Source organism: Bacillus sp. ISL-51, assembly GCF_018613535.1.
Classification (GTDB): domain Bacteria; phylum Bacillota; class Bacilli; order Bacillales; family Bacillaceae; genus Bacillus.
This window is the reverse complement of the sequence record NZ_JAGGQB010000012.1, coordinates 1-113,740: the sequence shown is the minus strand read 5'-3', so window position 1 is coordinate 113,740 and position 113,740 is coordinate 1. Positions and strand designations below refer to the sequence as shown.

Below are 113,740 nucleotides of genomic sequence, written 5' to 3'. Positions count from 1 at the left end.
CCATTCAAAAACATTTCTATTAACTGCGGCGGCAGGGGAAACAGAACCGGTTGACACAGCCGGAGACGCGGCCGATGATCCGGCGATCTGGCTTGATCCGAAATTTCCTGAAAACAGCAAATTGATTACAACCAATAAAAAATCAGGCTTAGCCGTTTACAATCTCGACGGGAAAATGCTTCATTCCTATAATGCCGGCAAGCTGAACAATGTCGATATCAGGTATGACTTCCCTTTAAACGGAAAAAAAGTCGATATTGCGGCAGCGTCAAATCGGTCTGAAGGGAAAAATTCAATCGAGGTATACGCCATTGAGGGGAAAAACGGAACATTAAAAAGCATTACCGATCCTGACCATCCGATTGCAGCAACGATTGACGAGGTTTACGGTTTCAGCTTATATCACAGTCAAAAAACAGGTGAATTCTATGCATTAGTGACGGGGAAACAGGGCGAATTTGAACAATACGAATTGACGGAAGGCAAAAAAGGATATGTCACGGGAAAAAAGGTCCGGGAGTTTAAAATGAATTCTCAGACAGAAGGAATGGCGGCAGACGACGAATACGGCAATCTTTACATTGCAGAAGAAGATGCGGCCATTTGGAAATTCAGCGCTGAGCCAGAGGGCGGCAGTAACGGAACGATTATCGACCGTGCCGACGGCAAGCATTTAACCCCTGATATTGAAGGGTTGACAATTTACTATGCCGCTGACGGAAAAGGGTATCTTCTGGCATCAAGCCAGGGCAGCAGCAGTTACACAATCTATGAAAGACAAGGGCAGCATAAGTACGTTGCGGATTTTCGCATAACAGACGGGCCTGAAACAGACGGCACAAGCGATACAGACGGAATTGACGTACTTGGCTTCGGATTGGGGCCTAAATATCCGTTCGGCGTTTTCATCGCGCAGGACGGGGAGAATATAGATCATGGGCAAAAGGCCAACCAAAATTTTAAATTGGTGCCGTGGGAAAGAATTGCTGATAACATCGGCTTCCACCCGCCGGTGAATAAACAAGTTGATCCGAGAAAACTGACGGACAGAAGCGGAAAATAAAACATTGTAAAAAAGCAGCTTGGCATAAGCTGCTTTTTTATGTGAAGAATGTTTCATGGGAAAGCCTTGAGCGGATAGCCGTAAGCACGGCCGGAAGCTGGTCATACGTATAAGCCGGCACCGTTTCCTGATAATTAAGCGCCGCGATTTGTTTGCGTTCGTCCGGGTGTGCCATATAAAAATCGGTCTTTTCCTTAAAATCCGTAAACCCGCTGTAAGAAACAAAGGATGAAAAAGGGGGAGCGGGAGGAAGGTCTGTCAGCTGAAATGCTTCACAAGCCGCAATGTCAAAGCTTCGTGTATTTAAACTGATATTTTGAATGCCGCGTTCATTTTGATTGAGCGCAAACCGATAAGAACGATGCGGGTTCAAGATCAAATCCGCGCTGTTATAATATACCGCGGCATGTTCCGGTTCAATCCATTCATCCGTTATGAGCACATTTTGCTGTTTGGCGATTTTTTTAGGTAAATGTTTACGCCATCCCTTGCCGATTAAACGAAGTGTATACGGAAGCTTCGCCGCCTCCTTCACCAGCTCCACGCGATTCGGATAAGGATATCCGATCAGCAGCAGATTTGAATGAAGGGAAGCATCAGCCGGTTGTTTTTTAAAGAGCCGCTGATTGACGGGAATGGGAACATAATACACATGCCGTAAGCCCATTTGCCGATAGGCATCGAGAGCATTTAGGTCTATGGTCAAAACCGCGTCGGCGAGCGGTGCGATTTTCAAACTGACATCGAAATAAAAAGGGTCCTCCGTCAGCCACACATAAACCGGAATCTGTTCTGTCTTCAGCCATGTGAGCCATTCAGACGGAATTCTGTCACCCGCCATCATAAAAGCAAAATCCGGCTTGAATGCCTGAATGCTGCGGATGGTATCTGCTTGAAGCTCAGAAACAGAAAAAAAACGGACGGAAGACTGTAAAAAGCCTTCCTCAATCCAGCGGTCAAAATACGTGTAAATGCCCTTATATCCCGAACGGATATATAAAACGTTCATATTCTGTTACGTAGTGAAAGTGACACTTTCGACTTTATCGACATCAAGCAACGTTGTTGAAGAGCCAGCCGGTGTCACTGAATTTTCCTGTGTGACAAAAACGATTCCGTGAACTTGATCAAAAGCTACAAATTGAACCGGACCGATCATGTCGCCTGAATCCATCACGATGCTGATGACAGTGCCAGGCGCAACTCTCGCAAAAATCCATCTTGCTGCTAATGAAATACCGCTGCCCAGAACGGATTGACTGTTGAGGCTGTCTTCGGCAGCTGCTTCATCCACTTTTCTGTCAACTGCTGCTTCTAATAAATCTTTAATCTTGTTTTCCACGTTATCTCCTCCATCTGTGCCGCTAGCGCTGTTATTAAATAAAGGGTCCAAAAGGGTTTTAATCAGATCCTTTTTGAGCTGTAAGCGATCAACGCTCATGTTGACATACACCTCCTTTTCCAATTTCAACCTCACGTTTATTCATATTCGGTATCTGTCTGATTGGTATAAGTCGAATGCCGCTTTGCCGTTATTTTTTCTTATTTAGTGAAACTGCTGAAATTTCGAATCATGGTTCGTCTGCCTTTGCGGATTGTGAGAGGGCTACATACGTTGTATAGATTAAAAAATGGAGGAGAGAATTGTGTTGGATTCAGAAGAAACTGTGAATCATGAGGATGGTCGACAGGAATGTAATCTCGTACTGCTTCTGCTTCTTTTATTATCACGTGAGCAATCCGGAGACCATTCAGACTTGCGGCGGCAGCTGGTGATGGCTAAAGAGCTTGGTATTCCTGTGTCACGGGTTAATCTGATCAACGGCAGCACTCTGCAGAACGTGATTATAAAGGAAGTGCTGTCAGATTTGGCTGTTTTTCAAAATCCGCTTAATAACTCCAGATCGAATGTAGCGATTTCAAGCATTGTCAGCTGGGGTGCTTTTTAATAACAATTCATCAGGCTCTGTCTCACTCGGAGCCGTTTTTTACGTTGATAGGGGAGGCTTTGGAGTGGAAAAGAAGGTTTCAATCATTTTAACGAGTTATAACAAGCCCGATCTCATTAAAAAGGCAATTGAAAGTGTCATGAAGCAGACCTACAAGAATTGGGAGCTTTTTTTAATGGATGATCATTCAAATGAAGAAACCTCGGCTGCCATCAGCCCGTATATAAAAGATCACCGCATTCATTATTATAATAGCTTTATTCAGCCTGCTGAACGGTTAAAATCAACCCGTTATGCCGTATTGATTAATTATGCGCTTTCCTGTGCAGCGGGGGAGTATATCACCTACCTTACAGATGACACTGAGTACCATCCGAACAGGCTCAGCCGTATGGCGGAAGTCCTTAATAACTGTCCCGATTACGATGCCGTATATTCCAGTCAGAAGATTGTTCATGTAAATGAGCGCGGAGCAGAACAATTTCATTTTTACCGCTTTGCTGATCGTGTGCTTGATCAGGCGGCTTTTCAGGTTGATCACTGTTCTGTCATGCATCGCCGCTCATTGCTCGGACGCGTGAAAGAAATGTTCGGAAGCTTTTGGGACGAAGATGTTATACATTGGAATCACGGAGACTCTATTTTTTGGGAGAGACTAAACACATTTTCTCCATTTCTGCCGATAAAAGAAGTGTTAGACACCACTTATAAAACGCCGCATTCATTTCAGAACACGTACCAGTCGCTTCCGGCTGTATTAATCGACGGAACATTTGTAAAAGGTACTGATCAAAAGGTGTATCAGCTTGACCAAAATAAACGGCGTCCCGTCAAGGAGCAGTGGAGCCCGATATATGGAGGGAAAACCGTCGTCATTCCAGATCCGTTTTTATTCCAATATGAGGAGGAGAGCTGCAATAACATTCCGAATTATCAGCTTGTTCAGAATCAGCATGCTGTCTACTATATCGAAGGAGGGGCAAAAAGGCTGATTGAAAACCGGGCATTCCGCTTTTACCAGTTTAAACGGCATGACATTGTGTCTCTGGAGCAAGAGGAATTACATGCGCTGCCGGACGGTCCGCCGATCGGCTGGGAGAGATCAGGCCGTATTGATCACCCTCCTGGGAGAATTTTGTTTTTTATCGAACGGGAGCTGTATTTATATGTACAGGGTGTTCTTCATCCGATCAGCGGTGATGTGGTCAAGCGTTTTTTTATCAAACAGAGGCCGGTACCCACTTCTTTTCAGAAGATCAAACATTTACCAATTGGAAACCCGATTTATCCGGTGTACGATGAAATTGTAAGAAATCTCAATATCACAAAGGGTTGAGATATGCAGTTGGATGTGAGGAAAAGGAGAGCTTTCATGACTGATCAATTTGCTAAAACCGAGAAACAATATATAGAACTGACTTCAGGCGTTCAAAGGTTTGATCATTACAGTGTATATGCTGATCCTTTGCTGCCGCAGATTTTTTCGCATAACTTTGTTCAGCTGCACCGTACATTTCCGTTAGACAGCCTGCTTCCGTTTTTTTCGTCGGTTCCAAATATGCTTCACACCAATTATATTCACGTTAAAGCATCTCCGCTGCATACATTTCCGCTTATTTTGAAACAAACATTAGTAAAGAAGGGCTTTGTAGTGGAGGATGAGCTGTTTTTTGCAAGAGGGCTGGAGGATTGGAAGCAGCAGGCCGGACATCCGCTCGCCGCTTGGGGAACGCAAAAGAGCCTCGCTGACGGATCATCGATCATGAACATTTATGACGCGCTTTATATTGGCGAGGCGGCAGCCGAACAAAAGCTGCAGCGGAAATATCCTTTATATAAGAACGGAACGATTATGCTTGTCGTTTGCTACAGTGACGCCTCGCGTACCATTCCGATTGGCTGCGGAGAGCTTTTCATGAACAAAGAAGAAAAAACCGCCAAAATTGAAGAAGTCGCTATTTTGGATCAATTTCAAAGAAAAGGCTACGGGAAAATATTAATGAGCGAAATGATGGCTGCAGCCAAGCTGAACGGTATGGAAACCGTTTATCTCGTCGCCTCAGGCATGGATGGGGTAAATGGTTTTTATGAAAAACTCGGCTTTAAACGGTTCCGGAGAATGCATACGATTTTTCATTATTTTCTTACATAACTGGGCATCCGCATAAACCAATTGGGACTTGGCCCGCATACAATGACGTATATCGTAAGAAGAAAGGATGATTTTCGTATGTGCGGATACGGATATGGTTATGGTTACGGCGGCGGCAGTTATGGATACGGAGGATTTGGCTGCGGAACAAATACGTTTGTGCTGATTGTGGTATTGTTTATCTTATTAATCATCGTTGGTGCAGCTTTTATTTGTTAGTCTGATATAGGAAATGGAAAAAGCCTTCCTGCAAAGGGAGGCTTTTTTCCGTGAAAAAAACTTTTCCAGAGGATAAGAATGCCGCTATTCATCTGTTCATACAATGAAGCAAAAGGGTTTTTCGAGGTGGAACATATGGGGAGCTATTTAATTAAACCTGAGCTTGACGCGGTCTATCCGATTGTCAGCTATGGAAAGGGATCATATTTGTATGATCAGGAGGGGAACAAGTATCTTGACGGATCATCCGGAGCGGTGACTTGTAATATCGGCCACGGGGCAGTTGACATTACGGATGCTTTAAAAGAGCAGCTTGATTCCGTGTCTTTCGTGTATCGCTCACAGTTTTCCAGTAAACCTGCCGAGGATTTGGCTTCATTTCTGGCCGATCATCTCCCGGGCCGGCTGAATTGGTCATTTTTTGTGAACAGCGGCTCAGAGGCAGTCGAAACGGCAATGAAAATCGCCATTCAATATTGGCAGGAAAAAGGCCAGTACCAAAAATCCGTCTTTTTATCAAGATGGAGCAGTTACCACGGTATAACTTTGGGAGCGCTTTCATTATCGGGTTTTTATGAACGGAGATACCGTTTTACACAATTAATCGAACGGTTTCCCGCTGTTTCAGCACCTAATCTGTATCGTTCTGAGTTACAGGGAGAGGAATTTGTGCAGGCTGCTGCCGCAGAACTGGAAACGGCCATTAAACGGATCGGCGGTTCATTTATCGCGGGTTTTGTAGCAGAACCGATTATAGGGGCTGCCGGCGCGGCAATTACTCCGCCGGCCGGCTATTATGAGGCGCTGCAGGACGTATGCCGCCGGCATCAGGTATTGTTTATCGCTGATGAAGTGATGACAGGGCTTGGGAGAACAGGCCGAATGCTTGCTTCGGAGCATTGGGACATCGTGCCTGACATCGCCGTGCTCGGAAAGGGTTTAAGCGCCGGCTACGCGCCGATTGCGGCTGCCGTTGTGTCTGATGACATCATTGATACCATAAAGCGGGGCTCAGGTTTGATTATGAGCGGCCATACGTACAGCGCCAACCCGTATTGTGCAAGAGCGGCGTTTGAGGTGCTGCGGTACATCGAGAAACACAATCTGCTCCGGCAATCAGAGGAAAAAGGCGCCGTGCTTTTACGGAAGTTAGAAAATGTGATGGAGAAAAGCACGATGATCGGGGATGTCCGCGGAAAGGGCCTGCTGTTAGGGGTCGAGTTTGTCAAGGACAAATCGTCGAAGGAGGTTTTCCCTCAGAACCGGTCAATTACAGAAAATATTATTAAGGAAGCCAAAAAACGGGGACTGCTCATTTACCCCGCCAAGCCCGGAATTGACAGCGGCGAAGGGGATGCCGTCATCATCGCTCCTCCGTTTACCATTTCGCATGCTGAGCTGGAAGAACTGACGGACAAATTTTCACAAGCCGTAACACAAGTTGAAAAAATGATGAAGAGGGATTGAGCTGAATGTCTATTTTTAATAAAACGGTCGATATTGATGCCGCAATTGCCGATGTTCATGACGAATCTGTCCTTATGTTCGGCGGCTTCGGGGGAGTCGGCTCTCCTCCGTCACTGATTGAAGCGATATTGGAAAGAGGGGTCAAAGGGCTTACCGTCATCTGTAATGATGCGGGGTTTCCGGAAATCGGAATCGGCCCGCTCATCGTTCATAAGCGGGTGAAAAGGCTGATCGCTTCCCATATCGGCTCAAACCCCGTAGCCGGCAAACAAATGACCGACGGAATATTGGAGGTGGAATTTTCTCCTCAAGGGACGCTTGCCGAACGGATTCGGGCAGGGGGCGCGGGGCTCGGCGGTATATTAACTGATATCGGGATTGATAACAAAACCGTCTGCGAAAAAAAAGACACTGTTATGCTGGATGGCAGGCCATATTTAATTGAAAAAGCGCTGACAGCTGATTTTGCCTTTGTTTCCGCACACGTCGCTGATGAATTCGGAAACCTGACATATGACAAAACCGCACGTAATATGAATCCGCTGATGGCGGCTGCTGCAAAAAGAACATTCGCCGAGGCGGTTACGATTGTCCCCGCCGGCGAACTGAACAGCGAGCATATTGTAACTCCTGGCGTGTTTGTAGAAGGTGTCGTGCAAAGTGAAGGAGTGAAGTGGAAATGGGCTTGGGAATAGAGGAAAGAGAACAGATCGCAAGGCGGGCCGCCCGTGAGATTGTTTCTGGCATGATCGTCAATCTCGGCATCGGCATTCCTTCCTTGGTGCCGAATTTTCTGCCGGCGGACACAGAGGTGATGCTGCAGGCTGAAAATGGCGTTCTCGGAATAGGCGGAACCCCTGAGAGAGGAAAAGAGGATGCGTTATTGTGCAACGCCGCCGGTTATCCTGTCAGTGCGGTGAAGGGAGCCTCTTATTTTGATTCAGGGCTGTCTTTTGCCATGATCAGGAAAGGTTTGATTGACATCACAATTTTAGGCGCATTGCAGGTAAGCCGAACGGGCGATCTTGCCAATTGGCTCGTTCCCGGGAAGAAAGTGCCCGGAATGGGCGGGGCGATGGAGCTTGCTCAAGGCGCGAAAAAAGTGGTAGTCGTCATGAGCCATACTGATCAAAAGGGCCGGCCTAAATTAGTCGACAGCTGTTCACTGCCGCTTACGGCGGCGGGCTGTGCGAACCTCATTATTACGGAGAAGGCCGTGCTCAGCATAGAAGAAGAAAAGTTTGTCTTAAAAGAGCTGTTGAATGACTCAACAATAGAAGATGTGATACGTACAACAGATGCCGAAGTTATTTTAGATGAATGTTTTTCTTAGAGGGGGGCCTGTGCATGGATCAATTGGAAAAGCAAGTCACTGAGTGGGCGGAGGAGAACGCAGAAAAAGCGGTGCGCCTGCTTAAACGGCTGATAGGGGAAAAAAGCACGTATCGGAAAGAATTTAAGGCTCAGGCTGTCGTTTTAGAAAAGCTCAGGCAGTTTGACATGGATATCGATGTATGGGAGCCGAGTGTAAAACAATTAAAAGAGCATCCTTATTTTATATCTGATCGGGAGGACTTTAACGAAAGCCCGAATATCGTTGCCGTAAAAAAGGGAGCAGGCGGAGGAAGATCACTGATACTGAACGGACATATCGACGTCGTGCCTGAAGGAAATCCCGCTGCATGGACGTATGAGCCGTTTTTGGCTGTTGAAAGGGATGGGAAAATATACGGCCGCGGTTCAACCGATATGAAAGGAGGCAATACAGCCCTGCTTTTTGCGTTAGAAGCGCTTGATGCTTGCGGGGTCACCTTAAAAGGAGATGTCTTGTTTCAAAGTGTCGTAGATGAAGAGTGCGGCGGCGCCGGAACGTTATCGGCGGTAATGAGAGGCTACAAGGCTGACGGGGCGCTCATTCCCGAACCGACTAATTTAAAGCTGTTTGTGAAGCAGCAAGGATCGATGTGGTTCCGCATTACGGTCAGGGGATTATCCGCCCACGGCGGAACCCGCTATGAAGGGGTGAGCGCTATTGAAAAAAGCCTGCACGTCATTACAGCCCTGAAAGAGCTGGAAAATGTCCGCAACGCCCGGATTAAGGACCCGCTCTATCAGGATGTTCCGATTCCCGTTCCGATTAATATCGGCACCGTACACGGCGGCACATGGCCGTCTTCAGTCGCGGACCGGGTCACAATTGAAGGCAGATGCGGCATAGCTCCGAATGAAAAGCCAGAGACCGTTAAGGAAGAACTCACAAATTGGCTGAAAGACTTAGAATATCAGGATGAATGGTTTAAACACCATCCGGTTGAAATCGAATGGTTTGGGGCCCAGTGGCTGCCAAATGACCTGAAAGACGGGCATCCGTTAATTTCCTCCCTGGAATCCTCATATGAAAAAATTAAGGCGGAAAAACCGATCCATGAAGCCTCTCCATGGGGAACGGACGGAGGACTCCTGCATCATGCCGGTCAAACGCCGGTCATTGTCTTTGGCCCGGGAGAAGTCAAAGCAGCTCATCAGGCAAATGAATACATTGAAATCACGGCATTAATTGACGCAGCAAAAATCATTTCTCTCTTTATCATGGAATGGTGCGGTATTGCAGAGGGGGGTGACCCGGCTGATAAAGGAATTGAAGGGTGAAGGCGTATTCGCCGAAATAGACGCTGACCGTTTTAATGAACGGATCAGAGTCATTCGCTATGAAGGTGACATAACGGAGCTTGTGCCGGCTGTTTTAGCAGAAGCAGAAAAAGAAGACGCCCAAAAGGTGATTGTCTTTGCCAAACGGCGTGATGAACCGGAGCTTTTAAAGCGACTGTTTGTTACCGAGGGTGTCATAGACGGATACTATATGGGGCGAGAGGCCGCCGTAATGGTCCGGTATCTTGCAGAGAAACGGAGACAGACAGATTCATATTTATCAGAAGATGAGATTGTGAACAGGTTATATGAAAAACCGCCGCGGGGAATGAACCAAACAGAAACAGCGCTGACGCTCAGAAAAGCGGAAGCAAAAGATGCAAGCCGGTTGTCGCTCTTATATCAAAACGTTTTTCTCACCTACCCGACGCCGGTTTTTGATCCTTCATATATCAGGAAGACGATGGAGGAAAACACCATTTATTTTGCTGTGTTTGATGAGGATCGCCTCATTGGCGCGGCCAGCGCAGATATCAATCCTTTATTAGGGCACGCTGAAATGACGGATTGCGCAGTGCTTCCGGATTTCAGGGGAAATGCCGTAACCGCCCGCCTGTTTGAAGCGTTGGAGCAGGAACTAGCCGGGAGAGGGATATTTCATCTTTTTTCTCTGGCCCGCGCTTTGTCCTATGGAATGAATGCCGTACTGTATCAAGCGGGATACAGCTACAGAGGAAGGCTTGTGAATAACTGCCGGATTTCTGAAGGACTGGAAAATATGAATGTATGGTGCAAGACATTATAAACTTTAGAGCTTATCCATAAGGAGGAATTCGTTTGGCAAACAAATGGTTTCAACCGAAGCGTCATTGGAAGGAGATTGAACTGTGGAAGGACGTTCCAGAAGAAAAGTGGAATGATTGGCTGTGGCAGCTGACTCATACTGTGAGGACCGTCGATGAGCTGAAAAAAGTCATTCATTTAACGGAAGAGGAAGAAGAAGGCGTCAACATGTCTGTAAAAACCATCCCGTTAAATATCACGCCGTATTACGCATCTTTAATGGACCCAGATAATCCGAGATGCCCGATTCGCATGCAGTCTGTCCCTTTGTCAGAAGAAATGCACAAAACCAAATATGACCTTGAAGACCCTCTTTTTGAAGATGAGGATTCACCTGTACCGGGCCTGACGCACCGCTATCCTGACCGCGTCCTCTTTCTGGTGACGAATCAATGCTCCATGTACTGCCGCTATTGCACCCGCAGACGCTTTTCCGGACAGATCGGTATGGGTGTGCCGAAAAAACAGCTGGACGCGGCGATCGCCTATATCCGGGAGACACCGGAAATACGCGACTGTCTGATTTCCGGCGGTGACGGTCTGCTGATTAACGATCAAATCCTGGAATATATTTTAAAAAACCTCCGCGAGATTCCGCATCTTGAGATTATCCGAATCGGCACGAGAGCGCCTGTCGTTTTTCCGCAGCGGATAACGGATAACCTGTGTGAAATTTTGAAAAAGTATCATCCGGTCTGGCTGAACACTCATTTTAATACGAGCATTGAATTGACGGAGGAATCGGTTGCAGCTTGCGAAAAGCTTGTCAACGCTGGCGTTCCGGTCGGGAACCAGGCCGTTATTTTAGCAGGCATTAACGATTCTGTGCCGATCATGAAAAAGCTCATGCATGATTTGGTGAAAATCCGAGTGCGTCCGTATTATATTTATCAATGTGATTTGTCCGAAGGGATCGGGCATTTCAGGGCGCCGGTCTCAAAAGGTCTTGAAATCATTGAAGGATTGAGAGGGCATACTACAGGTTTTGCGGTGCCGACTTTTGTCGTCGATGCCCCTGGCGGAGGCGGAAAAATCGCGCTGCAGCCGAATTATCTGCTGTCCCAAAGCCCTGATAAGGTCGTGCTCAGAAATTTTGAGGGCGTCATCACCTCTTATCCTGAGCCGGAAAACTATATCCCGAATCAGGCCGATGACTATTTTGAATCCGTCTTTCCGGGAACCAGTGACAAACGGGAGCCAGTCGGCCTAAGCGCCATTTTCGCAGACAAAGAAGTTTCATTTACCCCTGAAAACGTATCAAGGATCAACAGAAGGAAAGCGTTTACGTCAGATCCTGAACATGAAACGCTGAAAAACCGCAGAGAAAAAAGAGATGAATTAAAAGAAAAGAAATTTTTAGCCCAGCAAAAAAAAGGGAAAGAAGGGTCGGAGTCGGAAGTGGCAGGTGAGTCGCCGTGATGCCATGCGAGTGGTGTAATGATCTGAAAACGTCACCGTGCGCGGCGACTGTGTATTGGGAGCTTCCTGACGGCACAAGGGCGATTGAGATTACAGAGACGCCGGCTCTCGCTTGCAACTCCTGCGGGATGACGTACCAAGAAGAGGCTGTCATCGGAGAAATTGAAAATCAGCTTTTCTTAATTGATGCCAAAAAATTGCCGCAAACCCTTACGTATCAAGAGCTGATGCAGACCGAACGCATCTTAAAACGCAATTATTTTGACTTCTCCTAAATTTCTTTTGTTGTAATTTCAGACTCGAAATGTATAATAGTACAACAAAAGACAGTCATCAGGAGGGGAAACCCATGAAATCCTTTTACCACTATTTGATGAAATACAGACATCCTAAGCCGCAGGACGCAATCAGCCGGTTTGCAAACAAGGCATATGAAGATCACAGCTTCCCGAAAACCTCAAGCGATTATCATGAGCTCAGTTCTTACCTGGAACTGAGCGCCGATTATTTAGAGACAATGTCGACATTTGATGAAGCTTGGGAAAAATATGAGACCGAGGTGCATCACGCCTGATGAAAACCGCACATTGTGCGGTTTTTTTGCTTCCATTTGTAAGAGGCCGGGACAAAGGAGGTAATATAATCAGTAAAGCAGTTAAATAATATATAATAAAATCTACGAAAGAAAAGTCATTAATGAGAAGAGAGCGGGGAAGAAAAATGATTAATCAAGTCGGCCAAATCATGCTGTATGTGAATAACCAAGACGAGGCATTAAAATTTTGGACGGAAAAAGCAGGATTCAATGTCGTTTCTGATGAAAACGGCCAAGGATTCAGATGGATCGAAATTGCTCCGACAAAGGAAGCGGAAACGAGTATTATTCTTCATGATAAAGAATTCATTGCAAAAATGCAGCCGGAATTAAACCTGAAAACACCTTCGATCATGTTTTTTACAGAAAATCTCGATAAGTTATATAAAGACTTTTCGGACCAAAACATTACAGTCGGAGACATCGTAAATACGCCATCAGGCAGAGTATTTAACTTTGCTGATCATGAAAAAAACTACTTTGCAGTGATGGAAAAAAAGGGACTGAAGAAAGGTTAGGCAGCCTGAACTCAGCGTAAAAAGGCCGCTCCAGATCAGGAGCGGTCTTTTGTTTATTCATTTAATTGGTTTAATGCGCGTCATTACTTGAACAAGAAACCTGCTGAAAATTGCAAAATATGATCAAGGCGATCTGATCCGACAGTAATAATATATGACAATAATTGATCGTGGCATAATATTAATCATCATTAGTGTCCTGCAGCCTTTTGGGATTTTTGTTAGATAAGTCTTTCGCCAAAGAAAATTTAAAGAAAAACCAGAAAACTTATATAGGGAAAAACATGGAATATTACAGTATAATCGGGGACAAGATCATCATTTTTTTCAAAAGCTTGTTTAATCAAGGAGAAAGGAGTATTTTAAATGGATTCATTATGGATTGGAATTGGATTAGCTCTAATGGGTTATTTCATTGGGGAAGGGTTGAAAAATTTTAAAAACCCGAAAGGAAGTTATTCTGACTGCCCGACATTAATTAAAGAAAAAGACTTGCATTATTACCTTGGATTACATAAAGATGAGGTGAAGGAGCTGTTACACAAGTATCCTAACGCACCAAAAGTGGAATTGAAAGGCACTGTTTATTATCCGTATCAGCAATTTTTAGAATGGATGTCTTCAAATCATATTTATAAAGATTAATCTAGATCATACCGATACTTACTCAAACGTAAACCGCACAATGTGCGGTTTTTTTGTCATTTTGAAGAGGCGGATAAATGGATATTTCCTGTGGTTTTCATGCCCATGCGAAATAATGGCGGCCGGCATACGATAGCGTATGACAGTCCGCGGCAAGGGGGAGACAGCATGAAGCCAAAAAAACCGAAATTTCAAGTGGGAGATATCGTGGTCGTCGTGATGTACGGAACCGTCGGCACCATTACAAAGGTTCATCAAATTGATAAACATTATCTTTACGAGGTCAATCATAATGAAGTGCTTTATTTTGAATCGTCCATCCAGCTTTATAAAGATTATGAGGGCGTTATTGTTGATATGGAAAAACTTGATATCGAATATGAATTTCTGATTGGCGACGTGGTGTATGTAAAGGACTACGGAAAAGAATTGTTCCGTGTCATCGGCCACAGAACAGAAATATGGAGGTATTTAGAGGATGGATGGGAAGATATCATTTATGAGCTGACTCGATTAAAAGATGGAGAGTGGCTTGAAACGGAGGAAGAGGATCTCACGCTGGTTCTGAGAAAATATGAAATGGATCAGTTTGTGCATCAGCTGCTGTTTGTCCACTATGTTGGAGAGACATCCCGTGAGATCGGCGAGGATACAGTCACGTCTGCTCTTCTTCAGTTTGAAGGCGATGCTGATGATCCCGATACTCTGCATGTTTTAGCGGTATCGATTGTAGATGAGCTGCTTGATATTTATAACGATTATAAGATCCTGTATAACATGTTCGGTGACGAAGAGTATAAAGACATGATGAAATTTGTGCTGGAAAGCCTGCGGGAGCATTTCAGCTAGCCGGCAAAAAAACGGACGGCGACATATAAAAACCAGGGCAGACAGCCGGCAAAGATGACAAAAGACATTCCTTTCAGCACTTTTTCCAATACGATATCAAATCCATCTCCGTCCAATACGGCCATCATTTTAGTGATCATGATTTTATTCCTCCGGGGCTTGTTTTTTAAAAAGTATATGAGAGGAAAAAACGTTTAGAACTTTCGGGTATAATTCGGGGGATTTTTTCATAAACCATAAAAAAGGAGGGGGTGTTTGCATGAAAGAAATAGATCTTGTGATTGACACAGAAGAAATCGCTGATTTTTTTTACAGTCAGCTTGCTCAGCGCGGGTACATACCGAGTGAAGAGGAGATCTTTGAAATAGCCGACATCACCTTTGATTATTTATTAGAAAAATGTATGATAGACGAAGAGCTGGATGAAGACTGAAAACGCGGAACCGGAGTGAGAAACTTCGGTTTTTTTCATTCGGCTCCCAGAATGTAAAATGGGGGGAAAACATTGTACAAGCCAGTCGGCCTCTTTACATTATTTATATTGTTAACTCTGGCCATCCGAATCGAAGCCGTTCAGCTCTTTGATGAGCGGGTGATAGAAGCAGCGGTCTCTCTCAGGGTGCCGTGGGTCAGCGAGGTGATGCTGTGGATAACAGAGCTCGGCACGACCGCGGTTTTACTGCCTCTTCTTCTTCTGTCGTGTGCGGTGCTGTATTTTTACAAAAAGACGCCGGATGTTGTTTTTGTGCCGCTGGTGTTTCTGATTGAACGGATCATAAACATAAAGGTAAAAGAGCTGATCGAACGGGTCAGGCCTGCTTATGAACCGCTTGTCCATGAAACGTCATACAGTTTTCCGAGCGGTCATTCCATGAATGCGGCAGTCATTTATCCCGTTATCGCCTACCTTTTCATCAAGCATGTTCCCTTTTTTGCAGCAAAAAAGCGCATCGTGTCTGTATGCACCGGCATTCTCGTTATCTTAATAGGGATAAGCAGAATTTATCTGGGCGCGCATTTTCCGACGGACGTCCTTGCCGGCTTCAGTCTTGGGCTTTGCCTCGTCTCGCTTTTTGCGTTCTTTGACGAAAAGTATCATCCGTTTCGACAAAAATAGAAAGAGGAAAAAGGAGAAAAAACGCTAATACTATTAAGAAATAAGAGGGAGGGATCTTGATGCTGTTATCGCTGCCTGTGTTTAAAAAGAAGACTTGTGCCTACGATGTGACGATTTTTCAAACACCCCGATATGGCGAGAAAAAAGGATACAAAGTCGTCTATCGGACTGAACTGGCTGCTGACAATCATCAAGACGCACTGAAAAGGGCATTTTCTGTTTTTAACGTGCCTGACACGGTCCCAAACGACTATCAAGCCAGGTTTATAGCGACCGGAGATGTTATTCTCATAGACGAAGGCAGAAAAGGGAAGACCTATTACAGGCTCGATCCTGCGGGGTGGAGTAAAATTAACCGTTTGCTCGTACAGCCTAAATGAGACAGCAGCCGGCTTAAAAGGCCGGCTGCTGTCCCCCACTAAAAATGCGGAGATATCCGCATTTTTTTATTATGGCTTCCGTTTAGCGGCAGAATGCTCTTTTCCGTGTGCTTCATCAGCCGCAATCACGTCTGATACGGGAATGTGGTTGTTCTTCTTCTGGCCGGTGACCCGGTTCCGCTGCTTTTTACCCATCATGATCCCTCCTTTTCTTCTCCGGCTTATGATCGCTAGCTATTTTACCCATAACCGGGATGATCAATGCTGATGATTGTCTCATCACGTTATTCAGTGTACAATGATTGGGAGTTTTAATATGGCAGGAGGAAAAGGATATGAGTGTACATATAAATGCAGAAAAAGGTCAGATTGCCGATACAGTGCTTTTACCCGGCGATCCGCTGAGAGCAAAATTTATCGCGGAAACGTATCTTGAAAACGTGGAATGCTACAATGAAGTCAGAGGAATGTATGGGTTTACAGGTACATATAACGGCAAAAAAGTATCCGTTCAAGGCACGGGAATGGGAGTTCCGTCCATTTCCATTTACGTGAATGAGCTGATTCAAAGCTATGACGTTCAAAATTTAATCAGAGTCGGTTCATGCGGCGCCATCCGCAAAGATGTGAAAGTGCGCGACGTCATTTTGGCCATGACTTCTTCAACGGATTCACAAATGAACCGTGTGGCATTCGGCAGCATAGATTATGCTCCTTGTGCGGACTTTGATCTGCTTAATAAAGCTTATCAGGCCGCTCAGCAAAACAACTTGCCTGTGGCGGTAGGAAGCGTATTTACGGCGGATCAGTTTTATAATGAAGACTCTCAAATCGAAAAGCTTGCCAGATACGGCGTGCTTGGCGTTGAAATGGAGACGACGGCATTGTATACGCTTGCAGCGAAATACGGCAAAAAAGCACTGTCCATCCTGACAGTGAGCGATCATGTATTAACGGGAGAAGAAACAACGGCAGAAGAGCGCCAAACGACATTTCATGATATGATAAAGCTGGCGCTGCATACTGTATCGTAAAAGCAAGATGAGGGGCATGCTAAACAAAGCAGCCTCTTCTTTATGCAGCTGATTCAAAAAAAGAAAGGTAAGGGTAAAATGAAGAAATCCAGTAAATGGTTCTCGCTCGCTGCGGCTCTCAGCGTAACCGCTATCGTGGGGACCGGCTGCAGCATTTCAGGCGGCGACAGCCATAAGGACACAAAAACCACTGCTGAAACAAAACAATCTGACGACGCATCAAGCAAAAAAACAACGAAGACACAAGACAACGACTTTTTATTGGAGAGTAAATATTTTAACAATATTAAAGAAGTGAACGGGCTTGAGACCATTCAAAACCCTAAAAACACACTCGCGCTTGTGAACAAGACATACACACTGCCGGGAGATTATAAACCAGGTGATCTCGTCGTACCGAAAGTTGACTTCTCTTTCACTGAGAAAATAGAGAAAAGATATATTCGGAAACCCGCTGCCGATGCCTTGGCGGAATTATTTAACGCGGGGAAAAAGAAAGGTTATGAACTGGTTGCCGTATCAGGATACCGCTCTTACGACAGGCAGAAAGTTATTTTCGATAATGAAGTCAGCCTGAAAGGTGAAAGGAAGGCGAAAGAAGCAGTCGCATACCCGGGACAAAGTGAGCACCAGACGGGGCTTGCCATGGATATTTCCAGCAAAAGCAACGGATTTGAGCTGAATGAAGCGTTCGGAAACACGGCAGACGGCAAATGGGTGAAAGACCATGCGTATGAATACGGTTTTATCATCCGCTATCCTAAAGGCAAAGAGGACGTTACAAAATATGAGTATGAACCATGGCATTTGCGTTATGTAGGCAAAAAAGCGGCAAAAGTGATGCATGATCATCATTTAACGCTTGAAGAATATTTTAATGAAGTAAAGAAAGTTTAATAATAAAAAAAGCCCGCTTAAAAACCATAAAGCGGGCTTTCTTTATTACCAGAAGAGTAAACCTCCAAGCGCAAATCCGGTAATTAAACCAAGGCCGATACCATAGGCTGCTCCCCAGCCTCCCCAGCCTCCCCAATATCCGTACCCGTACCCTCTGTGACGGCCGCCGACAGGGGCGATATACACTTTGCTGTTAGTCACCCGTACGATTCTTCCGACATGGACCCTGCCGTTTCGTTCTGTAATCCTTGCTACTTTTCCTTGGTGCTGTCGGCAAATATGATAATAGTTTTGCATCTTTTCTCCTCCTATCCAACCTATCTTTCTATGTCAGCTTATGATAGAGTGCTATAAAAAGGTTGGACGAAAACAGGAGGACAATCGCCGTTTTACTTGTAAGCGACAAAAGCGCAGTGTCCCATATATTCACTGTACGTCTGCATAAGCTCATAATGAGCCGTCAGCGTATCGTAGTGAACCGGCTGGATAACGGGCGACAAATCCATTTCTGTAGTCGGCTCCTGCGCATTGTTTTCATAGAAAGCGGGAATGAAATCCGCTTTCTGAAAGCCTTGCTGAAGCAATCTCTGTTTCCATGCCGCTTCATCTTGTAATACGGTAAAACCGTAGAAGTCTTTTATCTGCGCGATGGCGTTTTCCGGCAAAGGTTTTTTTAAAGCTGCTTCAATGCCGATCAGCATGCCCCCGGGTTTAAGGACCCGCAGTATTTCAGACAGCGATGAATCAAGATTTGAAAAGGTGAGAACTGATTCAGAAAGGACGGCAGAAAATTGGTTTTCAGCAAACGGAAGCCGCTCAAGCTCCGCCAAATAGACCGGAATGGTTAAGCCTTCAGCGGCAAATCGCTTTGCTGCTTTTTCAAGCATAAGAGGATCCTTATCAACACAGGTGACGGGATACAGCAGCTGGCTGAGGTAAGCGGCCGTCTGTCCCGTTCCGCAGCCGGCGTCAAGGATCGGCTCGCCAGGAGGTGGAGCCGCTTTTGTGAGAACAGCTTTAGAATAAGCGAGTCCGCCTGGGTGAGCCCCTCCGACTCCGAATAAGGACAGCATTTCTAAATATTTGCTCAAAGTCCGAATCCTCCTTTCTCCCTCAGCATATGTTGAGAGAAATGCATAGGTTTGGGTAAAGGGGAAAGAAGGGCGCTTCACGTTTGAAGTTGACGAATAAGAGTTCGTCTATGATAATAATGAAAGAATAAAAAGGTGGTGTTTACTTGAAACGGCAATTTAAACTGTTTTTTATCGTGCTGATCACAGCAGTTGCAGCCTCAGCCCTTACGTTATTTATCACGGGCAATACGACCATTTTCGGACAAGGCTCAACAGCGTTTGGCAATAGCAAATTTGATAAATTCAATAAAGCTTACGAGCAGATCAAAAGTGATTATTACCAAAAAACAGACGACAGCAAATTAGTAGACGGAGCGATAAAAGGCATGATCAGTTCCTTGGATGATCCGTATTCATCTTATATGGATCCGCAGGAAGGAAAGTCTTTTGAAGAAACAATTTCCGCTTCATTTGAAGGCATTGGCGCGCAAGTAGAAGAAAAGGACGGCAGCATACTGATCGTATCTCCTATCAAAGGATCACCCGCGGAAAAAGCCGGTGTTAAACCGAATGATCAGGTCATTAAGGTGAACGGCAAAAGCGTTAAGGGCCTTAATGTAAACGAAGCTGTTGCATTAATCCGCGGCAAAAAAGGAACCAGCGTCAAGATTGTGTTACATAGAGCGGGAGTCGGCGATATAAACCTGTCGATTAAACGTGACACCATTCCGGTCGAAACCGTGTATTCTGAAATGAAAAAAGGCGGCATCGGCGAAATTCAAATCACTTCCTTCTCTGAATCAACGGCAAAAGAGCTGAACTCAGCTATTGACAGCCTTGAGAAACAGGGGGCAAAAGGATATATTTTGGATTTAAGGGGCAACCCCGGCGGTCTGATGGATCAGGCGATTAAAATGAGCAATATGTTTATTGATAAAGGAAAAAATATCATGCAGGTGGAATATAAAGACGGTACGAAAGAAGTCATGAAAGCGACCGAAGAGCGTAAAGTGACGAAACCGACAGTCGTGCTCGTCAATGACGGTACGGCAAGCGCGGCAGAAATTATGTCAGCAGCGCTGCATGAATCCTCCGGCATTCCGCTGATTGGCGAAAAAACTTTCGGAAAAGGCACCGTGCAAACAGCAAAAGATTACAGCGACGGTTCAACCGTTAAACTGACCATCGCGAAGTGGCTGACAGCCGACGGCGAATGGATCCATAAAAAAGGCATTAAGCCGCAACACGCAGTAAAGCTTCCTGATTATGCGAACCTGCCGTTTTTAGATGCCAAAAAAACATATCAATACGGTGACTCTGGCACAGATGTGAAAAATGCGCAAAAAATGCTGAAAGCACTCGGATATAAAGTGAATGTAAACAGCACGTACGATAAAGCATTTGAAGCAGCCGTTAAACAATTCCAATCCAAAGAGAATTTGAAACAAACAGGAATCTTAACGGGAGACACAACGACAAAACTGATGACGGATCTGCAGAAAAAGCTGGCCGACAACGATACACAAATGAAAAAAGCCATTGAAACAATAAAAAAGAAAATGTAGCAGCCCGATAGCAGGCCGCAAGTAAAAACACCTTGTTACGTTATAAACCGCTAGCGTTATGACGTAACAGGTGTTTTCTGTTTCACGGAGGAAAGTCTGATTATAGTTTCATGGCTGATGTGTGCTTAACAGGTTTCTTGTAAAACGGCTATTGGCATGGACAAAACTGCGTATAAGCCGAGAAAAATGAGTACAGCTTAAGTTTAGAAAAGCTTCATCCCAAGGTGCCGTCTGATCTATTCAGGATTCGCTTTTTTTTGTAAGCGCTTTCTCGGTGAATTTTTGAGATGAAGATGAACGAAAGGAGGTGAACTGGATCAGTCCGATTCACAGTTGTCATCCATTGGATTATGAAAAAAGGGGAGGGAATTGAATATATGACTTTTTTAAAATTATCGCTGGCTCTTCTGCTTACTTCTTTACTGTTAACAAGCAGTATGGGAAACCCTGTTCATGCGGCTGATCATAAGGGAACCGGCAAAAATAAAGTACGGGTCTGGTACAGCTCAGAAAAAGACCCGGCGTCCCGCTCCTGGTATGATGGACCAAAAGAAGTCACATACGCTTTAGACGAACAAACCCCCCTTACGTTAAAAAAGAAGAAAGCGTCTGACTCACAAGCAATTTATATCGATCCGTCACAACGTTATCAAAGTATTTTAGGCATAGGTTCGTCTTTAGAAGAATCTTCGGTAAATAATTTATCCAAAATGTCTCCTGAGAAGAGAGAAGAAGTGCTGAAAAAACTGGTGGATCCGCATGAGGGTATTGGTATGGATGTGATGCGTATTACAATCGGGACTTCAGATTTTACGGCTCAGGAGTTTTATACGTATGATGACATGCCTAAAGGCAAAAAGGATCCCAAGCTTAAAAATTTCTCTATTCAAAAGGATATTGATTTAAACATTACAGCAACAATTAAGCAAGCGCTGCGTATTAATCCTAAGCTTAAAATCATTGCTTCTCCATGGAGTCCGCCGGCATGGATGAAAACGAATGAAAGTCTCAGCAGAGGAAAGCTTAAAGATCAATATGTTGATGAATTGGCCGCCTATTACCGAAAATTCATTGAAGCATATAAAAAACAAGGGATTCCAATTTACGCAATGACTCTTCAAAATGAACCTTTACTGGAAATAGATTATCCGAGCATGTACATGCCGCCGGCCCAGCAGCGCGTGCTCGCTATTACATTGAAAATGGAAATGAAAAAACATTCAATAGATACGAAAATATGGATCTATGATCATAATGCAAGCGGGGCTTGGAACTATATCCCGCCGATTTTAGATAATAAAAAAGGAAATCAAGCAGCAGATGGTATTGCTTTTCATGATTATGACGGGGATCTTTCGGTCATGTCTGAGATCGGAAGGAGATATCCTGAAAAATCAATTCATTTAACAGAACGGTCTGTGTGGGGAACAGAGGGTGCGGATCGGATCGCTCAATATTTCCGTAACGGCGCTTCCAGCTACAATGCCTGGGTGACAATGCTTGATAGTCATATTCAAACCCATCATTGGATAGGTACGCCTGATCCAACCTTGTTTATTCAGGATGCTAAGAACCCTGATCATTATTGGAACATACCGATTTACCATATAACAGGGAACTTTTCTAAATTTGTGGACCGAGGAGCAAAACGGATTGAAAGTAATTACGGCTCCAAAAACACAGTGACAAATGTGTCGTTCCTTAATCCTGACCATTCGATTGTTACAGTCGTCATCAACCAAACATCCTCGAACCAAACATTCCGTGCCGTTTCGGAACATAAGCAGTTTGAAGCCGTCATTCCGGCTAAAACCGTTGCAACCTATAAATGGGATCATAAAAAGAAATAATCACATCACAAAGCCGGCACGGGATACGTGCCGGCTTTCATATTACGCGCCTTTTTGATTCAGTTTATCAGAGGAAGTTTTACCGAATAAACCTTCTTTCACTGCGTTTGAAGCCGCTTTTTTCACAAAAAACCGATTTAGAATAACGACGGCTGACAGATTGGAAACCAAACCCCAGAAGCCCTCATAAATGCCGTGGGAAGATTGGGTTATGTTTACTGTAAACGTCACAATAAGACCGACGAGCAGACCGATAATCGTCGCTTCTTTCGTTTGATTTTTCCAAAACAAGCTGACGGCGATGGCCGGGAAAATCTGCACCATTCCGGAAACGCCCAGCAGCTGCAGCGTAACGAGCGCCGTCGGGAAAAGCATTCCGAACAAAAGCGCAAGACCGATGACGACAAACACCATAGAACGGGTGATGATCGTCAGCCTGCTTTGTGAAACATTCGGATGAATCAAATCGCGGTACAAGTTATTCGCAAATAAGTTAGAAGCCCCGATAGCCATGATGGAACACGGGATTAAAGAAGCAAGAGCGATGGTTGAATAAGCAAAGCCCTGCGCGACGCCGCCGTAAGACGTTTGAATCAGCTTAAGCAAAGCGAGCCGCGGATCGGTGTCCTCCGGCAGTACAAGAAACGCAATGAAGCCGAGAAAAATGACAAGAATCAAGACAATGTTATAAAGCGGCAGAAACATACTGTTTTTACGGACCGCATCAGCGCTTTTTGCCGTAAATACTCCTGTCGCGGCATGCGCCCACATAAAGAGAGCCAGCGCCGATACGATGGAAGCCGTAATAAACCAAGGGATTCCTTTCGGCCCTGATGAAGGAATCGTCAGCATTTGCGGCGCTTTTTGCGCCATCGTGTGAATCATCGGCATCCAGCCGTGAAAATGAATCAGCGGGAGTGACACAACCATAAACAGCATAATGACCCATACTAAAATATCTTTAATAATGGCTGTGAAAGTAGGACCCTTAATACCGCTGAAAAAGGTATAAAGCGCAACAAGAACAAATGAAATGATGACCACCATGTTGACATTAATTACACCTGTCCCGGCTACCTGAAGCGTATCCTGAATGCCGCTCAGCTGCAGACAGATATAAGGAATCAGCATGAGGACACCGACAATGGCGACAAGGCTCGCCAAAAGCTTGCTGTCAAAACGCTCCCGGGCGTAATCAGCAAGCGTTGTCAATTTATGTATTTTCGCTACCTTCCAAAGCTTCGGCAAAAAGAAATAGGCAATAAAATATGCCAGCACAGAATACGGTATCGCAAAAAAGGCCACGCTTCCCCCGGTATAGGCAGTGCTGGTCAGCCCTAAAAACGTATAAGCGGTATAAAGGTCGGCGCCGACTAAAAACCAGACGAGCAATCCGCCAAAACGCCTGCCGCCGACAGACCACTCTTCAACAGATGCGCGGGCTGATTTGTCTCTTCCGGCGATAAAGCCGATACAGACGACGGTTAAAACGATAATGGCTGTAATAATAAGTGCGGTAACATTTGCGGGCATCAATCCAATCCTCCTTGTTTCTTCTGAAGCTTATAAATGCAAAACGAACATAAAGGAGTGACTGCTATCCATAAAAGCAGCCAAAAATGAAAAAAAGGCAGCCCGAATATAATGGGATCAATCCGATTAGCGAGCGACAGAAACGCAAGCTGGCTGAAAGGAATGAAGACAAGAATGAAAATTAATGCTTTTCTGACCATTTACTTTCCTCCTGGAACCTGATAATGCTCCTTATAATAGCAGTTGTCAGATAAGATCACAAGATATTTTTCAGAAAAAAAAGATTTCTATTATTATTTTAACCGAAGCGCTTTGATTGCATTTGCACCGGAAACAATTTAAAATAATGAATATCTCGAAATCAAGATATTTAGGAGTGAATATATTGAATACACCAGGATTGCATCACGTTACCGCATTTGCGAAAGACCTGCTGAAAATTTGCGCTTTTATACAGAGGTGCTCGGCTTGCGTCTTGTTAAAAAAACCGTTAATTTTGACGACCCCGCCACGTATCATTTTTATTTCGGCAACCAAAACGGTGATCCGGGCACGATTATTACATTTTTCCCTTTTCAAGGCAGCCGCCGGGGCACTGTGGGAAAAGGACAGGCCGGAAGGATTTATTTCTCCGTGCCGAAAGGGGCGCTTCCCTATTGGAAGAGCCGCCTTGAACAAAACGGCTTATCTGTAACGGAGCATACGCTGCTATCTGAACAAGTGCTTCTGTTTGACGATACAGAGAATCTGCCGCTTGCAATCATGGAAGATGAAAGAAGCGGAAAAAGCCAATGGACGCCCGACGGTATTACGGAAAATGAAGCGATTACAGGCATAAGGGGAGTGCTTTTGTACTCATACCGTCCTGAAGCTACTATCAGATTTCTGACGGAAGCTTCGGCTATTCGAAAATAGGGGAGGAAAATCAAATCGTCAGGCTTCAGTCGGAGGCTGCGATCGGACATATGATAGATGTTGATCTTGCGCCGAAAGAGAGCGGTATCGGCGGCTTTGGCACGGTTCACCATGTCGCTTTCCGCACAACAGGCGAAGAACAGGAAAAATGGAAGGACATACTTACCGCTTCACATCTCTCATCCTCTGAAATTCTTGACAGGTCTTACTTTACATCTATTTATTTCAGAGAAAGCGGCGGTATTTTATTTGAAATGGCAACGGATGAACCGGGCTTTATGACAGATGAAACATTTGACGGTCTCGGTACAGAGCTTAAGCTTCCGGAATGGCTGGAAGCACACCGCAAACAAATTACCGGCATTCTTCCGAAAATATAAGGAGGCGCATACGATGAAACATATTTATGAAAAAGGAACGTCAAAAAACGTTCTGCTGCTTTTGCACGGAACGGGAGGAAATGAACATGACCTGTTGCCGCTCGGCCGTTTTATCGATCCCGACGCGAATTTGCTCGGTGTCAGAGGCTCGGTTCTCGAAAATGGCATGCCCCGTTTTTTTAAGCGGCTGAAAGAAGGCGTGTTCGATGAAAAGGATTTGATTGAACGGACGAAAGAACTAAAGGATTTTATCGATGAAGCGGCACAAACGTACGGATTTGACAGAAGAAACGTCATTGCGGCCGGTTATTCAAACGGCGCCAATATTGCGGCGAGCCTCCTGTTTCATTACCAAGATGTATTAAAAGGGGCGATTCTGCATCATCCGATGGTGCCGATCCGGGGACTGGCGCTGCCGGATATGACCGGGCTGCCTGTTTTTATCGGCGCAGGCAAGCAAGACCCGCTTTGTTCAAAAGAGGAATCTGAGGAGCTGCATCAATATCTGACAGAAGCAAATGCAGCCGCTTCTCTCTTTTGGCAGGAGGGCGGTCATCAGCTTACCCAGCATGAAGCAGAACAAGCGCGCGTGTGGTACCGGGAGCAACATATGTAAAAAAAACCTTAGTTCGTATATGCGAACTAAGGTTTTTTTAATCTTACAGCCAAGTTGAAACTTTTGAAACAGGCAGACGGTTGCTTTTATGTGCCGGTTTGACAGCTTTACCGATAGAAATAAGCATCACGGGCACGAAGCGGTCGCTGACATCGAATTCTTTTACGAATTGATCTTTATTAAATCCGCCGATTGCGCAAGTATCGTAACCCTTTGCTTTTGCGGCAAGCATCAGCTGCATCGCTGCTAAAGAAGCGTTTAGAAATGCAGAATCGCGGGCGAATTGTTCATTTTGGTAAGCGCCGTTAATTTGGCCTAAAAGCGTTTGCTTGATTTCTTCTGTGATATTGCCTTGACGAGCCAGCTCAGAATATACTTCTTCACCGTTTTCGTTTGCTTTCAAATCACCTAAAACGGCAACTACCGCAGATGATTCGATAATTTGTTTTTGGTTAAAGGCAACCGGAAGAAGAGCCGCTTTTGCTTCGTCGCTGTGAAATACTTGGAAATGCCAGTGCTGCAGATTCCAAGCGGAAGGCGCTTGTGTCGTGATTTCAAGCAGTTCTGTTAATTCCTCTTTTGTCATAACCGCATCTTTATCGTATTCTTTAACAGATGCGCGTTCTTTTAAAAGATCCAATACGGATGTCATAATGTTTCCTCCTTCGGATAAACGTGTTATCATAATAGAAAAGTTAGAAGCTTACTAAATGTAACTCGAAAACTTATTTTAATGGATGACTGAAAACTTGTCAATTAATAGATGAAGGGATGGAGTCACATGGGATATACAATGTGTCCTAAAATGGAATCCGCTTTTTCACTGTTGGGAAAGCGTTGGAACGGTCTTATCATCCATGTGCTGATGGACGGGCCGAAACGTTTTAAAGATATAACTGAAACTATACCGATGATCAGCCAAAAAATGCTGGCGGAGCGGCTGAAAGAGCTTGAACAAAATGAAATTGTCGAGCGGCAGGTGCTGCCTGAAACCCCTGTAAAAGTCATTTATAAACTGACCGACAAAGGCATGGCGCTGCAATCCGTTTTTCAGGAAATGCAAAAGTGGGCCGACAGTTTTTGCGAACCGGGAGCGGCCGCACGAGACGAAAAATGTGAACAAGAGCAGGACAGACCTTAACAGAAGGCTGCCGGATATTTTCCCGGTTGCGAAAATTGATGAGTGTAAATTTTGAAGGCCCCAATCCATTAAGGAGAGGGGCTTTTTCTTTAGCATCATGTTTTAATCCAGATAAATCATAAGTTTTCACAAAACATTTCATTTGCTTTTCTTAGTAATACTTTGCTGCGCCTTCTGCTAAATTATAGAAAACAGCATCTTTCTTCTAAATGCTTCAGAATATCGTCAAACTCTGGAATGTAAGATTCTAAACTCACTGTACAAAATCTCGCCATAACGCTTTCTGGCTGACATCAGGCCGCACTCACTTGAAGAACATTATAAATCTTACAATTTCCCAGTTAAAAACTGAGCCTCTCCAAGTCCGAAGCTCCAATCGGCATTGCCGTTTTCTGTAATGGAGATCATGACGTCCTCAGGTGAAATGCCGCATTCGGCTTCAAGCTTTTCAGCCATAAGTTTGTATAATGTTTCTTTTTGGCTTTCTGTACGGGTCTTGCTGACAATGCTGATGATGACAATATCTTTGCTTCTGTTGAACCCGAGTCCGGTATCTTCAATCATAAGCTCATGAGCCGGATGCTGATGAACGATTTGATAACGGTCCTTTACAGGTACGTTAAATGCCTCAACCATCGCATTGTGGGCGGTGTCCAATAATTTTTTTAATGATGTGTTATCCCGTCCTTCAATAACGTCAAAACGCAGTAATGGCATCTTTTTTCCCCCTTATGATTTCTCTAGCGTTTGTAAAAAAGTATAACGAATGACCAATACATTATCAAACTATAACCATTACATGATATACTATGCATCAAAAGATGGTAAGCGCGTTGAGAGGCATAATGGCTGCAAACAGCGAGGCCGCCCAATCAAAACCCGCCCTTTATGAATATTCTTAAGAATAGGCAGACATAAAGGAGGAAAAAACATGTACCCTCATCATGAAATGTATCGCGGGAATTTCGGACCGGGCGGATATCCGGCGAGAGGTCCTTTTTTGTTCGGCGCTCCTTTAGTCGGCGGATTTTTAGGCGGCCTTCTCGGAGGTGCGCTTGTTACCGGGTTTGCGAGGCCCCCGTATCCGTACGGTGCTGCCGGTTACGGATACGGAGGAGCTCCATACGGCGGTTTTGGACCCGGAGCGGGTTATCCGCCCTTTTATTAAAGAAAAACGGCCTGCGTTATGCAGGCCGTTTTTTTATCTCATAATTTCCACTTCCGACAAATTATAATCTTCTTGTTTTGAAAACATGACTTCTATCATCCCGTCTCTATAGACCGCCTTCGTTCCCTTCCGTTTCACAAGGCTTGGGAGGACGATTTCTTTTTTCCCTTCCGAAAGACTGCTGTTTTCAATGACAAGACTGTGTGACGTATGCTTAATCCTGATATGATCAAGTTCATCTTGTTCAACCGGAATTTTCGCAAAGACATGGTCAGAAGTTTCGAACAAGTCAATTTCCGGTTTCGGGGGTTCGGCCTCGACCGGCTCCGCTTTTTTGGAAAGCGGGTCGCGAAATGGGAATTGCCCCGCATAATCGGAACCGAACACACTTTCCATCACTCGGTTGACGTATGACTCGACATCTTTCGGATCTGCATTTTTAAACGTTTCTTTAGAAAACTGATTATGGAAGGGAAAATATCTATTCCATTCAAACATCGGCATCTCACCCTTTCTTAACGGACAACATAGTATATGCCTGCCTAAAGCTTCCCGTGATATAATATAATCTGTTTACAGAAAGGAAGGGGAAGGCTGTGCAGCATAATGCCGCAAGAAAAGGAATCATTTATACCGCTGTTTCATTTGTCATGTGGGGGATGTTTCCGGTCTATTGGAAGCTTCTTGAACATATCCCGGCAATGGAGATTTTAGCGCACCGTATCATATGGTCGTTTGTCTTTATGTGTGTGCTTTTGACAGTGCTTCGCAAGTGGAGGACGGGATGGCGGGAGCTGCGTTTGCTGAAGGCAAACGGAGGCCTATTGGCGTTTTTTTTCGCTTCCATTTTAATTTCCGTCAATTGGTTTGTATACATATGGGCCGTAAACCACGGTTTTTTGCTTGAAGCAAGTCTCGGATATTATATTAATCCGCTCGTTTCTGTACTTTTGGGCATCATATTTTTAAAAGAAAAGCTGAACCGGCTTCAAATCGCAGCAGTGTCTATTGCCGGGGCAGCCGTCATCCTTTCGGCGTTTCAGTATGGCGCGGTTCCTTATATCGCATTACTCCTTGCATTCAGCTTCGGTTTATACGGCTTATTCAAAAAAAGAACCAGTTTGTCCAGCACGATCGGATTAACGCTGGAAACGCTGTTGATTACGCCTTTGGCTCTTATTTATATAGGTTATGCCGCTCATGGAAGCTCGTCTGGTTCATGGAGCGCGGGGACATGGGCGCTGCTCTTTTTCGCCGGCGTATTTACGGCGCTGCCGCTGTTGCTGTTTGCAGAGGGGGCAAAGCGTCTGCCGCTTTATCAGGTGGGCATTCTGCAATATATTGCGCCGACCATTACCCTTATGCTCGGAGTATTTGTATATCACGAGCCTTTTTCAGGACAAAAAGTGTTTACCTTCATTTGTATATGGGCCGCATTGCTGTTGTTTACGGTTTCACAGCTGAAATGGAAACGGCCTTTAAAAAGCCGCTAAGCCTTTCGCTTTCCAGCGGAAGCTTAAATTATGTATAATCATTACGAGTATGTAAAGGAGCTGTACAATGGGAACTGATAAAGATTTAGCCGCCGCTTATACCGCACTGTGGAACAACCGTACACTCTCAGGTTCAACCCTTGAAGAAGTGGAGGAGGCCATTGATCTTGAACTGCTGGATCAAAGAACACATCCGAGGCTGCGAAAACCGCTTCAGGAGAAGTTTGTGCTGGCGGTGCAGCGAATTGTGAATTCCCGGCTGGAACCGATTGAGAAATGCGAATTGGTTGAATTACATACGAAGCGTTTGCAATTTTTAAGAGAAGAAAGAGGGGAGCAGCTATGAAAGCGATCATAAAAGAAGATGTGCAAACTTCTTTAGAACGATTTGCGGATCGTCCTGTATATATCCATTTGGAAACGACAACCGGTTCTTATTCAGCACACCTGAATGAAAAAAACATGACGGTTGTAGCTTATATACGCAATGCGAAAGTGACGTACCGGCAGGCGAAGATAAAAGGAAGCGGTCCGTATCGCGTCGGTTTGAAAACCGAAGAGGGCTGGATTTATGCAGAAGGCCTGACTGAATATACAGTAGATGACGACAACCGTCTCTTAATGGCAGGGCATCTGCCGGGCGGAAAATTGGCAATTTCACTTCAAATCAGTGAAAAGCCGTTTACAGTTTAAAGAAAAGGGTGAAAATCATGAAAGAACACGTACTCGTCATCCTGCCTCACCCTGATGATGAATCATACGGAGTGGCAGGGCTGATTGCCTTACACAGACAAAAAGATATTCCCGTTACGTATGCCTGCGCAACGCTTGGCGAAATGGGCCGGAACATGGGAGATCCCTTTTTCGCCAATCGTGAAACACTGCCGCTGTTAAGAAAGCAAGAGCTGATTGATGCATGTAAAGCGATGGACGTCACCGATCTGAGAATGCTCGGATTACGTGACAAAACACTTGAATTTGAAGATGACGAGTGGCTGGCGGACATCATGGAAGAAATCATCGATGATGTAAAGCCGAGTCTGATCGTTACATTTTATCCGGGACACGGCGTCCATCCGGATCATGATGCCTGTGGTGAAGCGGTAATCAGAGCTCTTTACAGGAAGAAAAAAGAGGATCGTCCGCGCACGCTTTGCATGGCGATCACCCGCAACAGGGAAGAAGTTGTCGGCAAGCCTGACGTCATACTTGATATCAAAGAAGTCGCTGATATTAAAATGAATGCCTTAAAAGCACACCGCACCCAAACAGAAGGCATGCTCAGAGAGCTTGAAGAAAAAATTAAAAATAACGAACCGGTTCTCCAAACGTGGTTTGAAGAAGAAGTATATTGGACATACCCGTGGAAAGATTAATAAAAAAGGTATAAGGCGATTTTCAGCCTTATACCTTTTTTAATTTCAGATCTGAAGCGATCGCTTCGGCAAGTGAAGACCGTACTGATATTTCGGTAAATGTCAGGCCGAGCTGAACCGCCGTTTGGGCAATTTCCGGGCGGATCCCCGATAATGTCGATGCAACCCCGAGTATTCCGAGTGACTCAATTAAGCTGAAAAGCTGCTGGGCAACCATCGTATCGATCATCGCCACTCCCGACAAATCAATATACAGCTGCGTAATCTGTTTTTGCACACATTGATGCAGCGTATTCTCCATAATGTGTTTGGCTCTTGCAGTGTCAATATCCCCGATTAACGGAAGCAGGCCGACGTTGTGAAACAGCACAATCACAGGCGAGCTCAGCTCAGTTATCAATTCTTTCTGGGCTTCAAGCTGAGTGTTTGTGTTTTTATACATTTCTTCTATAAAAATATGAATCACCAAATCAAACGATTTAATCAGCGTATGAAAGGTATCCTCGGCGTGTTCTGTCGTCATGATGTCAGGGTGAAGCCTGATAAACTGTTTCACATAGCCGACATACAAATCTCTCACTCTTATAAACTCCCGAATGATGTAATGAATAGGCGTTTTCAAATGATCCTCATCTTGAGCAGCTTCAAACGCCCACTCTTTTAATGCGGACGTATAGGCTTCTTCATTATCAGAAAAAATCCGATTGATCTGATAGTTGAACGCCAGGTTTTGTTTTTTTAGATTTGCAATCACCGCAGGATCAGAAGAAGCATAAACAGAATTTTGGTCCGTTTCATGAATGGTTTCAAACCATGTTTTACTTATCTCTTCCGCGTGCTGCATTAAATAGTCGTATAGCTGTATATTTTTTGGCATCATTCTCCTCCTTTATGAGAGCGCCGTTTTTTTTACATAACGCTTTTGCAGCTTAAGCAGCCTGAAGAACAAACCGACAGCCCCTGCGGCAAGTCCGGCAATTAAACCAATCCAATAGCCGTATGCCCCCAGGCTCGTATAGGTGCCGACAGCGTAGCCGACCGGCAGCCCGATGATCCAATATGAGACAAAAGCCGTACCGAGTGTATAATTCACATCCTTATATCCTCTCAGAGCGCCTTGAATAGGGGCGGCAATTGCATCAGACAGCTGGAAAAACAGGGCATAGATTAAAAAGTGCTGCGTCAAAAGCAATACATCCGGATCAGACGTATACATCCCGGCGATTTGCGGTCTGAGCAGCAGAATGAAAGCTGCCGTGCATAAAGAAAAACAAATGGCAATTACAATACCGATAAAACTGTACGAACGGGCATCTTTGTAACGCTTTGCGCCGGCTTCAAATCCGACTAGTATGGTCAGCGCCATGGACACGCTGAGCGGCAGCATATACAGCAGGGAAGCAAAATTCATCGCCGCCTGGTGGGCTGCGATCGTCACTGTCTGAAAGTGGCTCATCAGCAATGTGACCGCCGCAAAGATGCTCGTTTCAAAAAACACGGCAAAGCCGATGGGCAAGCCGATTTTTAACAGCTTTTTGCACTCGGACAGAGAAAACCGGTACAATTTACGGAACACGGAATATCCGGCAAACGGCTCGAATTTATAAACGATAAAAAAGCTGATCGCACAAATACACCAGTAGGTGAGGGCGGAAGCGAGTCCGGCGCCCACACCGCCTAATGCAGGCATTCCGAGCTTTCCGAAAATAAAAACATAATTTAAAGCAAAGTTGATAGGCAATGAACAAAGCGTAATCAGCATGGTGACTCTCGTTTTCCCAAGCGAATCGATAAACGAACGCAGCACCGCGTACATAAATAAAGGAAAAATGCCAAGTGATAAAAAGCCTAAAAAATGTTTGGCAATGTTCTGCACAGGCGGTTCAAGATGCAAACTTCCTAAAATCAAATCAATGGTGCAAAAGCCGATGAGGATAACGGCCGCGCTGAGAATTGCCGCTACATAAACGGCTTGGATGACAGAAAAAGGGACATCTTTATGCCTGCCCGCCCCAAAAAGCTGCGACACGATTGGCGTAACGGCCATCAATATCCCTGCAAGCCCCGTATAAATCGGTGTCCACAGGCTGGAGCCTATTGCAACGCCGGCCAAATCGGCCGCACTCACTTTCCCTGACATGACGGTATCTAAAAACGTAATAAGAGAAAGGCCTGCCTGTGTAATTAAAATCGGAATGAAGATATGTAACAGCTGTCTGACCTTTTGACCATTCGTTATTGTTTCTCTCAAGTTGGGTTCCCCGTTTCTTTATTTTAACGAGAGAAATTATAACATTTTATGTATAAAAAGCAATGGACACTTAGCCTACTCTTTTTTCGCCGATTTCGGCTTTTTAAACATCCGGGCATAAATAAATATAAGAGAAATGATCCCTAAAAAGGTACAGATATATTGCATCACTCGTGCAAACTCCATTGGACCGCGCCTCCTTTCTTTTTTATGATGTACACGAAAACGCATATCCATGCGCGGGTTGCGGAAAATAAGAGAAAGGAGTTGATGATGTATGCGCCGAATCCAAATGAACGAAAGTGCGTTTACCGCTGCTGTCCAAACCTATTTAAAGCAAATTACGGAGGATGCCGCAATGATATTGCGGACATTGGACGAAAAAGATCAGTGTCTTCTTTGCGAATTAGATGAACTGGGCCATACGTTTCAGGAAATGCAGGCGATCGCCTCATCGTTTTACTTACAGTCATATATAGAACATTTTACACCTTCATATACGGAGCTGGCGATGGCGGTTCAGCATCTGGCCGAAGAAAAACACGGCGCGCTGATTGTCATTGAGCGTGGAGACCAGTTGGACGGGCTTATCCAAAAAGGAACCAGTCTGCATGCGGAAATCAGTTCCGCTTTAATTGAAAGCATTTTTTATCCCGGAAACCCGCTTCATGACGGTGCCGTACTTGTGCGGGAAAACCAGGTCGTATCGGCTGCAAACGTACTGCCTTTAACAACAAAAAAAGTGGATCTCAAATTCGGCACTCGCCACAGGGCCGCAATGGGTCTTTCGGCTGTGACTGATGCACTTGTTCTTGTCGTCTCAGAAGAAACGGGAAAAATGTCCTTCGCTAAAGATGGCGTCCTGTATCCGCTTGTATCTCAGCGCGCCCTTCATAAATAATAATAACGTAGTAATATTGTACTCATTTAAATATTAATGAAGTGAATATCTTTACCTTTTTTTGTATAAGTGTTATCGTTGAATTATACATAAAATTTTAAAGGGATAGGGAGTGGAGAGATGGCAAATGTATTAATGATCGGTTTTCCGGGAGAAGGCCACATCAACCCGTCTTTAGGCGTTGTAAAGGAATTAAAGGCAAAAGGTGAGAACGTTGTGTATTACGGCGTTAAGGAATACGAAGATAAAATCGTGTCAAGCGGCGCGGAATTCCGTGAATATGAGGATTTCCGAAAAGATCAATTCGGAAAAAACGCTACCGGTGATGAGAACAGAGATTCTACAGAATTTTTAGTAATGATGCTCGAAACCTCTAAAAAAGCCGCACGCCGCATTATTGAGGAAGTAAAGCAGGAATCATATGATTACATAATGTACGACCACCACTTTTTGGCAGGGAGACTGGTCAAAAACATATTAAAACTGCCGGCATATTCCCTTTGTACGACGTTTGCGATGAATGAAGAATTCGTGAGAGAAGTCTTTTCAAATGCGAGCTTGGTTTCTGAAGAATCACCATTTTATCCGGCATACACTGAGAAGGTCGGCCAATTAAATAATGAGTTCGGAGCAGAGATTGCCGCTCCATTTGATATTTTCTCAAATGACGGCAAGAAAACGATCGTGTTTACCTCAAGAGCTTTTCAGCCGAAGGAGGAGTATTTCGGAGACTCTTACCTTTTTGTCGGGCCGTCTATTACCGACAGGCCGGCAGACAGCGATTTCCCATTTGAACAGCTTGAAGGGGAAAAGGTGCTGTTTATTTCAATGGGCACGATTTTCAATAATCAAAAGGAATTATTTAATCAATGCCTAAAAGCATGCAGGGACTATGAGGGGAAGGTCGTCATGTCTATAGGCAAGCATCTTGACCCGGCTGAACTGGATGAAATTCCGCCGCATGTCATCGTCAAACCATATGTGCCGCAGCTTGAAATCCTGAAAAGAGCCGATTTGTTTATCACTCACGGAGGGATGAACAGCACGAGCGAAGGGCTTTATTACAAAACGCCGATGATCGTGATTCCGATGGGCGGAGATCAATTTGCTGTCGGCAGACAAGTGGAAAAAACAGGCGCGGGCAAGCAATTTAAAAAAGAAGATATAACTGCTGAGCTGTTGAGAGAGACGATAAAAGAAATAAGTGAAAATCCTGAGTATCAAGAAAAAGCAAGTAAAATAGGAGATTCACTGAGAACTGCCGGAGGCGCAAAACGCGCAGCCGAGCTGATATTAGAAGACGTGAAAGCGACTGATTCCGCCGCATTGTAATAACTCCCCGTTTCCTAAAAAAGGAAACGGGCTTTTTTTGGCCTCATTCGGGGGAGGAATTTCCCGTTAAAAAGAGAATTGTATGAAAAACAGACAAGAAAGGAGGAAAATCGCGAAAATAATGAAAATGATTCCAAAGTCTTTTGTGAAATGATCTCTATTTATGTAAAATGTGTGGCATTACTTCATCATAGGTTCAAATGAAATAAAAATGGTGTCGACTTCTGAATAAATCCTGAAAGATAGAGATTGTCCTAAAAAACGGATGATTCCTTTAGCAATAATGACAATAGGAGGTTTTTCGTTATATGAAAAAAAAGATCGCAGCCGGCTTGGCTGTTTCTGCAGTGATGACTTCAACATTCGCAGTGCATCCCGCTGAAGCTAAAACGATTCAAGTGAAAAACGGCGACTCTCTTTGGAAACTTTCCCGTCAATATCATACAAGCATTTCAGCCCTGCAGTCGGAAAATAAACTAAAATCAACGATCCTGCACCCGGGACAGCGGCTGAACATACCGGACGGCAATAAACATAAGGCAGCCAAAAAAGGCAAAAACAGTACGGGAACTTATACAGTTACATACGGTGATTCGTTATGGGTCATCGCTAAAAAACACGGAATGAGCGTTTCGGAGCTAAGAAGTCTGAATCATTTGAGTTCAGACGTTATCTATCCGGGCCAAAAACTGAAAATCAAAGGCTCAGCCGGCGGCGGTAAACAGACTAAGCCTGATAAAGGTGCGGCACCATCAGGAACTTATACCGTAAAGCCAGGCGACTCGCTGTGGAAGATCGCCAATCAAGCCGGTATGACAATTGCTGAATTAAAGACGTTAAACCATTTACAGTCCGATATGCTGTATCCGAAACAAGTCTTAAAAATTAAAGGTTCTTCAAAGAACGGAAACAGCGGCGCAAAAACACCTTCTAAACCAAATTCTTCTGAGAAGCCTTCTGCATATACAGTGAAACCGGGCGATTCCCTCTGGAAAATTGCCAATCGGTTCGGCATCACCGCACAACTCATCAGAGAAAGAAACAAACTCACAACCGATGTGCTGCAAATCGGACAAGTTCTGGTGATTAACGGAACGAATAAAACGAAAGAGCCTGTGCAGAAGCCGGAAAATAAGCCGCCTGTGCCTGAATCTCCCGTTGAGACAGGATCAAAGATTGACAGAATGATAGCCGAAGCGAAAAAATACGTCGGCGTTTCTTACCGCTGGGGAGGAAATACCCCTGCCGGATTCGACTGCAGCGGTTATATCTATTACCTTTTGAATAAAGTAAGCTCTGTTTCCCGCCTGAGTACTGCCGGATACTGGAATACAATGAAACATGTCAGCCAGCCGTCCGCGGGCGACTTTGTCTTTTTTACGACATATAAAGCGGGCCCTTCTCATATGGGAATTTATTTAGGCGGCGGCAGCTTTATTCACGCAAGCTCCTCCGGGGTTGAAATTTCAAACTTAAGCAATTCCTATTGGAAAAAAGCCTATTTAGGGGCACGCAGTTATTTTTAAAAAGCCTTTCGGGGCTTTTTTTGTTTACCGTTTTTAAGTTTTGACAAGACTGAAGGGTAAAAATAAGGGGGAGGCAGCATGTATCGTCTCTTGCTTTTCTTCATGCTCGCATCGCTTGTGCTTGAGGGCTGCGGCAGCAAACAAGCGCCTTTACGGCCGCAAAATCAAGTGGAACGCCGCGCATTGGAAACATCTTCATACCGCGAGCATGCCGAACTCATCGATAAAAACGGAAAAAACATCGGCTATATCGAAGTCAAGGAATCTAAAGAGGAAGGGCTGGACGTTCACATATCAGCAAGCCATCTTCCGCCGGGAGCCTCACTAGGTTTTCACATTTATGAAAAGGGGACGTGTAAAGCGCCGGATTTTGAATCAGCGGGCGGACCGTTTAATCCTATGAACAAAGAGCATGGCTTCAACAATCCGATGGGCCCCCACGCAGGGGATCTGCCTAATCTCGAGGTCGGTGCCGACGGCAAAGTTGATGTCATTATGAATGCTCCGCAAACATCTTTAACAGAAGGGAGCAGGCTCAACATGCTTGATGGGGACGGAAGCGCGTTTATTATACATGAACGTACGGATGATTACTTAACAAATCCAAGCGGAAATTCCGGCGCCCGAATCGCCTGCGCTCCTCTGACAAAAAGCGCCCGCCGAGAATGAGCCCTTTTGTATTGAGTATACAAGGGCTTTTTTAGTATACTCGGATATGGAATACGAATGGAAAGGAAACATCACCTATGACAACAGAATTACAGCACTTATCACTGCCGGCAGATATAAAAAACAAGCTGACAGCTTATCGAAATCATCCCGTTTCCAAAGAATTTCAGGATTTGATCGGATCTCCGGGCTATGAAGCTGAAGATCAAGCCATTTTGTTCGATGCAATCATTGCTTTGTCAATGGGAAAAAATATCTTATTAAAGGGACCGACCGGTTCAGGAAAGACAAAATTAGCAGAAACGCTGTCAAGCTATTTTCATAAGCCGATGCACAGCGTCAACTGCTCCGTGGATCTCGACGCAGAAGCGCTTGTCGGCTATAAAACGATTGAAAATGAACAGGGGCAGGCGGCAATTGAATTTGTTCCGGGACCTGTAACGACCGCAATGAATGAGGGGCATTTTTTATACATTGACGAAATCAATATGGCTAAGCCGGAAACCCTCCCGATTTTAAACGGCGTGCTTGATTACAGAAAAATGATGACCAACCCGTTTACCGGAGAGGTCATTAAGGCAAGTGAAGGATTCGGTGTGATCGCCGCCATTAATGAAGGATATGTCGGCACCGTTCCGCTGAATGAAGCGCTCAAAAACCGCTTTGTCATCATTGATGTTCCGTATATTAAAGGGAGCTTGTTAAAACAAGTGCTTACCGCTCAATCTGTTTTAAAAGACGAGAAGCTGATTGACCGCTTTATGACATTGTCATCTGATTTAATCGTACAAGCGCATAACGGCCAAGTCTCAGAGGAAGCAGCGTCTATTAGAGCCTTAATTGATACATGTGATTTAGCGGCATACATTCCGCCGAAACGGGCAATCGAAAGAGGCATCGTGGAAAAACTTGATGACGACCGGGAAAAAGCCGCCGTCCGAAATATTGCCGAAACGCTGTTCGAATGAGGGATTCACAATGAAGTTTATCAAATTCAACGACAGCACGATTGACTCCTTTTTATTCATGATGCTGACCGACTTGGCAAAAACATTGACCAAAAGCAAAGAAGTGGAAGTAGAGTACGGCGTTCAATCCTACTACAATCCTTTTGAAAAGAAAATTTATATGAGTCACTTTTGGAAGGACAGGTCGGCGGCAGATATGGAAGCCGGTCTGAAAAGCGATGTGTACTTGCGTGCTGTCGGAACACGCAGCAGCTCATTCAGGGATTTTGCCGGATTTTTACATGGCGTTCACCGCCGTTTCACCCATCAAAGCTTTGCAAAACAGCTCTTTATGCTGCTTGAGGATATCAGAATTGAAGAGCTGATTAAAAAAGAGCGTCCGGGAACAAAGCGTGTATTTGCAAAGCGGAGAGAGATGTACAGAAAATATTTTACGACCCAGCTTACATTGAATTTAGAACGGAGCATTTTTACCGATGCCCTGTATTGTGCGCTTTTTGTTAAACTGACAGCTGAGTCTCCGCTGGAAGGCATTCCTTCAATGCGTGAAGACATCGATATGATGAGGCCGTTTATCGAAGGGCAGCTCATTCGCGTATATGAGTCTGATTCTACAGAGCAGATCGCAAAAATCACCGAAGACCTTATAGAAGGCCTTGAAGAAGTGCTGGAAAAAGATATGCTGAACACTTACTTCTTTCTGCCTGAACTGGATTACGAGAAAGCGGCCGAGCAGCCTTTATTTGAAAGCATCAAAGAAGCGCCGTCATTAAGTGACGATATCACGCTCCCGGAATCTTCCGACGGAGATGAAGACATTCATGACGAGGAAATGCCGACATGGCATCGTGAAACCGAGGCTTCGTCAAAAAGTTTTCTTCAATTTGATATTGAGCACGGCGCGAAATCAGATTTAGGAAAAGACGCGGCCAGAGAAGGCGATGACGGTGACCAGGCGCTGGGCTCTGTTCAAGGATCCGCCCGCCAGACGAAAAGAAAAGATTATTCCAAGCTGGAATCCCTTGAATCCAAACGGGATGAACCGGCAGGAGCGGGGATGGCTGACGGAAAAGAAAACAAATTTGCCTTCCCGATTTATAAAACGCCGGAAAAATCCTCACCCGCTGAAGAGCTGTCATATAAAGAGCAGGCAAAAACGATAGAATCATATCAAAAACGCCTGAAGCAAATGATTCAAAAAACACTTGAACATAAGAAAACGTTACCGCGGACAGACCTTCACGCGGGACGGCTGAACAATAAATTACTCCGTTATTTTACAGAGCGGAATCCGCGCCTTTTCTATAAAAAGCAGGATCCGTCGTCGGAGATTGACGCCGTTTTTACCTTGCTTGTCGATTGTTCCGCCAGCATGTTCGACAAAATGGACGAAACAAAACGCGGCATCGTTCTTTTTCATGAAGCACTGAAATCTGTGTCCGTTCCGCATCAGATCGTCGGATTTTGGGAGGACACAAACGATGCGACCGAGACGAGCCAGCCGAACTATTTCAATACGGTCATCCCGTTTGAAGAATCTCTGAAGCAGGCCGCAGGGCCGCTGATCATGCAGCTTGAACCAGAGGAAGACAACAGAGACGGCTACGCCATCAGACAAATGACGAAACAATTGATGCGGCGGAGCGAGGCGCAGAAGTTTTTAATCGTGTTTTCAGACGGCGAACCGGCGGCATTCGGCTATGAGCAAAACGGCATCGTCGATACGAGCGAGGCCGTCATCGAAGCGAGAAAAAGAGGGATAGAAGTGATAAATGTTTTTCTGTCCAATACAGCAATAGAAGAATCGCAGATGAAAACCATCCAAGACATGTACGGAAAGTTCAGCATTTTTGTTCCGGATGTCGATCAGCTGCCGGATGTGCTGTATCCTCTCTTGAAAAAACTGCTTCACAAAAGCATAGGATAGGGCTTTTCCTATGCTTTTTCGCTTTTTATTTTAAAATGATTTAATTTTTTCGTTAATTAGATGATTTTTTTACTATTTTGTGAACAATCAAGGTAGAATCAAATCGCAAACAGTGGTAAAATACCCTTGGAAGCGTTTTTATTACATAATTTTGGGCACAGTGTTCAAAAGTTATTTCAAGATAGTGAATCATCACTGATTATCTAAGTTGGGGGTAATATTCAAATGTTTCAAAATAGTATGAAACAACGAATGAATTGGGAAGATTTTTACGGACCGAACCTCGGCTACGCATTGGAGCTGTACGACCAATATGTTGAAGATCCAAACAGCATTGATCCGGATCTGAAAGACATGTTTGATGAACTAGGCGCTCCTCCAAGCCAGATCAAAGAGGCATCGGGAACAAAGGAACAGGGACGCGTAACAGCAGATCTGATTCAAAAGATCGCATCAGCAGTTAAACTTGCAGAAGATATTCGAACCTATGGCCATCTGAACGCTTCCGTCAATCCGCTCAGAAAGGATCAAAAAAAGAGCGAGCTCTTTCCGTTATCCGATTACGGGCTTACAGAAGAAGAAATCAAAGCTATACCCGCGTCCGTCATTTGCAAAGACGCACCTGCCAATATAACAAACGGCATAGAAGCCATTCAGCATTTGCGCAATACGTATAAAAAAACGATATCCTTCGAATTTGACCATGTGCATGAATTCGAAGAGCGCGCATGGATTACAAAAATGGTCGAATCCGGCGAACTTTTCCAAAAGAACTCACCGGAAAAGCTGTCAGCCGTTTTAGAAAGACTGACAGAAGTAGAAGGATTTGAACAATTTTTACAACGTACCTTTGTCGGGCAAAAGCGTTTTTCAATTGAAGGATTGGACGCACTTGTACCGGTTCTTGACGACATTATCGCCCAGTCTGTAAAAGCAGGCACGACTAATGTCAATATCGGAATGGCGCACAGGGGCCGCTTGAACGTACTGGCGCATGTGCTCGGCAAACCTTATGAGATTATTTTCTCGGAATTCCAGCACGCGCCGAATAAAGACCTTGTGCCGTCAGAAGGCTCCACTGGAATCAGCTACGGGTGGACAGGCGACGTAAAATACCATCTCGGAGCAGACAGACAGCTTCAGGACGCTGAAACGAAAAGCGCGCGAATCACGCTTGCAAACAACCCGAGCCATCTGGAATTCATCAATCCGATCGTTGAGGGAAGCACAAGAGCCGCGCAGGAAACAAGAAAGCAAAAAGGATATCCGGTTCAGGATGAAACAAAGTCGCTTGCCATTTTAATTCACGGGGACGCTGCGTTTCCGGGAGAGGGTATCGTCGCAGAGACCTTGAACCTCAGTTCCCTGAAAGGCTATCAGGTCGGCGGGGCCATTCATATCATCGCGAACAATATGATTGGTTTTACAACTGAAAGTGAAGAATCACGCTCAACGAAATATGCCAGTGATTTGGCAAAAGGGTATGAGATTCCGATCGTTCACGTTAACGCTGATGATCCTGAAGCATGCCTGGCAGCCGTGAAATTTGCGGTTGAATACCGCAAACGGTTCAATAAAGATTTCTTAATTGATTTGATTGGATACAGACGGTACGGCCACAATGAAATGGATGAGCCGTCCACGACACAGCCGATGCTGTATGACGCCGTCAGAAAGCACCCGACTGTCAAGCAGATCTTCGCGGAGAAACTCGTAAAAGAGGGACTGATCAGCGAGGAAAAAGCGCAAAACATTGAACAAACAGTGACCAAACGAATAGAAGACGCTTATAAAAAGGTACCCGCTAAAAAAGAAGATGCCGTGCGTGAAATCGAATTGCCGGAACCTGTGTCAAACGGTTTTCCTGATGTTGACACATCCATTGATTTTGACGTTCTTCGCAAGCTGAACGGTGAACTGGTCAACTGGCCGGAATCCTTTAACGTCTTCGGCAAGCTGAAAAGAATTTTGGAAAGACGTGCGAAAACATTTGATGATGACCGCAAAGTGGAATGGTCATTGGCCGAATCGCTTGCGTTTGCTTCCATTCTTAAAGACGGCACGCCGATCCGGTTAACGGGACAGGATTCAGAGCGCGGAACGTTCGCTCAAAGAAACCTTGTGCTGCACGACAGTGAAACAGGCAAAGAGTTTGTTCCGCTCCATCATTTAGACGATTGCTCTTCTTCATTTGCGGTGCATAACAGCCCGCTGTCTGAGGGATCAGTTATCGGCTTTGAGTATGGATACAACGTGCATTCGCCTGAGACTCTGGTCTTGTGGGAGGCGCAATACGGAGACTTTGCCAACGCGGCTCAAGTGTATTTTGACCAATTCATTTCTGCCGGACGTGCAAAATGGGGACAAAAATCAGGATTAGTCATGCTGCTTCCGCACGGTTACGAAGGCCAGGGGCCTGAGCATTCCAGCGGCCGAATCGAACGGTTCCTTCAGCTTGCGGCAGAAAACAACTGGACGGTTGCGAATCTGACCAGCGCGGCTCAGTATTTCCACATTTTGAGAAGACAGGCGAAAATGCTGCTTCGTGAGGAAATCCGTCCGCTCGTGATTATGACACCGAAGAGCCTGCTCCGTAATCCGAATACGGTATCTGAGGTGCAGGAACTGAGCGAGAGCAAATTCAAGGCTGTATATGAGCAGTCCGGGCTTTCTCATGCATATGAAAAAGTGACGCGCCTTGTATTATCAAGCGGGAAGGTGTCTATTGACATCAGCGATTACTTTAATAAGCTGGAAGGCGATAAAGATTGGCTGCACATTGCCAGAATTGAACAGCTGTACCCGTTCCCGGCAAAAGACGCGAAAGAGCTTTTCGCCAAACTGCCGAACTTGAATGAGATCGTTTGGGTTCAGGAAGAACCGCAAAACATGGGTGCATGGAGTTATATCAGCCCTTACCTGACTGAAATAGCGCCAAAAGGGGTAAGTGTCCAATACATTGGCCGCAGAAGACGATCCAGCCCTGCTGAGGGAGATCCAACGGTTCACAAAAAAGAACAAGAACGCATTGTATCTGATAGCTTGACTCGCAAAAACTAAGGGGGAAATGAAAAAATGGCGGAAATTAAGGTACCTGAATTAGCAGAATCAATCTCAGAAGGAACGATAGCCCAATGGTTAAAGCAGCCCGGTGACTATGTAGAGCAGGGTGAGTATTTGCTTGAACTGGAAACGGATAAAGTAAATGTTGAATTGACAGCAGAAGAATCGGGTGTTCTGCAAGAGGTATTGAAAGATTCGGGTGATACCGTCCAAGTCGGAGAAATTATCGGTACCATTACAGAAGGCGCGGGAGAAAGTTCTGCACCTGCCCCTTCAGAAAATGCTGCAAGCAATGAACAAACGAAAGAAGAAGCAAAAGCTGAACCGGCTGCCCAAGAAGTCAGCCAGGAAGCGCAACCAGAAGCGAAATCAAGAACGGTAGCGTCTCCATCTGCACGCAAGCTGGCACGGGAAAAAGGAATTGACCTTTCACAAATTCCGACAGGGGACCCGCTCGGCCGCGTTCGCAAACAAGATGTGGAAGCTTATGAAAAGCCGGCTGCAAAACCTGCGGCACAGCCGAAACAGCAGCAGGCCCAAAAAACACAGCAAAGCTTTGACAAACCTGTAGAAGTGCAAAAAATGTCGCGCCGCAGACAGACAATCGCTAAACGTCTGGTTGAAGTGCAGCAGACTTCTGCGATGCTGACTACTTTTAATGAAGTCGACATGACGGCTGTTATGAATTTAAGAAAACGCCGTAAAGACCAATTCCTTGAACAAAACGAAGTGAAGCTCGGTTTCATGTCTTTCTTTACAAAAGCTGTCGTGGCAGCATTGAAAAAATATCCGCTGCTTAACGCTGAAATTCAAGGCGATGAGCTGATCGTGAAAAAATTCTATGATATCGGAATCGCTGTTGCGGCTGAAGAAGGGCTTGTCGTCCCAGTCGTGCGTGACGCCGACCGCCTGACATTTGCCGGCATCGAAAAAGAGATCGGCGACCTTGCGAAAAAAGCAAGAAACAATAAATTAACATTGGGTGAGCTGCAAGGCGGTTCCTTTACGATCACAAACGGAGGAACATTCGGCTCGCTTATGTCAACGCCGATCTTAAACAGTCCTCAGGTTGGGATTTTAGGCATGCACAAAATTCAGCTTCGTCCTGTAGCGATTGATGCAGAGCGTTCTGAAAATCGTCCGATGATGTACCTTGCGTTATCATATGATCACAGAATTGTAGACGGTAAGGAAGCGGTCGGATTCCTTGTAACAATTAAAAACCTGCTTGAAGATCCGGAACAGCTGCTGCTGGAAGGATAATTTGAGACAGACAAAAAGTACACTGCCCTTACGAGCGGTGTACTTTTTTAATTGAGAGAAGGGGAGACTTTATATGAAAAGCTGTTATCCGCTTGAAATCGAATTTGAATATAACCAAGAATTGCATTCTATCACACCTGTTCTTTTGCAAGACGAACATGACACGATTTTAATAGACTGCGGATATCCCGGTTTTATAAATCATCTTCAAGAGGCTTCTGCGCGAAAAGGAATTTCGCTTCATTCACTGACGAAAGTCATTGCAACGCATCACGATATAGACCATATCGGCTCACTCGCTGCATTACACCGTTTGCACCCGGATATCAGCGTGACAGCACATGAACGTGAAGCGCCGTATGTTGATGGCTCTAAAAAATCATTACGGCTTGAGCAGGCAGAATCAACGTTTTGTTCATTGCCAGTGGAGGAAAAACCTTATGCAAAGCAGTTCATCCGCTCGCTTCAATCGGTCGAAGCGGCTCCTGTTCACCGGACGGTAACAGACGGCGAGCTGCTGCCATGGTGCGGAGGCATTCGCATTGTGGCCACGCCGGGCCATACACCCGGCCATATCAGCCTTTATCTGACTGCCGAAAAAACAATGATCGCAGGTGATGCGGTCGTAATCGAAGACGGAAAGCTTAACCTTGCTAATCCCCGCTATACATTACATATGAATGATGCAGTCCGTTCCGTGCGCCGATTGCTTGATTATGATATCCGCCAATTGATTTGTTATCATGGAGGTTTATTTAAGGGGGATGCTAAAAAAGCGCTCTTGCGCCTGCTTTGTGATCTGCAGAAAAAAAAGGATAGGTGCGGCTGCCGCCTATCCTTTTTCAGTCATGAAAGCGGAACCTTAGCCGTTTCATCCCCTCCGGCACTATCTTTTTCTTTTTTCTTAGACCAATAAGTTGCGAGAATTGATCCAGATAGATTATGCCAAACACTGAATATCGCGCTCGGCACGGCTGAAAGGGGGGAGAAGTGCGCTGTCGCAAGCGCCGCGCCCAGACCGGAGTTTTGCATGCCGACTTCTATCGCAATCGCTTTTTGAGAGGAATAATCCATTTTAAAAAGCTTTGCAGCCAGATAGCCTAACAAATATCCGATTCCGTTATGTAAAATGACAACAGAAAAAATCAGCAAACCCGATTGAAGCAGATGCTCACGATTGCTGCTGACAACGGCGGAAACGATGGCTACGATGCCGATGACAGACACGAGAGGAAGCGCGTGAACCGCTTGTGCAACCTGCTTTTTGAAAAACAGCTTCATGATAACCCCAAGGACAATCGGAAGCAATACAGCTTGTATGATCGAAACAAATAACGAACCGAAAGAAACAGGCAGCCACTCTTTGGCAAACATCATAATCAATACAGGCGTTAAAACCGGTGCGAGCAATGTCGATATCGTGGTGACGGCAACCGACAAAGCCGTATTGCCTTTCGCCAAAAAGGTCATGACATTAGATGCGGTGCCGCCCGGACAGCACCCGACAAGGACGACGCCGACTGCAATTTCTGCGGGAAGATGCAGACCAAACGCTAACCCGAAAGCAGCAAGCGGCATAATCGTGAATTGCGCGAAGACCCCGATGACAACGTGCCACGGTTTTCTGATTAATTCTTTAAAATCGTCAGCTTGAAGGGTAAGTCCCATCCCAAACATTATAATTCCTAGAAAAACGGTCATATAAGAAGTGATCCAAGAAAATAAACCAGGGAAGGAAAACCCTAAGACAGCAAAGACGATAACCCATAGGCCAAAGGTTTGACCCGCAAAACCGCTTATTTTTTTAATCCATTCCATAAGTACAGCTCCTTCTGTAGCACAAGTATGTCAGCAGAAAATATAACCGACTTTTCTGCACTCTATTATAAATAATATTCTGAATAATTCAATATTAATTTTTGTTGTTCGTAAAAATATTATGTTAACTAATATCTTCTTGACTATTCAGACATATATTCTTACAATGAATCTTTATACTGAATGAATTGGGAGTGCTGAAGTGAAAGAAGCTAATCAATGGTCATCAAAGCTGGGATTTATTTTAGCTACGGCCGGCTCTGCAATCGGGCTTGGCGCAATATGGAAGTTCCCTTACGTAGCGGGAACCAGCGGAGGCGGCGCTTTTCTGCTTATTTTTATTTTATTTACGATTTTAATCGGACTGCCGCTTTTGCTTGGTGAATTTATCATCGGCAGAAAAACACAAAAAAATGCCGTGGAGTCCTATAAGGCTCTTGCGCCGGGGAAAAAGTGGCACTGGATCGGCTATCTCGGCATTATCACTTGTTTTATTCTATTATCCTTTTACAGCGTTGTGGGGGGATGGATATTAATCTACATTTTTAAAGGCTTTACAGGCGGTTTATCGCTTTCGTCAGGTTTTGATACGTTGTTTATCAATACTATCTCCAACCCTTACGCGGCGGTTTTCGGCCAGCTTCTGTTTATCGTGCTGACGATTTTAGTCGTCGCTAAAGGGGTAAGCAGCGGAATCGAAAAAGTGAGCCAAGTTTTAATGCCTGCGCTTTTTGTTCTTTTTATCCTTTTAATCATCCGTTCGGTCACGTTAGACGGATCTATGGAGGGGTTGAAATTCTTTTTCATGCCTGATTTCGGGGCGATGAATGCCAATACGGTTTTATATGCGATGGGGCAGTCATTTTTCTCTCTAAGCGTCGGTGTTTCCGTTATGGTAACGTATAGTGCTTATTTAGAAAAAGAAGAAAATCTCGTTCAATCCGCTGTATCGGTTACGGTATTAAATGTTCTTGTTGCCATAATGGCGGGAATTGCGATTTTTCCGGCCGTATTTTCGTTCGGACTGAAGCCGGATCAAGGTCCGCAGCTTTTATTTAATGTGCTTCCGACTGTCTTTAACCAAATGCCGTTTGGCATTGTGTTTTTATTGGCCTTTTTGCTGTTGTTTTTATTCGCGACTTTGACATCTGCTTTCTCCATGCTTGAGATTTTAGTGGCAGTTCTGTCAAAAGGCGATACGGCAAAAAGAAAACGATATTCTTGGCTCGGCGGCCTTGCAATTTTTGCCGTCGGTGTGCCGTCGGCGCTGTCATACGGAGTATTAAGTGATGTTTCGATTTTTCATCTGTCCATTTTTGACGCTGCCGATTTTCTTGTCAGCAACGTACTGATGCCGTTTGGCGCTCTGATGATTGCCATTTTTGTACCGTTGAAAATTCCGAAGCAGGCGCTGTTTGATGAATTAAAAAGCGGGTCCGATTTAAAACGGAAGTGGTTTGCCGTCTGGCTTATTTTGATTCGATATTTGTCTCCTATAGCCATCATTATTGTTTTTCTGCATGTGCTCGGCATTTTTTAAACAGAAAGAAGACCCCCGTCAGCGATACGGGGGTTTTTCAATAGAGCGGCCACATCACGCGGTGCGCCTGCTCGAACCGCTTTTCCGCCTCGCGCCAATCAATGACGTTCCACCATTGGTCCACATAAGCTGCCCGGTCATTTTTGTATTGTAAATAATAGGCGTGCTCCCACACATCAATCGGAAGCAATGGAATAACGTCCCATTGGCTGAAGAGCTGATGCTTCTCAGCGGCTAAAATCTCCAGCCGTCCGGAGCGGGGCGCCCATACAAGAATAGCCCAGCCGACTCCTTCCACTTTTTTGGCCGCATGAGAAAATTGCTCCTTGAAGGCGGCATAGCTTCCGAAAGATAAATCAATCATTTGAAACAGAGCGCCTGTCGGACGCCTTTTTCCGTTTGGATTCATGGAAAACCAAAAAATACTGTGCAAATAATGGCCGGCTCCGTGAAACGCCAATTCCCGTTCCCAATGGGCAATTAAATCGTACTGTTTGGTCTGCCTCGCTTTTTTCAGTTCCAACTCTGCTTTATTTAATCCGTCAACATAGCTCTGATGGTGTTTGTCGTGATGCAGCTTCATAATTTCTCTCGATATATACGGTTCCAGTGCAGAATAGCTATAAGGCAGATGAGGCAGAACATGTTTTCCGATCGGAACGTAGGCTCTGCGTTCCTCCGCCTCCTCCGTCTCCTCTGTCTCAGTAATGTCCCGGTACAGGGCTGATGCCTGTTCGTACCACTCTGCTTCTGTTAATCCGTCATCCTGAAGGGTGTGAAAAATACGGTCAATTTGAGCCGCGAAGCGATCGAAGCGCCCTTGCTGAATGACTTGTTCCTTCAGTGTTTCACACCAATTCAGCATTTCCGTTTGATAAGCGTGCCGTTTCATTTTTCCGCCTCCTTTTCAATCGCTTTCATAAAGCTGCTGAGCGTCAGTAAGGAAAACACATACGGGTAACTGTGATACCTGATATAAAACTGCTTCGGCAGTCCGATTCCCGCAGGATATGTGAAAGGTGTTCCTTCGTAATGGCGGGCATCAATGAGAAAATCAATGCCTTTAATGACAGCGGGGCGGTGAGGTTTTTCATATTGGAGCAAGGCTTCCAGCGCCCAGGCCGTTTGCGCAACCGTTCCATAGGAAAGCGGGACATATGATTTCACTTCGGCGCTTTTGCACGATTCTCCCCAGCTCCCGTCATCGTTTTGAATCGACTTCAGCCAGCGGACGGCTTTTTTTACAGACGGGTGGTTTTGGCTGACGCCGCAAGCCTTCATGCCTGTTAGTGCCGCCCATGTGCCGTAAATGTAGCAAACGCCCCATCTGCCGTACCAGGAGCCGTCCTGTTCTTGATGATCGATCAGCCATTGGACCGCTTTTTCGATCTGCGGATGGTCAGAAAGAAGGCCTGCTGTTTCTCCTAAACAGCGCAGCACCCGCCCGGTCAAATCGCTTGTCGAAGGATCGACAGCTGCTTCCTCTGCGGATTCAAGCGGCAGCAGCCGGATGAGCGGATGATTTACATTTTTCTCAAAGGCGGAGAAGCCGCCGTCGCTGTTTTGCATCGACAGCAGCCAGCTCAGTCCGCGTTCCCATGAAGCAGGATAAAGCTTTCTCGGCATGGCTTTAAGCACGGCGGCTGTATCATCACAATCAGGATTATTCGTATTGATTCTTGAAAAGCCCCAGCCTCCCGGTTCCGCGTGAGGATTGTGAACGGACCAATCCGCTATTTTCGTGTGCTGGTGTTCACGTAAAAATCGGGCGGCGCACGTTACCATCTGATCATTTTCAGAAATGCCGCTTTTGATGAGCGCATAGCTGGTAAGTGCCGTGTCCCATACTGTTGATGTTGAATTTTCTAAGTATGGCGTTCCGTCGCATGTTGTTAATAAGGACTTCGTGCCGGTCAGCGCTTTTCGGATAACAGGGGAGTGGCGTGATACACCGAGAGCGAGCAGGCCGAATACCATAAAAATGGTTGCGCTCGCATAACTGTACAATGTGCCGTCTTCTTCAATCCGGTCAAGCATATACGTTTTTGCCGTCCGCAGGCCGAGCTGATGAAAAGAAGCCGGAATGTGTAACAGACGCTTCCAGTGCGCCAAAAGAGACGACATATCTCGGTCCTGTTCTTGATCAGACCGAAGCCATGTAAACGGATTTTTGGTCATATGCCGGTCCAAATGCCCGAGGGAAGGGACGTTGGGATTTTTCAGCGTGAATCTTTTGTTAAGAGTCACGGCCATCGGAACAAAATGGATACGCGCGTATGTACTGAACTGGTAAAAGTGAAGCGGAAAGGAAGGGGGAATCACTAGGAAAGATAATGGCAGATGCAGTGCAGGCCATGGATAAAGACCGCTTGCTGCAAGCATCCACTTTGTCATGAAATGAACGTCGCGCAAGCCGCCTTTTGATATGATAAAGCGCTCTGCCTGAACCATATGCGCATCAGACCGGCGATATAAGCCTGAAGCCAGCATGCCGACATACCCTTGCACCGTTGCCGTCACATTTCCTTCCCGTTCATCTGGATAGTTGGTGAATGTCCCGTCCGGGCGCTGTTTAGCACGAATGCCTTTTGCAACCTTTGCGATCAGCTCTTTATCTTTGTCATCAAGAGAGGTGAGAAGGAGGATCAAAAAGGCGTTTGTCAAAATCGGCCCTTCAAAACAAAACGACCATGAGCCGTCCGCATTTTGTTTTTCTCTTAATAGGGCGATGGTTTTCTTTTGTCGGCTTCTGACCTTTTCCTGAATTGTGCTCACACTCGCTCAACTCCTTCAGAAGCATATATATTCATATACACATGACCGCATGACAAAAAAAGAAACTGCTGACAGGCAGCAGTTTCTATTCATAAAGAGATTAATCTTCCAGATTGATCCATACGCTTTTCACTTCTGTATAATTATTCAATGCGTATGATCCCATTTCACGTCCGAGACCGGATTGCTTATAGCCGCCGAATGGAGACGCCGCATCAAATACGTTATAGCAGTTGACCCAAACGGTTCCGGCTTGAAGACGGTCAGCGATGTAGTGGGCATGCTTTACATTTTCTGTCCAAAGCCCCGCTGCAAGGCCGTACTCTGAACGGTTGGCCCGCTCAATGACTTCATCCACCGATTCATACGGGATGGCGGCCAAAACCGGTCCGAAAATTTCTTCTTTGGCAATCGTCATGCTGTCATCCACGTCCGCGAATACGGTCGGGGAGACAAAATAGCCTTCTTCAAATGGACAGCCGCCTCCTGTCACGGCTTTTGCCCCTTCAGCTTTTCCTCTTTCAATATAAGAAAGCACACGCTCGTGCTGTTCCTGGCTGACGAGCGGGCCGATTTGCGTATCTTGGTGCAGACCGGCTCCTTGGCGAAGCGATTCGGCATAAGACACCATTTCGCTGACGACCTCATCATACTTGTCTTTATGGATAAAGACACGGGAGCCTGCGCAGCATACTTGGCCTTGATTAAACATAACGCCGTTTAACGCGCCCGGGATCGCTTTTTTAAAATTGGCGTCAGGCAACATGATATTAGGCGATTTTCCGCCAAGCTCAAGCGTTACGCGTTTAATGGTTTTTGCGGCCTTTTCCATAATTTTTTTGCCGATTTCTGTAGAGCCCGTAAAAGCGAGCTTATCGACATCGTCATGGTTAGTGAGCGCTTCTCCGGCAGTCTCTCCGAAGCCCGGGACAATATTGATGACGCCGTCAGGGAATCCGGCCTGATCAATTAACTCCGCTAAATACAAAGCTGTCAGCGGTGTCTGCTCTGCTGGTTTTAATACGATCGTGCAGCCTGTGGCAAGGGCGGCGCCCATTTTCCACATTGCCATAAGCAGAGGGAAATTCCAGGGAATGATTTGACCGACGACGCCTACGGGTTCATGGCGGGTGTAATTAAAATAGGAGCCTGCGACAGGGATCGTCTGCCCGGTTATTTTTGTGGACCAGCCGGCATAGTAGCGCATATGCTCTATCGCCAGCGGGATATCTCCGTTTGTCGTTTCATTAATCGGTTTTCCGTTATCAAGTGTTTCAAGCTGCGCGAGTTCAGTTTGGTGCTCTTCCATTAAGTCAGCCAGCTTATACATCAGCCTGCTTCTGGAAGCGGCCGGCATTGTGCGCCATTCGCCGTGATCAAAGGCTTTGCGTGCCGCTTTGACTGCACTGTCGACATCCTCTGCCTGTGCTTCATACAAAGTCATCAGCGTCTCGCCGGTTGCCGGATTCGGTGTAACAAAGGTTGATCCTGAAGCACTTGGGACAAACTTTCCGTCAATGTAAAGCTTCTTCGTTCCTTGCAAAAATGTTTCCAGCCTTTTTGTGATCTGCATCGTTAAAGAACTCATTCGTAACAAACCTCCCGAATTTTTTTATGGTCTGTTTTGAGCATCTTGATGTCCGCGCAGAGTAAGCGCATACAGTCATTCTATAATACAGCGCCTTATAAAATCAATTGATAACCGTTATTGCAATTCACAAGAAAAAACGGCTACAATAAGCTTATCGATCAGAAAAGGAGTTTTTTACATGATTCATAACAATTGGCGGACGAAAGAAACCGTAAAAAAAGTCAAATGCGTACATACCGATGCAAAAAAATACATTGTCAACCGGGTGTTGACGCCGGGAAAAGAGTATGAAGTCAAAAATGAGACAGAAGAATTCATTTTTGTCGTTGATAATACAAATAAGGTCGGGGGATTTTATAAAGAATACTTCGAAGAAATCTAAAACCGAATGAATTCATGCTGCCCGAGCCATACTAAAGAAAGACTACACATAAAGGATGGCTGCAAAATGAAAAAATCAGAGTACGGCAGTAAGAACGAAACAACAGATCAGACAGAACAAGTGCATCCGGCAGAAGGCACGGACGTCACGCTTGAACAAATCTCAGATACCTATAAAGAAGGAACAATTGAAGATACGGATCGGGATGAAATATGAGGAAAACCGCGGCATTTCAGAAGCCGCGGTTTTTTTATGGGCTTTTCCTGAGAAAAAGGGAAATAAAGAAAGAAGAAAGGAAAAAACGTAAAAAACTGACTTTTCGAAAAAAAGATCCTTCATTCTGAAACTTTCCCGCCTGCTTACACGTACTACATTATAACAGCATCTCCTGAGCGGAAAAGGTTCCATTTATTAGCGTGTTCTAAAAATGTAATCTGTTCGTAATGGTTTAAATGCCGTCTATGTCGTATTCTTATATAGGGAAAAAGAACTTATTTTTTTTATGGGAAACGTGATAATACAATAGATAGAAGCAGAAAGTGGGGTTCTTCATTGGGAATTTTTTCTGTTAGCAGATCAACTGACACAAAGAAGCTTGAGGCTTTGCTCGTTGAGGGGGAAAGAATAGAATCAATCTATAAGCTCCGGGTTGACCAGATTTGCTTCACAAATAAACGGATCATTTTCTTTGATAATAAAATGTTTTCTAAAAAGAAGGTCCGCGTATTTCTTCCATATAAAACGATTGAAAGCTTTGCCATCCAAGAGGCCGGCATGTTTGATCCGGATACCGGACTTTTATTGATGACAAGAAGCAAGACCTTTGAATTAGAATTTGCAAAGGATACGGATTTAAGCGAAGTTCAAGCCGTGCTGACAAAGCATTTATGCAAATAATTTTCACATAAAAAGCCATCCGAATTCACATTCGGATGGCTTTTTTATTACACGATACTTGTTTTGGCAGAAGTTGAATCAATGAGATCTGGATCAACAATTGAACTGATCGGAATATAAATTGGTGCCAAATCTCCGTTCTCCTCACCGAACCCGTAATTAATCTTATTCGATAAAAAATAGTCAATTTGCTGATATGGTCCAATCGTGACGGAAGAACCCCGGTCCATTGCATTTACTTTAAATCCGCCTACATTCACCAAAGCCGGCGAAAACATCATAATGGGCCTCCTTTTCCAGCAGGTATGTTGGCTGGTGTTGATTCAAATGAAGAAGGTGAGTCAATTTGGTCGCGGTCATCTACTTTGCCGTTTGTTCCAAAAAATCCGCTTGCATCCCCGAAATTTTGTCCGTAACCTTGATTCTTTTTATCTGAATTTTGCCATTCTGCCAGCAAATTCTGTCCGACATTAACCGCTGAAGCATTTTCAAAGGAATTAATTTTCAACATGAAAATATTAATATTGATATATGGAGTTGGATGAACCACAGGCAAACCTCCTTTAATACAGGTGTATGCCGTCTTTTTTTACCGTATGCTAAGACAGGGAGGATAAAAATGGACTTTGATAAGATGAAGCAATGGATGGAAATGGCGCAAAACATGTCCGGCGGCGACTTTTGGAAAACAGTCTTCGATGAAGAGCAAATAAAATCTTTTCAAAGCGGTCATTCACATTTTCCTTTTCAGCAGGGAGACCAGCAAATGAGAAGAAATGAGGATGATTTCCCTATTATAGATATTGTTGAAACCCATGATGAGCTGCAATATTTGCTATACCTGCCCGGATACAGAAAACAAGATGTTCAGTTATTATCATATGGGGAATATATTTTAGTGAAAGGCACCAGGAAGTCCTTTTTTAATGAACAGGATTTTAAACAGAAGACCGGAAAATACGGCGATTTTGAAAAGAAGCTTGACCTTCCGCATTCTGTTCAGGGAAACAAGGGAATGCAGGCGGTATTTAAAGACGGGATTTTATATATTTCGATAGATAAACATACAGGAAATGCAAGCCCCATTATTATCGAAGGTTAGTCTTCTTAGCGGTGCTGTCTAATTGATCATAATCATTGATACTAAGAATAGGGATCACTGTGACAACGCAATCTCCGCTCTGTTCACCATATCCCTCATTTCTTTTGCTGACAGCTGTTCGTCTTATCATCATGGAAGAGCCTGTAGTAAAAGTCGCTCCGCCGCTGATACTGTTAATTTTTGTGTTTTCTAAATTGATAACGGATGGAAAAAACATCATAATTCACCCCCTCTGTTGTATACCATGTTTATATATTCATGATGAGAAGGACATAGAACTTTCCAAGAGTGAACAGGGAAAGAAGTGATTTTCTTTGAAAAAAATGATAAAAAAGTTGGTCAAAAAAATATGCGAAGAAGAATTAGAACGCCTTGAGAAATTAGAAAAACAGCTTGATGAGCTTGAGGATAAATGCCATGCTGATCCGCAAATGATAGAAGGAGAAAAAACGTATGTCCATATCGAACACGTCAAAGTGGACAAGGTTGAATACAATATCGATTTCGAAAGGCTCAGTATTAACGAACTGAGCGGTATCTTAAATATAGGTGCGACTTACCATACGCCGGATAAGCAGCTGGAAAAAGCTGATGCTGAAGAATTTCAGGACAAACATCAGAAAAATCATTTAAAAGAACAAAGAGCGGCAGAAAACAAAACGCCAAATGTCACCATTAGGGCAGGAAAGCATTAATGTATAGTGTTTCAGCCTCCTTTTTCACGGGTATGAAAAGACTATGGCAGCCGGAAAAGAGACGAAAAAGGAGATGATGAATGTGTCATTGTCAAACGAACAACGAGACCGCCTTTATCATAAATTAATCGATTTAAAAGAAGGGCTCCAAGGCGAGTCAAAGGAAGATCAATCAATGAGTGAAGACACGGGAGAACTCTCAAACGGCGTAGATAATCATTTAGCTGATCATGGCAGCATCTATCTGGACAGGGTCACAAATCAAACCTTAAATGAAGTGGATCAGAATCTTTTAGATGAGGTAAATGCCGCTCTCGAACGAATGGAAAAGGGAACATACGGCATATGCGAAAAAACGGGAAAGGAAATCCCTTATGAAAGGCTGGAAGCTGTCCCGTACGCCAGAAGGACAGTCGAAGCGCAGGAAGAGGCGGAGGGTGATCTCAAGACTGATGCCCCGTCTTATGAGAGAGAGTTTCATCAACAGGTGAAGGATCTTTCAAATAAAGAAACCGTTGACCAAAAAAGCTCCCAAACATACGAAATCTTGGATCGGGAGCAGGATTCACAGTAACCGCTAAAGCAGGCACATTCATTAGTGCCTGTTTTTTTTTCGTAAAAAAATCTCATATTCAAAATAAATTGATTGACTTTATATAAAAAAGAAAGTAACATACTATTTGTAAGTAAATATAAAAAGATTACCGGGAGGAAATAAAATGTCTCAAGTATTATTTGTTAAATCAAGTGACCGTACAGCTGAAGAAGGCGTATCAGTAAAATTATATGAAGCGTTTTTAGCTGCTTATAAAGAAAACAATCCGAATGATGAAGTGATTGAACTTGATCTTCATAAAGAAAACCTTCCTTACCTTGGAAGAGATATGATTAACGGAACATATAAAGCGGCTCAAGGAATGGAAATGACAGACGAAGAGAAAAAACAAGCATCAACAGCTGACATTTATCTAAACCAGTTTGTCAAAGCTGATAAAGTTGTATTTGCATTCCCGCTTTGGAACTTCACAGTACCTGCTGTGCTTCATACTTATGTTGATTACCTGTCTCGCGCAGGCGTAACATTCACATACACTCCTGAAGGACCTAAAGGTTTGATGGGAGATAAAAAAGCAGTGCTCTTAAACGCACGCGGAGGCGTATATTCAGAAGGCCCGATGGCATCTCTTGAAATGTCATTAAACTTCATGAAAACCGTTCTCGGCTTCTGGGGAGTCCAAGATCTGCACACTGTTGTCATCGAAGGCCATAACGCAGCACCTGACAATGCTCAAGCGATCATTGAAAAAGGATTACAAGAAGCGAAAGATCTTGCTGCTAAATTTTAATGCGGTAAAGCCCTTACACCCTCATACGGGTGTAAGGGCTTTTTTTCGCATATATTATAGAAGAAACTGGTGACAAATCTCGGTCTGATCTTATACCGATATACTGATTTTTTGTTGGAAAATCAGTTTTTATAGCGAAAAAAGTGTTATTTACTCAGAAAAAAGTTTTTCTGTGCAAAGATCAGCCCCCTTGCTAAAATGCGCCTGATAGTGTAGGATATAAAAGAAGCTACATTGTTCGTATTGTTAATTAAGTTTTAACCTTTAAGCTGTAATAGGGAGTTTTATATCGAAGCCGGAATGTCATGCCTCCATTGCGAGAGGACGACAGGAACGTTTCTGCAAACACCCACTTTGAGGAGTGGTGGTTTAAAACTTTCTTACTTACGTACGGCAATACGTAGCGAAAGCCATTTCCTTTTGGAAATGGCTTTTTTATTTTTATCAACATTTTGATTATAGCAATCTCAGCAACTGACCTCTCTATTTATGATAAGATGAGAGAAAACGAAGAAAAGCGAGGTTTTACAAGATATGCTGGATAAAGCCGAATCTCTTCTGGCACACTATTTCGGCTACGAAAGTTTGCGGGCGGGCCAAAAACAGGCGATACAAGCAGTGACAGAGGATAAACAAAATACGGTCTGCATCATGCCGACAGGCGGCGGAAAATCAATTTGCTATCAGATTCCCGCATTGCTGTTTGAAGGCACCACTATCGTTATTTCTCCTCTTATATCCTTAATGAAAGACCAAGTTGATGCGCTTGAAGAAGCGGGGATCGCAGCAGCTTATATTAACAGCACGCAAACGGGCCGCGACATTCACGATCGTTTAAACAGGCTGAAAGAAGGGGCTTATCGGCTTTTTTATATAACGCCGGAGCGCTTAACCTCTCCTGAATTCATTCATATTTTGCAGAATATCACAGTTCCGCTAGTCGCGATTGACGAAGCCCACTGTATTTCGCAATGGGGCCATGATTTCAGGCCGAGCTATCGAAATATAGAAATTCTTTTTAGAGAATTAAAAGAGCCGCCTGTTATCATAGCATTAACGGCTACAGCTACACCGGAAGTTCATGACGACATTTGCAAACAGCTTCATATTGATAAGGCGCATACCGTATATACCGGTTTTTCCAGGGAGAATTTAACCTTTAAAGTAGTAAAGGGTGAAAATAAAGACCGTTTTATCGAGCAATATCTGGAGAGAAATAAACGCGAAGCCGGTATTATTTATACAGCCACAAGAAAAGAAGCTGACCGTATATATGAAAAATTAAAACGAAACGGAATCAATGCCGGCCGTTATCACGGAGGATTGGCGGATGATGTCAGAAAAGAGCAGCAGGAGCAATTTCTTAACGACCAGCTCCAAGTGATGGTCGCTACATCGGCATTCGGAATGGGAATTGACAAGTCCAACATCAGATTCGTCCTGCACGGCCAAATTCCAAAAGACATGGAAAGCTACTATCAAGAAGCGGGAAGAGCGGGCCGCGACGGACTTGACAGTGAGTGCGTTCTCCTGTTCTCGCCGCAGGATATTATGGTGCAGCGGTTTTTAATCGACCAATCAACCGCCGGTGAAGAGAAACAAAAACAAGATCTCAAAAAACTGAGACAGATGGTGGATTACTGCCATACGGAAGATTGCCTGCAGCGTTTTATCCTGAAGTATTTCGGCGAGAAGGAGGCAGAAGCTTGCGGGGCCTGCGGCAATTGTACCGATACAAGGGCCGCGCATGACGTCACAAAAGAAGCGCAAATGGTGCTGTCGTGCATCATCAGAATGAATGAACGCTTCGGAAAAACGATGGTTGCCCAAGTGCTTGCAGGTTCAAAAAATAAAAAAGTGCTGGAGACCGGCTTTAGCAGCCTGTCAACTTACGGCATTATGAAGCATCAATCCGTATCGGAAATCAGTGATTTTATTGAATTCCTCATTTCTGATGAGTATATCAGAATGGCTGACGGCACCTTTCCTACGCTTCTCGTAACCGAAAAAGGCAGACACGTCCTGCTTGGAAAAGAAGCGGTTTCCAGAAAAGAAGCCCTGCAGGCGGCCGCCATTACAGAAAATGATGAATTATTTGAGCGTCTGCGCCGTCTCCGTAAAGATATTGCGGCAGATCAAGGTGTGCCTCCATTTGTTGTTTTCTCCGACCAGACGTTAAAAGAAATGTCGGCAAAACAGCCGGAAACGGAAAATGATCTTCTTTCTGTAAAAGGAGTAGGAGAACAAAAAAGATTAAAATACGGAGCGCTTTTTTTAGAAGAAATCCGAAATTATGCAAGAGAAACAGAATAAAAAAAGATTTTTTTAGAGATTTGCACATTGGGTTTTCTTCTCGGGACAAAAACATAACAGGCTTGAAAAACCTTGTTATATCAAGGGTTAAGCAAGTCTTACCAAGCGAGAGAAATGTTTCATGTAAAGGAACTGTAATCTAAATCAAATCGTTTTGTTATTGAACTGACATTTTCATATGTTACGATATCACCTGTTAGCCGCCAATAAAAAGCTAACAAGGGAGGATTTACTTATGAAGAAGACGATTATGTCCTTTGTCGCAGTTGCCGCACTTTCAACAACTGCATTCGGAGCTCACGCTTCTGCAAAAGAAATCACGGTGCAAAAGGGTGATACGCTCTGGGGAATCTCACAAAAAAACGGAGTGAACCTAAAGGACCTAAAAGAATGGAATCAGTTATCTTCTGATTTAATCATGGCAGGAGAAAAACTGACTATTTCTTCAGTAGAAACAACCACATCTGGGCAGTACACAGTGAAAGAGGGGGACAGCCTCTGGAAAATTGCTCAGAAATTCGGAACGTCAGTAAACAATCTGAAAAGCTTGAATAACTTGCAATCAGATATCATTTACTCAGGTACAACACTAAAAGTAAAAGGTCAGGCGCAAGCTGCACAACCGGCTCAAGCCAGCCAGCCGAAAGCTGAACAAAAGCAAGCTGTGCAGACAGAACAGCCAAAACAAGAAGCTGTTCAAACGCAGCAGCCTAAACAGGCACCTGTCCAAAAACAACAACCTAAACAAGAAGCGAAGGCTGTCCAAACAGAACAACAGCCTGTTCAATCAAATACAGATAACCAAGAGTCTAAAAAGCAGCTGACAATGACTGCAACTGCTTATTCCGCTAACGACGGCGGCATTTCCGGTGTAACGGCAACCGGTGTAGACTTAAACAAAAACCCTGACGCAAAAGTCATTGCGGTTGATCCTAAAGTGATTCCGCTTGGCTCCAAGGTTTATGTTGAAGGTTACGGAGTAGCAACGGCAGCAGATACCGGCGGCGCAATTAAAGGAAACAAAATTGATGTATTTGTTGCAAAGAAAAGTGACGCTAATAACTGGGGCGTCAGAACAGTAAATGTTAAAGTATTAGACTAGTTTATATAGAGAGTAAGGGACACTTAGCAAAATGCTTCGTGTCCTTTTTTTCTTCCCTTTTTTATCTGTGAGTAATCGTTATATGCTAAAAAAGAAATATGTGCTCTTCGGATTTGTTTGCGAAGCAACTTTTTAACGGAGGGAAATAGGGAATGGGAATCGAAATGGCCGCCGGAGGGCGGGTGGTTTTAGAGCTTTTGTTCGCCTGGAGCAGTTTTATGGAATCGGGAGTCTTTAAAACCGGCATGTATGGAGGAGCCGCCATTTTGCTGGTGATCGGATTGTCTATGCCGGCTGTCAGGATGTTTCAGGTGCTTGAAAGGGGAAGAAGAAGCGGTGAGCAGGCATCCGGCATCATACAATCGATCAGGCAAACAGGCGTATCTATTAATGGTGATCCTGAGTTTTCGATTATTTTAACTGTTACGAAAAGGGATGGCTCACAATATAAAAGAGAATTTACACAAGCTGTACGCAAAGATGAGCTCAGCTGTTTTCATGAAGGGGCAAAGATTTTAGTGTTAATAGCTCCTGACGGAAACATCAGTCTAAAAATGGAGAACTAACTTTAAAAAGACGGGAGTTCTTCCCGCCTTTTGTATCAATGCTCTTCAATCCAAATCCGTGCGCCGTCCGAAGCCGCGTCTATCCGGCATGTTCCGCCGACCGGAAATGTCATAATCGGTGAGGTATGGCCAAAATCAGCGTTCGCGATGACGGGCATGGATGACAGTTCTTCTTTTGTCTGAATAACGGCCCGTAATGCCTTTTCAGACACATGTGAAGCTTTTTGGAAACGCCCGATGACGATTCCCTTTACAGCCGAAAAAGCGGGAAGATGTATCATCGATTGGAGATCACGGTCAAACATATTCACATCAGACATGTAATCATCTTCGATAAACAGAACCACTTGTTTCATCTCAGGAAAGTATTCAGTGCCCTGAAGCAAATTCAGCGTACAAAGATTGCCGCCGAACAGAGTTCCTTCCGCATAACCCGGCTGTATGACGAGAGGGCCCGGATTGGGATGAAAGCGCCGATCATCTTGATCAAGATACCATTTATCGTCACTCCATGTGTTTGAAGCAAGCACTTCATACGGTTTGTCTGCTGCGCAGCAGGCCAAAAAATAATCAATCGTATAGTCCAAACCTTTCTTCATGGCAAACGTTGAAAAATGAGGGCCGGAATAAGTGACAAGCCCGGTTTTTTGAAAAATTGCGTGGCTGAGAGCGGTAATATCGGAATAACCGCACAAAATTTTCGGATGCTGTTTTATTTTTTCATAATCGAGATAGCGGAGAAGCTGATTGGATTGGAAACCGCCGAGTGTCGTCAAAATAGCTTTAACGTCAGGATCGAAAAAAGCATCGTGAAGATCCTGAACGCGTGATTCAATTGAAGATGAATTACATTCATTTGTTTCCTTTGCGTGTTCTGAAAATGATACGCGGAAACCCAGCTGTTCAATTTTCGTTTTTGCGGCATTTATTTGTTCTTCTGACATAACGGACATGCTTTGAGCGGGAGACACGATCCGAATCTGATCTCCCTTTTGCAGCTTTTTTGCGTACAAGAAAGAACCCTCCTTACATGGTTCTATCTATTACACCATATTTCGGAAGATTCCTCTATCGTTTTTTTAAAGGTCGACCCATTTAATGCCGCCTGATTGCGTATCGCTGTCAATCCAGACATCAAACTGATGTTTTTCATAAAAATGAACGAGCCTGTCGACATGATCCCAATCCCGCTTGGCAATATCGCCCGTTACTTTCGGGATATTCTGTTCTCTTGCAATATGTTTTAAAAATTTCATACAAATCGAGCCATAGCCGTAATTCGGCGGGCCTTTAATATCCCCAATATGAATGGCATTTTCATAATAGGAGGCGACAAGCGAAAAGCAGCCTCTTCCTCTGTAGGCTGATTCACAATCTGTCAGCATAATTTTACATGTTTGGCCATCATCAATCGAGGAAACAATGATCCAATCGTCATTTTTCGATTGATCAATACCAAGCACTCGCGCATCTTTGGATACATCCTTCAGATTTTCCCGCATTCTGAAGATTTGGAATTCAAGCTTATGAAGCTCTTTTTCTAACTCTTTTCGGTCTTTTTCTTCTGCAGTAAACAAAATCATACTCCTTTCATAGAACAAAACAGCTATGTTAAACACAAGTATCCATTGTAGTGGAAGGTGAATTGGTTTGTAAATAGCTTTTTCAAAAACTTTTTTTGAAAAGTTTCCCTTCCGTTTGTCAAATGACGTTTTTAAGAAGGATCAAAGGGAAAGGAACAGTGAACGACGTAAAGAGGAGGAATAACAATGGCAATTGATTCACTCATCAGCAAGTTGAAGTATGTAAGGTTAGAATCGCCGGATAAAATACTCTCCTTATACGTGAATACAGATATGAGAAACCCCGATCAGCAGGGGGGAGAGTGGAAGATCGCTTTAAAAAGCGGTTTCCGGAGATTAAAAGAGTATTTATCAGCCAGTGATCCGGAGGAAGAAAAATGTCTCAGCCGCATGATGGAAAGCGTCTATCAATATATCGAGGGACTCGGTAAAGAGATTCCGCGCAGCCTTGTATTTTTTGCATCGGGGCAAAGCGGCATATGGGAAACGATTGAATTACAGGTTCCGGTTGAAACGAGATTTTATTGGGAAGAAATGGCCGTGCTTGATCAATTAGAAGAGCTGCGTGAACAATATCCGAGCACTGCTTTTATTCTCACACAGCAAAATGAAGTGAAGATCATAGAAACCGTACTCGGAAAGATAGAAGGGGTGGAGCATTATGAATATGACGTCATTCATAAAACGTGGAAGCCGTCAGCCATAAGCGGCAGTACCGGTTCAATGGAAGAGGATGCCGCAAAAGCCCATATTGAAGAAAACCAAAACAGACTGTATAAACGATTGGCTTCAAATCTCGATCAAAAGGCGGCGGCAAACAAATGGGAACGCCTCGTTATCGCCGGCGATAAGGAAACGGCTGATATTCTGGATCAGAATATGAACAAGCCTATTGATATGAAAATTCAAAAAAACCTCCTAAATGAGAATGAACATAAGGTGATCGAGGATTTATTAAAGGAAGCATAACGTGACGAAAGACCGGGTTTGTAAGAACCCGGTCTTTTAGGGCTTAAGTTTGTCTAATTTCTGACGAAGCAGGCGAAACCGTTGACATCAAGCCCGATTTCCCATACCATTTGGATAGTCAGTAAAATGGGAGAGGTCATAAGATGAACCATACAGAAAATAAATCTAAAAATTATACTGGAATCGTGCTGACATTGACCGTTTTGATCAACGGATTAATTGCAGTGCTGTTTTTTATGCCGAAGGGGAATCATTACAGCATTGCGAATATTCATATTTTACCGATGTTAAATGCGATTTTTAACAGCTTTACTTTTATCTTTTTGCTGGCAGCGCTCTTTATGATTAAGCAAAAGAACATTAAAGCGCATAAACGCTTTATTTTGGCGGCGTTTACGACGACTTTGCTATTTTTGATCTGCTATGTGGTGTATCATTCGATTGCGGAAAATACATTATTCGGCGGCCACGGCATTATTCGCGGGATTTATTTCTTTATTCTGATCACGCATATTTGTCTTTCTGCCATCATTGTGCCGCTTGCGCTGTTTACCCTGATCAGGGGATTCAGCATGCAGGTGGAGCGCCACAAAAAAATCGCCAGATGGACGATGCCGCTTTGGCTGTATGTCAGTCTGACAGGTGTCATTGTGTATTTAATGATATCGCCTTATTATTAAAAAGCCGTACCGTTACGGCTTTTTTTCTATTGAAAAAGGCTCCCTCTCGTTCAGGGTGCCTTTTACTCTTCCAGCGTTTCAAATGCTGCAACATTTAAAGATTGTTCAACTGTTTTTGTTTTTGCTTTTACTTTTTCTGCGTACGTGTAATCACCGTAGCAGTAGGGATAACGGAAATTGTTTTTGTTCCCTCCGCAAGTATAAAGTTCAGGATTTTTTTTGACCTGCTGCTCGGAGTATTGTTTTGCCAGTTCCTCAGTATGCGATCCTCCATGTTCAGCCACAAAATCAATATAGCCGGCTCCCATGTTATAGCTTTGAATAATCGTATCCAAATCTACGCCTTTTTTCTTGCCTGTTTTGTACATGAGAGTAAATTGTTTGATTCCTTGTTTGATACTGGTTTGAGGGTTTTTAATCTCATTGCGCTTTAAACCCAAAGATTCTGAAGACTGCATGGGATCATTTCCTCTTCCTTTTGACTCTTGATATATCATGCCGAGAACGAGCGATGTATATTTGGTGAGCCCCTTTTCATCCAGCTCATCTTCCACAAGCGGTTTGTAGTCTGTTAATCGTTCAAGCACGATCGGTTTGACGTCAAACGGCAGGCTTTTGAGCAATTCATTATTTGAAAATAGCAGGATGAGAAAAAAGGAAACCATGACAAAAACACATATCACCATAAGACCCGCGGCAGCGAAACAGCCTTTTTTCTTTTTCTTCACTGTGTTTCACCCTCAATTTCAGGAGCGTTATGACTTTTTCATTATGACACAGAACAATACGTGAAACCAAGCGGAAACCTGTATTTGAAACATAAATTTAAAATAACAGGCCTATAGGTCTGCATGCAGTCTGTCTGTGTCATTTGACATTTGGTATAATTGGGCTAATGAGAAGAGAAAGGTGAGGTATATGACTGAATTTCACGAATCCGATCAAATAAATGACCCGGCTGAAGATCTGGATGAGGAGACATTATTTTTGGTAGCCCAGACCTTTAAGGCTCTGTCTGATCCGACGAGAATCAGAATCCTTCATTTGCTGTCACAAGGAGAACACGCTGTCAACGGCATCGCAGAAAAGCTGAATTTACTGCAATCTACGGTCTCTCACCAGCTGCGTTTTTTGAAAAATCTGCGCCTTGTCAAATCGCGGAGAGAAGGCACATCGATTTATTATTCCCCAGAAGATGAACACGTCTTAGACGTGCTTCAGCAAATGATTCATCACACCCGGCATGATTAAAAAAAGACATCCTTGCTTTTGGGCAGGGATGTCAGCCGTATTGACTTTTATTCGATTCATCTCTGCTTGTTTTTAATACATAAAAGGAGAATCCGCTATAATAAACAGCAATGAAACAAAAGATGCTGATTGTAAGCGGATCGGCTCCGACCGTCTGGCTGTATGCTTCCGGACGGGTGAAATCCGATGTGACACGATAGATTTCAACAACCCGATATACAAATCTCGATAGAAATAAAGTTAATAGAATAAGTTCAATCCATAGATGAGTGCGAAAATACATTTTTCCGCGCCGCTCTTCAAAAGAAATATTTCGTTTGGCGAAAAGAACCAAAAGCCATCCGCAGAACGTGCCGAATAGGAGATGGCCGTACAGAAACGGATGCTTCATGCTGAAAAAAGCCAGGGCAGCAGCAAGCAAAGAAAAAAGAATCATTCTCGTATAAAGCCAGCGGGGTTTCAATGGCTGAAATCCGACGGACCGTTTCACCTTTTTATACAGAAAAAAGGCAATCATTAAGACAGGGCAGATGCTTTGAAGTGTGATATGCATGGTGTGAATCCCCCTCCGTTGAGTAGTGTATGCTTATCCGTCTGTTTTTAGTAGTCTGATTTATTTGCAGGCTGTACTGCTGCAGCCAGCAAACACCCGTCTTATCACCATATGCTTTTTCATTTTTTTTGCATAATAGATGCGCCCGTGTAGCTAAAGAAACGTAAAATTTGAAATATTCAGAAGGTGCTTATATGAAACTAGAACGTTTGTTAGCCATCGTTGTGCTATTAATCAGCAAAAAACAAGTTCAGGCCGCAGAATTAGCCGAGATGTTCGAAGTTTCCGTGAGAACGATTTACCGCGATATAGACGCCATAAGCAGAGTGGGGATTCCCATCATCACGTCACAGGGCTTTGGAGGCGGCATTCAAATGGCGGAAATGTACCGATTGGAACGAGAATGGCTGAAGGAAGAGGAGCTTGCCGTAATTACTTCTGCTCTCAAAAGCGTTTCTTCCGTATATGAGCCGGACGCTTCCAGCGCGGCTATCCAAAAAATCCAGCAGCTTGTGCCTGTACAAAACGAAGCGGAATTTAAACGTAAAACGGAAAAATGGTTTTTTGATATGACGCCATGGGGGCATACGAATGATCAAAAAAAGCTGCATAAGCTTATCAGCAGTGCGATTGACCAAACGTTAACCGTTACATTTATTTATACGAATGCAAAAGGTGAAACATTGGAAAGACAGGCTGAGCCATATACATTGGTCTGTAAAACCGGACGATGGTATTTGTACGCGTATTGCTTAGCAAAACAGGATTTTCGCTTTTTTAAGCTGAGCCGGATGAAAACATTGGCCGTACAGACGATAACGTTTGAACGAAAAGACATTCAGCTGGATACTCTGCCATGGGATGCTGAGTGGTATCGTAAGGATAAGGCAGCCCGTCTGGAGCTTCTTGTTCATCCAGGGGCACGGCAGCGGCTCGGCGAATGGTTCGGATATGATGTTTTTCATTTTGACAAAGAGGGAAACTGCCGTGCCGTTATTTCACTTCCTGAAAATCAGTGGCTGATCGGTTTTTTACTCCAATTTGGAAAAGAGATTGAAATTCTTTCTCCCCTCCATATTCGCGAACAGGTAAAAGAAACAATTCAAGAGATGAAAAAAAGATATGAAACCTGACACTATGCTGTCAGGTTTCTTTTTGTATCATAAAGCTATATTGTTGAAGGAGGATATGAAATGAGCTTTTCACACTTTGTACACCTTGAGAAAAAACGGTTTATCGGGATTTCAGAAAGAACAAGCAATAAGCTGGAAATGACGGCGGAAAGAAAAATCCCTGCGTTATGGGATGAATTTTGGAAACGGGATGCACCCATCATGCTGGCCGGCGGTCAATCCGATGTGATCGCATTATACAGTGATTACGAACAAGAGACTCACGGACAGTATACGTTCTCAATCGGAACTTTTACAGACGGAATCAGCACATTTCCGAAATATAAAGAGAGAATTTTGCCTGCATCATCTTATGCCGTATTTACTTCAAGATCCGGTCCGATTGAGGAAATCGTTATTGAAACGTGGCAGGAGGTTTGGTCGTGGGAAAAACGGCATTTGCGCACATACTCTGGCGATTTTGAGCAATACGGCTTAGAAGCCGCACAGCCGCTTCAGGCGCAAATTCAAATATTTATCGCGGTTCAATCATAAAATTAAGCAGTATTTTTTCTTGAAAAAATATGATACATAATTGGAGTGTTATTGGATGCAAACGAAAAAAGTTTCTTTATGTATTTAATACAATGTCAGACTGGGAATATGGATATTTAATTGCTGAACTAAACTCAGGAAGGTATTCCAAAAGAAATTTAACACCGTTAAAAGTAGTTACAGCAGGAGCTGATAAAGAAATGATTACTACGATGGGGGGACTGAGCATAAAACCAGAAATCCCCATCAATGAATGTACTCTTGAGAGTAAAGATCTTTTAGTTTTACCTGGAGGGAATAATTGGAGAGAAGAGATTCATCAACCTATCATGAAAAAAATTGGCGAAGCTTTAAAGCTTGGCGCTATTGTTGCTGCAATTTGTGGTGCAACTGAAGCCCTCGCGAATTGTGGATACCTAGATTCTAGAAAGCATACAAGCAATAACTTAGAGTATATTAAAATGGTCTGCCCTCATTAAAAGGGAGAAAAATTTTATGAGATGGAACCTGCGGTATCTGGTGAGAATTTGGTTACTGCATCAGGAGTAGCTCCTCTGGAATTTGCGATGGAAGTACTGAAAAAATTAGATGTATTTTCACCAGATACATTACATTCATGGTATAACCTACATAAGACTCAAAAACCTAAATACTTCTTCCGATTAATGAATTCAATAAATAGATGAGCTGAAAAATCAAGTTTAATCCGCATTTTCCTAACGATACCTCTTTACATCATGTTAATGGTCTTCGAGGGATTAACACAGAGCTAGCGTGACAGGTTTAACCATGTTATATGAAGAGATGGCGGTTCCTGTAAAGATGTTAACAATAAATATATTATGTAAACTAAAATATTACCAACTAATGTGAATATTTTATTTATGATTAAAAAAAGGATTTAGGATCACCGCAATTTCAAAACACTATGACCGAATCAAACTGATGAAACGGGAGGAGGGGGCAAATGGATCAATTACAAACCATTATTTGCGAACGGCGCACATATTCACACCTTTATCATTCTCATGCTCATACATATTGTCAATTTCTTTTTCCGCTTGAAGGTGATCTTGACCTTGAGACAGAAGAGCGGGAGGTTAAGTTAAAACCTGATCAGCTGCTGTATATACCGCCTGAATGCGAACACCGGTTTCGTTCGATCGGAAGAAATGAATGCCTCGTTCTAGATATTCCGGCACATCTCATCAAAACAGAGGGACGAACACTTGAAACAGGTATTACCGCCGATCTTGATCCTTTTTGGACATCCATTCGGTATTTGCTGACAGAAGAAGCGAAGCAGCAATCGGCTCATTCGCTGAATCTGCTTGTTCAATATATCGCTGAAAAAATGCGGAGCCAAACGTATGATTCGATCGCTTATATTCACCGCAATCTATCAAAACCTCTGTCGGTTAAGGAGCTTGCCGCTATTGAGCATTACCATCCTGCCTATTATGCGGGCTGGTTCAAAAGACAGACGGGAAAAACCCCGCAAACGTATATTACCGGGCTGAGACTGAAGAAGGCGGAACAATTCCTTACTGATACAAAAGACCCGCTGACAGACATAAGTCAGGAAGTCGGTTTTCAAAACCTGTCTTCCTTTACAAGATGGTTTGTAAAAAACAAGGGAATGACACCGCGCGCGTATAGAAATACCTTTTATACGGATAAATAAACCTGAAGTTCGGTTAAACGAAGAGTGTCTTTTTTCTGTATCATGATAGAAAAAAAGGAGTTTTTCGATATGGCAGTCATTGAAGATTTTATCAAACTTGATCTCAGAATAGGAACCGTCGTAAAAGCGGAGACGTTTCCGGAAGCGAAAGTGCCGGCTATTAAGATGACAATAGATTTTGGCGAAGGAATCGGTATGAAGCAATCCAGCGCCCAAATTACGAAACGGTATGAGCCGAGTAATTTGACCGGCAAACAAGTCACCGCCATCGTTAATTTCCCGCCGCGGCGCATAGCCGGATTTAAGTCAGAAGTCCTTGTCCTCGGCGGCATCCCGGAAAGAGGAGACGTCGTGCTGCTGGCGCCCGAACAAACTGTGCCGAACGGAACAAAAATCGGCTAATAAAAAAAGACGTTTGCCGAAGCAAACGTCTTTTGCGTATTGAGGCGATACACCACACGCCACATTCGTGTGCGCCGCAGAGGGCATGTGCATCGGCTTACACAATTCAGCTCATCGCTATATCAATATAGCATGACGGGGGGGAGTATTGCAAGAGAAAAATCATCATATTTTGACGTAAACTGTTGAAATTAGAATGGGGTTATCGCATGACTATCTAATTGTAAAGGAATAAATAGTTAAAATCTATTAGCGAATATTTAGAAAAAGTATTTGATTTATATGTAACACCGAATATTTTGGAGAAATCCGGTGACGCCAAAAAATATGAAAGATGCTGCCAGAATAATCAGACTGAAACCAAAGATCACAGCCGCATTGGTTTTGCATTTTTTTGAAAACTCTTGGTTTCCGCCATCTTAACATGTTTTGAAAAGAGAGGAGAGCACCATTTTATTGATTGTCTCCCTTTCCTCCATAGCTGGGCGGATAAGCGCCGAATTGACGTGAGTAAAGCATTGTCAATAATTGATCATGTCTCTGAACAGTCGTTAAGATCTCATTCGTTGCCGCCAATTGCTGTTCCATGATCCGGTACAGCTGTTCTATTTTATTTCTATTCATGAAGTCCGGCTGACTTGAATAGTTGTAGAAAACCTGCGGATGCCAATACATCATCTTCTTTTTCCTCCCAATGTAAAGTTATTCGGAAACATGCTGAAGCAGAGAACGATCGATGTCTGCAATGGACTTGACCCCGGCATTGGTCATGCTTATATCAATATCCTTTATAAAATTGCTTATGACCTGTTTTACGCCCGCAGCGCCCGCAACAGCTAATCCATATATATAGGTGCGGCCTAAAAAAACCGCCGATGCCCCAAGGGCGAGTGCTTTAATGATATCGCTGCCGCCCCGGATTCCGCTGTCCAAAAGGATGGGCATACGCCCCTGAACTGCTTCAGATATCTTTGGCAAAGCCTTGAGCGAAGCAATTTCCCCGTTCAGCTGCCTTCCGCCATGATTGGAAACGATAATGCCATTAGCGCCATATTGTAAGGCCAATTCAGCATCCCTAGGATCGAGAATTCCTTTTAGCAGGATTGGGAGGTTTGTATGTTTTCGTAAGTAAGCAAGGTCATTCCAGGTTAAAGTCGGTTCATTAAAAATATCTAAGAAAAAAGCAATAGCAGCTTGCATGTCTATTTCGGGAGATTGCCGCAGCTTAGAACGAAAGACAGGATCTGACATAAAATTGGCTGTTCCTAAACCTGCTTTAGACGGAGAGTAGCCGTTGCGTATATCTCTCTCCCTCCACCCTTGTTCCGGGAGATCAAGGGTGACAACGATGGCTGAATACCCCGCTTTTTCTGCCCGCTGCACGAAACTGACCATAATATCCCGGTCCTTTGGCCAATACAGCTGAAACCAGCGCGGGGTATCCCCTAAAACAGCCGCAACGTCTTCGATTGAATAAGATGAGTGTGTGCTTAATATAAATGGAATTCCTGATTCAGCAGCAGCTTTCGCCGACCCTAAATCAGCATCGGGATGAGCAATCTCCTGTACACCGATCGGAGCCAGAAGAAAGGGGGCAGGGAACGTTTGATCAAATAGGGATACGGTTAAATCCCGTGTCGATACATCTCTGAGTTTGCGGGGGCGGATGTTCCATTCAAAAAATGCTTCCCTGTTTGAGCGCATTGTATCTTCTGTGCCTGCGCCGCCTGAGATATAACCAAATGGGCCATCAGGCAAAATCTGACGCGCCCTGTACTCCCATTCATCATGTGAGACGGGGAGCCGCTGAGCTGGAGAAGAAACTTGCCTGTCCCGCGAATTGAATCGGGCATACATTCGCTCATTATTCATTCATCAAACCCCCCCACACATTTTTTGCTATGATATGAAACTCGCCTAGTCTTTGTTCATGCTGTTTAAAAAAACAAATTCTTTATGCAGATGGAGAGGGTGGAAAAGTCGGAAGATATGCATTCTTATGCTGTATATAAAAATCTGCTGCAGCCAAGAAATGAATAACATAAGAGCTGTTTACAATGATTGATTACTCACAGTTTCCACGTAAAAACATACTTTGTTTCGATATGGAATCTTTTTATGCTTCGGTTTCAGCTGTAACCATGAAGCTGAAATCCAATGAATTGCTATCATGACGTAATCGGAAACACGGGCAGACAGGGAAAGTTTCAGGATTAATTCCTTTTTTTGAAGGGTTGAATAGGATGAAACAAAAGCTTTTTACATCATTGCAGGGGGAGAGAAACTTGAGTGCTGAAAATGATAATAGTATGGAAATTGGAATTTATTCATTAGCAGATTTATACCCAGATCCTCTAACAGGGAAAACAATCAGCGTAAAGCAAAGGATAGAAGAAATTATCAAGGCTGCAAAAATGGCTGACGAAGCAGGTCTGGATGTGTTTGGTGTAGGCGAGCATCATCGTTTAGATTACGCAGTGTCCTCACCGCCGGTCATCTTATCAGCCATTTCACAAATCACCCAAAACATTAAGCTGACAAGTGCTACGACTGTATTATCCACCGTAGACCCTGTTCGTTTATTCGAGGATTTTGCAACACTTGATCTTATATCAAATGGGCGGGCTGAAATCATTGCGGGACGCGGGGCTTTTTTAGATTCATTTCCGCTTTTCGGATATGATGTAAATGATTATGAAGAATTGTTTGAAGAACATATCAAGCTTTTTCTAAAGCTGAATACGAAGGAATTGGTTAGCTGGAATGGGCGCTATCGTCCATCATTGAAGGATGCAGAAATTTCTCCCCGTCCTGTTCAGCAAAAAATTCCGGTATGGTTAGGTGTTTCAGGGACTCTGGAAAGTGCAGAACGAGCCGGAAACTTAGGGACTGGCTTAGCATTAGCCATTCTTGGCGGTGATCCAAGCTTATATAAGCCGCTTGTTGACCGATACCGAGAATCAGCTTCTCAAAACGGCCATTCACAGGAAAATTTGAAGGTTGCAGTTACCGGACACGCATTTATTTCAAAAACTAATCAGCAGGCAATAGAAGAATTTTATCCGTATCATTCAAATTATTGGTATCACCTCAATTGTTATCATGGGATTACTGTGCCTTTAACAAGAGCGGATTTTGAACGGGCATCTAGTAATGAAACTGCCCTTTTTGTCGGAAGCTCGCAACAGATCATCGAAAAAATCATGCACCAATACGAGCTGTTTGGTCACCAGCGGTTCATTGCGCAAATAGACATAGGCGGTATGCCATTTAAAAAAGTTGCAGAAAACATAGAACGATTGGCTACAGAAGTAGCTCCGGTTATACGAAAAGAAACCAAGAAATGTAATGGCTAAATCACTGCCTGGATTTCAAATCAGGAAAAAGCGGGGCGAAGCGTCACTTTAGGAATCGGATCAAAAAAATGGATATTTATAGATATCGCTTGTTGCTGTTTGATAAGTTCTGCACTAGCGAATATTGAAGAGGATGTTAATCAGCAGCTCAGTCTGTTTGAAAAAGGATCAGGAAGTATGGATAAAATAAGAAACAAATACGGCTCAAAGGCTATTTTACGAGCTATATCGTATACACCTGAGGGAATGCATTGTATTAGAACAGGTTTAACAGGCGGACATAAAACATAAAAAACACCCCCGCAAAAGAAGGGGGCTACATAAGTGGTACATGAGAGATTAAAGTGAAAATGAAAGTATTCTTTTAGGTAAAAGAAAGATAGCAGTTGAACTTAGCAAAACAGCGATCAACATGAAAAAACGCCATAAAAGTTTCTTATGGCGTCTATCCGAACAAGGAAGTACTGCTGATATGGCGGTGAGGGGAGGTCATACTAGCCTAAGAATGCTGCACCAACGATGATTAATAGGATGAACAGCACCACAATTAATACAAAGGAGTTATTATAACCGCCTCCCATACCTGAGTATCCCATACCTGAGTATCCCATATTGTCTCACCTCCCTTGCGAGGATTAATACAAGATATGCTGAAATGATATTTTTCGACAGGGATGCTTGTCTAGTTGATTTTAAAATGATTTTTTTGTCTATGTAAATTGAAGCCCCGTAAATTGCGGCCAGAACAGAAAAGGAAGGTGTTTACGATGCAAACATTTAACTGGTCAGAACATTACGATTGGTTCAATAAAGACCATAAGAGAGATAAACAAGTAATGGCTCTGATTCGAAACGAGCTGACATACGGGGAAGTAAAGCGGTTATATTCAAAAGGGTTTTATCTGAAATCAAAAGAGCGGGATCTTCCGATAAGTGAAAAAGAAATCCGGCATTTATTGTCGAAGGATGACAAATATGAGTAGAACAAAAAGCATTCTATATGCTGACGGCCGGTGTTATAACAGACGTCTTTGTAACTTTGACGGAGAACCGATTCGTTTTGTCAGCGGGGATTCCGCAATGCTTTCCGCTCCTTAAGATATGAGGGGTTTAAGCGGTGTCAGGCACGAAATGTTTTGCTTCTTCTTACAATAGAACGGATAAAAGGTTTCATACATAACAAAGCCGCCGGGAATTTAATCCGGGCGGTTTTTATCACCGAGCTTCTCCACTTGTACCTTCCCTGAGAAAAAGACAGCGCCTCCGCCCATATCAGATAATCGGTCGGGGGTCAGCGAATTGACCAGCTGTTTTTTATCATTCATGTCAGCCCAAAGCCCTTGGCTGACAATTACGCCGGGGAGGACTTGTTCTCCGACAGAAGCTGTCAATTCACATTCGCCTCGATTATTCCAAATCCGGACGGTTTCCCCGTCTTCGATACCCCGTGAAGCGGCATCCTCACTATGGATAAAAATCTTCGGCGCTTTTTCAAGTTTTACGTGTTTTTCGTTATTCGAGAATGTCGAATTTAAGAAATTATGATTCGGCCCAGGCACAAACAAAAACGGAAAATCTTCATCTTTGCCATCTTTGTGCAGCGGAATATGCGTCGGCAGGGCCGGAAAGCCATCTTGCTTCATTTTTTCAGAATATAATTCAATTTTTCCGCTCGGTGTCGGGAGCTTACCCGGGAAGAGCGGTTTTTTTCGACTGGCTCTCATAAAGGATTGATTAGAGAGCGAATCGTAAGTAATATCCTCGATATACGGATTATCAGGAAAGTCTAATGCCTGTCTGATTAACTCCTCATCAGAATCCTGCAGTTCTTGTTCGGTAAAGCCCATTGCCTCAGCCAATAAACGAAACACTTCCGTATTTGATTTGCTGTCTCCGTATCGTTCTATAACCGGCTTTTGAAGCTGAATAAAATGATGCCAGTAAGAAGTATAGAAATCTGTATTCTCAAAAGCGGATGCAGCGGGAAGAACAATATCCGCATATTTAGCCGTCTCTGTTAAAAACAGATCATGAACGACTACAAATAAATCCTCACGCAGCAGGCCTTTTCTGACCTTATTCGCTTCCGGCGCGACCACTGCGGGATTTGTTCCGTAAATAAACAGAGAGCGTACGGAAGGATCTGTATCTAAAAGAACTCTCCCAAGCCTGTTCATATTAAACGATCGCGGTGTGCGGCCCTGAAGCAAGCCTGGACGCTGCAGCGCCTTTCTGTTATAGCCTAATACCGCACTGTTATGCTTGATCGCGCCCCCTCCGGCGTGCAGCCATTGCCCGGTAACAGCCGGCAGACAGGAAACGGTGCGGACGATCATTCCGCCATTATCATGATGCTGGATGCCGTTTCCGATTCTGATCAGGGAAGGGGAGGTTTCTCCGTACATTCTCGCAAGCCGGCGGATATCGTCCGCCTTGACGCCTGTAATCAAAGCGACTGTGTCCGGATCATACTGTTTGACGTGTTCTTTCAATTCTTCACTGCCTGCGGTGTATTCAGAAAGAAATGCTTCGTCATGCATGTTTTCTTTAAATAAAACATGCATCATACCGAGAGCGAGCGCGGCATCTGTGCCGGGACGAATAGGAATAAACCAATCGGCAAGGCGTCCCGTTTGGTTCTTATGAACGTCAATGACAACAATTTTCGCCCCATTTTTACGGGCTTTTTGAGCAATTGTCACCTGATGCATATTCGTACTGACGGCATTGATTCCCCAAAATATAAACAGCTTAGCATGAATGGTTTCCTCGGGGTCTGTTCCTGTGCCGGCTCCCATCGTGTAGTTATAGCCTTCAGATCCGGCTTTGCTGCAAATGGTTCGTTCCAGATTGCTTGCGCCGAGACGATGGAAAAAGCGGCGGTCCATTCCTTCTGCCGCAAGTTTTCCCATATTGCCGTAAAAGCTGTATGGAAGAATGCTTTCTGCTCCTTCTTTTGTAATCAGCTCTTTCCAGTTTGTGCTGATGGTGCTGATGGCCTCGTCCCAAGAAATAGGCTCAAACACAGCTTCCCCTTTCGCACCGGCACGCTTTAACGGAGTGGATAAGCGCTTGTCATCATAAATGCGTTCGGCCATGTTTCTGACTTTATTGCAAATACTTCCTGAAGTGACCGGGTGATCGGGATCGCCCTGTATTTTGACGATCTTGCCGTCTTTTTTTGTAACAAGCAAGCCGCATTGGTCCGGACAGTCTAACGAGCATACCGATTTAAAGACCCCGTTTGGTTGTTCGGCAAAAGAATTCATAGCCCATTTCTCCTCTTTATGTATATTGTAAGCATTATAACATTTCGAAATTGAACGTCAATTCAGAAAAAAAGTATTGACATCACGGAAAGACTTTTCTATGATGAGTTTATTCTTTTAAACAGACTGACAATTTCATCATTTTATTTTCTATCAAGAGAGGTGGAGGGACTGGCCCTATGAAACCTCGGCAACATTATTGTGCCAATTCCAGCAAGCGTATGCTTGAAAGATAGGAAAGAATGGGTCTATACATGTTTGTGCGCATAAAGCGGATAAAGACAGTATACGAATCTCTTTCCTTCTTCGGGAAAGAGATTTTTTTATGAAAAAATTTATGTGAAAAGGATGTTTTGCACCATGACGGTTTTAATTACCGCACCATATCACAAACAAGGGCTGATTGAGCTGGAAGAGGTGTTCGGCACTGTCGTCTACCGCTCTTGGAAAAAGCACGGCCGGGCCTATCGGGAAGACGAATTAATCCGGCTGATGGCAGAGACGAATGCGACAGGGCTTATTACCGAACTTGACGACGTAACGGATCGTGTCATTACCGCATCACCAGAGCTTGCCTTCATCGGTGTATGCAGAGGGATGCCGTCTAATGTTGATACAGCTGCAGCAACGAAAAAGGGAATCCCCGTTTTTTTCACGCCGGCCCGCAACGCTCAGGCAGTGGCTGAAATGTTTATCGGAAATGTTATCTCTTTTTTGCGCCACACATACCCGTCAAATCAATGGCTGAAGGATGAAATGTGGAACGGGGATTATTTACAGGCTTACGTCAAATTCAGGGGGAACGAACTGACCGGAAAAACGGTGGGCCTGCTCGGATTCGGAGCTGTCGGCCAGAAAATCGCCGGGCTTTTGAAAGCCTTTGACTGTAAGGTTTTGTATTATGACCCTTTTGTAGATCATGAAAATCGTCAGTATGAGAAAACATCGATCGAACGGGTATTTTCAGAGAGTGATATTGTATCTGTTCACCTGCCGCGCACAGAAGAAACCATCGGCCTCATAGACGCCGCATATTTTCATTTGATGAAAAAGGACGCCATTTTTGTCAATACATCAAGAGCGGCAGTGACAGACAGGGAAGATCTTTTGCAGGTGCTTAAAGAACGCCGAATCAGAGGAGCAATTCTTGACGTGTTCTATCATGAACCGCCTGAATCTTCTGATTATGAACTGATCTCCTTGCCGAATGTTTTTGCAACACCCCATTTAGCCGGCGCGACCTTTGAAGTGGAGGATCATCACGTGCGTATACTGAACGACGCGCTTATCAAATGGAAAAAAGAACAAACCTATTCAATACCCGCGCTTTATAACAAAAACGAACTTCAAACCGGAGGATAAGAAAAGGGGGCGGCAATTTTGGCAAAACAAAAAGGCTATCTTGTGTTTGACATCGGAACGGGGAATGCCCGGGTTGCGGTAGTGACTGCCGGCGGTGAGGTAACGGCGATTGAAAGGGAAGATATTGAATATGTTACGGATACGCTTTATCCTGACAGCTGCTATTTTTCGCCGGAGGTATTATGGCGGCAAATCAGCGGGATGGCAAAGCGTGCAATCGCCAAAAGCCCCGATATCACATTGATCGGCATTACTTCCACCAGCCAAAGGCAGGGGATCGTTCTTATCAACAGAGACGGAAGAGCATTTCTCGGCTTGCCGAATATCGATAACCGCGGCCGCGAATGGGAAGACAAGATTGATGTAAAGGAAGAAGTGTACCGGCGCACCGGACGCCTTCCGAGTGCATTGTTTTCCGCGCTGAAGCTTTTCGGATTAAAAGAAAGGCGGCCATCTTTGTGGAAAGAAGTTCATCAAATGACGAGCATTAGTGACTGGGTGACGTTTGAGCTAAGCGGAATCTTAAGCTATGAACCGTCACAGGCGGCAGAAACGCTGCTGTTTGACGTGAAAAAAAATGCCTGGTCAGAGGAACTGTGCAGCATCTTCGGCTTTTCTTCCTCTATTCTTCCCTCGCTGGTCAGGTCGGGCACAGTCGTCGGGATGTTAACGTTTAAGAAAGCGGATGTTCTCGGCCTTTCAGAAAGGGTTCCGGTTATAGCCGGCGGCGGAGACACACAGCTTGCGATTAAAAGCGCGCATGCACAACCCGGTGATATCGTCATTGTGTCGGGCACGACGACTCCCATTACCAAGGTAACCGGGGAAGCTCATGCAGACAGCGAAATGAAAACATGGCTGAATTGCCATACAGAAGAAGGGCAGTGGCTCATTGAAACAAATCCAGGCATTACCGGGCTTAATTATCAGAAATTAAAAGCTATCTTTTATCCGAATGAGTCTTATAGCGTCATGGAACGGGAAATCGCAAGCCTTTCGAATGATAACGCCTGTGTTTCAGCGCTGGGTTCATATTTATCAACGGAAAAAAATGCGCTGACAAAAGGCGGCTTCGTATTTGACGCTCCGCTTTCCCAAGAGCTGACCAGAGCGCATTTTGTCAGAGCAGCGCTTCAGGAAATCGCTTTTTCAATCAAATGGAACTTTGATATGTTAACAGAAGTCAGCCCTTTCTCACTTGATTATGTAAGGGCGTGCGGCGGCGGTTTTCAAAGTGAAGCCCTGACACAGTTTCTCGCAAATCTCTTACAGAAGAAGATCTATAAGAGAAAAGGCTTCAGCCAGGCTTCGGCAATGGGGGCAGCAATGATTTGCAACGAAGCTCTTGGGGTGAAAGCGGAGCGGCCGAATGATACGAAGGTCATTGAACCGGAAACGGATCAGACAGACCTATTCTTATATGAAGAATGGAAACACACACAAAGCTTATTTTCACATTTTCAGCCGTCTTCAAAAACAGAGGTAATGGCTTAATTTACAATTAATAGTACTTATTAGTTAATTCTTTACACCAAGTAAGCGCATATAGGAGGAAACAGATATGCTCAATAAAATAGGAATCCCGAAACAGCTCGTCTGGGGGTTTTTGGGAGTCGTGCTGTTTATGATGGGAGACGGCCTTGAACAGGGCTGGCTCAGTCCGTTTTTAGTTGAAAACGGATTGACGGTCCAGCAGTCCGCATCCATATTTACCGTTTACGGCATTTCTCTCGCCATTGCCTCATGGTTTTCAGGCGTCTGCCTGGAGGCGTTTGGCGCGAAACGAACGATGTTTATGGGATTATTATTTTACATTATCGGAACGGCCGCTTTTATCGCGTACGGATTTGAACATCTCAATTTATCGGTGATGTATGTGACATACTTTATTAAAGGATTGGGATATCCGCTGTTTGCCTACTCATTTTTGACCTGGGTCATTTACCGTTCTCCGAAAAACAGACTCAGCACGGCAGTCGGCTGGTTTTGGATTGCCTACTGCTGCGGCATGTTTGTATTCGGCGCCTGGTACTCAAGCTGGGCGATCAAATCATTCGGTTATTTGAATACTCTTTGGAGTTCGATTTTTTGGGTATGCCTCGGCGCGTTTTTTGCATTAATCGTGAATAAAGATCGTTTTGAAAAGAAAAAAGCAAGCAAGCAGGAAACGGTTCATGAATTGTTAAAAGGAGTGACCATCCTTGTGTCAAATCCGCGCGTACTTTCAGGCGGCATCGTTAGAATCATTAACAGCATCGGAACATACGGTTTTCCGGTTTTTCTCCCTATGCATATGGCACAGCACGGCATCTCTACAAATGTATGGCTGCAAATCTGGGGAACGATTTTTCTCGGCAACATCGTATTCAACTTAATTTTCGGCGTGATCGGTGATACGTTCGGCTGGAAAAACACCGTTATGTGGTTTGGCGGAGTCGGGTGCGGCATCTTTACTGTGTTATTATATTACGCTCCCGTTTTCTCACACGGAAGCTTGCTTCTGGTCAGCATCATCGGCTTCATTTGGGGAGGTCTTCTTGCCGGGTTCGTTCCGATTGGAGCCATTGTGCCGACGGTGGCAGGCCAAGATAAGGGTGCGGCCATGTCTGTATTAAATCTGGCAGCCGGCCTGTCAGCGTTTGTAGGGCCGGCGCTGGCTTGGGCATTTATCGGCCTTGTCGGCGCACAAGGCGTCGTATGGATTTTCGCGGCGTTATATTTTGCAAGTGCACTTTTGACAAAATGGATCCATGTCCCTGAAGAAAAAGCGGCAAAACATAAAGAAGCTTTGCCTGAATATGCATCTTAGCTGCAGCGCCTCGGATAATCGGGGCGTTTTTTTATTAGACCCCGCGCGATAAGGGAAGGAAGTGAGTGTACTTGCGACTCTTTTCCATACAAGGTGTAATCTTAAGAAAATGATATGCTTCCGTTCAAGAGGTGAGATTTAAGACAACAGGATATATATGCTTTTGCCTTCATTTTGGGATAAAATCTAAAAGAGCACTTTCCGGAACTTTTCTTTTCCCAGATTTATTCATCTGGTTCAGCATCTTTGAGCACGTAAAATACGAGGGCTTTTGCGACATGAAATTCAATAGCCTGATGGCTAAGAGCCCGCAAGATCAGCTGCGGGAATTCTTTACATCGTTGAGACAAATGAAGCTCATCAAGAGGCATGTCCGCCTTATTGTAATTTACCGTTATTTTCGCTATATTTGATTGATTTTCTCAAAATAAAATAGTTAGGAGATTCCCAGATGAAAATTTTGCTAGTGGAAGATGATAAAACGATCGCGTCTGGTCTTGAATATTCGCTTCAGCAAGATCACTTTTCTGCTGTTCTTTGCCATGATGTTGCATCTGCAAAAAAGGTATTAGCTGAAGAAATTGATCAATTTGCTTTATGTCTGTTTGATTTATCACTTCCGGATGGAAGCGGCTATGAATTGTGCAAGATTGTAAAAGAGCAGAGAGATATTCCGGTCATTTTTTTAACGGTGATTGACGATGAAGTCAATGTCGTAATGGGGCTGGACATGGGGGCTGATGATTATATTACAAAGCCTTTTCGTATTCGTGAGCTTATCTCTCGAATTAAATCAGTCTTGAGGAGATACCATAAGCAGACTCAGACAAAAGCGATTATTGACATAGAAAATGTCCGTATTAACACGCTTGAAGGAAAGGTTTATAAAAATGGCGCTGAAACTTCATTGACGGCTTTAGAGTATCGCTTATTACTTATCTTTAGCAGCCATATTGGACAGGTACTCTCAAGAAATCAACTTTTGGAGCAGATTTGGGATGTGGCAGGTGACTTCGTGAATGATAATACTTTAACTGTTTATATAAAAAGGCTAAGAGAAAAGCTTGAGGATCATCCTCAACAACCGAAGTTGATCAAAACAGTGCGCGGTTTAGGGTATAAGGTTGGTGATTAGCATGCTGCGTAATAGAGAAATTCAAATTCTATTACTATTCATGAGCTTAATCAGTTTAGCGGCAATCATTGTTGCGGCATTTATTTCGCCTATTGCCGCAATGACTGTGTTCATCGCTTCTGCTTTGCTTATTGGAAGCAGTTTATTATTTACACGGTGGAGATATCGCGAGATCGAAAAGCTGTCTATCTATTTGCGCCAAATTAGCAGCGGAAATTATTCTCTCGATGTTCGTGATAATCAAGAAGGCGAGCTTAGCATATTAAAGAATGATATTTATAAAGTGACGCTCATGCTGTCAGAGCAGCGATCACTTTTGCAAAAAGACAAGATTCAGCTGACAGATGCCATTTCTGATATATCCCATCAGCTTAAAACGCCGCTTACATCCATGATGGTCATGGCAGATTTATTAAGTGACCCTGAGCTGTCTGTTGTAAAAAGAACAGAATTCACTCGCAATATCCGTGTTCAGCTTGAACGAATCGATTGGCTTGTTTCTTCATTATTAAAACTCTCGAAAATTGATGCGAAGACTGTTCAATTCAAAAAAGAGCAAATAAAAGCAGAAAAACTTATAGAAAAGGCGTTAGAGCCCGTTTTGATCCCTATGGATATTAAAGAACAAACTGTTTCAATCAAGGGTGAAGACACCGTCACTTTTCTCGGCGATTTCAATTGGACAGCTGAGGCGGCCATCAATATTTTGAAAAACTGTGTGGAGCACACTAATGAAGGCGGAATGATCGCCATTTCCTATTTTGAAAACGCGTTATTTACGGAAATTGTGATTGCTGATAACGGCAGAGGAATTCTAAAGGAAGATTTACCGTATATTTTTAAACGCTTTTATAAAGGGAAGAATGCCGGGCATGGCAGCATCGGCATCGGTCTTTCTATGGCTTATAGTATTATTACAAGCCAAAACGGAGTTATTGATGTGACGAGTAACAGTGAAAAGGGCACGCAATTTCGGATTAAATTTTATAAGCAAGTGATTTAACCGTAAAGTGACTAAATTGTCACTATTGCAGTCACTTGAAAGTCATTTTAGACAGATAAAATATATCCATCAAGCATAATTATGGAGGTTTACAATGGACATTTTAAACATAGAACATCTGTCTAAAATATATGGAAAAGGTGAATCATCGGTAAAGGCGCTTGATGATGTGTCTTTTTCGGTTAAAAAAGGTGAATTTGTCGCCATTATCGGTCCATCCGGGTCAGGGAAGTCAACGCTTTTGCATTTGCTGGGCGGTGTAGATCGGCCGACAAGCGGAAAAGTCTGGGTTGAGAACACGGACATTTATAACTTGAATGAAACACAGCTGGCAATCTTCAGACGCAGACAAATCGGCTTGATTTACCAGTTTTACAATCTGATTCCCGTCCTGACGGTTGAAGAGAATATTACACTGCCGCTTTTGCTTGATAAACATAAGGTGAACAAGAAGCAGTTTGATGATATCGTGAAAAGGCTGAACCTGCAAAACCGTTTAAACCATCTGCCTAATCAACTTTCCGGCGGACAGCAGCAAAGGGTATCGATTGGAAGAGCGCTGATTGGCAATCCTGCTATTATGCTGGCAGACGAGCCGACCGGTAACTTAGATAGTAAGAATAGCAGAGAAATCATTGACTTATTAATCATGTTTAATAAAACCTATCATCAGACGCTGATCGTGATTACTCATGATGAACGAATTGCTTTGCAAGCTGACAGGGTCATTTCCATTGAAGATGGAAGGGTTGCCAAAGATGAGGTGATCCGCCGATGAACATCGTAAATAAACTGACAGTCAGACATTTGAAAGAAAACAAGAGACGAACGCTCGTGACAATCATCGGTGTCATTATTTCGGTTGCCATGGTAACTGCCGTTGCGACACTCGGTTTCTCTTTTTTGGATGTAATGAAAAGGCAAACCATCGCAGATGCAGGGGAATGGCATGTTCTTTACAACAATGTAAATAAGGAACAGCTTCAAAAAATAAAAAACGATAATGAAACAGAAGCGGCGGTAATTTTCAAAGATGTAGGCTATGCCTCTTTAAAAGGGGGACAAAATACAAACAAGCCATATTTATTTATCAATGCGTACAATTCACAAGGCTTCAAAAAATTTCCGATTGAATTGAGTAAGGGGCGCCTTCCGAAAACGGAAAATGAAGTCGTTATTTCAGAAGCCATCGCTTCGAATGCAAAGGTAGAATATAAGATCGGTGAGCATGTAACTCTTGATGTAGGCGAACGATTCATTAAAGGCAGCGGCACACCATTGGATCAATCTGAACCATTACGAATCGAAAATGGTAAAGCGGATGAAACATTAAAAGATAAAGACAAAAGGCATTATACTGTTGTAGGCTTTATAAAACGTCCCTCATGGGAACCGACCTGGGCACCAGGGTATACAATGATTAGCTATGTGGATGAAAACATGATAGGAGCAAACGATCAGGTCAATGTCGCAGTTGTCTTAAAAAAAGTTAATAATTCCTTGTTTACTCACGCCGAAAACATAGCTAAGAAAAATAAAATCGAATCTGTTCAATATAATAATGACTTACTTCACTATTACGGCACAAGCAATAAACCCGGCGTGCGCAGCACAATTTTTCCACTAACAGTCATCATTATGGCCGTCATTATGATTGGCTCAGTTTCGTTAATCTATAATGCTTTTGCGATTTCCGTCTCGGAACGTTACCGCCACTTAGGGATGCTTGCGAGTGTTGGGGCTACGAAAAGTCAGAAGAGAAATTCAGTGTTTTTTGAGGGGCTGATCATTGGCTTAATTAGTATACCCGCTGGAATTTTATGCGGCCTTGCCGGGATCGGTATTACCTTTCAGTTCATTAACTCCATGATTCAAGATGCTTTAGGAATTACTGAGAAGTTAACGATGATCGTCACGCCATTATCGCTCTTGATTACCTGCGCTGTTTCCATGTTGACGATTTTTGTTTCAACATATTTTCCTGCCAAAAGAGCCTCTAAGATTACAGCCATGGATGCCATTCGGCAAACCGCCGATGTGAAGCTTACGGGTAAAACAGTGAAAACGTCGAAATTCATTCGGAAGCTTTTTGGAATTGAAGCGGAGATAGGATTGAAAAACTTAAAAAGAAATAAACGGAGGTACCATGCAACTGTATTTTCACTTGTGATTAGCATCGTTCTGTTTTTAGTCGTCTCATTTTTCACCTCCAATTTGAAAGAATCCGTAAAACTTTTACAAGATGGGGTGAATTATGATATTCAAGTATCGAATAACTATAAAAAAATAGATGGTCAATCGATTCAAACGATTGCAAGCCTAAATGATGTGACGGAATACAGCACAATTAACGAGTTAGATGTAAACGCTTGGATAGAAGAGGCATCAATCGCTAATGAATTGAAAGAGATGGTAAAAAAGGATAAGAGCAGGCTTAAGAACGGAAAATATCCTTACAATATTCGGGTAAATGCATTAGATGATTCGAATCTGAAGGCTTATGCAAAAGCAGTGGGTGCCGATTACAAACAGCTGACGGATCCGAAACATTTAGCTGTAATCGTGATTGATACAATTCATTATAAAGATATGGATACAGAAAAATATGTCGAAACGAAGGCCATTCATACGAAAGCCGGCCAAAGTATCGATTTAACCTATACAGATACAGATGGGGACGCAGAAAAAGAAATAAATTTAAAAAAAGTGAAAATAGCAGCGCTGACAGATCAATATCCAATGGGGATTATGACCGAATGGGCAGGCGGGTTAAATATTATTTCGTCAAAACAAGTCATGGATCAATTGATTTACGATAAGGTGAAGGGTGAGATTCAGAGATACCTATTTCTGAAAAGCTCTGATCCGATGAAAACACAACAAGAAATTGAAGAAATGAAAGATGATAATTTGTATGTTCAAAATATATATCAATATCGAAAACAGAACGAACAGATGATCATGTTAATGTCAGTATTTTCTTATGGGTTTATCGCATTAATCTCAGTGATTTCGATTGCGAATATCTTTAATACAATCTCAACGAGCATATCCCTTCGAAAACGGGAATTTGCGATGCTGAAATCTGTTGGAATGACGCCAAAAGGCTTTAATAAAATGATGAACTATGAAAGTATTTTTTATGGAATGAAGTCGCTGATTTTCGGGCTTCCGATCAGCTTTGCCGTGATGTATTTGATCTATAGGTCAATGATGAACAAATTTAGCTATGGATTCACATTTCCTTGGATGAGTATTATTTATGTCATTGCTGTCGTATTTGTCATCGTGATTTCAGCAATGCTGAATTCCAGCGCGAAAATAAAAAAGGAAAACATTATTGATGCACTAAAGCAGGAGAGTATATAGGGTAGCACGAAAAAATCAGCTTTGAGCATTCATCAAGATACATAAGCTGTTGACATCACAAAATGGACTCGTCAGGCACATACAGGCTGAAGTACGCACACTACACTAGTGAACTCTAAAGTTGGAATGTATTTAATCAGATTACCCATGTGGATCATCCTCATTTTTTGGCTTTTGTAATGGGTTCCAATAATTATGTTGGAACAGTACCACCTCATGAGACGGATGGTTCGTAAAGGAGATATTCTCTATATTCATTCTCTAGATCGTTTTGGCCTTAAAACGGATATGCCTTTGTTGGATACAACGCAATATAAGCTGAATTAGTTCTCCAGATTCTTTTTAACAATTAAAGGTATTATTAATAGGGCGCTCCCCATCACCATCAAGTTAAAAATTAATTGGTCCCCAAAACGCCGAATTCACATAAATAACTGCAGAGTAAACATTTCGTTTTGAGGGTATTTCAAAATATTAGCTTGATGGGCATGTAGCAGAGCCCTATTGAATACGTTCCGCAAAGCGCTGTATTTGTTCTTGTAACGATTTTTTATTTTCTCTGAATTGCTTAAAGCGATGCCCGTTTGCACCGGACGGATGCGGAAAGCCGCGCAGGAGCATCGCGTTTTTCAGCCTGCTGTGTTCTTTTAGTGTATGGCACACAGATTCGGCGGCTTTGCCGAGAGGGACGAGCAGGATATGTCTTTTAAGTGTTTCAATTTCAGCAGGGAAGCACTCAAACGCATAATGGCTGAGAAGAACTGATTGGCGGATTGATGGCCGGTGTCCCGTATAGTTTTTTTGCTGATAAAAAACGGGATGCTTGATGACAGATGTCGTATGAAGCAATTCCCGTTTATGGCTGAAAAGCTGTGATGAACCTTGAAGGTGAAGCGCGGCTGGAAGGCCGCATTCATCAAGCATTCCGGTAATATGCTGCCTCATTGATCCGGAGAGCCCTGCTGCTTTTTTTGTCTCAAATGCTATTTGCTCCAGAGAAGCGCCGCTTTTTAAAAGATTCGCTGCCGTGCTGTATGCTCTTTTCATCTGCGAAAAGCCGGGGGTAATCCCGGCAATGACAATCAATGCTTGGGGATTGATATATTCATTATGAGGAGAATAAAACATATCCAATTCTCCTTCCTGAAAAAGGCGGTATGGAGGGGTCAGCAAGTCTGACTTTGTAAATAGTCCTGTTTTAATCTGATTCAAATAATGCACAAGCCGCTTGCGGTCGCAAATCATATTATCCCTCCCGAAACATATCAATCCCTTCTATTTTTAATCAATAAGGCCAATTGCATTCAGGATCATCATCCGCTTTTTCCGGCATTCCAGAGTATTTTTAGAACGTGAGGCGTTCCTTTTACCTCAGCTGCTGTCTGTTGAATGGCCGTTTTTTTGATGAAAATATCCTCCCGCAGTTCTTTTTGTTTTTGCGACAACAAGCCGGCCTCTGTTTTGATCTCTTCAATGGCAGTCTGCATGGTGCCTGCTGTTTTGTTCATCTTTTTTAAAGCCGGGTCCATTTTCTTCTTGAAGCGCATAGCCGATACTCCTAAATAAATAAGTGCGGCTGCTGTTACAGCTGTACTCGCATATAAAATGATCATTATCTGGTCACTCCTTTTTTCTCTTTTTACCCTAAAATAAGGATTTGAATCGTTTTATTTGCGAATTGGTTTTTTTCTGCTTATAATTTGAAATCGTACATAAGGAAAATCAGAAAGGGTGACAGGCATGGAAAGCTTACAGAACAAAACGGCTCTTATAACGGGTGCGGGCAGAGGAATCGGACGCGCCGCCGCTATTGCTTTGGCAAAAGAAGGAGTCAATATCGGTTTAATCGGCCGGACTGAGGCAAATGTCGAAAAGGTTGCAGAAGAAGTGAAGGCCTTAGGAGTGAAGGCTTCCTTTGCTGCTGCAGATGTGAAACATCAAAAAGAGGCAGAACAAGCTGTCGCAGCTGTGAAAAATGAACTGGGTGCTGTTGATATTCTTATCAATAATGCGGGCATCAGTAAATTCGGCGGATTTTTAGATTTGTCGCCTGAAGAGTGGGAAGAGATCATCCAGGTCAACTTAATGGGTGTATACCATGTGACCCGTGCTATTCTTCCTGAAATGATTGAGAGAAAAACAGGAGATATTATTAATATTTCCTCTACAGCAGGCCAAAAAGGCGCAGCAGCTACAAGTGCTTACAGCGCTTCAAAATTCGCCGTTCTCGGCTTGACTGAATCTCTTATGCAGGAAGTCAGAAAGCACAATATCCGTGTCAGCGCGCTGACACCGAGCACTGTTGCCAGTGACATGTCAATTGAATTAAATCTGACAGACGGCAACCCTGATAAAGTAATGCAGCCGGAGGATCTTGCAGAATACATGGTGGCTCAATTGAAATTACATCCGCGCATCTTTATTAAAACTGCCGGTTTATGGTCAACAAATCCTTAATGAGAAGGGACCTGTCTTAATGACAGGTCTTTTTTATTGGAATCTGTTCATTTTTACTTTTGAAGAAAATGTTAATAGGTCAAAAGATTCTTTTTTCTAACTATCCGGAACGAAAGATTGAATATCGGCACAAACAGGTTATAATTATACTAAATAAACTATGTACCAAATGTTCATTTGTTCAATTTTTCCCTCTATCCATAAAAACATCAAGATACAAATAAAAAACTGATACAACATATAAAAAGGGAAACAGGTATGTATAGAGAATATTTAGTACATGGAATTATCTGTAAGGAGAGAGGTGCACATATTGAAAGAAGAAAAAAGAAATTCGACCGGTTTTTTAGTCAAGCAAAGGGCCTTTTTAAAGCTCTACATGATTACAATGACAGAGCAGGAACGGCTTTACGGACTCAAGCTTCTGGAGGTGCTGCGTTCTGAATTTAAAGCAATCGGGTTTAAGCCGAATCATACCGAAGTTTATCGCTCGCTCCATGAACTTTTGGATGACGGCATATTAAAGCAAATAAAAGTAAAAAAAGAAGGAGCCAAGCTTCAGGAGGTCGTCCTCTATCAATTTAAAGACTATGAAGCAGCAAAACTTTATAAAAAACAGCTGAAGGTCGAACTTGGCCGCTGCAAAAAGCTGATTGAAAAAGCAATATCCGATAATTTTTAATCAGCACAGAACACACCCGGGCCGGGATCCGAGCGGTGTGTTCTGTGACTCATTATACATAATGGCAGCCAGGGGACAATACATATCAATAAAACCTTCAAACTTGACATCAACTCCTGACGTGGTAACATGTAAAACGTGTGAAAAATACGAACAGAAATGCGAACAAAGGAGATGTTACCGATCTTAGACCAAAAGAAAGTTGCTTTTATCGGAGCAGGATCAATGGCTGAAGGAATGATAGCAGGCATGGTCCGTGCCAAAAAAATTTCTAATCAAAACATCTGCGTGACAAACCGCTGTAATACAGAGCGTCTGGCTGAACTTGCACATCAATACGGAATTCAAGGCGTCACTTTTGACAGCATGAAAACCGAAGACATTGATGTATTTATTTTAGCTATGAAGCCGAAAGATGCTGAAAACGCTCTGGCCACGCTGAAAACGCGTATTCAACCCCACCAATTAATCCTGTCGGTTCTGGCCGGCATTACCACCTCATTTATACAACAATCATTGCATGATCAACAGCCTGTCGTCAGGGTGATGCCAAACACCTCCAGCATGATCGGCGAATCGGCAACAGCCGCGGCGCTCGGAGACCATGTGACTGACAGCTCGGCGAAAATCGCTGTATCCCTGCTTGAATGCCTGGGTGAAGTGTATGTGATCAAAGAAGATCAAATGGATATTTTCACCAGTATTGCCGGCAGCGGACCGGCTTACTTTTATTATTTAATGGAATTTATCGAAAAAGCGGGGGAAGAAGCCGGTTTAGACAAACGGCTGTCCCGGCAGATCGGTGCGCAAACATTATTAGGCGCGGCTAAAATGCTGATTGAGACGGGAGAAAAGCCAAATGTGTTAAGAGAAAACATTACCTCTCCAAACGGCACAACGGCGGCGGGCATCAATGCGCTCCGTTCAGAAGGCGGAGGGGAAGCCATCGCCAAAGCAATTAAACACGCAACCGAACGTTCCGCAGAAATCAGCAAAACGATAGAAAAAACAGCAGCAACACTATAAAAAGAGAAAACAGGAGTGATACAGTGACGTCTCGCACCAAGATGAAAAGAGTCGTTGTGAAAATCGGAAGCAGTTCACTGACGAGCCTGCACGGAGAAATCAGCAGAAGGAAATTAGAAGCATTGGTGGATCAAATCGCACAGCTGAAAGACAGCGGATATGAAGTGATTTTAGTGTCCTCGGGTGCGGTTGCAGCAGGCTATCGCAAGCTTGGATTTATACAAAAGCCGGAAAGTCTTCCTGAAAAGCAGGCGTCTGCTTCAATCGGGCAAGGGTTATTAATGGAGGCTTATTCAAAATTGTTTTTAGCGCACGGTTATGTCGCTTCCCAAATTTTAATCACCAGAAGCGACTTTTCCGACGAGTATCGCTACCACAATGTCCGCAATACGATGAATGTCCTTTTGGAACGCGGCATCATTCCGATTATTAACGAAAATGACACCGTCACCGTCAACCGTTTGAAGTTCGGCGATAACGATACGCTGGCCGCAAAAGTGGCCGGTTTAATCGATGCCGACATGCTTGCGATTTTATCAGACATTGACGGACTATATGACGATAATCCGCGCAGCAATCCGAAAGCAAAAAGAGTCAGACATGTAAGTGACATTACGCCTGAGATTGAAGCAAGCGCGGGAGAAGCCGGGAGTGAAATGGGAACGGGCGGCATGCGTTCTAAGCTTGACGCTTTTAAAATCGTCATGGCCTCCGGAATTAAAGGCTTTCTCGGGCAGGCAAATGCTCCTGACATCTTACTTCAAGCGGTAGAAGAAGCCGCCGAAGGAACTTATTTTGAAGCGGAAGGAACACTTCCGTTGAACCATAAAGAACAATGGATCGCGTTTAATTCCGGCCCGGAAGGCGAAATTGTGATGGGAAAAGAAAGCAGCCGCCATGCAGCAAACGGAAATGTTTCCCTATCGCCGAAAGACATTGATGGAATTAAAGGTAAATTCAGCAGCGGAGCGGTTGTCAGGCTGCTGGATCAACAGGGTGAGGAGCTCGGACTCGGCATTGTCAATTATTCTTCAGCTCAGCTGCAAACATTAAAAGAAGCGCCTCACAAACAAGCGGATCAATCGGTTATTGATCCAGAAGCGTTTGTCTGTCACGTTGAACTCTCTATACCGATCTGCTGACCTAATATGAAAAGAAAGACAAAGAAACCCGAAGCTTTCATCTGGAAGCTCGGGTTCTTTATTTATTGATATTGCTCAAGTGTGGAGAAAAATTGAATGACAAAATGATAAAAATCGTTCGCAGACGGAGCCAGGTCTCTGTTTTTAGGTTTAATAATGCCTACGGTCCGTTTCACTTGGGGAAATTCAATCGGGATTTTGACCGTAAATCGGGGTGTGGTTTCTGTAAAAGTGCTTTCGGGTAATAAAGTAACTCCCATTCCTGCGGATACTAATCCTTTAATCGCGTCTAAATCCTCGCCCTCTGTCGACACAAGCGGTGCAAAGCCCGCCTGTTTGCATGCGTCAATCGCCATATTGCGGAGAATAAATCCGTCAGGGAATAAAACGAATTGATCGTTTCGCAGATCAATTAAATGAATATTTTTCTCTTTGGCGAGCGGATGATTGAACGGAACAAGCGCGTAAATTTTTTCTGTGAATAATATATTGCCTGTTATGTCCGGAAAATCTGTCGGAACAGGACCGAGCAGCGCTGCGTCAATATCTCTGTTTCTTACCGCGTCAATTAAAAACTTATAAGACCCTTGGCGCAGCAAAAATTCAACGTTCGGATATTCCTCTTTAAATGCAGAAATCACCGTCGGCAGCAGCTGGCTGGCAAGGCTCGTGGGAAAGCCGATTTTGACGGTCCCGAGGTTTGGATCGAGATATTCATCAATCTGTTCCTTTGCGTAATCGATGGCCTTCATCGCCGTTTTCACGTGCTCTAAAAACTGCTTGCCGATCGGCGTAAGCTTAATATTTCTGCCTTCCCGTTCAAACAAAGTGACCTTCAGTTCTTCTTCAAGATTTGCAATCTGCCTGCTGATGGCGGATTGAGCGACATGCAGATGATCAGCCGCTTCAGACACATGTTCTCTTTCGGCTACCTCCATAAAATACCGAAGCTGGCGCAATTCCATTTATGTCTCACACCTATCTATCTCATTTTGAGATCTATTTGATCTAAATTATATATTGTTTATATTGTTTTGAAAACTTACAATGAATTTAGAGTTGTCAGATTTTATGACCGGTAATTAACGGAAACTGATCGGGGGAGAGGAATTATGACTTACAATCAAATGCCAAAAGCTCAAGGTCTCTACCGTCCGGAATTTGAGCATGATGCATGCGGAATCGGCTTATATGCCCACCTAAAAGGGAAGCCTTCACATGACATTGTCAAAAAAGGACTGAAGATGCTTTGCCAGCTAGACCACAGAGGAGGTCAGGGCAGTGATCCGAATACGGGTGACGGCGCTGGCTTAATGGTTCAAATCCCTGATGCTTTTTTTAAAAAAGAGTGCGGTGAAATGAAACTGCCGGAAAAAGGGCGTTACGGGGTAGGAATGGTCTTTTTCTCGCAAAATGAAGAAGAAAGAAAAAAAATCGAAAAACAGGTTAATACATTAATCGAGCAAGAAGGGCAAACTGTTCTCGGATGGAGAACCGTGCCTGTTAATGTTGGAAAAATCGGAACAGTCGCGCAAAGCACATGCCCGTATGTCCGTCAAGTATTTATCGGTGCCGGCGGCGAATTGAAAGACAGTCTTGCTTTTGAACGAAAGCTGTACGTCATTCGGAAACAGGCGGAAAATTGGGGCGCAGCAGAGCAGCTCGATTTTTACTTTGCAAGCCTGTCAAGCCAGACGATTGTATATAAAGGTTTGTTAACGCCTGAGCAGGTTGACGCGTTTTATTTGGATTTGCAGGATGAAGCATTTGTATCTGCATTTTCGCTTGTACATTCACGATTCAGCACGAATACATTCCCTACATGGGAAAAAGCGCATCCCAACCGTTATCTCATTCATAATGGAGAAATCAACACGCTCCGAGGCAATATCAATTGGATGAGTGCGAGAGAGCAGCAGTTCGTATCAGAAAGCTTCGGAGATGACCTTCAAAAGGTTCTTCCGATTTTGAATGCCGACGGCAGCGACTCATCCATACTCGACAATGCTTTTGAATTTTTCGTCATGGCAGGACGGAAGCCGGCGCACACGGCAATGATGCTGATCCCTGGACCCTGGACGGAAAACACCCATATGTCAAAAGCGAAAAGAGCTTTTTATGAATATCACAGTTCTTTAATGGAGCCGTGGGACGGACCGACCGCCATCTCGTTTACGGACGGAAAACAAATCGGCGCCATCCTTGATCGCAACGGCCTTCGTCCGGCTCGCTACTATGTGACAAAAGACGATCATATCATTTTCTCATCTGAGGTCGGCGTCATTGAAACAGAGCAGGAGAACATTCTGCATAAAAAACGTCTTGAGCCGGGGAAAATGCTGTTAATTGATCTGCAGGAAGGCCGGATTATTTCTGATGAGGAAGTAAAAACAGACATCGCCAATGAATTTCCGTACCAAAAATGGCTTGAGGAAGAATTGGTTCAAGTGAATCCTGATCCGGAAATCCGGGAAGAAGAACAGTTCGCAGATCTTCTCGTCCGTCAAAAAGCATTCGGCTATACGTATGAAGACATCCAGAAATATTTAATTCCCGTTATTAAAGAAGGAAAGGATCCGCTCGGTTCGATGGGAAATGACGCGCCGCTTGCCGTGTTATCAGATCGCGCCCAATCATTGTTTAATTACTTTAAACAGCTTTTTGCTCAGGTCACAAACCCGCCGATTGACGCGATCCGTGAACAGCTTGTGACATCAACGGTGACATGGCTCGGGGCGGAAGGCGATCTTCTTCATCCGAGTGAAAGAAATGCCCGGCGCATCAAGCTGTACACTCCTGTATTATCGAATGAGCAGTTTTACGCGCTCAAAACGATTGTACACCCTGATGTGAAGAGTGAGAACATTCACATGCTGTTTTCTGACGATCTTGAGAAAGGCTTAAAGGATTTGTTTGATCAAGCGGAAAAAGCGATCAATCAAGGCGTGTCCCTTTTAATCTTGTCCGACAAAGCAATGACTGAAAAATTGACGCCGATCCCGCCGTTACTGGCTGTCAGCGCGCTGCATCAGCACTTGATCCGCCAAGGCCTGCGGACAAAAGCAAGCATTATCGTTGAATCAGGCGAGGCGCGTGAAGTTCATCACTTTGCCGCTCTCATCGGTTATGGGGCGGATGCAGTAAATCCATATTTGACATATGCCACATACAAACAGGAAATTGATGCAGGACGGCTTGATATCAATTATGAGGAAGCCGTCAGCAAATACGGCAAAAGCATTACAGAAGGCGTTGTAAAAGTGATGTCAAAAATGGGTATTTCAACAGTTCAAAGCTACAGAGGCGCCCAAATTTTTGAAGCGGTCGGCATCAGCCAAGGCGTCATCGACCAATACTTCACGGGTACTGCATCTCAGCTTGGCGGTATCGGCATCGAAACGATTGCAGAAGAAGCAAAACAGCGCCATCAAGCGGCATACAAGGATGATTACAGTAAAACGCTTGATTCAGGAAGTGAATTCCAATGGAGAAACGGAGGAGAGCATCACGCTTTCAACCCGAAAACCATTCATACCTTACAATGGGCATGCCGAAAAAATGATTACAGCCTGTTTAAACAATATTCTCATGCAGCAGATGAAGAGCGGATCGGATTTTTACGCAATCTGTTTGCCTTTCAGGAAGACCGCAAGCCTTTAAGAGTGGAGGAAGTGGAATCGGCCGCATCAATCGTTAAGCGTTTCAAAACAGGCGCCATGTCATTTGGTTCATTGAGTAAGGAAGCTCACGAAGCATTGGCAATTGCGATGAACCGCCTTGGCGGAAAAAGCAACAGCGGGGAAGGCGGAGAAGATCCGAAACGATTTGTCCCTGATGAAAACGGTGATGACCGGAGAAGTGCGATTAAACAAATCGCGTCCGGCCGTTTCGGTGTAAAAAGCCATTACCTCGTCAATGCGGATGAATTGCAAATTAAAATGGCGCAAGGGGCAAAGCCTGGGGAAGGCGGCCAGCTTCCGGGCAATAAAGTATACCCTTGGGTAGCTGATGTCCGCGGTTCAACACCGGGTGTCGGATTGATTTCACCGCCTCCTCACCATGACATTTATTCAATCGAGGATTTGGCGCAGCTCATCCACGATTTGAAAAATGCGAACCGGGATGCGCGAATCAGTGTCAAGCTGGTATCAAAAGCTGGCGTCGGCACCATTGCCGCCGGAGTCGCCAAAGGTACGGCAGATGTCATTGTCGTCAGCGGTTATGATGGGGGAACGGGCGCTTCGCCGAAAACAAGTATTAAACATACAGGCCTTCCATGGGAGCTCGGCCTTGCAGAAGCTCACCAAACACTGATGTTAAACGGATTGCGGGAACGCGTCGTATTAGAAACGGATGGTAAGCTGATGACAGGGCGCGACGTCGTCATGGCTGCCTTGCTCGGCGCAGAAGAATTCGGGTTTGCGACAGCACCGCTTGTTGTGCTGGGCTGTGTCATGATGCGCGCATGCCATTTGGATACATGTCCGGTAGGTGTCGCTACACAAAATCCGGAGCTTCGCAAAAAATTCATGGGCGATCCTGATCACATCGTGAACTACATGCTGTTTGTTGCTGAAGAAGTGCGTGAATATATGGCGCAGTTAGGCTTTAAAACATTTGATGAGATGATCGGACGGACTGACGTTCTTCAAGTCAGCGAACGGGCAAAAGCACATTGGAAAGCCGGTCAGCTTGATTTATCCACGCTGTTGTATCAGCCTGAGGGCATCCGCACTTTCCGTACGGCGCAAAATCATAAAATTGATCAGTCTCTTGATATGACCGCCATTTTGCCGGCAGTAAAAGACGCGATTGAAGCCGGCAGGGAAGCGGAAGTTGAAATAAAGATTAATAATACAAACCGTGTAGCCGGAACCGTGACAGGAAGTGAAATTTCAAAACGCTACGGAGCGGAAGGGCTTCCTGATGATACGATCAAACTTCATTTCACAGGATCAGCCGGACAAAGCTTCGGGGCATTCGTTCCTAAAGGAATGACGCTTCATTTGAACGGGGATTCAAATGACTACGTAGGAAAAGGACTTTCCGGCGGGAAAATTATCGTGAAAGCACCTAATGCATTCAACTGTGAAACACAGGATAACGTCATTATCGGAAACGTAGCCTTTTACGGAGCGACAAGCGGAGAAGCCTATATTAACGGGCGTGCCGGAGAACGATTTGCGGTCCGCAACAGCGGAGTCAATGTCGTTGTTGAAGGGATCGGAGACCACGGCTGTGAATACATGACAGGCGGCCGGGTTGTCATTCTCGGAGAAGTCGGCAAAAACTTCGGAGCAGGTATGTCAGGCGGAATTGCATACGTATTGGCTGATGACGCCAAAGCATTTAAACGAAAATGCAACCTTGAAATGATTTCATTTGAAAAACTGACGGATGAGACAGAGATTCAAGAGGTTAAAGCGATGGTGGAAAAGCATGCGGCGCTGACAAGCAGCCAAAAAGCAGCAAGCCTGCTGGACAATTGGGAAGAAACCGTCCAAACCTTTATCAAAGTCATTCCGAAAAACTATAAACAAATGCTCCTCAGCATCGAAGAACAAAAAGCGGCGGGCTTATCAGAGGAAGACGCGATTATGTATGCCTTTGAAGCCAACACAAAACAGGCAAAACAAGCGTCGTCCCAAGGTCAAAAACAAGCGGTAGTACAGTAAGGAAGGGGAGAGGAACATGGGGAAACCAACTGGATTTATGGAAGAAAAACGAGAAAAACCGGCTGAGCGGGACCCTCTCACTCGCTTAAAGGATTGGAAAGAATATTCGGCTCCATTTTCAGAAGAAGCGTCAAAACGGCAGGGGGCGCGGTGTATGGATTGCGGCACACCGTTTTGCCAAATCGGCGCTGATATAAACGGCTTCACTTCCGGATGTCCGATTTATAACTTAATACCTGAATGGAATGATCTCGTGTACCGGGGCCGCTGGAAAGAAGCCTTAGAGCGTCTCCTTAAAACGAATAACTTTCCGGAATTCACCGGGCGGGTCTGTCCCGCTCCTTGTGAAGGATCTTGTACGCTGGCCATCTCAGATCCTGCCGTTTCAATCAAAAATATTGAACGGGCGATCATTGATAAAGGCTTTGAAAACGGCTGGATTCAGCCGCGAATCCCCGCAAAGCGCACAGGAAAAAGAATCGCTATCGTCGGCTCAGGCCCTGCAGGTCTTGCAAGCGCCGATCAGCTGAACCAAGCAGGTCATTCTGTAACGGTATATGAGCGCGCTGACAGAGCCGGCGGCCTGTTAATGTACGGAATTCCGAGCATGAAACTTGATAAAGACATCGTCGAACGCCGCATTAAGCTGCTGACACAGGAAGGCATTGATTTTGTGACAAACACAGAAATCGGAGTCGATATTACGGCCGATGAGCTGAAAGAACGGTATGATGCCGTCATTCTTTGCACAGGCGCCCAAAAACAGCGCAATCTGCTGATTGAAGGCCGGGAAGCAAAAGGCGTCCACTATGCCATGGATTACTTAACATTAGCCACCAAAAGCTATTTAGATTCTAATTTCAAAGACAAACAATTTATAGACGCTAAAGGTAAAGATGTCATCGTTATCGGCGGGGGAGACACAGGAGCCGACTGCGTAGCTACCGCGTTGCGTCAAAAAGCGCGCAGTGTGCATCAGTTCGGCAAGCACCCTAAGCTTCCGCAGGCGCGCACGAATGAAAATATGTGGCCAGAACAGCCGCACGTCTTTACTCTTGAATATGCATATGAGGAAGCACAAGCGAAATTTGGTAAAGACCCGAGAGAATACTCAATCCAAACGACAAAAATGGTTGCTGATAAACAAGGCCGCTTAAAAGAACTTCATACGATCCAAATGGAGAAAGTCAGAAATGATTTCGGAAAATATGAGTTCCGCGAAATTCCTGGAACCGAAAAGGTATGGCCTGCACAGCTTGTCTTCATCGCCATCGGTTTTGAAGGCACCGAACAGCCGTTGTTGAAACAGTTTGGCGTTGATTCAGCAAATCATAAAATTAATGCAGCATATGGGGAATATAAAACAAATGTTGACGGCGTTTTTGCCGCAGGGGATGCAAGAAGAGGCCAAAGCTTAATTGTATGGGCAATTAATGAAGGCCGTGAAGCGGCGCGCGAAGTCGACAGTTATTTAATGGGGAGCACTGTTTTACCGTAAATAAAGGGGATTATTTATAAAACCGGCTGATGGCAGCCGGTTTTTCTGTGTGACAATGAAACCTATTTCTTCCTTCATCATATAAAAAGCTCATCAATGAAGGAATGGGTGCGGTCCCGCTCCTCTACATTCTATTCATCAAAGACAAATCCGATGTTTCCGAATTGCTGTCCCTGCTTCATCCTGGTAAATGCTTCAGCCGCCTGTCCGAGCGGATACATACGATCAATAACGGGATGAATCTTATGAAGCTCTATAAATTCAATCATTTCCGCAAACTCCTCACTGCTTCCCATCGACGTGCCGAGGATGTTGATTTGCGGGAAGAACAATGAACGGATCGGAAAGCCAATATGGTCGCCTGAGCTGGCGCCGAAGGTTACGATCCGGCCGTTGGGCTTTATAATGTCGAAATAGTTTTGGAACAAGGCGGGACCTACACTGTCAAGAATGATATCAGCCTTTTCGCCTTTCAGTGCTCCGTTCCAATCTCCATAACTGTCTATTGCGCGGTCCGCCCCGTATGTCAGAGCGGCTTGTTTTTTCTGTTCATTGCGGGATGTGACGCTGACAGCCGCTCCAATCGCTTTTGCCATTAACAAGGCGTACGTTGCGACACCGCTTCCGATACCGGGGAGAAGAAGGTGTTCCCCTTTTTTTAATTGTCCCTTTGTAAATAACGCGCGATAAGCGGTTAATGCCGATAACGGCAGCACGCCGGCTTCTTGCCAGGAAAGGCGGGCGGGCTTTTGAACGGCATTTTTGGCCGGAATGATCACATATGGTGAAAATGTTCCGTCTGCAGGACCTCCTAAAATGTCGGGTACTTCCGGTACTTTCTCAATCGTTTTCCAATTCAGCACTGGATTTATGATGACCTCTTTATGAAGCAGATGTGAAGGAACGCCTTCTCCTGTTTCGGTAATGATCCCCGCTCCGTCTGAACCGAGAATAAATTCTGGATCACCTTTTTTATGTTTTTCCAGTAAAAACAAATCGCGGTGATTTAATCCGGCTGTTTTCAGTTTCACTTTTACTTCTCCGTGCCCGGGCTGTCTGTCAGGCACTTGTCTGAAATCAAATCCATTTTCGTGTATGATAAGGGCATTCATTATTCTTTTCTCCTTTATTATTGATGAGAAAAATTTTACATGCAGTTTCACTTTGAGTAAAATAAACAAAATTGATGGCTGGTTATCAATAAAAATCATAGCAGGAAGGTGTCCTTATATGGAAAGCGGAGACTTAAAGGTGTTTCAGGCTGTCGCTAGGGAAGGAAGCATTTCTAAAGCGGCGAAAAGCCTGCACTATGTCCAAACAAATGTGACAAATCGTATTCAGCAGCTGGAGCGGCAATTAAACACGCAGCTTTTTTACAGGACGAACAGGGGAATAAAGCTTACGGCTTCAAAGGAAATGTTTGCTTATGATCCCCTTAAACTTGAGCTTTTAGAAGAAATTCCGCTTGAGGAGACAGTGAGTATTTACCGTCAGGGCGAATTTGCCGATCTGTGCCGCGGTCCGCACTTGCCGTCTGCCAGTTTCATCAAAGCTTTTTCTCTTACACATGTGTCAGGCGCTTATTGGCGCGGCGACAGCAATCGTAAAGTGCTGCAGCGCATCTACGGTACGGCATTTGCGTCAAAAAAAGAGCTGAAACAGCATTTTCAGCTGGTAAAGGAGGCAGAGAAGAGAAATCATCGAAAATTGGGAGCTGAATTAGACCTTTTTATGTTTTCAGAAGAAGCGCCCGGTATGCCTTTTTATTTGCCGAATGGGCAGTTCATTCGGAATACGCTCGAATCGTTTTTGCGGACTTTACAGAATTCCTATCAATATCAGGAAGTGCGGACACCGATGATGATGAATCAGCGGCTTTGGGAACGATCGGGGCATTGGGATCATTATAAGGATAATATGTATTTTTCCGATGTCGATCATCAGCGCTTTGCGCTAAAACCGATGAATTGCCCCGGCCATATGCTGATGTTTAAGGATAAGCTCCGTTCCTATCGCGATCTTCCGATTCGGATGGCGGAGTTCGGGCAGGTGCACCGTCATGAATTCAGCGGGGCGCTGAACGGCTTACTGCGCGTCCGGTCTTTTTGCCAGGATGACGCGCACATTTTTGTAACGCCAGAGCAAATTGAGGAGGAAATAGCATCAGCGCTTCAAATAATAGATGAGGTCTATAGTACGTTTGGTTTTTCCTATGATATCGAGCTGTCAACAAGACCAGAACATCACATGGGGAGTGAAACGCTGTGGGATCGGGCTGAAGGCGCATTAGAAAATGTCTTGAAAAAACTGGGTTGCGATTATCGTATTAATCAGGGGGATGGAGCGTTTTATGGTCCGAAAATCGACATTCACATAAAAGATGCCCTGAATCGAAGCCATCAGTGCGCTACCGTGCAGCTGGATTTTCAAATGCCGGAAAAATTTGATTTAACATATATCGATGAAGAAAACAAAAAAGTCCGGCCTGTCGTGATTCACCGCGCCGTATTCGGTTCTCTTGACAGATTTCTCGGCATTATCATCGAACATTTCGGGGGAGCATTTCCGTTATGGCTGGCGCCGGTTCAAGTGAAAATTATTCCTGTCTCTCACACTGTCCATCAAGAGTATGCAGAAGAGGTGCAGCGGCAATTGCAAAAAAGGAACATCCGGGCGGAACTGGATGTGCGTGAAGAAAAGCTCGGCTATAAGATCAGAGAAGCACAAATGAAGAAGATTCCGTATATTGCAGTTGTAGGGGGTCGGGAGCGCGATCATCGATCTGTCCATGTAAGGCAATACGCAAAAGAATCGTCATTTGAAGTGAAGCTGGCAGATTTCATTTCGAAAATCAAGAATGAGACTGATCGAAAAACACTGCTTCAGGAAAAATAATATTGACATATCGCAAATTTGCGATATAATGAGCGTATGAAACCGATAGATATTTTTAAAGCATTGTCCAATGAGTCGCGCTTACAGATTTTACAATGGCTGAAAGAACCGGACCGTCATTTTGCCCCTCATGAAGGGATTGATATGAATGATATCGGCGTATGTGTCAGTCAGATTACTGATAAGTTGCAGATGACGCAGTCGACGGCGTCTCAATATCTTTCCATCCTTCAGCGGGCAGGCCTCATTCAGACAAAACGTATCGGCAAGTACACATACTATAAAAGAGATGAAGAAGCCATCAAGGTGATTGCCGATTTTTTTCAGCACGAGATGTAAGGCTGAATCCTTAAAGAAGGGTTCAGTTTCTTTTTCAGACTACATATCGACATATTGCGAATTGTTTCTTTCTAATTTTTTATATCGATATATTCTAATATATCTTTATATAAATCTCATCTAAGGAGAGTGTAAGATGAAAAACACATGGAAAGTTTATATTTTGGCCATTATCAGTTTTTTAGTCGGAACATCAGAATACGTCATATCCGGCGTGCTTGATCGGATTGCTGATTCCTTGGGCATCACGCTGGCAGCGGCGGGGCAGCTCATTACGATTTTCTCACTTGTTTATGCGATCGGAACGCCTGTCATGATGGCTCTTACTGCAAGGCTGGACAGAAAAAAACTCATCATATACGCCCTCGGTTTGTTTGTTTTCGGTAATCTGTGTTCCTTTATCCTTCCGGGATACGGGCTGTTTGTGGCGGCTCGGGTTATCATGGCGATTGGTGCGGGAATGGTTGTGGTAACCGCACTCAATATCGCTGCCAAAATTGCTCCTCCCGGAAAACAGGCAAGTTCCCTTGCTACTGTCATCATGGGATTTACGGCAGCGCTTATCATTGGTGTCCCCATCGGCAGAGTCGTGTCGGAGGCTTTTGGATGGAGATCTGTTTTTGGAGGAATCGCCGTCTTCGGAATCATTGCCATCATCATTATTTTTTTCGCATTGCCGCAGACGAAAGGAGATAAACCGGTGCCGCTCGTTCAGCAATTTTCTCTTTTAAAGAAACGTAAGGTAGCGGTCGGCTTGGCCATTACGTTCTTTTGGTTAGGGGGATATTCCGTTGCGTACACGTATCTCTCACCGTATTTACTGAATGTGTCCCATGTAAGCAGCGGGATGCTGAGTTCGCTGCTGTTCATATTCGGAGTTGCAAGTCTCATCGGTTCTAAATTAGGCGGTTTCAGCGCTGACAGGTGGGGGGCGCGGGTGACTTTAACCGGCGGGATGGCGCTTCATACCCTGATGCTGATCTTATTGTCGCTTATCACACATTCTGTGGCCGGCGTAGCGGTGGTGCTTACATTATGGTCATTTGCCGCCTGGTCATCAGGCCCGGCCCAGCAATATCATTTAGCAACCATGGAGCCTGAATCCTCTGGTGTCTTACTTGGTCTCAACCAGTCTATGATGCAATTGGCTATGGCCGCAGGTGCCGGTATCGGAGGCATTGCTGTAACCCAGCTTTCTCTTGCTTCGGTTACTTGGATTGGAGCAGGCGGGATGATTATTGCGATATGTGCCGTGATCTCTCTTTCTCCATTACGCAATAAAAAACCTTCTTCAGGAATCAGTGCAGAATAAAAGAAGCCTAATTTCTCTTTTTGAGAAATTAGGCTTCTTTTTATTTATTGCATTTCTTTACATTAACGCCGATGGCGGCTCCGTTTCGGCTTGAATCTGCAACTCCCGTGAACGTGCCGTTTTCACGATCGATTAATATACTCTGCACATTGCCGATATCCACCGGACTGGCGCCGAATTTATGTCCCATTTCGTTCAGCTTAGAGCGGACATCTTCCGGCACTCCTTCTTCATAACGGTAAGATGTCATGCTGTTTGTGTAAATTCTAGGCTCCTCGACAGCCGCTTTCAGCTCCATGCCATACTCAACTTTATTCAGGATGGTCTGCAGAACGGAGGAGATAATTGTCGCTCCGCCAGGGGAACCGACGGTTAATACAGGTTCGTCATTTTTAAATAAAATGGTCGGTGTCATGCTGCTCAGCGGCCGTTTATTTGGCTGAACTTCATTTGCGCCGCCAGGCACCGCGTCAAAGTCCGTTAATTCGTTGTTCAGGACGACGCCATAACCGGGAACCATAATACCGGAACCGAATAACTGCTCAATCGTAGTCGTGTAGGATACGACATTGCCGAAGCGGTCAGCTACTGTGAAATGAGTTGTTTGGCCTTCTTGTTTGTCGGTCGGCTGCTCAACAATCTTATAGTTTGCAGAGCCTTCCTGGTACGCCCAAGGATCACCGGCTTTCGGTTTTTTGTTTACTTTATTGGTGTCTATCAGTTGTCTGCGGGCATTGATATAGTCGGAATTAAGCAGCCCTTTCAGAGGAACGTTGACAAATTCGGGATCCCCTGCGTAAGCGGCGCGGTCAGCATAAGCTAAATGCATTGTTTCTGCAAGAAGGTGATATTTTTGCCATGAACGGATATCATATTGAGAAAGCTTAAAATCATCCAAGATATTCAGCATTTGTAAAAGGAAAACACCGCCGGAACTTGGAGGGGGTGCAGTGGCAATATGATAACCTTGATAATCTCCCGAAATCGGCTTGTCAATCGTAACGTTGAAATTTTTAATGTCTTTTTCAGTCATCGAGCCGCCGAATTCCTGTACAGTATCAGCAAGCTTTTTGGTGAAGGCGCTGTCATAGAAGGCTTTAGTGCCTTTATATTTGATGGCTGTGAAGGTTTTTGCTAAGTCTTTTTGAACGAGTGTGTCTCCTTCTTTCAGAGGTTCTCCGTTCGGAAGAAAGACATCTTTTGCGGCAGTGTGTGATAATTTGTCTTGATAATCTGAGATAGCGTCAGCTAAAACCGAATCAATCGGAAAGCCTTTTGAGGCAAGTTTTATGGAAGGAGTGATGAGCTGCTTCATGGAGCGTGTGCCCCATTTGTCGAGCGCTTTTTCAAGGCCTTTTAGTGTTCCCGGAACACCGACAGCGGTGCCTTTTGTAACGCGTTCGGAGAAAGGAATGGCTTTTCCGTTCTCATCCAGAAACATATCTGGAGTTGCGCCTTCCGGTGCACGTTCCCGGCTGTCAATAATGGTGGTATCTTTCGTTTTGGCGTCATAAACCATCATAAATCCGCCGCCGCCGATACCTGACATCATAGGTTCAGTCACGTTTAATGCAAATTGAATTGCGACTGCGGCGTCAACTGCATTGCCGCCTTTTTTCAGTACGTCAGCTCCGATTTCTGAAGCGAGAGGATGGGCGGTGGCTACCATACCGTCCTTGCCGACATCGACTTGTTTGTAGTCGTCGTAGGAAAATGAGTGTTTTTTAGCTTGGGCATGATAAGGGATGCTTCCGGCCGTCAGCAAAGCACTAAGCAGAACGATAAAACAGAGATTTTTTACTTTTTTCATAGTCTGCCTCCTTTATTTTCCTCTTACAATTATAGAATAAGAAAAATGTGCTGTTTTCACAAGTGACAAAGGGAATAGTCCGGCATATTAAAAGCTTTGATTTCTGTGTGAATATAATCAGACGGGAATAGGCTGAAGGGGAAACTGCTTTAAAAGAGGATGCGATACAAGCATATTTGTGAAAAATAAGCTACAATAAAAAGCATGATGAATGAAAGGAATGTGAGCCATGTATTTAACGATCAAGGAAACAGCGGAGTTTACCAGCCTTCCTGAAGAATATGTGCAAAACTTGGTTCTGACGAATAAAATAAGGGCCGTTCATGACGGTCATCAGTATTTAATTAACAAGGAACAATTTTATACCCATCTTGAGCAGTTGGAAAAATATAAGGAAATGATTCAAGAGATTTTAAATGAACCGATTCCTGAGGATATTGATGTAAAAGACGAGGACTAGGACACAATTACATATTGTGTCTTTTTTTTGCATTTTTTCAGCTGTTCATGAAAAAAATGAGTGCTCAGATTTCGTTTTAAAGGTGCTGTTTTTCTTTTTTAATACCTTTGGTATCCAGATCACCAAAAACCACTGAAAACAGTTTAAATGGCTTTATGGAGTGTCTTGCTAAAAATAAGACTCTTTGTCCCTTTATGTAACACTATGTATATTATGTTACATAAGGGGCTTTATCCTTTATCATTCAACAGGTTTCGACTATAATAGTAACATAAGACTCAATATGTTACTTTACCATTTTTAAGGGGTTTTTTGATGCATATCGTACAGCCGATCCGAAGCTTGGAAAAAATTCAGGAAGTCAAACGTTATTTAATGAACAAAAGCGAGAGGGATTATTTTTTATTTATTTTCGGCATGAACAGCGCACTGCGCATTTCTGATATTTTGCCGCTTCGCGTGAAAGATATCAGGAACAAAGATCATGTGTGGGCAACCGAAAGCAAAACGAGAAAGAAAAGAAAAATTTTGATATTAGAATCACTGAAAGCTGATATTTACGCCTATACAAAAGATATGAAGGAGAATGACTATTTATTTAAATCCAAACGGACGAACAAGCCTATTTCCCGCATTCAGGCGTACAGAATTTTAAAGGAGGCGGCAGCTGCCTGCGGACTGGAGGAGATCGGCACGCATACGCTGCGAAAAACGTTCGGCTATCATTTTTATCAGCGGACGAAGGATATCGCCGAGCTTCAGCGGATTTTAAATCATTCTTCTCCTTCGATTACAATGCGCTATATCGGTATTGATGAAGATACGACAAGAGCCGCATATAAAGTATTCGGAGGGCTGTAGACTTGAAAAAAATGAGCATCAGCGGTACTATGAAAGTAAGCTCTAGTAGCACAGCGGATAGTGCAGCAGTTTCCTAAACTGCAGGTCGGGAGTTCGAATCTCTCCTAGAGCGTAAAAAAGACAATGGCTGACTGCTGGCCATTGTCTTTTTTGATTACTTTTTCTTAACCGGAATCCAAATTTCAGTACTGTGCTTTTATTCTGAGAAAATTCTTTCCCACGTGTTTTGCACGGCGCCCGGAACAGGCCCGATTGCTTCAAAAACTGCCATGTCGCCCGCGGGGTTGTTTTCACACAGCAGCCTTCCGGAATCGGTCCGCCATGTTTCTCTGCGGCGACAAGATACGTAAACTCCCGGAGATCTCCGTTTTAATTGGTACAAATACCGAGAAGGGAAGAGGAGTCAGCTGCCGCTGCAAGACGGTCCGTGTATTCAGTTCTTCCCAAAACCGGAATTCTTCTTTTGTTGAATTGACCGCAGAAACATGAAACGGTTTGCTGACGACTTCGAAAGCTTCTTTTTCCCTCATTGTGTAGTTCATTTCTTCTGCTCCCGTCACTTAGCAGCTCCGGCATAAGGCGCGTCTCCTTTCTGTCTTTAATGTTAGTACCGGGATATACATTCCGGTCAGTGCCCGCCTGAGACAGGATTGCAATCTTATCAAAGCAAAAAAGCCCGCTCAAAGCGGACTCCTTCTTATATGACAGCATCAAATTGATTTACTTTCCAAACGTTGTTTTCTTTTACGAATGTGACATCACGTTTTGCTGACGGAGAACCGTCAAGTGTAGGTACTGTGAATCGGTATGTTTTTGCGCTTCCTTTATTAGAAAGGAGGGTCATTTTTGCTTTTTTCCAATTGAGGAGATTGTCTCCGTCGCCGACCGGAACAGCCAATTTGCCGTCTTTCACGGCGAAGTGATAATTTTTAAAGCCTTTGTCAATTGCTTGTTTTGTAAAAATAGGTGTCAAATATTTCACAGCTTTTGTTTTTGTGCCGAGCTCTTTGCACATAAATACATATTGCAGGTTTTGATATTCGAAGGGCTCAGATGTGCAGTTTGTATTTGATTTGTGAGTGCCGCCGCTCATTGTGTTCCAGAAATGCTCTCTTGCTGATAAGGCCAATTGCAGTGCTTGTTTTTGTGTAAGGTCATTAGATGTATTTTTCGCTGTTGCCACTGTGCCTAATGACAAGATCAATGTAATAGTCGTTAAAAGTAATAGAAGTTTTTTCATGATTTTTTTCTCTCCTTCAATCAATCTCTTTCTCTTATGTTACAAATGTTACAATAATTACGGTAAGATTACAATACCTTTTCAGAAATATTTTCCGTACTTTTTATTTTTATGATGAATTTCCATTAATGGCAAAAATAAAAGATAGAGAGTTTTGTGTGAACAAAAGGTTTTTACAAGGTGTATGCTGAATTATAAAATGGAAGAAAACCGAAAAGGAGACCTTACATATGGAAGTACAAGATAATCGGGAGAAAGGCAGTGACAATCAGTCTGTATGGCGGTCGATGTCACTGTTTTTAGTACCGCTGCTGTTAAGCAATGTATTGCAGTCTGTGGGCCAATTGGTCGGAATGGTATTTGTGGGGAGGTGGCTCGGCGTCAATGCGCTCGCCGCGGTTTCGTCTTTTTTTCCGCTCTTTTTCCTGCTGATTTCGTTTACGATCGGTATCGGCTCTGGAAGTTCCATTCTGATCGGGCAGGCTTTCGGCGCGCGAAACGAAGAAAGACTGAAAGCCATTGTCGGCACAACGCTGACATTTACCTTTTTGATCGGTGTCGTTTTGGCTGTTGTCGGCAGTGTTTTTACGCTTGATATTTTGCGGCTGATGGGAACGCCGGAAAACGTGATAGATGTCAGTGTCCGATATGCACGTATATTGTTCTGTGCGATGCCGCTGATGTTTTTATATTTTGCTTATACGACATTTTTACGGGGAACGGGAGATTCAAAGACGCCGTTTTACACATTAATTGTCAGTACGGTGATTAACATCGGGCTTTTGCCGCTGTTGATTCTCGGGCTTTTCGGGCTTCCGAAATTCGGCATTTACGGCTCGGCGTATGCAACCGTTATTTCAACGATTATCACATTTATCGTCCTTATGCTTTATTTACGGAAAACGAAACATCCGCTCGCATTTGACCGGGCGGCGCTCCGCAGCCTAAAAATGGACAGAAAGCTGCTTGCGCTCCTGCTGAGGCTCGGCATTCCGTCAAGCATCAACATGATTCTCGTATCGCTTTCTGAAATAGCCGTCATTTCCTTCGTTAATCATTACGGATCAAACGCAACGGCTGCTTACGGCGTCGTCAATCAAGTGGCGAGTTATGTACAGATGCCTGCCGTCAGCCTTGGAATCGCCGTTTCGATTTTTGCAGCCCAATCTATAGGGGCCAATGAATTCGGCCGTTTGAAACAAGTGATCAAAGTCGGTATCGGCCTGAATTATCTGATCGGGGGCGTGCTGATTATTTTGATTTATGCCTTTTCACGGCAGATATTGGCTTTGTTTTTAACGGATCAAGATACGCTGCACATCGCCCACAGCCTCATTATGATTACCTTATGGAGCTATTTGATTTTCGGCCATGCTCAGATTGTCTCGGCGACAATGCGGGCGAGCGGCACGGTATTATGGCCGACAATCATCAGTATTTTTACAATTTGGGGTATTGAAGTGCCTGTCGCCTTTATTCTTTCTCATTATACGAACCTCGGCATTCTCGGCATTTGGGTCGGTTATCCGGCCGCCTTCGTCATCAGCCTTCTGCTGCAATACAGCTATTACCGGTTCGTGTGGAAGAAAAAACAGATTACCCGGCTGATTCAATAAGCTATACAACACATCGCTCTGTTCAGGCAGGCGATGTTTTTTTGGCAGAAGGAAAATGCGTTTATAAAATGGAATTCCTATACATGCTATTAACAAGAAAGGGCAGGTGGCTTATGATGATTGAACATACGACCTATTTAGGAGTTCCCGCAATCAGAGCCGGCAATGATCAGGCTGAATTTATCATTGTGCCGGAATGGGGCTCAAATGTCATTTCTCTTCAGGATAAAAAAACCGGTATGCGTCTTCTCAGGGAACCAAAGACGCCGGAGCAATTTCACAATACACCGATGCTTTTCGGAATTCCTGTTTTATTTCCGCCGAACCGGATTACGGACGGGACATTTCGTTTTCGCGGCCGCACGTATCAATTTGATATAAACGAAAAGGATAAACATAACCATATTCACGGCTTTCTTTACAGTGAGCATTGGAAGGTTGTCACGATGAAAGAAGAGGATGATCAGCTATTGGCCGAAACAGAAATTGATCTTTCAAAGATTCCCCACGTATATGAGCAATTCCCGCATGACGCGATTGTCCGGATGTCGTATACACTGAAAGACAATGTATTTTCTCAGCGGGCGCTGATTATCAATAAAGGAACGGAACCCTTTCCGTGGGGACTCGGGTATCACACCTCCTTTATCTTTTGTGAAGACAGCTCCCGGCTTTTTTTGACGGCGGACCGAAAGTGGGAATTAAATGATCGCTTCGTACCGACGGGCAGTTTGCTGGATGTGCCGGATAAAGAAGCGTTTCAGGAAGGGATGTCTTTAAAAAACAAACAATTTGATGATGTTTTCCTTTCTTCAGGGCGAAACGGCGGAAAAAACGAAGCGGCCATATTCCATCCGAGTGAACAATTAACCGTTTTGTATCGGGCGGACCAGGCATTCAAACATTGGGTTGTCTACAACGGGGACGGGAAGCAGGGGTTCGTAAGCCTCGAGCCTTATACATCCGTCACTGATGCATTCAATCTCAATCTGCCGTCATCGCTTACCGGATTGCAGATTCTGAAACCGGGCGGGGAAGCATCGGCGTCATGCGATATCATTATTCAGCGCGGGGAACAATAGGGGAGAGGCGGGATGAAATTGAAAAAACATATGAAACGCTGGGCCGCCGTGATGCTGCTTTTTGTCATTGCCGCGGTTCCTTATATTGATGATTCTGCCAAAGCGGTTGAAAAAAAAGGCGCTTTAACAGAGCAGCTAACAAAAATCCTCGAGGAAGAACCCGCCTTAAAAGGCGCCATAGCGGGTGTCAGCATTCGATCCGCCAAAACCGGAGAAGTTCTGTTCGGTCATCAGGAAGATGTGCGGCTGAGACCTGCATCCCTTATGAAGCTGTTGACGGCTTCGGCGGCGCTTTCTGTACTCGGCGAAGACTACACATTTAAAACAGAAGTGCGGGCTGACGGTGCTGTCAAAGGAAAACAATTACATGGAAATCTTTATCTTGCGGGAAAAGGTGATCCGACCCTTTTGGCATCAGATTTTGACAAACTGGCAGAGCGGGTAAAAAAGGCGGGAATTAAAGTCATCAAAGGAGATGTAATAGGTGATGACACATGGTATGACCACATCCGGTATTCCGCTGACCTGCCATGGAGCGATGAAGATCAATATTATGGAGCGCAAGTATCTGCCCTTACTGCTTCCCCTAATGAGGACTATGATGCAGGGACCGTGATTGCGGAAATCAGCCCGGCTAAACAGCCCGGCAAAAAGCCAAACATTACGATTTCACCGCAAACGAGTGCCGTGCATGTGAAAAATGAAGTGAAAACCGTTGCGGCCGGCGAGAAAAAAGACTTGAAGATTGAGCGTGAGCACGGCGGCAATTTGATTACGGTAAAGGGAACGATACCGACCGACGCTGGAAAAACAAAGGAATGGGCCGCGGTGTGGGAACCGACGAACTATGCTTTAGATTTATGGGAACAAGCGCTTAAAAAACAAGGCATTACCGTAAAGGGAAAAGTGAAACCCGGGAAAATGCCGCATCACACACAGCAGGTAATATCCCGAAAATCCATGCCCCTTTCAAAACTGCTGATACCATTTATGAAACTGAGCAACAACGGACACGCCGAAATCCTTATCAAGGAAATGGGGAAAGTGAAAAAAGGGGAAGGCAGCTGGGAAAAAGGATTGGAGGTGATGACCTCCCAGCTTTCAGCTTTCGGACTGAATCCAGACGAGATTATGGCGAGAGACGGATCTGGCGTCTCCCACATTGACGGTGTATCCGCGGACCAAGTCGGGAAGCTTTTATATGCGGTTCAAAAAGAGAAATGGTTCCCGGCTTTGCTTCACTCGCTGCCTGTGGCGGGCTCAAGCGACAGAATGACGGGGGGCACGCTGCGGAATCGGCTGAAGGATACCCCGGCGGAAGGAAAAATCAAAGCGAAAACCGGTTCCTTAACAAGCGTCAGTTCGATTGCGGGCTATGCAGAAACAAAATCCGGAGATACGTTGATTTTTTCCGTTCTTCAAAACGGTCTGCTTGATGAGGATGATGGAAAAGATATTGAAGATAAAATAGCCTTATTATTGGCGAATCAATAAGATGAAAGTGAAAATGGCCGGTCCGTAAATGATGCGGCTTTTTTATATTCCGGAGCGGAATAGCCGAATTATTATCCCGCTATCATGAATCAATCTTTTCACAAAATAATTTCGCTTCATAATTTCTTGAGTTTCGAATTCTTTATGACACTTTCCTTTCTCAAAGGTTCACTGTTTTTTCACTTTTATAATAAAAACATTCTTTAGATGTAAAAAACAGTAAAATCAGTTCTTAGGAATGCTATGATTTTATTTTCGGGAGGTCATTTGATATACATTTTATTCCTTATTTTAGTTTCAAAGAACTAGTTTCTAGTATGCATACATGCTGTTTTACATGGTATAAAGATTATAGAAAACGAGAAAATCAGTGTGAAATATATACTATATTCTAAAAAATGTTAGAAAAAATTTAATTTTTTATTGTGATTTCTAAAATATGTTTTAAAATAATGCTTATATGGATGATTTAGTCATATGCTGTCGATTACAAACTGTAATTATTTCACTTTCTTATCCTCTTAAATTGAAATGGAGGTATTCCATTGGAAAACACTACTTACGCTTTAACCCATGCTCAAAGGAGAGTGTGGTTTACGGAATTGCTTGAGCCCGGCACGAGCATCTGCAATCTCGCAGCCTGTGTCAAATTCAGAGGTGAAATCGATCTTGACGTATTGCGCCGCGCTTTAGATTTTTCGTTTTCACGAAATGATTCGCTCAAATTTCAGCTGACAGAGGGTGACGGTTCAGAGCCTCAGCTGTATCTGGCTGAACACCGGCCGATTCCGCCGGAGGTCATTGATTTTACAAATACCGATAAAACGCAGCGGGACAGCTGGATTGACGCACAGACTTCTATCCCGTTTAAACTCTTTCATTCACCGCTTTATCAATTTTCCCTGCTGTTAATGCCAAACGGAGAAGTTTGGCTTTACGCAAAATTTCACCATATTATCATGGATGGCATTTCGCTCAATCTGCTCGGTAATCAGCTGATTGACATCTATCAAAAGATGATTCGAAATGAAGCTTTGCCTGAACATCACGGACCTTCCTACCTCAGCTACATGGAAAAAGAGAAACAATACTTAGATTCTTCCCGTTTTGAAAAAGACCGTTCATTTTGGACACAAGCTTACCAAACCGTTCCGGAACATTTTTCATTGGCGGAACAAGCCTCACATCAACGACAAAGCACCGAAGCTTCCAGAAACACACTTACTCTTTCACACTCCTTAGAACAATCAATCCGGCGTTTTTGTGAAGACCATCAAGTCAGCATTATATCTCTGTTTATGGCTTCGTTATACATATGCATCAGCCGCCTCACAGCTAAAAAGGATATTGCCATCGGGACCTATTACGGAAACCGCGGCTCCCGGATGGAAAAGGACATGCTCGGCATGTTTGTCAGCACATTGCCGATCAGAATGACGACAGATCCTAAAACTGAATTTATTTCCTTTGTCCGCGGTGTGGGAAAAGAGCAGCTGTCTGTCATGCGCCACCAGAAATACCCTTACAATCTGTTAGTTAATGAGTTAAGACAGACACACAATAACCTGCAAAATTTAATCGGCATTTCTATGCAGTATCAGCCGCTTCAATGGCATCAAGCGGACGGCTTCGATTATGAAACGGCTATGTATTTCAGCGGCCATACCGCAAACGAGCTTTCCGTTTTGATTAAGGAACGGATAGACACAGGGATGATTCAGCTGAATTTCGATTATCAGTCCGCTTTGTTTACCGAAAACGCCATTAAACGGATTCAATCTCATTTGCTTACCATTGTTGAAAAAGCCATTGAGGATCCGAACCAGCTGATTCAAAACATTGATATGGCTGATACGGAAGAAAAGAATAGGGTTTTGTTTGAGTTTAACAAAACAGAGGCGCTTGAACCGCCGGCTCCGACGCTTCATACGCTGTTCACACGCCGTGCGGCCCTTTCGCCGCATCTTCCGGTGCTCCGCTTTTCGGGCGGTGTGCTGACGTATGCGGAGCTTGATCAGTATTCAGACCGGCTCGCGGCACAGCTGCGGAAAAAAGGCGCCGCCAAAGAAAGCATCATCGGCGTGCTCGCTGAGCGCTCGCCGGAAATGGTGATTTCGGTGCTGGCC

Annotated in this window: 116 protein-coding genes, 1 tRNA gene, 1 other RNA gene, 5 pseudogenes and 1 riboswitch (1 of these 124 cut by a window edge); of the genes and pseudogenes, 88 read left to right on the top strand and 35 right to left on the bottom strand. The window is 44.1% G+C overall.

All coding sequences use genetic code 11. The features are described from left to right. Positions 1–1,063 carry the 3' portion of a phytase gene (locus J7E26_RS15510; protein WP_214813927.1) on the top strand. 5 nt of this gene lie to the left of the window's left edge, so 1,063 of the gene's 1,068 nt are visible here — the last part of the coding sequence; its start codon lies beyond the left edge, outside the window; the stop codon is at positions 1,061–1,063. Between the two features lie 37 nt (positions 1,064–1,100). Here J7E26_RS15510 and J7E26_RS15505 read toward each other — a convergent pair whose 3' ends face one another. Beyond that, a complete protein-coding gene (locus tag J7E26_RS15505) occupies positions 1,101–2,072 on the bottom strand; it encodes a CgeB family protein (RefSeq protein WP_214813924.1) in 972 nt (323 codons plus the stop codon). Between the two features lie 6 nt (positions 2,073–2,078). Next, the gene (locus tag J7E26_RS15500) at positions 2,079–2,504 is read right to left on the bottom strand and encodes a hypothetical protein (protein WP_214813920.1); all 426 of its coding nucleotides are present in this window, start codon (positions 2,502–2,504) and stop codon (positions 2,079–2,081) included. A gap of 208 nt (positions 2,505–2,712) precedes the next feature. On the opposite strand from J7E26_RS15500, the gene cgeC reads away from it, so the two are divergent. The 15 genes from cgeC to J7E26_RS15425 all read left to right on the top strand — a co-directional run bounded on the left by cgeC (position 2,713) and on the right by J7E26_RS15425 (position 14,368). Next, positions 2,713–3,012, top strand: a complete 300-nt coding sequence (cgeC, locus tag J7E26_RS15495; RefSeq protein WP_214813917.1) for a spore maturation protein CgeC — start codon at positions 2,713–2,715, stop codon at positions 3,010–3,012. A gap of 64 nt (positions 3,013–3,076) precedes the next feature. Further along, positions 3,077–4,348, top strand: coding sequence for a glycosyltransferase family 2 protein (locus J7E26_RS15490; protein WP_214813914.1), 1,272 nt, complete (start codon positions 3,077–3,079; stop codon positions 4,346–4,348). Positions 4,349–4,384: 36 nt separating this feature from the next. Further along, positions 4,385–5,164 (top strand): GNAT family N-acetyltransferase, encoded by a 780-nt coding sequence (locus tag J7E26_RS18565; protein ID WP_214813911.1) that lies wholly within the window; start codon positions 4,385–4,387, stop codon positions 5,162–5,164. Positions 5,165–5,242: 78 nt separating this feature from the next. Continuing rightward, positions 5,243–5,383, top strand: a complete 141-nt coding sequence (locus J7E26_RS18640; RefSeq protein WP_214813907.1) for a YjcZ family sporulation protein — start codon at positions 5,243–5,245, stop codon at positions 5,381–5,383. A 135-nt stretch (positions 5,384–5,518) separates the two neighbouring features. Further along, positions 5,519–6,850, top strand: coding sequence for an aspartate aminotransferase family protein (locus J7E26_RS15475; RefSeq protein WP_214813904.1), 1,332 nt, complete (start codon positions 5,519–5,521; stop codon positions 6,848–6,850). A gap of 5 nt (positions 6,851–6,855) precedes the next feature. After that, positions 6,856–7,545 carry a CoA transferase subunit A gene (locus J7E26_RS15470; protein WP_214813902.1) on the top strand — a complete coding sequence of 230 codons (690 nt, stop codon included), beginning with the start codon at positions 6,856–6,858 and terminating at the stop codon, positions 7,543–7,545. Next, on the top strand, positions 7,530–8,183 hold the full coding sequence (locus J7E26_RS15465) for a 3-oxoacid CoA-transferase subunit B (RefSeq protein ID WP_214813900.1): 654 nt from the start codon (positions 7,530–7,532) through the stop codon (positions 8,181–8,183). Before J7E26_RS15470 ends, J7E26_RS15465 begins: the two co-directional genes overlap by 16 nt. Before the next feature lie 14 nt (positions 8,184–8,197). Continuing rightward, on the top strand, positions 8,198–9,499 hold the full coding sequence (locus tag J7E26_RS15460) for a peptidase (protein WP_214985050.1): 1,302 nt from the start codon (positions 8,198–8,200) through the stop codon (positions 9,497–9,499). Beyond that, positions 9,468–10,304, top strand: a complete 837-nt coding sequence (gene ablB / locus J7E26_RS15455) for a putative beta-lysine N-acetyltransferase (protein WP_214813898.1) — start codon at positions 9,468–9,470, stop codon at positions 10,302–10,304. The genes J7E26_RS15460 and ablB overlap by 32 nt, the downstream gene beginning before the upstream one ends. A gap of 32 nt (positions 10,305–10,336) precedes the next feature. Continuing rightward, positions 10,337–11,761: a lysine 2,3-aminomutase gene (gene kamA / locus J7E26_RS15450; protein WP_214813896.1), complete on the top strand. Its 1,425-nt coding sequence runs from the start codon at positions 10,337–10,339 to the stop codon at positions 11,759–11,761. Further along, positions 11,761–12,036, top strand: coding sequence for a YokU family protein (locus J7E26_RS15445; protein WP_214985047.1), 276 nt, complete (start codon positions 11,761–11,763; stop codon positions 12,034–12,036). The genes kamA and J7E26_RS15445 overlap by 1 nt, the downstream gene beginning before the upstream one ends. 74 nt (positions 12,037–12,110) lie before the next feature. Continuing rightward, on the top strand, positions 12,111–12,335 hold the full coding sequence (locus J7E26_RS15440) for a YozE family protein (RefSeq protein ID WP_214813892.1): 225 nt from the start codon (positions 12,111–12,113) through the stop codon (positions 12,333–12,335). Positions 12,336–12,481: 146 nt separating this feature from the next. Further along, the gene (locus J7E26_RS15435) at positions 12,482–12,874 is read left to right on the top strand and encodes a VOC family protein (RefSeq protein WP_214813890.1); all 393 of its coding nucleotides are present in this window, start codon (positions 12,482–12,484) and stop codon (positions 12,872–12,874) included. Positions 12,875–13,240: 366 nt separating this feature from the next. Continuing rightward, positions 13,241–13,519, top strand: coding sequence for a DNA-binding protein (locus J7E26_RS15430; protein ID WP_214813888.1), 279 nt, complete (start codon positions 13,241–13,243; stop codon positions 13,517–13,519). Positions 13,520–13,687: 168 nt separating this feature from the next. Next, positions 13,688–14,368 (top strand): hypothetical protein, encoded by a 681-nt coding sequence (locus tag J7E26_RS15425; RefSeq protein WP_214813886.1) that lies wholly within the window; start codon positions 13,688–13,690, stop codon positions 14,366–14,368. On the opposite strand, the gene J7E26_RS15420 is transcribed toward J7E26_RS15425, so the two are convergent. Then, the gene (locus J7E26_RS15420; RefSeq protein WP_214813884.1) at positions 14,365–14,508 is read right to left on the bottom strand and encodes a hypothetical protein; all 144 of its coding nucleotides are present in this window, start codon (positions 14,506–14,508) and stop codon (positions 14,365–14,367) included. The genes J7E26_RS15425 and J7E26_RS15420 overlap by 4 nt on opposite strands. A gap of 119 nt (positions 14,509–14,627) precedes the next feature. Between J7E26_RS15420 and J7E26_RS15415 the strand changes: the two genes are divergently transcribed. The 3 genes from J7E26_RS15415 (at position 14,628) to J7E26_RS15405 (ending at position 15,865) form a co-directional block, all read left to right on the top strand. After that, positions 14,628–14,801, top strand: coding sequence for a YozD family protein (locus tag J7E26_RS15415; RefSeq protein WP_214813882.1), 174 nt, complete (start codon positions 14,628–14,630; stop codon positions 14,799–14,801). A 72-nt stretch (positions 14,802–14,873) separates the two neighbouring features. Further along, positions 14,874–15,485: a phosphatase PAP2 family protein gene (locus J7E26_RS15410; protein WP_214813880.1), complete on the top strand. Its 612-nt coding sequence runs from the start codon at positions 14,874–14,876 to the stop codon at positions 15,483–15,485. A 59-nt stretch (positions 15,486–15,544) separates the two neighbouring features. Next, on the top strand, positions 15,545–15,865 hold the full coding sequence (locus J7E26_RS15405; protein WP_214813878.1) for a YodL domain-containing protein: 321 nt from the start codon (positions 15,545–15,547) through the stop codon (positions 15,863–15,865). A 69-nt stretch (positions 15,866–15,934) separates the two neighbouring features. Here J7E26_RS15405 and J7E26_RS15400 read toward each other — a convergent pair whose 3' ends face one another. Further along, positions 15,935–16,060 carry a hypothetical protein gene (locus J7E26_RS15400; RefSeq protein WP_156476276.1) on the bottom strand — a complete coding sequence of 42 codons (126 nt, stop codon included), beginning with the start codon at positions 16,058–16,060 and terminating at the stop codon, positions 15,935–15,937. Positions 16,061–16,200: 140 nt separating this feature from the next. On the opposite strand from J7E26_RS15400, the gene deoD reads away from it, so the two are divergent. Together deoD and J7E26_RS15390 are read left to right on the top strand one after the other, a co-directional pair. Beyond that, positions 16,201–16,899 (top strand): purine-nucleoside phosphorylase, encoded by a 699-nt coding sequence (deoD, locus tag J7E26_RS15395; RefSeq protein WP_214813876.1) that lies wholly within the window; start codon positions 16,201–16,203, stop codon positions 16,897–16,899. Positions 16,900–16,977: 78 nt separating this feature from the next. After that, on the top strand, positions 16,978–17,796 hold the full coding sequence (locus tag J7E26_RS15390) for a M15 family metallopeptidase (RefSeq protein ID WP_214813874.1): 819 nt from the start codon (positions 16,978–16,980) through the stop codon (positions 17,794–17,796). A gap of 45 nt (positions 17,797–17,841) precedes the next feature. Here J7E26_RS15390 and J7E26_RS15385 read toward each other — a convergent pair whose 3' ends face one another. Together J7E26_RS15385 and J7E26_RS15380 are read right to left on the bottom strand one after the other, a co-directional pair. Further along, a complete protein-coding gene (locus J7E26_RS15385; RefSeq protein WP_214813872.1) occupies positions 17,842–18,093 on the bottom strand; it encodes a hypothetical protein in 252 nt (83 codons plus the stop codon). A 92-nt stretch (positions 18,094–18,185) separates the two neighbouring features. Beyond that, entirely contained in the window at positions 18,186–18,887 is a 702-nt protein-coding gene (locus J7E26_RS15380; RefSeq protein ID WP_214813870.1) for a class I SAM-dependent methyltransferase, read from the bottom strand. Between the two features lie 146 nt (positions 18,888–19,033). Here J7E26_RS15380 and ctpA point away from each other — a divergent pair, with 146 nt between their 5' ends. Both ctpA and J7E26_RS15370 read left to right on the top strand, forming a co-directional pair. Then, complete coding sequence (gene ctpA / locus J7E26_RS15375) at positions 19,034–20,434, top strand: carboxy-terminal processing protease CtpA (RefSeq protein ID WP_214813868.1); 1,401 nt, start codon at positions 19,034–19,036, stop codon at positions 20,432–20,434. Positions 20,435–20,871: 437 nt separating this feature from the next. Continuing rightward, positions 20,872–22,284, top strand: coding sequence for a glycoside hydrolase family 30 protein (locus J7E26_RS15370; protein ID WP_396020017.1), 1,413 nt, complete (start codon positions 20,872–20,874; stop codon positions 22,282–22,284). A gap of 42 nt (positions 22,285–22,326) precedes the next feature. Here the strand turns inward: J7E26_RS15370 and J7E26_RS15365 are convergent, their stop codons facing one another. Together J7E26_RS15365 and J7E26_RS15360 are read right to left on the bottom strand one after the other, a co-directional pair. After that, positions 22,327–23,817 carry a sodium:solute symporter family protein gene (locus J7E26_RS15365; protein ID WP_214814403.1) on the bottom strand — a complete coding sequence of 497 codons (1,491 nt, stop codon included), beginning with the start codon at positions 23,815–23,817 and terminating at the stop codon, positions 22,327–22,329. Further along, a complete protein-coding gene (locus J7E26_RS15360; RefSeq protein ID WP_214813863.1) occupies positions 23,817–24,017 on the bottom strand; it encodes a DUF3311 domain-containing protein in 201 nt (66 codons plus the stop codon). Before J7E26_RS15360 ends, J7E26_RS15365 begins: the two co-directional genes overlap by 1 nt. Before the next feature lie 185 nt (positions 24,018–24,202). Between J7E26_RS15360 and J7E26_RS15355 the strand changes: the two are divergent. Together J7E26_RS15355 and J7E26_RS15350 are read left to right on the top strand one after the other, a co-directional pair. Next, positions 24,203–25,112: pseudogene (locus tag J7E26_RS15355) on the top strand (ring-cleaving dioxygenase). 13 nt (positions 25,113–25,125) lie between these two features. Continuing rightward, a complete protein-coding gene (locus J7E26_RS15350; protein WP_214813860.1) occupies positions 25,126–25,728 on the top strand; it encodes an alpha/beta hydrolase in 603 nt (200 codons plus the stop codon). Between the two features lie 43 nt (positions 25,729–25,771). Here J7E26_RS15350 and J7E26_RS15345 read toward each other — a convergent pair whose 3' ends face one another. After that, the gene (locus tag J7E26_RS15345; protein WP_214813857.1) at positions 25,772–26,380 is read right to left on the bottom strand and encodes a nitroreductase family protein; all 609 of its coding nucleotides are present in this window, start codon (positions 26,378–26,380) and stop codon (positions 25,772–25,774) included. Between the two features lie 129 nt (positions 26,381–26,509). Here J7E26_RS15345 and yodB point away from each other — a divergent pair, with 129 nt between their 5' ends. Next, on the top strand, positions 26,510–26,869 hold the full coding sequence (gene yodB / locus J7E26_RS15340) for a transcriptional regulator YodB (RefSeq protein ID WP_214813854.1): 360 nt from the start codon (positions 26,510–26,512) through the stop codon (positions 26,867–26,869). Positions 26,870–27,196: 327 nt separating this feature from the next. Here the strand turns inward: yodB and J7E26_RS15335 are convergent, their stop codons facing one another. Beyond that, complete coding sequence (locus J7E26_RS15335) at positions 27,197–27,586, bottom strand: tautomerase family protein (RefSeq protein ID WP_214813851.1); 390 nt, start codon at positions 27,584–27,586, stop codon at positions 27,197–27,199. 214 nt (positions 27,587–27,800) lie between these two features. Between J7E26_RS15335 and J7E26_RS15330 the strand changes: the two genes are divergently transcribed. Continuing rightward, the gene (locus tag J7E26_RS15330) at positions 27,801–28,037 is read left to right on the top strand and encodes a hypothetical protein (RefSeq protein ID WP_214813848.1); all 237 of its coding nucleotides are present in this window, start codon (positions 27,801–27,803) and stop codon (positions 28,035–28,037) included. A gap of 33 nt (positions 28,038–28,070) precedes the next feature. On the opposite strand, the gene J7E26_RS15325 is transcribed toward J7E26_RS15330, so the two are convergent. Next, positions 28,071–28,535: a spore gernimation protein GerT gene (locus J7E26_RS15325; protein ID WP_214813845.1), complete on the bottom strand. Its 465-nt coding sequence runs from the start codon at positions 28,533–28,535 to the stop codon at positions 28,071–28,073. 98 nt (positions 28,536–28,633) lie between these two features. On the opposite strand from J7E26_RS15325, the gene rarD reads away from it, so the two are divergent. From rarD to bshB2, 4 genes are all read left to right on the top strand, one after another. Beyond that, positions 28,634–29,530 carry an EamA family transporter RarD gene (gene rarD / locus J7E26_RS15320; protein ID WP_214813842.1) on the top strand — a complete coding sequence of 299 codons (897 nt, stop codon included), beginning with the start codon at positions 28,634–28,636 and terminating at the stop codon, positions 29,528–29,530. 67 nt (positions 29,531–29,597) lie between these two features. Further along, on the top strand, positions 29,598–29,876 hold the full coding sequence (locus J7E26_RS15315; RefSeq protein WP_061528298.1) for a hypothetical protein: 279 nt from the start codon (positions 29,598–29,600) through the stop codon (positions 29,874–29,876). After that, positions 29,873–30,223 carry a YojF family protein gene (locus J7E26_RS15310; protein WP_214813839.1) on the top strand — a complete coding sequence of 117 codons (351 nt, stop codon included), beginning with the start codon at positions 29,873–29,875 and terminating at the stop codon, positions 30,221–30,223. The genes J7E26_RS15315 and J7E26_RS15310 overlap by 4 nt, the downstream gene beginning before the upstream one ends. Positions 30,224–30,240: 17 nt before the next feature. Continuing rightward, positions 30,241–30,906, top strand: a complete 666-nt coding sequence (gene bshB2 / locus J7E26_RS15305) for a bacillithiol biosynthesis deacetylase BshB2 (RefSeq protein ID WP_214813836.1) — start codon at positions 30,241–30,243, stop codon at positions 30,904–30,906. Positions 30,907–30,934: 28 nt separating this feature from the next. Here the strand turns inward: bshB2 and J7E26_RS15300 are convergent, their stop codons facing one another. Both J7E26_RS15300 and J7E26_RS15295 read right to left on the bottom strand, forming a co-directional pair. After that, a complete protein-coding gene (locus J7E26_RS15300) occupies positions 30,935–31,783 on the bottom strand; it encodes an STAS domain-containing protein (protein WP_214813834.1) in 849 nt (282 codons plus the stop codon). 12 nt (positions 31,784–31,795) lie between these two features. Continuing rightward, complete coding sequence (locus J7E26_RS15295; RefSeq protein ID WP_214813832.1) at positions 31,796–33,157, bottom strand: MATE family efflux transporter; 1,362 nt, start codon at positions 33,155–33,157, stop codon at positions 31,796–31,798. A 277-nt stretch (positions 33,158–33,434) separates the two neighbouring features. Here J7E26_RS15295 and cdaS point away from each other — a divergent pair, with 277 nt between their 5' ends. The 9 genes and pseudogenes from cdaS to J7E26_RS15250 form a co-directional block, all read left to right on the top strand. Further along, on the top strand, positions 33,435–34,058 hold the full coding sequence (cdaS, locus tag J7E26_RS15290; protein WP_214813830.1) for a sporulation-specific diadenylate cyclase CdaS: 624 nt from the start codon (positions 33,435–33,437) through the stop codon (positions 34,056–34,058). Positions 34,059–34,178: 120 nt separating this feature from the next. Continuing rightward, entirely contained in the window at positions 34,179–35,390 is a 1,212-nt protein-coding gene (locus J7E26_RS15285) for a macrolide family glycosyltransferase (protein ID WP_214813827.1), read from the top strand. 308 nt (positions 35,391–35,698) lie between these two features. Continuing rightward, entirely contained in the window at positions 35,699–36,916 is a 1,218-nt protein-coding gene (locus J7E26_RS15280) for a C40 family peptidase (RefSeq protein ID WP_214813824.1), read from the top strand. Between the two features lie 78 nt (positions 36,917–36,994). Next, on the top strand, positions 36,995–37,585 hold the full coding sequence (locus J7E26_RS15275; RefSeq protein WP_214813821.1) for a superoxide dismutase family protein: 591 nt from the start codon (positions 36,995–36,997) through the stop codon (positions 37,583–37,585). Between the two features lie 77 nt (positions 37,586–37,662). Beyond that, entirely contained in the window at positions 37,663–38,553 is an 891-nt protein-coding gene (locus tag J7E26_RS15270; protein WP_214813818.1) for an AAA family ATPase, read from the top strand. A gap of 10 nt (positions 38,554–38,563) precedes the next feature. Further along, entirely contained in the window at positions 38,564–40,480 is a 1,917-nt protein-coding gene (locus tag J7E26_RS15265; RefSeq protein WP_214813815.1) for a vWA domain-containing protein, read from the top strand. 225 nt (positions 40,481–40,705) lie between these two features. Beyond that, positions 40,706–43,540, top strand: coding sequence for a 2-oxoglutarate dehydrogenase E1 component (gene sucA / locus J7E26_RS15260; RefSeq protein WP_214813812.1), 2,835 nt, complete (start codon positions 40,706–40,708; stop codon positions 43,538–43,540). Between the two features lie 15 nt (positions 43,541–43,555). Then, positions 43,556–44,806, top strand: a complete 1,251-nt coding sequence (odhB, locus tag J7E26_RS15255) for a 2-oxoglutarate dehydrogenase complex dihydrolipoyllysine-residue succinyltransferase (RefSeq protein WP_214813809.1) — start codon at positions 43,556–43,558, stop codon at positions 44,804–44,806. A gap of 73 nt (positions 44,807–44,879) precedes the next feature. Beyond that, positions 44,880–45,620, top strand: a pseudogene (locus tag J7E26_RS15250) (MBL fold metallo-hydrolase); the annotation flags it as partial. A 32-nt stretch (positions 45,621–45,652) separates the two neighbouring features. On the opposite strand, the gene J7E26_RS15245 reads toward J7E26_RS15250, so the two are convergent. Next, complete coding sequence (locus J7E26_RS15245; RefSeq protein WP_214813804.1) at positions 45,653–46,624, bottom strand: bile acid:sodium symporter family transporter; 972 nt, start codon at positions 46,622–46,624, stop codon at positions 45,653–45,655. A 202-nt stretch (positions 46,625–46,826) separates the two neighbouring features. On the opposite strand from J7E26_RS15245, the gene J7E26_RS15240 reads away from it, so the two are divergent. Continuing rightward, the gene (locus tag J7E26_RS15240; RefSeq protein WP_214813801.1) at positions 46,827–48,164 is read left to right on the top strand and encodes a sodium-dependent transporter; all 1,338 of its coding nucleotides are present in this window, start codon (positions 46,827–46,829) and stop codon (positions 48,162–48,164) included. A gap of 37 nt (positions 48,165–48,201) precedes the next feature. Here the strand turns inward: J7E26_RS15240 and J7E26_RS15235 are convergent, their stop codons facing one another. From J7E26_RS15235 to J7E26_RS15225, 3 genes are all read right to left on the bottom strand, one after another. Then, positions 48,202–49,056, bottom strand: a complete 855-nt coding sequence (locus tag J7E26_RS15235; protein ID WP_214813799.1) for a superoxide dismutase — start codon at positions 49,054–49,056, stop codon at positions 48,202–48,204. After that, positions 49,053–50,939, bottom strand: a complete 1,887-nt coding sequence (locus J7E26_RS15230; RefSeq protein WP_214813797.1) for a terpene cyclase/mutase family protein — start codon at positions 50,937–50,939, stop codon at positions 49,053–49,055. Before J7E26_RS15230 ends, J7E26_RS15235 begins: the two co-directional genes overlap by 4 nt. Before the next feature lie 100 nt (positions 50,940–51,039). Further along, positions 51,040–52,527 (bottom strand): aldehyde dehydrogenase family protein, encoded by a 1,488-nt coding sequence (locus J7E26_RS15225; protein WP_214813794.1) that lies wholly within the window; start codon positions 52,525–52,527, stop codon positions 51,040–51,042. 181 nt (positions 52,528–52,708) lie between these two features. Here J7E26_RS15225 and J7E26_RS15220 point away from each other — a divergent pair, with 181 nt between their 5' ends. The 3 genes from J7E26_RS15220 to J7E26_RS15210 all read left to right on the top strand — a co-directional run bounded on the left by J7E26_RS15220 (position 52,709) and on the right by J7E26_RS15210 (position 53,809). Further along, positions 52,709–52,912: a DUF6501 family protein gene (locus J7E26_RS15220; RefSeq protein ID WP_061521096.1), complete on the top strand. Its 204-nt coding sequence runs from the start codon at positions 52,709–52,711 to the stop codon at positions 52,910–52,912. A 66-nt stretch (positions 52,913–52,978) separates the two neighbouring features. Then, positions 52,979–53,128: a DUF4025 domain-containing protein gene (locus tag J7E26_RS15215; RefSeq protein WP_214813791.1), complete on the top strand. Its 150-nt coding sequence runs from the start codon at positions 52,979–52,981 to the stop codon at positions 53,126–53,128. 336 nt (positions 53,129–53,464) lie between these two features. After that, positions 53,465–53,809, top strand: a complete 345-nt coding sequence (locus J7E26_RS15210; protein WP_214813788.1) for a PH domain-containing protein — start codon at positions 53,465–53,467, stop codon at positions 53,807–53,809. Positions 53,810–53,856: 47 nt separating this feature from the next. Here J7E26_RS15210 and J7E26_RS15205 read toward each other — a convergent pair whose 3' ends face one another. After that, positions 53,857–54,090, bottom strand: a complete 234-nt coding sequence (locus tag J7E26_RS15205) for a hypothetical protein (RefSeq protein WP_214813784.1) — start codon at positions 54,088–54,090, stop codon at positions 53,857–53,859. Next, positions 54,087–54,359 (bottom strand): hypothetical protein, encoded by a 273-nt coding sequence (locus J7E26_RS15200; RefSeq protein ID WP_214813781.1) that lies wholly within the window; start codon positions 54,357–54,359, stop codon positions 54,087–54,089. Before J7E26_RS15200 ends, J7E26_RS15205 begins: the two co-directional genes overlap by 4 nt. Positions 54,360–54,428: 69 nt before the next feature. Here J7E26_RS15200 and J7E26_RS15195 point away from each other — a divergent pair, with 69 nt between their 5' ends. Next, positions 54,429–54,911: an Hsp20/alpha crystallin family protein gene (locus J7E26_RS15195; RefSeq protein WP_214813778.1), complete on the top strand. Its 483-nt coding sequence runs from the start codon at positions 54,429–54,431 to the stop codon at positions 54,909–54,911. Here the strand turns inward: J7E26_RS15195 and J7E26_RS15190 are convergent. Then, positions 54,898–55,131: a hypothetical protein gene (locus J7E26_RS15190; RefSeq protein WP_214813775.1), complete on the bottom strand. Its 234-nt coding sequence runs from the start codon at positions 55,129–55,131 to the stop codon at positions 54,898–54,900. The genes J7E26_RS15195 and J7E26_RS15190 overlap by 14 nt on opposite strands. A 103-nt stretch (positions 55,132–55,234) precedes the next feature. On the opposite strand from J7E26_RS15190, the gene gerPC reads away from it, so the two are divergent. From gerPC to J7E26_RS15155, 7 genes are all read left to right on the top strand, one after another. After that, entirely contained in the window at positions 55,235–55,606 is a 372-nt protein-coding gene (gerPC, locus tag J7E26_RS15185; RefSeq protein ID WP_251039263.1) for a spore germination protein GerPC, read from the top strand. An 82-nt stretch (positions 55,607–55,688) separates the two neighbouring features. After that, positions 55,689–56,180 carry a TraR/DksA family transcriptional regulator gene (locus J7E26_RS15180; RefSeq protein WP_214813768.1) on the top strand — a complete coding sequence of 164 codons (492 nt, stop codon included), beginning with the start codon at positions 55,689–55,691 and terminating at the stop codon, positions 56,178–56,180. 145 nt (positions 56,181–56,325) lie between these two features. Further along, positions 56,326–56,952, top strand: a complete 627-nt coding sequence (locus J7E26_RS15175; protein ID WP_214813765.1) for an FMN-dependent NADH-azoreductase — start codon at positions 56,326–56,328, stop codon at positions 56,950–56,952. 223 nt (positions 56,953–57,175) lie between these two features. Continuing rightward, positions 57,176–57,363, top strand: a non-coding RNA gene (gene ssrS, locus J7E26_RS15170) — 6S RNA. Positions 57,364–57,486: 123 nt separating this feature from the next. Next, on the top strand, positions 57,487–59,265 hold the full coding sequence (recQ, locus tag J7E26_RS15165) for a DNA helicase RecQ (RefSeq protein ID WP_214813762.1): 1,779 nt from the start codon (positions 57,487–57,489) through the stop codon (positions 59,263–59,265). Between the two features lie 235 nt (positions 59,266–59,500). Beyond that, a complete protein-coding gene (locus J7E26_RS15160) occupies positions 59,501–60,367 on the top strand; it encodes a 3D domain-containing protein (RefSeq protein WP_214813759.1) in 867 nt (288 codons plus the stop codon). A gap of 152 nt (positions 60,368–60,519) precedes the next feature. Beyond that, positions 60,520–60,933, top strand: a complete 414-nt coding sequence (locus J7E26_RS15155; protein ID WP_214813750.1) for a hypothetical protein — start codon at positions 60,520–60,522, stop codon at positions 60,931–60,933. 35 nt (positions 60,934–60,968) lie between these two features. Here the strand turns inward: J7E26_RS15155 and J7E26_RS15150 are convergent, their stop codons facing one another. Both J7E26_RS15150 and J7E26_RS15145 read right to left on the bottom strand, forming a co-directional pair. Next, positions 60,969–61,946, bottom strand: coding sequence for a S66 family peptidase (locus tag J7E26_RS15150; RefSeq protein ID WP_214813747.1), 978 nt, complete (start codon positions 61,944–61,946; stop codon positions 60,969–60,971). 66 nt (positions 61,947–62,012) lie between these two features. Next, positions 62,013–62,510 carry a hypothetical protein gene (locus tag J7E26_RS15145; protein ID WP_214813745.1) on the bottom strand — a complete coding sequence of 166 codons (498 nt, stop codon included), beginning with the start codon at positions 62,508–62,510 and terminating at the stop codon, positions 62,013–62,015. Between the two features lie 192 nt (positions 62,511–62,702). On the opposite strand from J7E26_RS15145, the gene J7E26_RS15140 reads away from it, so the two are divergent. Together J7E26_RS15140 and J7E26_RS15135 are read left to right on the top strand one after the other, a co-directional pair. After that, complete coding sequence (locus J7E26_RS15140; protein WP_214813742.1) at positions 62,703–63,485, top strand: VLRF1 family aeRF1-type release factor; 783 nt, start codon at positions 62,703–62,705, stop codon at positions 63,483–63,485. A 143-nt stretch (positions 63,486–63,628) separates the two neighbouring features. Continuing rightward, positions 63,629–64,165, top strand: coding sequence for a DUF420 domain-containing protein (locus J7E26_RS15135; RefSeq protein WP_214813739.1), 537 nt, complete (start codon positions 63,629–63,631; stop codon positions 64,163–64,165). A gap of 62 nt (positions 64,166–64,227) precedes the next feature. On the opposite strand, the gene J7E26_RS15130 is transcribed toward J7E26_RS15135, so the two are convergent. Next, the gene (locus tag J7E26_RS15130) at positions 64,228–64,893 is read right to left on the bottom strand and encodes a lysozyme family protein (RefSeq protein ID WP_214813735.1); all 666 of its coding nucleotides are present in this window, start codon (positions 64,891–64,893) and stop codon (positions 64,228–64,230) included. A gap of 190 nt (positions 64,894–65,083) precedes the next feature. On the opposite strand from J7E26_RS15130, the gene czrA reads away from it, so the two are divergent. Then, positions 65,084–65,416 (top strand): Zn(II)-responsive metalloregulatory transcriptional repressor CzrA, encoded by a 333-nt coding sequence (gene czrA / locus J7E26_RS15125; protein WP_061521111.1) that lies wholly within the window; start codon positions 65,084–65,086, stop codon positions 65,414–65,416. A 31-nt stretch (positions 65,417–65,447) separates the two neighbouring features. Here the strand turns inward: czrA and J7E26_RS15120 are convergent, their stop codons facing one another. Continuing rightward, the gene (locus tag J7E26_RS15120) at positions 65,448–65,969 is read right to left on the bottom strand and encodes a CcdC protein domain-containing protein (RefSeq protein ID WP_214813730.1); all 522 of its coding nucleotides are present in this window, start codon (positions 65,967–65,969) and stop codon (positions 65,448–65,450) included. A gap of 194 nt (positions 65,970–66,163) precedes the next feature. Here J7E26_RS15120 and J7E26_RS15115 point away from each other — a divergent pair, with 194 nt between their 5' ends. The 5 genes and pseudogenes from J7E26_RS15115 (at position 66,164) to csaA (ending at position 69,722) form a co-directional block, all read left to right on the top strand. Continuing rightward, positions 66,164–67,102, top strand: a complete 939-nt coding sequence (locus tag J7E26_RS15115) for a helix-turn-helix transcriptional regulator (protein ID WP_214813726.1) — start codon at positions 66,164–66,166, stop codon at positions 67,100–67,102. A 60-nt stretch (positions 67,103–67,162) separates the two neighbouring features. After that, on the top strand, positions 67,163–67,636 hold the full coding sequence (locus tag J7E26_RS15110; RefSeq protein WP_214813722.1) for a GyrI-like domain-containing protein: 474 nt from the start codon (positions 67,163–67,165) through the stop codon (positions 67,634–67,636). 55 nt (positions 67,637–67,691) lie between these two features. Beyond that, positions 67,692–68,322, top strand: a pseudogene (locus J7E26_RS15105) (type 1 glutamine amidotransferase family protein). Between the two features lie 281 nt (positions 68,323–68,603). Next, a complete protein-coding gene (locus J7E26_RS15100) occupies positions 68,604–69,320 on the top strand; it encodes an AraC family transcriptional regulator (RefSeq protein ID WP_214813719.1) in 717 nt (238 codons plus the stop codon). Positions 69,321–69,389: 69 nt separating this feature from the next. Beyond that, positions 69,390–69,722, top strand: a complete 333-nt coding sequence (csaA, locus tag J7E26_RS15095; protein ID WP_214813715.1) for a chaperone CsaA — start codon at positions 69,390–69,392, stop codon at positions 69,720–69,722. A 453-nt stretch (positions 69,723–70,175) separates the two neighbouring features. Here the strand turns inward: csaA and J7E26_RS15090 are convergent, their stop codons facing one another. Together J7E26_RS15090 and J7E26_RS15085 are read right to left on the bottom strand one after the other, a co-directional pair. Next, the gene (locus tag J7E26_RS15090) at positions 70,176–70,400 is read right to left on the bottom strand and encodes a hypothetical protein (protein WP_214985031.1); all 225 of its coding nucleotides are present in this window, start codon (positions 70,398–70,400) and stop codon (positions 70,176–70,178) included. Between the two features lie 24 nt (positions 70,401–70,424). Then, positions 70,425–71,594 (bottom strand): alpha-hydroxy-acid oxidizing protein, encoded by a 1,170-nt coding sequence (locus tag J7E26_RS15085; protein ID WP_214813712.1) that lies wholly within the window; start codon positions 71,592–71,594, stop codon positions 70,425–70,427. Positions 71,595–71,779: 185 nt separating this feature from the next. Here J7E26_RS15085 and J7E26_RS18370 point away from each other — a divergent pair. Then, a pseudogene (locus tag J7E26_RS18370) lies at positions 71,780–71,924 on the top strand (UV damage repair protein UvrX); the annotation flags it as partial. Between the two features lie 107 nt (positions 71,925–72,031). Then, complete coding sequence (locus J7E26_RS15080; RefSeq protein WP_396020016.1) at positions 72,032–73,078, top strand: LLM class flavin-dependent oxidoreductase; 1,047 nt, start codon at positions 72,032–72,034, stop codon at positions 73,076–73,078. 494 nt (positions 73,079–73,572) lie between these two features. Here J7E26_RS15080 and J7E26_RS15075 read toward each other — a convergent pair whose 3' ends face one another. Next, positions 73,573–73,689 carry a YjcZ family sporulation protein gene (locus tag J7E26_RS15075; RefSeq protein ID WP_214813695.1) on the bottom strand — a complete coding sequence of 39 codons (117 nt, stop codon included), beginning with the start codon at positions 73,687–73,689 and terminating at the stop codon, positions 73,573–73,575. Between the two features lie 156 nt (positions 73,690–73,845). Here J7E26_RS15075 and J7E26_RS15070 point away from each other — a divergent pair, with 156 nt between their 5' ends. Together J7E26_RS15070 and J7E26_RS18490 are read left to right on the top strand one after the other, a co-directional pair. Beyond that, positions 73,846–74,061: a hypothetical protein gene (locus J7E26_RS15070; RefSeq protein ID WP_214813692.1), complete on the top strand. Its 216-nt coding sequence runs from the start codon at positions 73,846–73,848 to the stop codon at positions 74,059–74,061. Next, positions 74,054–74,176 (top strand): hypothetical protein, encoded by a 123-nt coding sequence (locus J7E26_RS18490; RefSeq protein ID WP_285289007.1) that lies wholly within the window; start codon positions 74,054–74,056, stop codon positions 74,174–74,176. The genes J7E26_RS15070 and J7E26_RS18490 overlap by 8 nt, the downstream gene beginning before the upstream one ends. A 98-nt stretch (positions 74,177–74,274) precedes the next feature. On the opposite strand, the gene J7E26_RS15065 is transcribed toward J7E26_RS18490, so the two are convergent. Then, a complete protein-coding gene (locus J7E26_RS15065) occupies positions 74,275–76,347 on the bottom strand; it encodes a molybdopterin oxidoreductase family protein (protein WP_214813689.1) in 2,073 nt (690 codons plus the stop codon). Between the two features lie 147 nt (positions 76,348–76,494). Further along, positions 76,495–76,586: riboswitch (SAM riboswitch) on the top strand. A gap of 121 nt (positions 76,587–76,707) precedes the next feature. On the opposite strand from J7E26_RS15065, the gene J7E26_RS15060 reads away from it, so the two are divergent. The 8 genes and pseudogenes from J7E26_RS15060 to J7E26_RS18365 all read left to right on the top strand — a co-directional run. After that, the gene (locus tag J7E26_RS15060; RefSeq protein ID WP_214813685.1) at positions 76,708–77,709 is read left to right on the top strand and encodes a 2-hydroxyacid dehydrogenase; all 1,002 of its coding nucleotides are present in this window, start codon (positions 76,708–76,710) and stop codon (positions 77,707–77,709) included. Positions 77,710–77,727: 18 nt separating this feature from the next. Continuing rightward, a complete protein-coding gene (locus J7E26_RS15055) occupies positions 77,728–79,203 on the top strand; it encodes an FGGY-family carbohydrate kinase (RefSeq protein WP_214813682.1) in 1,476 nt (491 codons plus the stop codon). A 67-nt stretch (positions 79,204–79,270) separates the two neighbouring features. Further along, on the top strand, positions 79,271–80,518 hold the full coding sequence (locus J7E26_RS15050; RefSeq protein WP_214813679.1) for an RbtT/DalT/CsbX family MFS transporter: 1,248 nt from the start codon (positions 79,271–79,273) through the stop codon (positions 80,516–80,518). 451 nt (positions 80,519–80,969) lie between these two features. After that, positions 80,970–81,653 (top strand): response regulator transcription factor, encoded by a 684-nt coding sequence (locus J7E26_RS15045; protein ID WP_214813676.1) that lies wholly within the window; start codon positions 80,970–80,972, stop codon positions 81,651–81,653. 1 nt (position 81,654) lies between these two features. After that, entirely contained in the window at positions 81,655–82,656 is a 1,002-nt protein-coding gene (locus tag J7E26_RS15040) for a sensor histidine kinase (protein WP_214813673.1), read from the top strand. 94 nt (positions 82,657–82,750) lie between these two features. Continuing rightward, the gene (locus J7E26_RS15035) at positions 82,751–83,434 is read left to right on the top strand and encodes an ABC transporter ATP-binding protein (protein ID WP_214813670.1); all 684 of its coding nucleotides are present in this window, start codon (positions 82,751–82,753) and stop codon (positions 83,432–83,434) included. Further along, a complete protein-coding gene (locus tag J7E26_RS15030; protein ID WP_214813667.1) occupies positions 83,431–86,025 on the top strand; it encodes an ABC transporter permease in 2,595 nt (864 codons plus the stop codon). The genes J7E26_RS15035 and J7E26_RS15030 overlap by 4 nt, the downstream gene beginning before the upstream one ends. Before the next feature lie 201 nt (positions 86,026–86,226). Further along, a pseudogene (locus J7E26_RS18365) lies at positions 86,227–86,301 on the top strand (recombinase family protein); the annotation flags it as partial. Positions 86,302–86,526: 225 nt separating this feature from the next. Here the strand turns inward: J7E26_RS18365 and J7E26_RS15025 are convergent. After that, positions 86,527–87,270 (bottom strand): hypothetical protein, encoded by a 744-nt coding sequence (locus tag J7E26_RS15025; RefSeq protein ID WP_214813664.1) that lies wholly within the window; start codon positions 87,268–87,270, stop codon positions 86,527–86,529. A 68-nt stretch (positions 87,271–87,338) separates the two neighbouring features. Continuing rightward, complete coding sequence (locus J7E26_RS15020; RefSeq protein WP_214814399.1) at positions 87,339–87,641, bottom strand: DUF948 domain-containing protein; 303 nt, start codon at positions 87,639–87,641, stop codon at positions 87,339–87,341. Between the two features lie 124 nt (positions 87,642–87,765). On the opposite strand from J7E26_RS15020, the gene J7E26_RS15015 reads away from it, so the two are divergent. The 4 genes from J7E26_RS15015 (at position 87,766) to proB (ending at position 91,332) form a co-directional block, all read left to right on the top strand. Next, positions 87,766–88,482, top strand: a complete 717-nt coding sequence (locus J7E26_RS15015) for a 3-ketoacyl-ACP reductase (RefSeq protein ID WP_214813661.1) — start codon at positions 87,766–87,768, stop codon at positions 88,480–88,482. A 313-nt stretch (positions 88,483–88,795) separates the two neighbouring features. After that, positions 88,796–89,164, top strand: a complete 369-nt coding sequence (gene rtp / locus J7E26_RS15010) for a replication termination protein (protein WP_214813659.1) — start codon at positions 88,796–88,798, stop codon at positions 89,162–89,164. 147 nt (positions 89,165–89,311) lie between these two features. Continuing rightward, the gene (proC, locus tag J7E26_RS15005) at positions 89,312–90,190 is read left to right on the top strand and encodes a pyrroline-5-carboxylate reductase (RefSeq protein ID WP_214814396.1); all 879 of its coding nucleotides are present in this window, start codon (positions 89,312–89,314) and stop codon (positions 90,188–90,190) included. A gap of 23 nt (positions 90,191–90,213) precedes the next feature. Continuing rightward, complete coding sequence (proB, locus tag J7E26_RS15000) at positions 90,214–91,332, top strand: glutamate 5-kinase (protein WP_214813651.1); 1,119 nt, start codon at positions 90,214–90,216, stop codon at positions 91,330–91,332. Between the two features lie 62 nt (positions 91,333–91,394). Here proB and gltC read toward each other — a convergent pair whose 3' ends face one another. Beyond that, positions 91,395–92,297: a glutamate biosynthesis transcriptional regulator GltC gene (gltC, locus tag J7E26_RS14995; protein WP_214813649.1), complete on the bottom strand. Its 903-nt coding sequence runs from the start codon at positions 92,295–92,297 to the stop codon at positions 91,395–91,397. A 147-nt stretch (positions 92,298–92,444) separates the two neighbouring features. Between gltC and gltB the strand changes: the two genes are divergently transcribed. After that, entirely contained in the window at positions 92,445–97,007 is a 4,563-nt protein-coding gene (gene gltB, locus J7E26_RS14990; RefSeq protein ID WP_214813646.1) for a glutamate synthase large subunit, read from the top strand. A 16-nt stretch (positions 97,008–97,023) separates the two neighbouring features. Continuing rightward, positions 97,024–98,505, top strand: a complete 1,482-nt coding sequence (gene gltD, locus J7E26_RS14985; protein WP_214813643.1) for a glutamate synthase small subunit — start codon at positions 97,024–97,026, stop codon at positions 98,503–98,505. A 131-nt stretch (positions 98,506–98,636) separates the two neighbouring features. On the opposite strand, the gene J7E26_RS14980 is transcribed toward gltD, so the two are convergent. Then, positions 98,637–99,617 carry a zinc-binding dehydrogenase gene (locus J7E26_RS14980; protein WP_214813640.1) on the bottom strand — a complete coding sequence of 327 codons (981 nt, stop codon included), beginning with the start codon at positions 99,615–99,617 and terminating at the stop codon, positions 98,637–98,639. Here J7E26_RS14980 and thrS point away from each other — a divergent pair. The 3 genes from thrS (at position 99,601) to J7E26_RS14965 (ending at position 103,051) form a co-directional block, all read left to right on the top strand. Then, positions 99,601–101,400, top strand: a complete 1,800-nt coding sequence (gene thrS, locus J7E26_RS14975) for a threonine--tRNA ligase (protein ID WP_396020015.1) — start codon at positions 99,601–99,603, stop codon at positions 101,398–101,400. The two genes, J7E26_RS14980 and thrS, sit on opposite strands and share 17 nt — an antisense overlap. A gap of 36 nt (positions 101,401–101,436) precedes the next feature. Next, the gene (locus J7E26_RS14970) at positions 101,437–101,739 is read left to right on the top strand and encodes an ArsR/SmtB family transcription factor (protein ID WP_214813634.1); all 303 of its coding nucleotides are present in this window, start codon (positions 101,437–101,439) and stop codon (positions 101,737–101,739) included. A gap of 136 nt (positions 101,740–101,875) precedes the next feature. After that, a complete protein-coding gene (locus J7E26_RS14965; protein WP_214813632.1) occupies positions 101,876–103,051 on the top strand; it encodes an MFS transporter in 1,176 nt (391 codons plus the stop codon). A gap of 40 nt (positions 103,052–103,091) precedes the next feature. On the opposite strand, the gene ggt is transcribed toward J7E26_RS14965, so the two are convergent. Further along, positions 103,092–104,861, bottom strand: coding sequence for a gamma-glutamyltransferase (gene ggt, locus J7E26_RS14960; protein ID WP_214813630.1), 1,770 nt, complete (start codon positions 104,859–104,861; stop codon positions 103,092–103,094). A gap of 229 nt (positions 104,862–105,090) precedes the next feature. Between ggt and J7E26_RS14955 the strand changes: the two genes are divergently transcribed. The 3 genes from J7E26_RS14955 to J7E26_RS14945 all read left to right on the top strand — a co-directional run bounded on the left by J7E26_RS14955 (position 105,091) and on the right by J7E26_RS14945 (position 106,294). Continuing rightward, positions 105,091–105,321, top strand: coding sequence for an excisionase family DNA-binding protein (locus tag J7E26_RS14955; RefSeq protein ID WP_214813628.1), 231 nt, complete (start codon positions 105,091–105,093; stop codon positions 105,319–105,321). 315 nt (positions 105,322–105,636) lie between these two features. Next, positions 105,637–106,182, top strand: coding sequence for a site-specific integrase (locus J7E26_RS14950; RefSeq protein WP_214813626.1), 546 nt, complete (start codon positions 105,637–105,639; stop codon positions 106,180–106,182). Between the two features lie 39 nt (positions 106,183–106,221). Continuing rightward, a tRNA-Arg gene (locus tag J7E26_RS14945) sits at positions 106,222–106,294 on the top strand. A gap of 178 nt (positions 106,295–106,472) precedes the next feature. On the opposite strand, the gene J7E26_RS14940 is transcribed toward J7E26_RS14945, so the two are convergent. Further along, positions 106,473–106,724 (bottom strand): hypothetical protein, encoded by a 252-nt coding sequence (locus J7E26_RS14940; protein WP_214813624.1) that lies wholly within the window; start codon positions 106,722–106,724, stop codon positions 106,473–106,475. Positions 106,725–106,879: 155 nt separating this feature from the next. Continuing rightward, on the bottom strand, positions 106,880–107,422 hold the full coding sequence (locus J7E26_RS14935) for an IseA DL-endopeptidase inhibitor family protein (protein ID WP_214813622.1): 543 nt from the start codon (positions 107,420–107,422) through the stop codon (positions 106,880–106,882). 230 nt (positions 107,423–107,652) lie between these two features. On the opposite strand from J7E26_RS14935, the gene J7E26_RS14930 reads away from it, so the two are divergent. The 4 genes from J7E26_RS14930 to J7E26_RS14915 form a co-directional block, all read left to right on the top strand. Then, positions 107,653–109,038, top strand: coding sequence for an MATE family efflux transporter (locus J7E26_RS14930; protein WP_214813619.1), 1,386 nt, complete (start codon positions 107,653–107,655; stop codon positions 109,036–109,038). Between the two features lie 113 nt (positions 109,039–109,151). Then, on the top strand, positions 109,152–110,120 hold the full coding sequence (locus J7E26_RS14925; protein ID WP_214813616.1) for an aldose 1-epimerase: 969 nt from the start codon (positions 109,152–109,154) through the stop codon (positions 110,118–110,120). 12 nt (positions 110,121–110,132) lie between these two features. Continuing rightward, positions 110,133–111,614, top strand: coding sequence for a D-alanyl-D-alanine carboxypeptidase/D-alanyl-D-alanine endopeptidase (dacB, locus tag J7E26_RS14920; protein ID WP_214985017.1), 1,482 nt, complete (start codon positions 110,133–110,135; stop codon positions 111,612–111,614). A gap of 545 nt (positions 111,615–112,159) precedes the next feature. Further along, positions 112,160–113,740 (top strand): condensation domain-containing protein (locus tag J7E26_RS14915; RefSeq protein WP_214813613.1); only part of this gene is annotated, 1,581 nt, incomplete at its 3' end.

Excerpts from the sequence above, each read along its gene's own strand:
- J7E26_RS15400 (WP_156476276.1), bottom strand. The coding sequence starts at position 16,060 with ATGGGTAAAAAGCAGCGGAACCGGGTCACCGGCCAGAAGAAGAACAAC.
- J7E26_RS15050 (WP_214813679.1), top strand. The coding sequence starts at position 79,271 with ATGCTCAATAAAATAGGAATCCCGAAACAGCTCGTCTGGGGGTTTTTG.
- J7E26_RS15075 (WP_214813695.1), bottom strand. The coding sequence starts at position 73,689 with ATGGGATACTCAGGTATGGGATACTCAGGTATGGGAGGCGGTTATAAT.
- J7E26_RS15310 (WP_214813839.1), top strand. The coding sequence starts at position 29,873 with ATGAAAGCGATCATAAAAGAAGATGTGCAAACTTCTTTAGAACGATTT.
- thrS (WP_396020015.1), top strand. The coding sequence starts at position 99,601 with ATGATAAGGGCATTCATTATTCTTTTCTCCTTTATTATTGATGAGAAA.
- J7E26_RS15065 (WP_214813689.1), bottom strand. The coding sequence starts at position 76,347 with ATGAATTCTTTTGCCGAACAACCAAACGGGGTCTTTAAATCGGTATGC.
- J7E26_RS15045 (WP_214813676.1), top strand. The coding sequence starts at position 80,970 with ATGAAAATTTTGCTAGTGGAAGATGATAAAACGATCGCGTCTGGTCTT.
- bshB2 (WP_214813836.1), top strand. The coding sequence starts at position 30,241 with ATGAAAGAACACGTACTCGTCATCCTGCCTCACCCTGATGATGAATCA.
- J7E26_RS15330 (WP_214813848.1), top strand. The coding sequence starts at position 27,801 with ATGTACCCTCATCATGAAATGTATCGCGGGAATTTCGGACCGGGCGGA.
- J7E26_RS15415 (WP_214813882.1), top strand. The coding sequence starts at position 14,628 with ATGAAAGAAATAGATCTTGTGATTGACACAGAAGAAATCGCTGATTTT.
- J7E26_RS15335 (WP_214813851.1), bottom strand. The coding sequence starts at position 27,586 with ATGCCATTACTGCGTTTTGACGTTATTGAAGGACGGGATAACACATCA.
- J7E26_RS15475 (WP_214813904.1), top strand. The coding sequence starts at position 5,519 with ATGGGGAGCTATTTAATTAAACCTGAGCTTGACGCGGTCTATCCGATT.
- sucA (WP_214813812.1), top strand. The coding sequence starts at position 40,706 with ATGTTTCAAAATAGTATGAAACAACGAATGAATTGGGAAGATTTTTAC.
- J7E26_RS15465 (WP_214813900.1), top strand. The coding sequence starts at position 7,530 with ATGGGCTTGGGAATAGAGGAAAGAGAACAGATCGCAAGGCGGGCCGCC.
- J7E26_RS15285 (WP_214813827.1), top strand. The coding sequence starts at position 34,179 with ATGGCAAATGTATTAATGATCGGTTTTCCGGGAGAAGGCCACATCAAC.
- J7E26_RS15025 (WP_214813664.1), bottom strand. The coding sequence starts at position 87,270 with ATGATTTGCGACCGCAAGCGGCTTGTGCATTATTTGAATCAGATTAAA.
- J7E26_RS14930 (WP_214813619.1), top strand. The coding sequence starts at position 107,653 with ATGGAAGTACAAGATAATCGGGAGAAAGGCAGTGACAATCAGTCTGTA.
- J7E26_RS15030 (WP_214813667.1), top strand. The coding sequence starts at position 83,431 with ATGAACATCGTAAATAAACTGACAGTCAGACATTTGAAAGAAAACAAG.
- J7E26_RS15135 (WP_214813739.1), top strand. The coding sequence starts at position 63,629 with ATGAACCATACAGAAAATAAATCTAAAAATTATACTGGAATCGTGCTG.
- J7E26_RS15385 (WP_214813872.1), bottom strand. The coding sequence starts at position 18,093 with ATGCAAAACTATTATCATATTTGCCGACAGCACCAAGGAAAAGTAGCA.
- J7E26_RS15315 (WP_061528298.1), top strand. The coding sequence starts at position 29,598 with ATGGGAACTGATAAAGATTTAGCCGCCGCTTATACCGCACTGTGGAAC.
- J7E26_RS15470 (WP_214813902.1), top strand. The coding sequence starts at position 6,856 with ATGTCTATTTTTAATAAAACGGTCGATATTGATGCCGCAATTGCCGAT.
- J7E26_RS15175 (WP_214813765.1), top strand. The coding sequence starts at position 56,326 with ATGTCTCAAGTATTATTTGTTAAATCAAGTGACCGTACAGCTGAAGAA.
- J7E26_RS15220 (WP_061521096.1), top strand. The coding sequence starts at position 52,709 with ATGATTCATAACAATTGGCGGACGAAAGAAACCGTAAAAAAAGTCAAA.
- czrA (WP_061521111.1), top strand. The coding sequence starts at position 65,084 with ATGACTGAATTTCACGAATCCGATCAAATAAATGACCCGGCTGAAGAT.
- J7E26_RS15015 (WP_214813661.1), top strand. The coding sequence starts at position 87,766 with ATGGAAAGCTTACAGAACAAAACGGCTCTTATAACGGGTGCGGGCAGA.
- J7E26_RS15270 (WP_214813818.1), top strand. The coding sequence starts at position 37,663 with ATGACAACAGAATTACAGCACTTATCACTGCCGGCAGATATAAAAAAC.
- J7E26_RS15280 (WP_214813824.1), top strand. The coding sequence starts at position 35,699 with ATGAAAAAAAAGATCGCAGCCGGCTTGGCTGTTTCTGCAGTGATGACT.
- J7E26_RS18565 (WP_214813911.1), top strand. The coding sequence starts at position 4,385 with ATGACTGATCAATTTGCTAAAACCGAGAAACAATATATAGAACTGACT.
- J7E26_RS15115 (WP_214813726.1), top strand. The coding sequence starts at position 66,164 with ATGAAACTAGAACGTTTGTTAGCCATCGTTGTGCTATTAATCAGCAAA.
- J7E26_RS15345 (WP_214813857.1), bottom strand. The coding sequence starts at position 26,380 with ATGACATCCGTATTGGATCTTTTAAAAGAACGCGCATCTGTTAAAGAA.
- J7E26_RS15365 (WP_214814403.1), bottom strand. The coding sequence starts at position 23,817 with ATGCCCGCAAATGTTACCGCACTTATTATTACAGCCATTATCGTTTTA.
- J7E26_RS15505 (WP_214813924.1), bottom strand. The coding sequence starts at position 2,072 with ATGAACGTTTTATATATCCGTTCGGGATATAAGGGCATTTACACGTAT.
- gerPC (WP_251039263.1), top strand. The coding sequence starts at position 55,235 with ATGATAAAAAAGTTGGTCAAAAAAATATGCGAAGAAGAATTAGAACGC.
- J7E26_RS15420 (WP_214813884.1), bottom strand. The coding sequence starts at position 14,508 with ATGATCACTAAAATGATGGCCGTATTGGACGGAGATGGATTTGATATC.
- J7E26_RS15060 (WP_214813685.1), top strand. The coding sequence starts at position 76,708 with ATGACGGTTTTAATTACCGCACCATATCACAAACAAGGGCTGATTGAG.
- deoD (WP_214813876.1), top strand. The coding sequence starts at position 16,201 with ATGAGTGTACATATAAATGCAGAAAAAGGTCAGATTGCCGATACAGTG.
- J7E26_RS15225 (WP_214813794.1), bottom strand. The coding sequence starts at position 52,527 with ATGAGTTCTTTAACGATGCAGATCACAAAAAGGCTGGAAACATTTTTG.
- J7E26_RS15360 (WP_214813863.1), bottom strand. The coding sequence starts at position 24,017 with ATGGTCAGAAAAGCATTAATTTTCATTCTTGTCTTCATTCCTTTCAGC.
- J7E26_RS15445 (WP_214985047.1), top strand. The coding sequence starts at position 11,761 with ATGCCATGCGAGTGGTGTAATGATCTGAAAACGTCACCGTGCGCGGCG.
- J7E26_RS14950 (WP_214813626.1), top strand. The coding sequence starts at position 105,637 with ATGCATATCGTACAGCCGATCCGAAGCTTGGAAAAAATTCAGGAAGTC.
- J7E26_RS15090 (WP_214985031.1), bottom strand. The coding sequence starts at position 70,400 with ATGATGTATTGGCATCCGCAGGTTTTCTACAACTATTCAAGTCAGCCG.
- J7E26_RS15040 (WP_214813673.1), top strand. The coding sequence starts at position 81,655 with ATGCTGCGTAATAGAGAAATTCAAATTCTATTACTATTCATGAGCTTA.
- J7E26_RS15110 (WP_214813722.1), top strand. The coding sequence starts at position 67,163 with ATGAGCTTTTCACACTTTGTACACCTTGAGAAAAAACGGTTTATCGGG.
- J7E26_RS15245 (WP_214813804.1), bottom strand. The coding sequence starts at position 46,624 with ATGGAATGGATTAAAAAAATAAGCGGTTTTGCGGGTCAAACCTTTGGC.
- J7E26_RS15140 (WP_214813742.1), top strand. The coding sequence starts at position 62,703 with ATGGCAATTGATTCACTCATCAGCAAGTTGAAGTATGTAAGGTTAGAA.
- J7E26_RS15300 (WP_214813834.1), bottom strand. The coding sequence starts at position 31,783 with ATGCCAAAAAATATACAGCTATACGACTATTTAATGCAGCACGCGGAA.
- J7E26_RS14980 (WP_214813640.1), bottom strand. The coding sequence starts at position 99,617 with ATGAATGCCCTTATCATACACGAAAATGGATTTGATTTCAGACAAGTG.
- J7E26_RS15100 (WP_214813719.1), top strand. The coding sequence starts at position 68,604 with ATGGATCAATTACAAACCATTATTTGCGAACGGCGCACATATTCACAC.
- ggt (WP_214813630.1), bottom strand. The coding sequence starts at position 104,861 with ATGAAAAAAGTAAAAAATCTCTGTTTTATCGTTCTGCTTAGTGCTTTG.
- J7E26_RS14925 (WP_214813616.1), top strand. The coding sequence starts at position 109,152 with ATGATGATTGAACATACGACCTATTTAGGAGTTCCCGCAATCAGAGCC.
- J7E26_RS15325 (WP_214813845.1), bottom strand. The coding sequence starts at position 28,535 with ATGTTTGAATGGAATAGATATTTTCCCTTCCATAATCAGTTTTCTAAA.
- cdaS (WP_214813830.1), top strand. The coding sequence starts at position 33,435 with ATGCGCCGAATCCAAATGAACGAAAGTGCGTTTACCGCTGCTGTCCAA.
- gltB (WP_214813646.1), top strand. The coding sequence starts at position 92,445 with ATGACTTACAATCAAATGCCAAAAGCTCAAGGTCTCTACCGTCCGGAA.
- csaA (WP_214813715.1), top strand. The coding sequence starts at position 69,390 with ATGGCAGTCATTGAAGATTTTATCAAACTTGATCTCAGAATAGGAACC.
- J7E26_RS15035 (WP_214813670.1), top strand. The coding sequence starts at position 82,751 with ATGGACATTTTAAACATAGAACATCTGTCTAAAATATATGGAAAAGGT.
- J7E26_RS15155 (WP_214813750.1), top strand. The coding sequence starts at position 60,520 with ATGGGAATCGAAATGGCCGCCGGAGGGCGGGTGGTTTTAGAGCTTTTG.
- J7E26_RS14965 (WP_214813632.1), top strand. The coding sequence starts at position 101,876 with ATGAAAAACACATGGAAAGTTTATATTTTGGCCATTATCAGTTTTTTA.
- gltC (WP_214813649.1), bottom strand. The coding sequence starts at position 92,297 with ATGGAATTGCGCCAGCTTCGGTATTTTATGGAGGTAGCCGAAAGAGAA.
- J7E26_RS14940 (WP_214813624.1), bottom strand. The coding sequence starts at position 106,724 with ATGAACTACACAATGAGGGAAAAAGAAGCTTTCGAAGTCGTCAGCAAA.
- J7E26_RS15205 (WP_214813784.1), bottom strand. The coding sequence starts at position 54,090 with ATGATGTTTTCGCCGGCTTTGGTGAATGTAGGCGGATTTAAAGTAAAT.
- dacB (WP_214985017.1), top strand. The coding sequence starts at position 110,133 with ATGAAATTGAAAAAACATATGAAACGCTGGGCCGCCGTGATGCTGCTT.
- J7E26_RS15235 (WP_214813799.1), bottom strand. The coding sequence starts at position 49,056 with ATGAAACGGCACGCTTATCAAACGGAAATGCTGAATTGGTGTGAAACA.
- J7E26_RS15435 (WP_214813890.1), top strand. The coding sequence starts at position 12,482 with ATGATTAATCAAGTCGGCCAAATCATGCTGTATGTGAATAACCAAGAC.
- J7E26_RS14970 (WP_214813634.1), top strand. The coding sequence starts at position 101,437 with ATGAAACCGATAGATATTTTTAAAGCATTGTCCAATGAGTCGCGCTTA.
- J7E26_RS15500 (WP_214813920.1), bottom strand. The coding sequence starts at position 2,504 with ATGAGCGTTGATCGCTTACAGCTCAAAAAGGATCTGATTAAAACCCTT.
- J7E26_RS15430 (WP_214813888.1), top strand. The coding sequence starts at position 13,241 with ATGGATTCATTATGGATTGGAATTGGATTAGCTCTAATGGGTTATTTC.
- J7E26_RS15070 (WP_214813692.1), top strand. The coding sequence starts at position 73,846 with ATGCAAACATTTAACTGGTCAGAACATTACGATTGGTTCAATAAAGAC.
- recQ (WP_214813762.1), top strand. The coding sequence starts at position 57,487 with ATGCTGGATAAAGCCGAATCTCTTCTGGCACACTATTTCGGCTACGAA.
- J7E26_RS15440 (WP_214813892.1), top strand. The coding sequence starts at position 12,111 with ATGAAATCCTTTTACCACTATTTGATGAAATACAGACATCCTAAGCCG.
- J7E26_RS15275 (WP_214813821.1), top strand. The coding sequence starts at position 36,995 with ATGTATCGTCTCTTGCTTTTCTTCATGCTCGCATCGCTTGTGCTTGAG.
- J7E26_RS18640 (WP_214813907.1), top strand. The coding sequence starts at position 5,243 with ATGTGCGGATACGGATATGGTTATGGTTACGGCGGCGGCAGTTATGGA.
- J7E26_RS15350 (WP_214813860.1), top strand. The coding sequence starts at position 25,126 with ATGAAACATATTTATGAAAAAGGAACGTCAAAAAACGTTCTGCTGCTT.
- gltD (WP_214813643.1), top strand. The coding sequence starts at position 97,024 with ATGGGGAAACCAACTGGATTTATGGAAGAAAAACGAGAAAAACCGGCT.
- J7E26_RS15085 (WP_214813712.1), bottom strand. The coding sequence starts at position 71,594 with ATGAATAATGAGCGAATGTATGCCCGATTCAATTCGCGGGACAGGCAA.
- J7E26_RS18490 (WP_285289007.1), top strand. The coding sequence starts at position 74,054 with ATGAGTAGAACAAAAAGCATTCTATATGCTGACGGCCGGTGTTATAAC.
- J7E26_RS15080 (WP_396020016.1), top strand. The coding sequence starts at position 72,032 with ATGGAAATTGGAATTTATTCATTAGCAGATTTATACCCAGATCCTCTA.
- J7E26_RS15425 (WP_214813886.1), top strand. The coding sequence starts at position 13,688 with ATGAAGCCAAAAAAACCGAAATTTCAAGTGGGAGATATCGTGGTCGTC.
- J7E26_RS15120 (WP_214813730.1), bottom strand. The coding sequence starts at position 65,969 with ATGCATATCACACTTCAAAGCATCTGCCCTGTCTTAATGATTGCCTTT.
- J7E26_RS15190 (WP_214813775.1), bottom strand. The coding sequence starts at position 55,131 with ATGATGTTTTTTCCATCCGTTATCAATTTAGAAAACACAAAAATTAAC.
- J7E26_RS14935 (WP_214813622.1), bottom strand. The coding sequence starts at position 107,422 with ATGAAAAAACTTCTATTACTTTTAACGACTATTACATTGATCTTGTCA.
- J7E26_RS15195 (WP_214813778.1), top strand. The coding sequence starts at position 54,429 with ATGGACTTTGATAAGATGAAGCAATGGATGGAAATGGCGCAAAACATG.
- J7E26_RS15265 (WP_214813815.1), top strand. The coding sequence starts at position 38,564 with ATGAAGTTTATCAAATTCAACGACAGCACGATTGACTCCTTTTTATTC.
- yodB (WP_214813854.1), top strand. The coding sequence starts at position 26,510 with ATGGGATATACAATGTGTCCTAAAATGGAATCCGCTTTTTCACTGTTG.
- odhB (WP_214813809.1), top strand. The coding sequence starts at position 43,556 with ATGGCGGAAATTAAGGTACCTGAATTAGCAGAATCAATCTCAGAAGGA.
- J7E26_RS14955 (WP_214813628.1), top strand. The coding sequence starts at position 105,091 with ATGTATTTAACGATCAAGGAAACAGCGGAGTTTACCAGCCTTCCTGAA.
- J7E26_RS15460 (WP_214985050.1), top strand. The coding sequence starts at position 8,198 with ATGGATCAATTGGAAAAGCAAGTCACTGAGTGGGCGGAGGAGAACGCA.
- J7E26_RS15160 (WP_214813759.1), top strand. The coding sequence starts at position 59,501 with ATGAAGAAGACGATTATGTCCTTTGTCGCAGTTGCCGCACTTTCAACA.
- J7E26_RS15215 (WP_214813791.1), top strand. The coding sequence starts at position 52,979 with ATGAAAAAATCAGAGTACGGCAGTAAGAACGAAACAACAGATCAGACA.
- J7E26_RS15390 (WP_214813874.1), top strand. The coding sequence starts at position 16,978 with ATGAAGAAATCCAGTAAATGGTTCTCGCTCGCTGCGGCTCTCAGCGTA.
- J7E26_RS15370 (WP_396020017.1), top strand. The coding sequence starts at position 20,872 with ATGGGAAACCCTGTTCATGCGGCTGATCATAAGGGAACCGGCAAAAAT.
- J7E26_RS15405 (WP_214813878.1), top strand. The coding sequence starts at position 15,545 with ATGCTGTTATCGCTGCCTGTGTTTAAAAAGAAGACTTGTGCCTACGAT.